The organism is Pseudomonas sp. N40(2020) (assembly GCF_014472415.1).
Taxonomy (GTDB): Bacteria; Pseudomonadota; Gammaproteobacteria; order Pseudomonadales; family Pseudomonadaceae; genus Aquipseudomonas.
On the sequence record NZ_JACSZV010000014.1, the window covers coordinates 1 to 114441 of the forward strand.

104 protein-coding genes and 1 pseudogene (1 of these 105 only partly in view) are annotated in these 114441 nt (G+C 59.2%); 64 read left to right on the forward strand and 41 right to left on the reverse strand.

The annotated features are described in order from the left end of the window. Positions 1-184 precede the first annotated feature (184 nt). The 7 genes from gspF to gspG form a co-directional block, all read right to left on the reverse strand. Positions 185-1396 carry a type II secretion system inner membrane protein GspF gene (gene gspF / locus IAI51_RS11395; protein WP_187678575.1) on the reverse strand — a complete coding sequence of 404 codons (1212 nt, stop codon included), beginning with the start codon at positions 1394-1396 and terminating at the stop codon, positions 185-187. Then, the gene (gene gspE, locus IAI51_RS11400) at positions 1396-2802 is read right to left on the reverse strand and encodes a type II secretion system ATPase GspE (RefSeq protein ID WP_187678576.1); all 1407 of its coding nucleotides are present in this window, start codon (positions 2800-2802) and stop codon (positions 1396-1398) included. The genes gspF and gspE overlap by 1 nt, the downstream gene beginning before the upstream one ends. A gap of 181 nt (positions 2803-2983) precedes the next feature. Next, positions 2984-5347 carry a type II secretion system secretin GspD gene (gene gspD / locus IAI51_RS11405; protein WP_187678577.1) on the reverse strand — a complete coding sequence of 788 codons (2364 nt, stop codon included), beginning with the start codon at positions 5345-5347 and terminating at the stop codon, positions 2984-2986. Further along, positions 5344-5892: a type II secretion system protein GspM gene (gene gspM / locus IAI51_RS11410; RefSeq protein ID WP_187678578.1), complete on the reverse strand. Its 549-nt coding sequence runs from the start codon at positions 5890-5892 to the stop codon at positions 5344-5346. Before gspM ends, gspD begins: the two co-directional genes overlap by 4 nt. Then, entirely contained in the window at positions 5885-7063 is a 1179-nt protein-coding gene (gene gspL / locus IAI51_RS11415; protein WP_187678579.1) for a type II secretion system protein GspL, read from the reverse strand. Before gspL ends, gspM begins: the two co-directional genes overlap by 8 nt. After that, positions 7060-8016 carry a type II secretion system minor pseudopilin GspK gene (gene gspK / locus IAI51_RS11420; RefSeq protein ID WP_187678580.1) on the reverse strand — a complete coding sequence of 319 codons (957 nt, stop codon included), beginning with the start codon at positions 8014-8016 and terminating at the stop codon, positions 7060-7062. Before gspK ends, gspL begins: the two co-directional genes overlap by 4 nt. A gap of 8 nt (positions 8017-8024) precedes the next feature. Next, entirely contained in the window at positions 8025-8483 is a 459-nt protein-coding gene (gene gspG, locus IAI51_RS11425) for a type II secretion system major pseudopilin GspG (RefSeq protein ID WP_187678581.1), read from the reverse strand. A gap of 148 nt (positions 8484-8631) precedes the next feature. Between gspG and gspI the strand changes: the two genes are divergently transcribed. Next, on the forward strand, positions 8632-9006 hold the full coding sequence (gspI, locus tag IAI51_RS11430; protein WP_187678582.1) for a type II secretion system minor pseudopilin GspI: 375 nt from the start codon (positions 8632-8634) through the stop codon (positions 9004-9006). A 282-nt stretch (positions 9007-9288) separates the two neighbouring features. Here gspI and IAI51_RS11435 read toward each other — a convergent pair whose 3' ends face one another. Together IAI51_RS11435 and IAI51_RS11440 are read right to left on the reverse strand one after the other, a co-directional pair. Next, on the reverse strand, positions 9289-9648 hold the full coding sequence (locus IAI51_RS11435) for a DUF6124 family protein (protein WP_187678583.1): 360 nt from the start codon (positions 9646-9648) through the stop codon (positions 9289-9291). A gap of 426 nt (positions 9649-10074) precedes the next feature. Further along, positions 10075-10791, reverse strand: coding sequence for a hypothetical protein (locus IAI51_RS11440; RefSeq protein WP_187678584.1), 717 nt, complete (start codon positions 10789-10791; stop codon positions 10075-10077). A 301-nt stretch (positions 10792-11092) separates the two neighbouring features. Between IAI51_RS11440 and IAI51_RS11445 the strand changes: the two genes are divergently transcribed. Continuing rightward, positions 11093-11482 (forward strand): hypothetical protein, encoded by a 390-nt coding sequence (locus tag IAI51_RS11445; protein WP_187678585.1) that lies wholly within the window; start codon positions 11093-11095, stop codon positions 11480-11482. Positions 11483-11639: 157 nt separating this feature from the next. On the opposite strand, the gene IAI51_RS11450 is transcribed toward IAI51_RS11445, so the two are convergent. Further along, a complete protein-coding gene (locus IAI51_RS11450; RefSeq protein ID WP_187678586.1) occupies positions 11640-11999 on the reverse strand; it encodes a DUF6124 family protein in 360 nt (119 codons plus the stop codon). A 722-nt stretch (positions 12000-12721) separates the two neighbouring features. Between IAI51_RS11450 and IAI51_RS11455 the strand changes: the two genes are divergently transcribed. The 3 genes from IAI51_RS11455 to IAI51_RS28240 all read left to right on the forward strand — a co-directional run bounded on the left by IAI51_RS11455 (position 12722) and on the right by IAI51_RS28240 (position 15478). Further along, positions 12722-13963, forward strand: a complete 1242-nt coding sequence (locus IAI51_RS11455) for an AAA family ATPase (RefSeq protein WP_187678587.1) — start codon at positions 12722-12724, stop codon at positions 13961-13963. After that, complete coding sequence (locus tag IAI51_RS11460; RefSeq protein WP_187678588.1) at positions 13956-14615, forward strand: hypothetical protein; 660 nt, start codon at positions 13956-13958, stop codon at positions 14613-14615. Before IAI51_RS11455 ends, IAI51_RS11460 begins: the two co-directional genes overlap by 8 nt. A 140-nt stretch (positions 14616-14755) precedes the next feature. Continuing rightward, positions 14756-15478 carry an HNH endonuclease gene (locus IAI51_RS28240; protein ID WP_187678589.1) on the forward strand — a complete coding sequence of 241 codons (723 nt, stop codon included), beginning with the start codon at positions 14756-14758 and terminating at the stop codon, positions 15476-15478. A 90-nt stretch (positions 15479-15568) separates the two neighbouring features. Here the strand turns inward: IAI51_RS28240 and IAI51_RS27935 are convergent, their stop codons facing one another. The 3 genes from IAI51_RS27935 to IAI51_RS11475 all read right to left on the reverse strand — a co-directional run bounded on the left by IAI51_RS27935 (position 15569) and on the right by IAI51_RS11475 (position 17134). Continuing rightward, the gene (locus IAI51_RS27935; RefSeq protein ID WP_262137213.1) at positions 15569-15700 is read right to left on the reverse strand and encodes a hypothetical protein; all 132 of its coding nucleotides are present in this window, start codon (positions 15698-15700) and stop codon (positions 15569-15571) included. Positions 15701-15762: 62 nt separating this feature from the next. After that, positions 15763-16464, reverse strand: coding sequence for a toll/interleukin-1 receptor domain-containing protein (locus tag IAI51_RS11470; RefSeq protein WP_187678590.1), 702 nt, complete (start codon positions 16462-16464; stop codon positions 15763-15765). A gap of 232 nt (positions 16465-16696) precedes the next feature. Beyond that, positions 16697-17134, reverse strand: coding sequence for a type II secretion system protein N (locus IAI51_RS11475; protein ID WP_187678591.1), 438 nt, complete (start codon positions 17132-17134; stop codon positions 16697-16699). Positions 17135-17254: 120 nt separating this feature from the next. Here IAI51_RS11475 and gspH point away from each other — a divergent pair, with 120 nt between their 5' ends. Both gspH and IAI51_RS11485 read left to right on the forward strand, forming a co-directional pair. Beyond that, positions 17255-17701 (forward strand): type II secretion system minor pseudopilin GspH, encoded by a 447-nt coding sequence (gene gspH, locus IAI51_RS11480; protein WP_187678592.1) that lies wholly within the window; start codon positions 17255-17257, stop codon positions 17699-17701. After that, entirely contained in the window at positions 17698-18306 is a 609-nt protein-coding gene (locus tag IAI51_RS11485; protein ID WP_187678593.1) for a prepilin-type N-terminal cleavage/methylation domain-containing protein, read from the forward strand. The genes gspH and IAI51_RS11485 overlap by 4 nt, the downstream gene beginning before the upstream one ends. Positions 18307-18807: 501 nt before the next feature. On the opposite strand, the gene IAI51_RS11490 is transcribed toward IAI51_RS11485, so the two are convergent. From IAI51_RS11490 to IAI51_RS11500, 3 genes are read right to left on the reverse strand one after another with little or no spacing between them, the layout of a single operon-like run. Continuing rightward, positions 18808-19746, reverse strand: coding sequence for a FecR family protein (locus IAI51_RS11490; RefSeq protein WP_187678594.1), 939 nt, complete (start codon positions 19744-19746; stop codon positions 18808-18810). Positions 19747-19778: 32 nt separating this feature from the next. Further along, a complete protein-coding gene (locus IAI51_RS11495) occupies positions 19779-20330 on the reverse strand; it encodes an RNA polymerase sigma factor (protein ID WP_187678595.1) in 552 nt (183 codons plus the stop codon). Then, the gene (locus tag IAI51_RS11500) at positions 20327-20992 is read right to left on the reverse strand and encodes a secretin and TonB N-terminal domain-containing protein (protein ID WP_410458000.1); all 666 of its coding nucleotides are present in this window, start codon (positions 20990-20992) and stop codon (positions 20327-20329) included. The genes IAI51_RS11495 and IAI51_RS11500 overlap by 4 nt, the downstream gene beginning before the upstream one ends. A gap of 207 nt (positions 20993-21199) precedes the next feature. Here IAI51_RS11500 and IAI51_RS11505 point away from each other — a divergent pair, with 207 nt between their 5' ends. Next, a complete protein-coding gene (locus IAI51_RS11505) occupies positions 21200-21514 on the forward strand; it encodes a hypothetical protein (RefSeq protein WP_187678597.1) in 315 nt (104 codons plus the stop codon). Positions 21515-21643: 129 nt separating this feature from the next. Here IAI51_RS11505 and IAI51_RS11510 read toward each other — a convergent pair whose 3' ends face one another. Continuing rightward, entirely contained in the window at positions 21644-22084 is a 441-nt protein-coding gene (locus tag IAI51_RS11510) for a carboxymuconolactone decarboxylase family protein (protein WP_187678598.1), read from the reverse strand. A gap of 357 nt (positions 22085-22441) precedes the next feature. Between IAI51_RS11510 and IAI51_RS11515 the strand changes: the two genes are divergently transcribed. The 4 genes from IAI51_RS11515 to IAI51_RS11530 all read left to right on the forward strand — a co-directional run bounded on the left by IAI51_RS11515 (position 22442) and on the right by IAI51_RS11530 (position 25843). Continuing rightward, on the forward strand, positions 22442-23875 hold the full coding sequence (locus tag IAI51_RS11515) for a PLP-dependent aminotransferase family protein (protein WP_187678599.1): 1434 nt from the start codon (positions 22442-22444) through the stop codon (positions 23873-23875). Positions 23876-23998: 123 nt separating this feature from the next. Continuing rightward, complete coding sequence (locus IAI51_RS11520) at positions 23999-24292, forward strand: putative quinol monooxygenase (RefSeq protein WP_187678600.1); 294 nt, start codon at positions 23999-24001, stop codon at positions 24290-24292. Positions 24293-24490: 198 nt separating this feature from the next. Continuing rightward, complete coding sequence (locus IAI51_RS11525; RefSeq protein ID WP_187678601.1) at positions 24491-24892, forward strand: cupin domain-containing protein; 402 nt, start codon at positions 24491-24493, stop codon at positions 24890-24892. A 237-nt stretch (positions 24893-25129) separates the two neighbouring features. Next, positions 25130-25843 (forward strand): ATPase, encoded by a 714-nt coding sequence (locus IAI51_RS11530; protein ID WP_187678602.1) that lies wholly within the window; start codon positions 25130-25132, stop codon positions 25841-25843. Positions 25844-26034: 191 nt separating this feature from the next. On the opposite strand, the gene IAI51_RS11535 is transcribed toward IAI51_RS11530, so the two are convergent. Then, complete coding sequence (locus tag IAI51_RS11535) at positions 26035-30930, reverse strand: NAD-glutamate dehydrogenase (protein ID WP_187678603.1); 4896 nt, start codon at positions 30928-30930, stop codon at positions 26035-26037. A gap of 762 nt (positions 30931-31692) precedes the next feature. On the opposite strand from IAI51_RS11535, the gene IAI51_RS11540 reads away from it, so the two are divergent. The 12 genes from IAI51_RS11540 (at position 31693) to IAI51_RS11595 (ending at position 46703) form a co-directional block, all read left to right on the forward strand. Then, complete coding sequence (locus IAI51_RS11540; protein WP_187678604.1) at positions 31693-32889, forward strand: colicin-like pore-forming protein; 1197 nt, start codon at positions 31693-31695, stop codon at positions 32887-32889. An 88-nt stretch (positions 32890-32977) separates the two neighbouring features. Then, the gene (locus IAI51_RS11545; RefSeq protein ID WP_187678605.1) at positions 32978-33553 is read left to right on the forward strand and encodes a hypothetical protein; all 576 of its coding nucleotides are present in this window, start codon (positions 32978-32980) and stop codon (positions 33551-33553) included. Positions 33554-33656: 103 nt separating this feature from the next. Next, complete coding sequence (locus tag IAI51_RS11550) at positions 33657-34010, forward strand: hypothetical protein (RefSeq protein ID WP_187678606.1); 354 nt, start codon at positions 33657-33659, stop codon at positions 34008-34010. A 268-nt stretch (positions 34011-34278) separates the two neighbouring features. Next, complete coding sequence (locus IAI51_RS11555) at positions 34279-35238, forward strand: AAA family ATPase (RefSeq protein ID WP_003218556.1); 960 nt, start codon at positions 34279-34281, stop codon at positions 35236-35238. Positions 35239-35243: 5 nt separating this feature from the next. Next, positions 35244-36188, forward strand: coding sequence for a DUF58 domain-containing protein (locus tag IAI51_RS11560; RefSeq protein ID WP_187678607.1), 945 nt, complete (start codon positions 35244-35246; stop codon positions 36186-36188). Continuing rightward, on the forward strand, positions 36185-36682 hold the full coding sequence (locus IAI51_RS11565) for a DUF4381 domain-containing protein (RefSeq protein ID WP_187678608.1): 498 nt from the start codon (positions 36185-36187) through the stop codon (positions 36680-36682). Before IAI51_RS11560 ends, IAI51_RS11565 begins: the two co-directional genes overlap by 4 nt. After that, positions 36675-37754 (forward strand): vWA domain-containing protein, encoded by a 1080-nt coding sequence (locus IAI51_RS11570; protein WP_187678609.1) that lies wholly within the window; start codon positions 36675-36677, stop codon positions 37752-37754. The genes IAI51_RS11565 and IAI51_RS11570 overlap by 8 nt, the downstream gene beginning before the upstream one ends. Further along, positions 37751-39487 (forward strand): vWA domain-containing protein, encoded by a 1737-nt coding sequence (locus tag IAI51_RS11575; protein ID WP_187678610.1) that lies wholly within the window; start codon positions 37751-37753, stop codon positions 39485-39487. Before IAI51_RS11570 ends, IAI51_RS11575 begins: the two co-directional genes overlap by 4 nt. Beyond that, positions 39484-41121 carry a BatD family protein gene (locus tag IAI51_RS11580; RefSeq protein WP_187678611.1) on the forward strand — a complete coding sequence of 546 codons (1638 nt, stop codon included), beginning with the start codon at positions 39484-39486 and terminating at the stop codon, positions 41119-41121. The genes IAI51_RS11575 and IAI51_RS11580 overlap by 4 nt, the downstream gene beginning before the upstream one ends. Positions 41122-41239: 118 nt before the next feature. Then, a complete protein-coding gene (locus IAI51_RS11585; RefSeq protein ID WP_187678612.1) occupies positions 41240-42484 on the forward strand; it encodes an exonuclease SbcCD subunit D C-terminal domain-containing protein in 1245 nt (414 codons plus the stop codon). After that, complete coding sequence (locus tag IAI51_RS11590) at positions 42481-46122, forward strand: SbcC/MukB-like Walker B domain-containing protein (protein WP_187678613.1); 3642 nt, start codon at positions 42481-42483, stop codon at positions 46120-46122. The genes IAI51_RS11585 and IAI51_RS11590 overlap by 4 nt, the downstream gene beginning before the upstream one ends. Then, complete coding sequence (locus tag IAI51_RS11595; protein WP_187678614.1) at positions 46119-46703, forward strand: glutathione S-transferase; 585 nt, start codon at positions 46119-46121, stop codon at positions 46701-46703. Before IAI51_RS11590 ends, IAI51_RS11595 begins: the two co-directional genes overlap by 4 nt. Before the next feature lie 13 nt (positions 46704-46716). Here the strand turns inward: IAI51_RS11595 and IAI51_RS11600 are convergent, their stop codons facing one another. The 8 genes from IAI51_RS11600 to IAI51_RS11635 form a co-directional block, all read right to left on the reverse strand. Further along, positions 46717-46974 (reverse strand): hypothetical protein, encoded by a 258-nt coding sequence (locus IAI51_RS11600; RefSeq protein ID WP_187678615.1) that lies wholly within the window; start codon positions 46972-46974, stop codon positions 46717-46719. Beyond that, positions 46971-47183 (reverse strand): hypothetical protein, encoded by a 213-nt coding sequence (locus IAI51_RS11605; protein WP_187678616.1) that lies wholly within the window; start codon positions 47181-47183, stop codon positions 46971-46973. Before IAI51_RS11605 ends, IAI51_RS11600 begins: the two co-directional genes overlap by 4 nt. Before the next feature lie 351 nt (positions 47184-47534). Continuing rightward, complete coding sequence (locus tag IAI51_RS11610; RefSeq protein WP_007917967.1) at positions 47535-47714, reverse strand: hypothetical protein; 180 nt, start codon at positions 47712-47714, stop codon at positions 47535-47537. Positions 47715-47870: 156 nt separating this feature from the next. Further along, positions 47871-49046: a lactonase family protein gene (locus tag IAI51_RS11615; RefSeq protein ID WP_187678617.1), complete on the reverse strand. Its 1176-nt coding sequence runs from the start codon at positions 49044-49046 to the stop codon at positions 47871-47873. Continuing rightward, positions 49033-49323 (reverse strand): DUF5629 family protein, encoded by a 291-nt coding sequence (locus IAI51_RS11620; protein ID WP_187678618.1) that lies wholly within the window; start codon positions 49321-49323, stop codon positions 49033-49035. Before IAI51_RS11620 ends, IAI51_RS11615 begins: the two co-directional genes overlap by 14 nt. A gap of 166 nt (positions 49324-49489) precedes the next feature. Then, positions 49490-51070, reverse strand: a complete 1581-nt coding sequence (locus tag IAI51_RS11625; RefSeq protein WP_187678619.1) for an aldehyde dehydrogenase (NADP(+)) — start codon at positions 51068-51070, stop codon at positions 49490-49492. A gap of 9 nt (positions 51071-51079) precedes the next feature. Next, entirely contained in the window at positions 51080-52072 is a 993-nt protein-coding gene (gene araD1, locus IAI51_RS11630; protein WP_187678620.1) for an AraD1 family protein, read from the reverse strand. Between the two features lie 145 nt (positions 52073-52217). Then, positions 52218-53540 (reverse strand): MFS transporter, encoded by a 1323-nt coding sequence (locus tag IAI51_RS11635; protein ID WP_187678621.1) that lies wholly within the window; start codon positions 53538-53540, stop codon positions 52218-52220. A gap of 194 nt (positions 53541-53734) precedes the next feature. Here IAI51_RS11635 and IAI51_RS11640 point away from each other — a divergent pair, with 194 nt between their 5' ends. Beyond that, on the forward strand, positions 53735-55471 hold the full coding sequence (locus IAI51_RS11640; RefSeq protein WP_187678622.1) for an IlvD/Edd family dehydratase: 1737 nt from the start codon (positions 53735-53737) through the stop codon (positions 55469-55471). A gap of 199 nt (positions 55472-55670) precedes the next feature. Beyond that, positions 55671-56390, forward strand: a complete 720-nt coding sequence (locus IAI51_RS11645; RefSeq protein ID WP_016984384.1) for a FadR/GntR family transcriptional regulator — start codon at positions 55671-55673, stop codon at positions 56388-56390. A gap of 76 nt (positions 56391-56466) precedes the next feature. Here IAI51_RS11645 and IAI51_RS11650 read toward each other — a convergent pair whose 3' ends face one another. Both IAI51_RS11650 and IAI51_RS11655 read right to left on the reverse strand, forming a co-directional pair. Continuing rightward, positions 56467-58851, reverse strand: a complete 2385-nt coding sequence (locus IAI51_RS11650) for an efflux RND transporter permease subunit (protein WP_187678623.1) — start codon at positions 58849-58851, stop codon at positions 56467-56469. After that, a complete protein-coding gene (locus tag IAI51_RS11655) occupies positions 58848-59891 on the reverse strand; it encodes a WD40/YVTN/BNR-like repeat-containing protein (RefSeq protein WP_187678624.1) in 1044 nt (347 codons plus the stop codon). Before IAI51_RS11655 ends, IAI51_RS11650 begins: the two co-directional genes overlap by 4 nt. 436 nt (positions 59892-60327) lie before the next feature. Between IAI51_RS11655 and IAI51_RS11660 the strand changes: the two genes are divergently transcribed. The 7 genes from IAI51_RS11660 (at position 60328) to IAI51_RS11690 (ending at position 65651) form a co-directional block, all read left to right on the forward strand. Next, positions 60328-60918 carry an amino acid synthesis family protein gene (locus IAI51_RS11660; RefSeq protein ID WP_007968626.1) on the forward strand — a complete coding sequence of 197 codons (591 nt, stop codon included), beginning with the start codon at positions 60328-60330 and terminating at the stop codon, positions 60916-60918. A 31-nt stretch (positions 60919-60949) separates the two neighbouring features. Further along, positions 60950-61783, forward strand: a complete 834-nt coding sequence (locus IAI51_RS11665; protein WP_187678625.1) for an alpha/beta fold hydrolase — start codon at positions 60950-60952, stop codon at positions 61781-61783. Next, positions 61780-63261: an aldehyde dehydrogenase gene (locus tag IAI51_RS11670; RefSeq protein WP_187678626.1), complete on the forward strand. Its 1482-nt coding sequence runs from the start codon at positions 61780-61782 to the stop codon at positions 63259-63261. The genes IAI51_RS11665 and IAI51_RS11670 overlap by 4 nt, the downstream gene beginning before the upstream one ends. Positions 63262-63273: 12 nt before the next feature. After that, the gene (locus IAI51_RS11675) at positions 63274-63759 is read left to right on the forward strand and encodes a flavin reductase family protein (protein WP_187678627.1); all 486 of its coding nucleotides are present in this window, start codon (positions 63274-63276) and stop codon (positions 63757-63759) included. 126 nt (positions 63760-63885) lie between these two features. Beyond that, the gene (locus tag IAI51_RS11680; protein ID WP_095125671.1) at positions 63886-64275 is read left to right on the forward strand and encodes a carboxymuconolactone decarboxylase family protein; all 390 of its coding nucleotides are present in this window, start codon (positions 63886-63888) and stop codon (positions 64273-64275) included. Between the two features lie 58 nt (positions 64276-64333). Then, the gene (locus tag IAI51_RS11685; RefSeq protein ID WP_187678628.1) at positions 64334-65086 is read left to right on the forward strand and encodes a GntR family transcriptional regulator; all 753 of its coding nucleotides are present in this window, start codon (positions 64334-64336) and stop codon (positions 65084-65086) included. Position 65087: 1 nt separating this feature from the next. Then, positions 65088-65651, forward strand: a complete 564-nt coding sequence (locus IAI51_RS11690) for an NUDIX hydrolase (protein WP_187678629.1) — start codon at positions 65088-65090, stop codon at positions 65649-65651. Here IAI51_RS11690 and IAI51_RS11695 read toward each other — a convergent pair whose 3' ends face one another. After that, a complete protein-coding gene (locus IAI51_RS11695) occupies positions 65652-65945 on the reverse strand; it encodes a DUF1330 domain-containing protein (RefSeq protein ID WP_187678630.1) in 294 nt (97 codons plus the stop codon). Between the two features lie 68 nt (positions 65946-66013). Between IAI51_RS11695 and ribBA the strand changes: the two genes are divergently transcribed. From ribBA to IAI51_RS11720, 5 genes are all read left to right on the forward strand, one after another. Beyond that, positions 66014-67123: a bifunctional 3,4-dihydroxy-2-butanone-4-phosphate synthase/GTP cyclohydrolase II gene (gene ribBA / locus IAI51_RS11700; RefSeq protein ID WP_187678631.1), complete on the forward strand. Its 1110-nt coding sequence runs from the start codon at positions 66014-66016 to the stop codon at positions 67121-67123. Between the two features lie 304 nt (positions 67124-67427). Further along, the gene (locus IAI51_RS11705; protein ID WP_187678632.1) at positions 67428-68453 is read left to right on the forward strand and encodes an ABC transporter substrate-binding protein; all 1026 of its coding nucleotides are present in this window, start codon (positions 67428-67430) and stop codon (positions 68451-68453) included. Further along, positions 68450-69397, forward strand: a complete 948-nt coding sequence (locus IAI51_RS11710) for an ABC transporter permease (protein WP_187678668.1) — start codon at positions 68450-68452, stop codon at positions 69395-69397. The genes IAI51_RS11705 and IAI51_RS11710 overlap by 4 nt, the downstream gene beginning before the upstream one ends. Before the next feature lie 6 nt (positions 69398-69403). Further along, the gene (locus IAI51_RS11715; protein ID WP_007918021.1) at positions 69404-70213 is read left to right on the forward strand and encodes an ABC transporter permease; all 810 of its coding nucleotides are present in this window, start codon (positions 69404-69406) and stop codon (positions 70211-70213) included. Positions 70214-70230: 17 nt separating this feature from the next. Then, positions 70231-71385 (forward strand): ABC transporter ATP-binding protein, encoded by a 1155-nt coding sequence (locus tag IAI51_RS11720; protein ID WP_187678633.1) that lies wholly within the window; start codon positions 70231-70233, stop codon positions 71383-71385. Positions 71386-71601: 216 nt separating this feature from the next. On the opposite strand, the gene map is transcribed toward IAI51_RS11720, so the two are convergent. The 3 genes and pseudogenes from map to IAI51_RS11735 all read right to left on the reverse strand — a co-directional run bounded on the left by map (position 71602) and on the right by IAI51_RS11735 (position 73542). Continuing rightward, positions 71602-72393: a type I methionyl aminopeptidase gene (map, locus tag IAI51_RS11725; RefSeq protein ID WP_187678634.1), complete on the reverse strand. Its 792-nt coding sequence runs from the start codon at positions 72391-72393 to the stop codon at positions 71602-71604. Continuing rightward, positions 72390-72617 (reverse strand): ParD-like family protein, encoded by a 228-nt coding sequence (locus tag IAI51_RS11730; RefSeq protein WP_007918027.1) that lies wholly within the window; start codon positions 72615-72617, stop codon positions 72390-72392. The genes map and IAI51_RS11730 overlap by 4 nt, the downstream gene beginning before the upstream one ends. 67 nt (positions 72618-72684) lie before the next feature. After that, positions 72685-73542, reverse strand: a pseudogene (locus tag IAI51_RS11735) (LysR substrate-binding domain-containing protein). A 109-nt stretch (positions 73543-73651) separates the two neighbouring features. Between IAI51_RS11735 and phnD the strand changes: the two are divergent. The 13 genes from phnD to yecR all read left to right on the forward strand — a co-directional run bounded on the left by phnD (position 73652) and on the right by yecR (position 86703). Beyond that, positions 73652-74518: a phosphonate ABC transporter substrate-binding protein gene (gene phnD / locus IAI51_RS11740; protein ID WP_187678635.1), complete on the forward strand. Its 867-nt coding sequence runs from the start codon at positions 73652-73654 to the stop codon at positions 74516-74518. After that, a complete protein-coding gene (phnC, locus tag IAI51_RS11745; RefSeq protein ID WP_187678636.1) occupies positions 74515-75306 on the forward strand; it encodes a phosphonate ABC transporter ATP-binding protein in 792 nt (263 codons plus the stop codon). The genes phnD and phnC overlap by 4 nt, the downstream gene beginning before the upstream one ends. Positions 75307-75308: 2 nt before the next feature. Then, positions 75309-76127: a phosphonate ABC transporter, permease protein PhnE gene (phnE, locus tag IAI51_RS11750; protein ID WP_187678637.1), complete on the forward strand. Its 819-nt coding sequence runs from the start codon at positions 75309-75311 to the stop codon at positions 76125-76127. Between the two features lie 109 nt (positions 76128-76236). Further along, positions 76237-77328 (forward strand): iron-containing alcohol dehydrogenase PsrA, encoded by a 1092-nt coding sequence (gene psrA / locus IAI51_RS11755; RefSeq protein WP_187678638.1) that lies wholly within the window; start codon positions 76237-76239, stop codon positions 77326-77328. A 131-nt stretch (positions 77329-77459) separates the two neighbouring features. After that, positions 77460-78755, forward strand: coding sequence for an MFS transporter (locus IAI51_RS11760; RefSeq protein ID WP_187678639.1), 1296 nt, complete (start codon positions 77460-77462; stop codon positions 78753-78755). A 10-nt stretch (positions 78756-78765) separates the two neighbouring features. Next, complete coding sequence (locus IAI51_RS11765) at positions 78766-79638, forward strand: LysR substrate-binding domain-containing protein (RefSeq protein WP_187678640.1); 873 nt, start codon at positions 78766-78768, stop codon at positions 79636-79638. Between the two features lie 82 nt (positions 79639-79720). Further along, positions 79721-80548, forward strand: a complete 828-nt coding sequence (phnX, locus tag IAI51_RS11770) for a phosphonoacetaldehyde hydrolase (protein ID WP_187678641.1) — start codon at positions 79721-79723, stop codon at positions 80546-80548. A gap of 316 nt (positions 80549-80864) precedes the next feature. Beyond that, complete coding sequence (locus IAI51_RS11775) at positions 80865-81800, forward strand: Ppx/GppA family phosphatase (RefSeq protein ID WP_187678642.1); 936 nt, start codon at positions 80865-80867, stop codon at positions 81798-81800. Between the two features lie 215 nt (positions 81801-82015). Then, positions 82016-83392, forward strand: a complete 1377-nt coding sequence (locus tag IAI51_RS11780) for a pyridoxal-phosphate dependent enzyme (RefSeq protein ID WP_187678643.1) — start codon at positions 82016-82018, stop codon at positions 83390-83392. Next, positions 83389-84561 carry a cystathionine gamma-synthase gene (locus IAI51_RS11785; RefSeq protein WP_187678644.1) on the forward strand — a complete coding sequence of 391 codons (1173 nt, stop codon included), beginning with the start codon at positions 83389-83391 and terminating at the stop codon, positions 84559-84561. Before IAI51_RS11780 ends, IAI51_RS11785 begins: the two co-directional genes overlap by 4 nt. 662 nt (positions 84562-85223) lie before the next feature. Beyond that, a complete protein-coding gene (locus IAI51_RS11790) occupies positions 85224-85811 on the forward strand; it encodes a hypothetical protein (protein WP_187678645.1) in 588 nt (195 codons plus the stop codon). A 235-nt stretch (positions 85812-86046) separates the two neighbouring features. Further along, positions 86047-86361, forward strand: a complete 315-nt coding sequence (locus tag IAI51_RS11795) for a hypothetical protein (protein WP_187678646.1) — start codon at positions 86047-86049, stop codon at positions 86359-86361. A gap of 33 nt (positions 86362-86394) precedes the next feature. Next, on the forward strand, positions 86395-86703 hold the full coding sequence (gene yecR, locus IAI51_RS11800; RefSeq protein WP_187678647.1) for a YecR family lipoprotein: 309 nt from the start codon (positions 86395-86397) through the stop codon (positions 86701-86703). 1 nt (position 86704) lies between these two features. Here the strand turns inward: yecR and IAI51_RS11805 are convergent, their stop codons facing one another. Then, positions 86705-88291 carry a hybrid sensor histidine kinase/response regulator gene (locus tag IAI51_RS11805; RefSeq protein ID WP_187678669.1) on the reverse strand — a complete coding sequence of 529 codons (1587 nt, stop codon included), beginning with the start codon at positions 88289-88291 and terminating at the stop codon, positions 86705-86707. Positions 88292-88444: 153 nt separating this feature from the next. Here IAI51_RS11805 and IAI51_RS11810 point away from each other — a divergent pair, with 153 nt between their 5' ends. After that, positions 88445-89053 carry a LuxR C-terminal-related transcriptional regulator gene (locus IAI51_RS11810; RefSeq protein ID WP_187678648.1) on the forward strand — a complete coding sequence of 203 codons (609 nt, stop codon included), beginning with the start codon at positions 88445-88447 and terminating at the stop codon, positions 89051-89053. A gap of 135 nt (positions 89054-89188) precedes the next feature. Here IAI51_RS11810 and ppk2 read toward each other — a convergent pair whose 3' ends face one another. Further along, positions 89189-90022 (reverse strand): polyphosphate kinase 2, encoded by an 834-nt coding sequence (gene ppk2 / locus IAI51_RS11815; RefSeq protein ID WP_187678649.1) that lies wholly within the window; start codon positions 90020-90022, stop codon positions 89189-89191. Positions 90023-90115: 93 nt separating this feature from the next. Continuing rightward, positions 90116-91114 (reverse strand): bile acid:sodium symporter family protein, encoded by a 999-nt coding sequence (locus tag IAI51_RS11820; RefSeq protein ID WP_187678650.1) that lies wholly within the window; start codon positions 91112-91114, stop codon positions 90116-90118. 84 nt (positions 91115-91198) lie between these two features. Here IAI51_RS11820 and IAI51_RS11825 point away from each other — a divergent pair, with 84 nt between their 5' ends. Both IAI51_RS11825 and IAI51_RS11830 read left to right on the forward strand, forming a co-directional pair. Then, positions 91199-91987, forward strand: a complete 789-nt coding sequence (locus tag IAI51_RS11825; protein ID WP_187678651.1) for an AraC family transcriptional regulator — start codon at positions 91199-91201, stop codon at positions 91985-91987. A gap of 172 nt (positions 91988-92159) precedes the next feature. After that, complete coding sequence (locus IAI51_RS11830; protein ID WP_187678652.1) at positions 92160-93140, forward strand: TerC family protein; 981 nt, start codon at positions 92160-92162, stop codon at positions 93138-93140. 36 nt (positions 93141-93176) lie between these two features. Here the strand turns inward: IAI51_RS11830 and rnhA are convergent, their stop codons facing one another. Together rnhA and IAI51_RS11840 are read right to left on the reverse strand one after the other, a co-directional pair. Continuing rightward, positions 93177-93638: a ribonuclease HI gene (gene rnhA, locus IAI51_RS11835; protein WP_187678653.1), complete on the reverse strand. Its 462-nt coding sequence runs from the start codon at positions 93636-93638 to the stop codon at positions 93177-93179. Positions 93639-93730: 92 nt separating this feature from the next. Then, entirely contained in the window at positions 93731-94489 is a 759-nt protein-coding gene (locus IAI51_RS11840; RefSeq protein WP_187678654.1) for a class I SAM-dependent methyltransferase, read from the reverse strand. 66 nt (positions 94490-94555) lie between these two features. Between IAI51_RS11840 and gloB the strand changes: the two genes are divergently transcribed. The 8 genes from gloB (at position 94556) to fabI (ending at position 105285) form a co-directional block, all read left to right on the forward strand. Then, positions 94556-95323, forward strand: coding sequence for a hydroxyacylglutathione hydrolase (gene gloB / locus IAI51_RS11845; protein ID WP_187678655.1), 768 nt, complete (start codon positions 94556-94558; stop codon positions 95321-95323). A 99-nt stretch (positions 95324-95422) separates the two neighbouring features. Then, entirely contained in the window at positions 95423-96886 is a 1464-nt protein-coding gene (locus IAI51_RS11850) for a transglycosylase SLT domain-containing protein (protein ID WP_187678656.1), read from the forward strand. A 203-nt stretch (positions 96887-97089) separates the two neighbouring features. After that, positions 97090-98922 (forward strand): extracellular solute-binding protein, encoded by a 1833-nt coding sequence (locus IAI51_RS11855; RefSeq protein WP_187678657.1) that lies wholly within the window; start codon positions 97090-97092, stop codon positions 98920-98922. Further along, complete coding sequence (locus IAI51_RS11860; protein WP_187678658.1) at positions 98919-100760, forward strand: extracellular solute-binding protein; 1842 nt, start codon at positions 98919-98921, stop codon at positions 100758-100760. Before IAI51_RS11855 ends, IAI51_RS11860 begins: the two co-directional genes overlap by 4 nt. A gap of 4 nt (positions 100761-100764) precedes the next feature. Then, a complete protein-coding gene (locus tag IAI51_RS11865; protein WP_095190979.1) occupies positions 100765-101838 on the forward strand; it encodes a microcin C ABC transporter permease YejB in 1074 nt (357 codons plus the stop codon). A 1-nt stretch (position 101839) separates the two neighbouring features. After that, on the forward strand, positions 101840-102859 hold the full coding sequence (locus IAI51_RS11870; protein ID WP_187678659.1) for an ABC transporter permease: 1020 nt from the start codon (positions 101840-101842) through the stop codon (positions 102857-102859). Between the two features lies 1 nt (position 102860). After that, complete coding sequence (locus IAI51_RS11875; protein ID WP_187678660.1) at positions 102861-104471, forward strand: ABC transporter ATP-binding protein; 1611 nt, start codon at positions 102861-102863, stop codon at positions 104469-104471. 19 nt (positions 104472-104490) lie between these two features. Next, entirely contained in the window at positions 104491-105285 is a 795-nt protein-coding gene (fabI, locus tag IAI51_RS11880) for an enoyl-ACP reductase FabI (RefSeq protein ID WP_095059904.1), read from the forward strand. A gap of 108 nt (positions 105286-105393) precedes the next feature. Here the strand turns inward: fabI and IAI51_RS11885 are convergent, their stop codons facing one another. Beyond that, on the reverse strand, positions 105394-106542 hold the full coding sequence (locus tag IAI51_RS11885) for a hypothetical protein (protein ID WP_187678661.1): 1149 nt from the start codon (positions 106540-106542) through the stop codon (positions 105394-105396). A gap of 453 nt (positions 106543-106995) precedes the next feature. Here IAI51_RS11885 and IAI51_RS11890 point away from each other — a divergent pair, with 453 nt between their 5' ends. Both IAI51_RS11890 and IAI51_RS11895 read left to right on the forward strand, forming a co-directional pair. Further along, positions 106996-107934, forward strand: coding sequence for a hypothetical protein (locus IAI51_RS11890; RefSeq protein WP_187678662.1), 939 nt, complete (start codon positions 106996-106998; stop codon positions 107932-107934). 179 nt (positions 107935-108113) lie between these two features. Beyond that, positions 108114-111500 carry a hypothetical protein gene (locus tag IAI51_RS11895; protein ID WP_187678663.1) on the forward strand — a complete coding sequence of 1129 codons (3387 nt, stop codon included), beginning with the start codon at positions 108114-108116 and terminating at the stop codon, positions 111498-111500. A 21-nt stretch (positions 111501-111521) separates the two neighbouring features. Here IAI51_RS11895 and IAI51_RS11900 read toward each other — a convergent pair whose 3' ends face one another. From IAI51_RS11900 to IAI51_RS11910, 3 genes are all read right to left on the reverse strand, one after another. Further along, positions 111522-112487, reverse strand: coding sequence for a sensor domain-containing diguanylate cyclase (locus IAI51_RS11900; protein WP_187678664.1), 966 nt, complete (start codon positions 112485-112487; stop codon positions 111522-111524). Between the two features lie 61 nt (positions 112488-112548). Further along, positions 112549-113127, reverse strand: a complete 579-nt coding sequence (locus tag IAI51_RS11905) for a hypothetical protein (protein ID WP_187678665.1) — start codon at positions 113125-113127, stop codon at positions 112549-112551. Position 113128: 1 nt separating this feature from the next. Continuing rightward, positions 113129-114441, reverse strand: the 3' portion of a protein-coding gene (locus tag IAI51_RS11910) for a xanthine dehydrogenase family protein molybdopterin-binding subunit (RefSeq protein ID WP_187678666.1). It continues 850 nt past the right edge of the window; the window shows 1313 of its 2163 coding nt (coding positions 851-2163); its start codon lies beyond the right edge, outside the window — the gene reads right to left on this strand; its stop codon occupies positions 113129-113131.

Consider the following 114441-nt stretch of genomic DNA (forward strand, 5'->3'; position numbering starts at 1 on the left):
TAGTCCATTACTGTGTCCCATGACTAACTCGTCGTATCGTTTTGTCAGTCGGGCATCTAGCCCGGTCATTTGATATCCATGCCGTCCTTTTATAGACCAGGATCGGGAGATGTGTAGATACCAATGCCCATCGCTGGCAAGCCAGCGATGAGGCCAGTGCAACCCCCTCAAAACATCAGCCCGACTACTGAACCAACTGATTGATCTCAATGATCGGCAACAACACCGCCATCACAATCACCAACACCACCCCGCCCATCACCACAATCATCAGCGGCTCAAGCAACGCCGTCATGCCCATCGCCCGTCGTTCAATATCGCGAGACAAGGTCTGCGCCGCGCGTTCAAGCATCGGTGGCAGCGAGCCGGTTTTCTCGCCGCTGGCAATCAAGTGAATCAACACCGGCGGGAACACATTCTCCACCCGCAACGCCGCCGCAAGGTTCACGCCTTCACGCACCTTGGCGGTGGCATCGCTGACGCTCAGGCTCAAGCGGTCGTTGGACAAGGTTTGCCGCGCCGCTTCCAGCGCCCGTAACAACGGCACCCCGGCGCCGCCGAGAATCGCGAGCGTCGAGGCGAAGCGCGCGGTGTTCAGCCCCAATATGAAACGCCCGAACAGCGGCAACTTCAGCACCCGATGATGCCAACTCAGGCGCGCCGCCGGATTACGCAAATACAAACGCCAACTCCAGAACGCCCCGGCCATGACCGCAGCACACAACCAGCCCCACGCCCGAATGAAATCACTGGCGGTGAGCATCGCCAGCGTCAGCCCCGGCAAATCCTGCCGCGCCTGGGAAAACGCACTGACCACCTGCGGCACCACGTAGCTGAGCAGGAAGATCACAATGCCGATCGACACCAGCCCGACCACGCCCGGATAGATAAACGCGGTGAGAATCTTGCCGCGCAAATTGTTGCGCTCCTCGATGTAATCGGCCAACCGCTCCATCACCTGCGCCAGATCGCCGGACTCTTCCCCCGCCGCGATCAACGCCCGGTAGATCTCGGGAAAATCCCGTGGTCGCGCGGCCAGCGATTCGGCCAGTCGCATGCCGCTGCGCACGTCAGCACGCACGGCGCTGAGGGTGTGGGCGATGTGCTTTTTCTCGGCCTGCTCGACCGTGGCACTCAACGCCGCTTCCAGTGGCAGACTGGCGCCAAGCAGGCTCGCCAGTTGCCGCGTGGCCCACGCCAGATCGTTGTCCGAGAGTTTCGCGCTGAATAATCCACCGCCGCCATGCTGGGCGACGTTGCTTTCCTTTTGTACCGACAACGCTGTCAAACCGCGCCCGCGCAAGGCACTGAACGCGGCCGTCTGACTCTCGGCCTCCAGATGCCCGGACTCGATCTTGCCGGTCGCGTCGGCGGCTTCAAAACGATAGCGATTCATCAGGCGTCCCGTGTCACACGCAGAATTTCTTCAGGCGCGGTGGCGCCGCTGCGAATCCAGCGCTCACCGTCCTCGCGCAGGCTGAACATCCCGGCCTTGGCGGCGGCCGCGCGCAAGGCCTGCTCCCCTGCCCCTTGGTGAATCAGCGTGCGGATGTCGTCGTCGATGCAGAACAATTCGTGAATGCCGGTGCGACCGCTGTAACCGGTGTGATTGCACGCCGCGCAGCCGACCGGCCGCCATGTACCGGGCGCTGCCGGGTCTTCCTGTTTGCATTGATTGCAGAGTCGGCGCACCAGTCTTTGCGCGAGCACGCCGAGCATCGACGACGCCAACAGAAACGGCTCCACGCCCATGTCGATCAAACGGTTCACCGCCGACACCGCGTCGTTGGTGTGCAGCGTCGCCAGCACCAAGTGGCCAGTCAACGAGGCCTGCACGGCGATTTGGGCGGTTTCCAAATCGCGGATCTCGCCGATCATGATGATGTCCGGGTCTTGCCGCAGAATTGCCCGCAGTGCCAGGGCAAAGGTCATGTCGATCTTGGCGTTGACCTGAATCTGGCTGATGCCCGGCAGGTCATATTCCACCGGGTCTTCCACGGTGAGGATGTTGCTGGTGCTCGCATCCAGCCGCGCCAGCGCCGCGTAGAGGCTGGTGGTCTTGCCGCTGCCCGTGGGGCCGGTGACCAGCACGATGCCGTGGGGCTGGCGGATCAGGTGATCGAGCTTGGCCAGCACCTGCGCGTCCATGCCGAGGGTTTCCAGATGCAAACGCCCGGCCTGTTTGTCGAGCAGACGCATCACCACCCGCTCGCCGTGACCGGTAGGCACAGTGGAGACACGAATATCGATCGGCCGACCCGCCACGCGCAACGCGATCCGCCCATCCTGCGGCAGGCGTTTTTCGGCGATATCGAGCTGCGCCATGATCTTGATCCGCGACACCAGTGCGCCGTGCAACGCCTTGCGCGGCGAGACCACGTCGCGCAGGGTGCCGTCGACGCGGTAGCGCACCACCGAATGGGTTTCGAACGGCTCGATGTGAATGTCACTGGCCTCGTCCCGTGCGGCCTGGGTGAGCAAGGCGTTGATCATGCGGATCACCGGCGCGCCGTCCTGGGTGTCGAGCAGGTCGGTGATCTCCGGCATGTCCTGCATGAGGCGGTCGAGATCGACTTCGTTTTCTGCCGCGCCGACCACCGCCGCGGCGCTTCCGGTGTCGGCGTAAGCGCTGGCGAGCAAGCCATCGAGTTCATCATCGCGCACGCGCTCGACCGTCGCCGCACCGAACTGCCGGCGCACTTCGCTGATCGACCAGCCCGGTGTCGACGGGCACACCGTCAGCACCCCGTCGCGCAGCAGAATGCGTTGGGCCTTGGCCCAGGCGTATGGCAACGAACTCATCTCAAGCCCTCCCCAACGCGAATGATCTCCCCCGTGGCAATACGATCCCCTGTAGGAGCTGCCGCAGGCTGCGATCTTTTGATCTTTGGCCGTTTGGGTCCGTCGAAGAGCAAGATCAAAAGATCGCAGCCTTCGGCAGCTCCTACAGGTCCGTTTTCCAAATCAAAGGGCGATAGCGGAGTCATTGGATCGGCACTGCTTTGATGGTTGCGCGTGGGCCAGAACTCGGCACCATCGCAGGCACACCCTGCGCCGCCGCAGGCAACTGCGGCGCCTGCATATCGGGCATCGCCCAGCTGCGTTCCGGTTGCAAACCACCCTGTGCGCGGCGCATGAAGTCGTAGCGATTCAGCGTAATGCTGCGCCCCGCCTCGCTGTCGCGAATGATGTACGGGCGCAGGAACACCATCAGGTTGGTCTTGCTGATCGCTCGCCGTTCGTTGCGAAACAGCGCGCCGATGCCCGGAATGGTCGACAGCCACGGCACTGCGTCATTGCTCTGGCTGTAGCCATCCTGCAGCAAGCCGCCGAGCACCATGATCTGGCCGTCATCGAGCAGGATGCTGGTGTCGATCGCACGTTTGTTGGTGACGATACCCGCCGAGGTCGAACTGGCGGAGGCGCGTTCGTCAATGCTGCTGACTTCCTGATAGATATCGAGCTTGACCGTGCCGCCCTCGGAAATCTGCGGACGCACGTTGAGCTTCAAACCCACCTCTTCGCGGGTCACGGTCTGGAACGGGTTGTTGCTGGTGCCGCCACCGCCGGTGACGTAGCTGCCGCTGACAAACGGAATGGTCTGGCCGACGAAAATACTCGCCGCTTCGTTGTCCAGCGTCAGCAGATTCGGCGTCGACAGCACGTTGGTGCCGCCCTTGCTCTTCAGCGCTCGCGCCAACACTTTCAGATCAAGAATCTTGCCGATGCCGGGAATATCGACCGTACCGTTGACGTAGCCGAGGTTCAAACCCTGCGGCAGCGCATCAATGCTGGTCTTACCGCTGAGATTGAATCCGGAACCACCAAGATTCGCGCCACCAATCACGCCATTGCCACCCAGATTGCCGGTCTGCCATTGCACACCGAATTCGCTGGCATCGTCCTCGCCGACTTCGACGATCAGACTTTCGATCACCACTTGCGCACGGCGCTGGTCGAGCAAGTCGATGACTTCACGCAGGTTGCGATACAGCGGCTCCGGCGCCGAAATCAGCAAGGTGTTGGTGGTCGCGTCAGCTTGAATCGTCACGCCGCCTGCGCTGAAGGCGACGTTCTGTTCGCTGGCCTGAGTGCCGCTGCTGCCGGTTGGGCTGCTGCCCTGCGCATAACTGCCGCCAGTGCTGCCATTGCTGGAGGTGGTCGAGGTCGTGCCGCTGGTTTGCGTGCCGCTCTGAGCGCTCGAACCGCCATTGCTACCGTTGCTGCCCATCGCACTGAGCACCGAACGTGCACTGTCACTGGTGCCGCTGTCGCTCTCGCCAGTGAGCAAACCGCGCAACGCCTGCGCCAGTTTTGCCGCTTGCGCGTTACGCAGATACACCACATGCAAGTTGCTCGGATTGCTTTGCGCGTTGTCGAGTTTGTAGATCAGATTGCGCGCCAGCTCAGTACGTTCGGGGCTGCCCGCGCGGATGATGATGGTGTTGGAACGCGGATCGCCAATCACGGCGATTTTCTGCGTCGGGTCGTTGCCCGGTGCGTCCAGCAAATCGGCCACCATCGGTGCGATGTCAGCGGCAATGCCGTTCTGGATCTGCACCACATCAGTGTCGATTGCGCTCTGGGTGTCGATGCCCGCGATCAACTGCGCAACCCGATTGAGGTTCTCGGCGTAATCGGTGACGACAATGGTGTTGTTGCCGGGGTAAGCGTTGATCGGGTTGTTCGGCGAGACGATCGGGCGCAGCACCGGAATCAGGTTCACCGCGTTCTCGTATTGCAGGCGAAACGTGCGGGTCAGCATGCCATTGCCGGCCGGTTTGTCCGCGTTATAGATCGGCCCGCCAAGCAGTTTCGCGTCGGCCTCCGGCACCACCTGGGCGACGCCACCGACATCGACCACGGCAAAGCCCTGCATGCGCAACGCCGACAGCAGCATGTCGTAAGCCTGACGCGCCGGCACCTGCCCTTCTGAAACCAGCGTCATGTTGCCTTTGACCCGTGGATCGACCAGAAACTGCTGGCCGGTCGAGCGCGACAACGCGCGCACCACCGCTTGAATATCGGCATCGACGAAATTCAGCGTCACCGGTTGCTCGCCCAGTGGATTGCTCGGCAATGTGGTTCCACGAGCAGCGCCACCGCCACGGCTGCGCTCGGTGATGTTGTGCAATTGCTTTGGCGCCGGCCGCGCTTGAGCCTGCGCCCGCTCGCGGTCGAGTACCGCATCACCGCTGCGCTGAGTGTTGGCCAGCGGCCGGCCGAGTTCGCTGTCGACCAGCAACGGCGGCTGATTCTGCGGTGTGCTGGTGTTGCTGCACGCGCTCAACGCCATCAGCAGCATCGGCAGTGCCATGCGTACCGGTTTGGATCCTGACCCCTTCATGAAGCTTCCTTAGCGCCCAGCGCCTGATCCATGCGAACGGTGCCTGACAAAGTGCCGGCAGTGACTTCGGTCGAAGCGTTTTCCACGCGTTGCAGACGGGCCTCGACCACTTGCAGAGAAAGTTGCGACGGCTGGCTCAGCAGCCAGTCGAGTACTGCGTCGGCTGGCGCGGCGTCGAAGGTCAACTGCCATGAACCGGCATCCGCCGCCTGTAATTGATAGTGCCCAGCCAGACCACTGGCCTGCAGGGTTTGCTCCAGTGACTGGCCAACGCTTTGCCCGTTCGGGCGCACGCTGACGTCACGCAGCAGCACTTCCAGCGCTTCGGTCTGGGCGCGCAACTTCGGGGTTTCGGTTTGCCAATAGCTGATTTTTTTCAACGGTGGCTGGATCAGCGCAACCCAGATCAGCAAACCGAGCAGCGCGACTGCCATGCCGCCGACCATGCGTTTCTCACGCAACGCCAACGGCTGCCAACGCGCCTGCAACTGACTGTTGAAGCGCTGCCAACGGGCGCGGTACATCGCAAGCGCGGCCTTATTCATCGTCTGCCTCGCTGCTGTTGTCTTGGTTTTCACTGGTGCTGGCTTCAGCGGCCGGACGTAAGGTCCAGCCATCGTCATCGGCCGTCACGCTGATCCCGGCCTGGGTCAGGGTGCTTTGCCAATCCTTGTCATTGCCGGAGCGACGGGCATCGCTCAACAGGCTCAGTTGCAACGTCCCGTCGACATAGGCCAGACGCTCGACGCTACCGGCCATGAACGGCATGCCGGTGCCCGCCTGCAACACCAGGCGACTGAAGTTCTGCGCCGGATCATCGACCGCGCCTTGCTGCCGCGCCGCCAATTGCTGGCGGGCCTGCTGCAGCGGATTGAGGATCACCGGCAACTCGGGGAACGCCTGCTTCACCCGTAGACTCATTTGCGTCTTGAGCTGCTGCCCCTGACTGGCTTCGCGAGCCGCATACAGATTCAAACCGATCACCCACACCGCCACGGCCAACGCTGACAACCCGAGCGCCCGCCCCCAACCACGATGTTCCGTGCCTTGCTGTTCAAGCGCACCGTGCAGGCCCCAACCCGGTACCGGCCCGGTCCAGCGCTGGGCTTCGCTCATCGGCAGCTCGGCACCCGGTGGCGGCTCAGCACCGATCCAGTGCAGCGTGACGCCCGGCTCCCACAGCGTGTTGTCGACGCCTTCATCAAACAACGGTTGCACCCGCGCCGATTGCAGACTTTCGCGCAGCAACAGATGGCCGTCCTGCACGCACGCGACAAGGCCCGGCAGCACCGGCAAGCTGTAGGCCGCCGGGTACAAACCGCGCAGGTTCAGGCCGGATTGCTTGAGTAGCTGCGCAAGGTGCAGCAAGTGTTGACGCGGCGCCCACGCAATCTGCACCCGCCCCGCTTCATCACGCGGACTGTGGGCGATGTGCATCTCGCTGCTGTTGCCGAGCATCAGCGCCTGCGCCGCGCATTGCACCGCTGCTGCGGTCTTATTGGCCGGCAGCGGCGGTAAATCGATACTCGCCACGAGGCTGTCCGCCGGGTGCAAAAAACACAGCAACGGCGGCTGTTTCGGCATCTGCCCCAACTGCGCCAATGTCAGCCAGTCTTCACGGCTGACCTGGCCCTGACGATCCAGCCATGCGCATTTCACCGTGCTGTCCAAGTCCAGTTCCGCCAATGGCGGCAGCGCAACCCTTAACTGAGTCATACGCCCACCCGCGACCAGATCACCTGCGGCAAACGATCCTGGCTTCGATGCAACAACGCCTCGAGGCTGACCCGGCGCTGCTCGCGTCGCGCTTCACCGCGCAGGCGAAACCAGTCGCTGGTTATGCCGACCTTGACGCTGCTGACTTCCAGATTCGGCATGCGCAAACGGTTGACGACGTCGCCACGGTTGATGAACCAGCGCCCGGCGTCGCGCTCATTGATCAACGCCTGCGCGCGCTCCAGCGACAGCCCCGGCACATACGCCGCCAGGACGGGCGCGGTGGCCGTGTTGCCGTTGACCCAGGTGGTCGCGGGAATCACCGTCAGGTACGGCGCCAGTTTGCCGATCACCGCGTCATTCACACCGTCGACGCTGCGCAAATCATCGAGACTGCGCAGCATCGGCAGCGTCGGATTTTGGGGTTTGCGTGAGGCATTGGGCGATGTGGCCCGACCGCTGTCGAAGCCGTTGTTGTTCTCGGCCATCTGCGGATTCAACAGTCGCGGGTACGACTCGATCACCCGCTGACTGATTCGCTGACTCAAACCGGCGCTGACCCCGATCAACTCGCACAAACGCTGAAACGCCTGCACCTGCGACTCATCGACACGCTCGTTGGCCACCAGATTGCGCAGGTTAAACTTGCCCTGCTCGTCCTCCAGCCGCCCCTCGAAACCCTGCGCCACCAAGCGCTGCGCCCACGGCTGATCGAGCCGGGTCAGCGGATCGCGCTGGCGTGCGTCCCACAGCAACTGACGGCTGATCTCCAACCCGCCCTGCACCACCCAACGCCCCTGCACACGCTGTTGATCGGCCTCCAGCGCACGGGTGGAAACGCTCTGGCGCGTCAACATACCCGCCGCAATCACCGCCACCACGGCGGCAATCAGCAACGCGCTGATAATCGCCATGCCTTGCTGCTTCGCCCCATCAGGCGAACGTCTGTTCATGGCCGGCCTTACAGCTGCCAGGAACCGATATCGGCATTGACGCCGTCGCCGTCCGGCTGACCGTCGGCGCCGAGCGAGAAAATGTCGATCTCGCCGTTGGCACCCGGATTGAGGTACTGATAAGGACGGCCCCACGGATCATTCGGCAGACGCTCCAGGTACGAACGCCAGTTGCTGTTCTTCGCATCCGCCGGCCGCTCCACCAGCACCTTCAAGCCCTGATTCATGCTCGGGTAAGTGCCGTGGTCGAGGCGATACAGCTTCAAGGCCTGCATCAAACCGCCAATGTCCTGCTTCGCCGCCGTCGCTCGCGCCTGATCCGGCCGGTCGAGCACCTTGGGCACCACCATCGCCGCCAGAATCCCCAAAATCACCACCACCACCATGATCTCGATCAGGGTAAAACCCTGCTGCCCACGGGGCTTGCGGGGCGACTGCTCAGGCGGTTTGCACGGTGCGATATCCATCTCGACATTCCTTTGGCTTGATTCGATTCGACGCGCAGTGTTGCAAGAAGATATGTCAGGGATGTTGAAAATCCTCGGGAGTTTTCGTCGTCAAGCCGTCAAGGACGGGGGTTAGCGTCGAGGGCTGTGCTTTGGTTTTGGGCCATTTATGCGTGCGCGTTCGCGAGAAGCGGGTTTCACCCTGATTGAAGTGCTGGTGGCACTGGCGATTATTGCCGTGGCGATGTCGGCGGCCGTGCGCGTGGCGGGGTTGATGACGCAGAGCAACGGGGTGTTGCGGGATCGCTCGATTGCGCTGATTGCGGGGCAAAGCCGCATGGCGGAGTTGCGGCTGGAGGGGCGATTGCCGATGGGGATGAAAGCGGTGGAGTGTGATCAGGGCCGACTATTGCTGCGCTGCGAGCAAGTGATTGGGGCGGCGGAGAATGGGCGGTTGCTCAAGGTTGGCGTGCAGGTGTTTGACCGGAGTCAGGATGCGCCGCCACTGGCAAAACTCGAAACCCTACTCACCCGCCCCCTGTAGGAGCTGCCGCAGGCTGCGATCTTTTGATCTTGTTTTTCAGGATCAAAATCAAAAGATCGTCCAATCGCGGCCCGAGCCTGCGGCAGCTCCTACAAAGATATCTCAGGCAGCAGAAACAGCGCATGTGCCAGCGCCATCGCCATCGCTGGCAGGCCAGCCCCCACAAGTTTCAGCGTCGTACACGACATCTGCGATCAACACAAAACCCTGTGGGAGCGAGCCTGCTCGCGAAGGCGCCAGAATGAACACCCGATTAGTCACCAAGTGATCCCGACACCCGCATCACCCCGGCAATTGCAAATTATCCAAGGCCCGATTCACCGCCAGTTCGCCCAACATGATCAACTGCGCAATCCCCAACAACGCCCGACGCTGCGACGCCGGTAACAGGCTGGCGACGTTCTGCGCGATGGTTTGGGCCGAAGCGAGTGTTTCACTGGCATCGATCAGCAGTTCTTCATTCTTGTGGTCCGCCGTCACCGCATACATCCCACGGCTTTTACGTGGCGGCGGCGTGGAACCGGGCGGACAAAGGTAATGGTCGAGCGCGCGGTCTGCGGCTTCGTGGAGTTTTTTGGAATCGAGGGATTCGTAGGGGGAAACCGAGTCGGTTTCGGGCGGGTTGGGTGTTGGTTTGATCATGGTGAAACTCCTTGATGACTGGAGCCGCCACCGTTCGCGGTCAAACAAACAGGGTGGCAGCTGTACGCGGGTTGACCGACCGGACATCAAGGAATCCGGCACACCCGAAGGTGTCCCACGCACAGCCACCGCGACATGATTTCAGACAATGCCTGAACACGTGCAGAACGCTGGCGCGCCTTGATATTGGGCGGACGGTCAAATCCGATCGCTGATTCGTCAGCGACCGCACCACAATAGAACCCGCCCCCAAGGCGCACAAGCCGGCGGATTCTGGCGTAGCTGTAGGCAAAGGCGCAAGGATATGTAGCCTGAGAGAGTGTCTGGAGATGTCTTTTTAAACGTTGGTGTTTATCGAGACCTAATGCGCCACCTCCCCCCTCAACTAGATCCGTCCCATTACCCGCAGTACCAACCTTCGAGCACTCATAGCTGAGCATAGGCGGCTTCAAAATCATTGAGTGCTCGGTCCACTTTGTATCGAAGCATCAGCGATGCGGAAAGCTTCACCATTGCTTCAAACAAGACATGCCCTGATTGAATCTGGCATTGACCAACACATTTACCGGCGTACTCGCCAGGTTCATACGCGTAAACAGTGTAAAAAACCCTGCCTGACTCCTCACGACTCAACCCCGCCGTGAGATGTGTGACAGAGCTATCCGTCTCTGGGGGCTCAGGTCGTGAAAACTCCAAGACATCATCGAACGGAATGAACATCGCTGAAGCGGACATCACAAATAGACTCGCGATATCTAACGCCTCCTCAACGCTTTTGAGCTCAGGCGTGGCGTACTCGTGCTCAAGAAAATTTCGCATATCGACAACTTTACGCAACAGACTTGGCGCCAATAACCCAAGCGCCCTCACTCGCTCGATCTTCTTCGGCACGTTCCATCTAAGTGATGGATAGCCAAAAGAGATCAGCAGCTGATCAAGCTCACCGACAATGGCTCGTTTCACATTAGTCGTTGCGTTGACAAGCGCTGCCAATCCCCCCCGCTCAAAATCCTCTTCTGCCAAGGTCAAAAATTCTATTGGTGAAATTTTCAGATCCGTCATACCAAAATCACCACCGCCCAACGCCACTCCACTTTTGCTCATGTCAAATCCATGAGCGACGCAAAACTCTTTGATTTCCATCTCACCTCCTGGCTAATTGACGGCTAACAGGCATACGTTGGAAATTAGTGTATCAGCGACAATTCAACTTATTCGGCCGATTTGAGTAGTTGGTCTGCGTGCCCTAGGTATGCTCTTGGGGACGGATTTATTCTTTCAGAAAATGAGTAGTCCCTAATTTCTCCGGGCGCGATGCCGAAAGCAGCGATAAGGTGGGCGGCGCTTGCCGAAGGCCAGGAAAGAACAATCACAATCCCCCGCAATCTTCCGCCGGGTATCCGGAGTTTTTGTCGAGTTAGAAATCGACTGAAGGAACTGTCAAATGAAGGCTTCAACCCTCGTACTTGTCGCACTTTATTGCATGGGTATCAGCGCAGCGTTTGCCGATGGCTCACAGGCGCCGAACGACAAGCGTGGGCCAGCCGACATAGTCGTCGGTGAGCGTTTGGCTGCGGCCAAGTCGAAGCTCGTCAAGCAAGGATGGAAGCCGACGCGGATGCACACCACCGACGGTTATGAATACAGTGGCGTGGAGAAGGAGCTGGCTGCACGCAAGTTCTTCGAACTGGATACCTGCTCGTTTGATAGCTCGCGCTGCATCTTGTACTACTCGAAGAAAGGCGCTTGCCTGCGGGTCGATACCATCGGTGAGCAGTTCAATGACATGACGGTGACTCGATGGACCCGCGAGTGTCCTGAAGCGCCTCAATAACCACGTAAAACTTAACCGACCCGCTCCCACAGGTTTCAGCGACGAACACAATGTCCGTGACCAACACAAAACCCTGTGGGAGCCAGCCTGCTGGCGATAGCGGATTATCAGGCAGCAGAAACAGCGTATCTGCCATCGCTGCCAGCCCTACTCCGCATCACCCCGGCACTTGCAAATTATCCAACGCCCGATTCACCGCCAACTCACCCAGCATGATCAACTGCGCAATCCCCAACAACGCCTGCCGCTGCGACACCGGCAACAGGCTGGCGACGTTATGGGCAATGGTTTTGGCCGAAGCGAGTGTTTCACTGGCATCGATCAGCAGTTCTTCATTTTTGTTGTCCGCCGTCACGGCATACATCCCACGGGTTTTACGTGGCAGCGGCGTAGAACCAGGCGGACAGAGGTAATGGTCGAGCGCGCGATCGGCGGCTTCGTGGAGTTTTTTTGAGTCGAGGGATTCGTAGGGGGAAACCGAGTCGGTTTCGGGCGGGTTGGGTGTTGGTTTGATCATGAGTGAATCTCCAAATCATAGAAAAGGAGCCATCATCTTTCGCTACCAAACGAAGGGGTGGTGGCCATACGAAGGTTGGTAGACCGGTGACTTGGAGAACCGGCGCGCCCGAAGACGCCCTGCGCATGGCCACCATAAATACACAGCCCCAAAAAGGCCTGTATCGGGTGACGCTCTGCGCCAAGTCTAAGCCGGGCTACCAAACCCGATCGCTGATTCGTCAGCGACCGGACCACAATAGAATCCAACCCAAAAGCGCACAAGCCGGCGGATTCTGGCGTAGCTGTAGGCAAAGGCGCAAGGATGTGTAGCCTGAGAGAGTGTCTGGAGATGTCTTTTTAAACGTTGGCGTTTATCGATGCCTCATTGCGTCACGTCGACCTAGATAGATCCGTCCCTTCGCCCTCCCTTTTCGACTCGTTAATATTTACAGTAATGGGGACGGATTTATTTAGCGCAGAAGTTCGGCCGAATGGGTTCTTCCGTCATTTGCTGCGATCATCGAAGTTGTAGATAGCCGGATCCCGTTTGTTGCTTGCGAATTCGAAACTGAGCCAGATGCCCCCAAACATCTCCGATTCGTAGCGGGATTCAGTGAAAAATAAATCCGTCCTTTTTTCGCACCTTTTTCGCTAAATTTACTATCATGAGCATCTAGCCTGCGTGGCACACTGCGAAAGTAGACGAAGCTGCACATTTGTTCATATGGAGATGGAAAGCGTATGCCTAATAATGTTTGTCTAATAAACACGGTAATACCAAGCTCAAAAAAGCAAGCCACAATAAATCTCCACAATAGAAATTTAATTATTACAGGTGTGAATGGCTGCGGTAAAACACAGTTCATTAATGGGCTTTTTGACTATCTATTCAAGCGTATTGATCAGCGGCAAAACGCCTCACCCCAACAGTTCGAACAAAATTTCGACTCATACACTTATCAACTTAGCTTAATAAATGAAGCCGACCAAAATTATCAGTATTTTACCGCAGAAAAGGAAAACACTCGAAAGAAAATATTAGAAGCGAAGTCGCCCCCGGTAAACGTTGAGGACTTCGAGAAATTCACTATTGATTACCACAAGCAAAGCGCGGTGTTACTGAAATTTGAAGCTACTCGCCAAGCGAGCATCAGACCGCCTAACGCCTCGAAGAGTACGGACGCTCTCAAGCAAGAAATACGCACAATTGGTGATGCATCGACACTTTTCGAGGAATACTTAGTAAGTCAGAAAACCGCCCAGGCGTTTGCCGAATCTCCTAACATAGGTAATAATCCGACGGAGGCAAAATCTATTAAGGAATGGTTTGAGAAACTTGAGAGGGACCTCAGAGAATTATTTGAAGACTCTAGTCTAGAACTGCACTTTGATTATACCCTTCAATCATTCCACATAAGACAGCAAGGAAAGATGCCGTTTCGACTTCAGCAACTCTCCTCTGGATTCTCATCTATCCTCTCTATCTATGCGACCTTGCTTACAAAAATCCAGCTAAGTTCCTGTTCGATCGACGAGATCTACGGCGTGGTGCTTATCGATGAGATTGATGCACATCTTCATGTTTCTCTACAACGTAAAATCTTATCTTTTTTGACTAAATCCTTTCCACACATCCAATTTATCGTTACAACACATTCGCCCTTTGTAGTTTCATCGGTCAGAGATGCTGTGATTTATGACCTATCAACTCTGGAGCAGGTCGAAGATCTCTCGATGTATTCCTATGAGTCAATTTTGTCAGGATTATTCAACACAGCACCAGTATCTGAAGTAATGAAAGAAATGATAATTGAAATGGGCGAAATCATGAAGTCTCCAGATGTGGACATCACCAAACTAGAACACTATGTCCGCGAGATTGGAGAACATGAACAGCATTTAGATAGTGAGTCAGCGTTTTTTGTCAAGAAAGCTCGACTAGCCATTAGTAAAAGCAAAAAGACAGGAGAATCTAATGTTTAACACCCTAAGATCTCCTGAAGTTCCTCCTTCGCTCGCCGCAAGACAAAAGTATGACGGAAACGATGTATACACTGAGCTATGCAAAATTTTTCATGACAAGTGCTATATATGCGAAACAAAGGAGCCTCATGATATAAATGTAGAGAATTTTCACCCTCACAAAGGAGATGAAACCAAAAAATTTGATTGGAATAATCTCTATTTAGCTTGCAGTAGGTGCAACAATATAAAGCTTGCAGAATTTGACGACATCATAGATTGCTGCGATACCGCGATAGACGTATCCCGGGCGATCAAACATATTCCGCCGACAACTCCTTATGCTAAAACCGTTCAGCTCGTGTCGATGTCCGATGAAGCTAAAATTGAATTAAGTACGCGACTCCTTGATCGGGTATACAATAGCGACCACACTGTAAATAAAAAAGTTTCAGGAGCCTTCTTGCGCCGCAAGGTTTTCGACCAGTACAACCTACTTTTAGACCAAATCAACTCTTATTATAACCCGGTAGCAACGGACGATGAAAAAACATTAAGCCTGGAGCGAATGAGAAAACTCATCCACGGATCTGCTCCTTATTCTGCTTTTATTCGGTGGTGTATTTTAGATGACAACGAACTCAGCGATTTACTTGTTGATTTCATGGACTAATTATAACCAATATCAAACCATCCTATCTTGAGCCGACAAGAATTATGGAATTACTGTGACCGACGACAAAAAAGGGGACAGATCTATTATTCAGAATAATAGACCCGTCCCCATTTTTATTTCTAGGATCAAAAATAAATATGCCGCTCCCCCTCTCATGCATTTTTTGTCACAGCAGTGAGAGCTCGTCAGTAGCCCACATTGTTCCTGAGTCGTTAGGTGGGAAAAATGCCCCGATAGGAAGACCGGGAGTTACCTGTGATCGCTGCAATCAATACTTTGGGCAAAAAGTTGAGTCCAAGGCGCTGCATAGCTTCCCATTTAACGGCTATCGCCTTCTGCAAGGAGTGCCCTCGAAGAAGGGACGCTTCGTTCGGATGGATACCATGTTTGGCAAAGTGGAGGCATCCGGAGCGCCCGGAATCATTCAACTCGAACCGCGAAACGACGAACTGAAAAATCTAGTTAAAACTGGGCGGGTTTCCCAGTTTCATCTGATAGCCGAAGTCTCAGAACCACTCGCAGTGGTTCGTATGCTACTGAAAATTGGACTTGAGCAATTAGGTAAGCACTTTTATGACGTCGCAGTCTCGAGTCGGGTGGAAGAGGCTCGTGCTTTCGCTCGAAGACCGGGGAGAGGCGATAACTGGTGGTTTGTTCTTTGCACTAATCCAAGCGAGGTATTTGACACGAAAATTCAAGATGAAGTTTCCATTGAGATAAGGGAGCAAGAGGGGATACTCGTTTCCATCATGCATCTCCCTGGAGTTACAACTATAGTCCCGTTGGAAAAGCGAGCTATACCGCCAACTTCGGCAAGCCTGCTGGAGCCTCGCTATCGGATTATTCGAACTACGTGCTAATGAGCGAAAGGGGGACTGATTTATTTCTGAGCAAAATAAATCAGCCCTCCCTTACTTCCAATTATTCTCCCCACTCTCATTATTTTAAGGTCATTCACCCTTTTTGTGTTTATGAACTTCCAGATCAGGATGTTTGGGTTTGTTTTCTTCAGTAACACGACGGCGCTGGTCCTTTTTGCCGGTGGATTCAGCGATCGGTTTGGGGCCGGGTTTAATACTCATGTGTTCAACTCCTTCGATTGATAACGTGCCTGTAAGTGATGCCGCACGCATGGACAGTGAGGCTACGGGGCGACCAACTCGGCTAGCTTGGCCGCGATATCGGCAAATGTATCTTCAACAGTGCTCAAGCCGCTTCTCGAACCGAGTAGAGGACTGACTTCGCGCAGCGATTCGTAGGTGGTGTCGTGAATGATCGGAACCAGCAGATCCCTTGCGAGGAGAGCGGATAGCTCTTTGTCGGCGATGCCTTCGGCTGCTAGGCGACGAAGCAAGGCAGGAGTCACCAGCACAATTCCCACTCGAGACTTTGCCAAGCCTTTATCAATTTCCCGCAGTAGGGAAGAGCCTAGAAGAACGTCTTTCTCGCTGAACCAAACGGAAACACCGAGCGACTCAAGTACATCATGCAGCTCCTTCGCAGATCCTTTCCGGTCGTCCCAGGCGTGACAAAGAAAGACGTCACGTAGATCAGGTGCTGTCGCGCGCCTCTCGAAATTTTCGCGTACCGGTGTGAGCGTCCTTACCTCGGCGGAGGTGTAGGCGACAGAGGATCCGGGTTTAGACCAGCGCGGCTTTGGGCTGCTAGATGAACCGCCACTACTGCGACCACTCCCGCCATTTGACGGAGATGAATAGGATGGTGAATAGGACGAGGATGAATACGATCGCGATCCGTATCCGCTATATCCGCTGCCACATGCGGGACACGCTGCTCTTGCACTTGCCGAACGATGACCATGTACCGGTGCTGTGCATCTAGACATGTCTTAAACCTTCCAGTTGTAGATGCTTACCCAAGCAATGATTAAGCAGCGGTTGTACCGAGCCATCAGCTTTTGAAAACACCGCAGCCCATCCTTAATAGCTCGAAATCAACCTGCGCTTCAGACCATGATTCCAATATGCTGGCACAAACAATAGCTCATAGCGTGAATTCCGCTAGCTGTCGTAGCGTGATTGTTCGCTGACGGCTTCATTCTCCATTCTTTTCCTTCCCTACAGTTCAGGCCGGATCAGCCTCGGCAACACCACCCCCTCCGCCAACCTCTCCACCCCCAACCGCACCCTCTCCCCACCCTGCTCAATCACCACCCCATCCCCCTCCACCGCCAACAACTTCACCCCAGGCCCAACCTTCTCCCCCTGCAAAAAACTACGCGGCGGCCCATCGTTCAGGCTCAGTATCGCCACCGCCCCCCGACTCCCCGCCATCACCCCGCTCACCTTGATATCCACCGGCGCCGTTTGATTGGAAAACCACTGCAATGCCGGACTATCACTACGCACCGCGAGCAATTGCGGGGCTGCCGGCGGGGTGTGGGATTCGGCGGAGGTCAGCAGCAGCGACGACCACGTCGCCACGCCAACCAGCGCGGCGAGCAGTGCCACGGCCTGAACCATTTGCGGTGGGGAAAAGCGTGCGGTGAACATCATGGGCTGAATCTCCTTTTAGTCCCTGCCCACAGACTACGCGGCAATTCTCACGGTTTTATTTCACACGCCTTACATGTTGGCCGTGCAGGATGATCCTCAACGCAAAGGAGCGCGCAATCGATGAACAGGCAACGGGGCTTTACCCTGATCGAGTTGATGGTGGTGCTGGTGATCATCGGTATCGCCAGTGCGGCGATCAGCCTGAGCATCAAGCCCGATCCGCTGCAATTGCTGCGCAAGGATGCCGAGCGTGTGGCGCAGTTGCTGCAAGTGGCGCAGGCCGAGGCCCGCGCTGATGGCCGGCCGATTGTCTGGGTCAGTGATGCCAAGGGTTTTCGTTTCAGTCGGCGCAGCGACAGCGGCAAGGGTTTCGAGCATTTCAGCCAGGACCCGCAACTACGCCCACGGCCGTGGCAGAGCCCGAAGATGGAGGTTCGCGTGGAGCCGAAACAGAAAGTCGTGCTCAACGCCGAATGGATCAACCCGCCGCTGCAACTGACCTTGTCTGATGGTTTCAATCGCCTGAGCGTGTTGCGCGATGGCGCCGGCCGGATCAGCGTGCAATGAAAGACCAACAAGGTTTCACCCTGATTGAGGTGATGGTCGCGATTCTGCTGATGGCGGTGGTGAGTTTGATTGCCTGGCGTGGGCTCGACAGCGTGACTCGGGCTGACAGTCATTTGCAGGCCAGCAGTGAGCAGAGTGACAGCCTGTTGCGGGCGTTGAATCAGTTGCAGCGGGATGTGGACATGCGCGCGGGGATTGAATTGACCGAGCCGAAGAAAGTCGGTGTGGATGATGAGCCGCCCAGCGCCCCGCCCGCGCTGACTGTGCGCAGCAGTGACAGCAAGGGGTTTCGGCTGGACATCATTCGCACGGCGGCGGATCAGCCGGGGGCGTTGCAGCGGGTGCGGTGGTGGGTCAAGGGCGATACGTTGTATCGGGCGGTGGCGGCGGCGCGGAGTCGGTATCCGTTGCCGGCGCCTACTGCTGGGGTTGCTGTGTTGAAAGATGTTAGCGATGCACAGATTCGGGTTTGGGAAACGGATAAGGGATGGCGGCAGTTGAGTGGTAATCGGCGGGAGGATCCGCAAGGGCTGGAGATTCGGTTGACTCGGCAGACGCCGCAGGGGGTGGAGAAATATCGGCAGGTGATTGGGCCGTTGGAATGAGTCCCGCCTGATATCCCCGACCCCTTCCCCCCTGTAGGAGCTGCCGAAGGCTCGGGCCACGTTCGGACGATCTTTTGATTTTGCTTCTGAAAAACAAAATCAAAAGATCGCAGCCTTCGGCAGCTCCTACATTGGGATTGAGTGCCCCCGCACGCGGCGCATGCCGCCCCACTCAAAACAATGAGCGTTAGCTCGAGTAAAGCTCTTGATCTTGATCTCAGAGCCCGTCGGAAGGCTGAGTGGAGGGATTGATCCGGGGGTGGGAGCGAAGCGACCGTTCGACGAAGTCGAACACATCGAGAGGAGGTGCAGCGCAGCAAACCGGAGGCGATGCGCCCGGATCAATCCCGCAGCGAAGGAACCCGAGCCACAGCGAGGGCCGCACGTCAGGGCAAAGACTTTTTGGTTACTTTTGAGGCGTTTGTCAAAAGTGACCCGCCGTCAGGGCGGAACCCTAAGCAGCCATTACCGCAGCAACGGATATGTACACCATCCACCCCACTAGCTAAGGACGACGACACCACCCGGCAACTCGGTGCATTTGACGCCGTAAGCATCCCGAATCAACAACGCGACACCCGCGAGTTGATCAAGACTGAAGCGTGCCTGCACCCGGCGTTGGCCGAGTTCGCGGTTGAGCAGCAGCAACATGCCGGGGCGGTAGCGATTAATCTCGTCAATCATCTGACTCAACGTCGCCCCATTAAACACCAACACCTGCTGCCGCCAATTCATCACCGCCGCCGTGTCAACGCTCTGCACAATGCCAACCTGCCGCGCGTCATAAGTCACCTGCTGCCCCGGCTCCAGACGCAAACGGCGCCCTTCAACATCCACTTCCACCGCACCATCAAGGCAAGTCACACAGACCTGCTGATCGGTATTACGCAAATTGAACCGCGCCTGACTCGCCCGCAACCACCCGCCCCCGGCCTGCATCGCCAACGGCAACCGCGCGGTCTGCACCTCAACTTCACCACTGACCAATTCAAAACCCTGCACACCGTCATCGACCGAGCGCTGATTGATTCGGGTCTGCGTGTTCAACTCCAGGCTCACACCCTCCGCCGGTTCAAAACGCCGCTGCTGCCCGACCTCGGTGATGAAATCGGCACCCAACCCGCCGAAGCCCCCGGGGATCGTCCCGCGCACCAAAAAGAACGCCGCCGACGCCGCAATGGCACCACCCAGAAACGCCCGCCGCCCAAACCCACGCGGCGCCTGCAAACCCTCTGCCGCCGGTTGCAGCAAATGCCACAGAGCTTTGGTCTCTTCGAATGCGCTCGCGTGTTCAGGACTCTGCGCGCACCACTGGCGTAACGCCCGGGCGTCGGCGACGGTGGCGCGGCCCGAGGTCAGCAGGATCAGCCAGTCGCGGGCTTCGCTTTGCAGGCGCTCGGCGGCCGAAGGCTCGGCAGGTGTCAGTCGAAAGATGTTCAAGACGCGCAGATTCTCAACGGATTAATCGGGCACTACTCTGAAGACGGTTTTCCGGCCCCGCGACCGAACCGCTGAAACACTTTTCTTTCAAGTTTGGCGGCGCAATGGCCCAAGGCAGCCTTGATTTCCTTCTCGACCATGCGCGTGGAAATGCCAAAGCGCTGGGAGATTTCCAGGTGCGGCGCCTCTTCCAGACGCGCCGCGATAAAAATCCGCCGACGCCGCGCCGGCAGTTCGTATAGCGCCTTGAGCAGCGACTGGATTTCCTTTTGCCCACCCACCACCCGCGCCGGGTCGAGCGCCTCGTCACCGATTTGCAGCAGCTCTTCGACCTCGGTGCCGGTAAGCAGGCGTGCATCGGCCTGGCGCCGGTCGGCGGCGATGTTCAGGGCCATGCGATAGAGGTAGGCGTTGGGCCGGGCGATATTGGCCGGCGTCTCCATGCGATCAACGCGCAGGTAGGTTTCGTGCAGCACGTCGTTGGCCAGATCCTCCGAGCCCAGACGCCGACGCAGGCGCACCCGAAAGTCCTCGTAGGACGTCAGGAACAATTGGACCAGCGAACCTTGTCCGGTGTCTTTCATCCCCCGGAAACTCCTTCCCATGTGGTGCATTCCATGCGTTTTCCTGACGACTCCGGTAACAACAGCAACGTGACCGGCTGACGCAAGGCACTGGGCGTAGGCCGGTCGATCCTGAGATTGCGAAAGCTTTCCACCAGCGCGGTATCGCGCCGTACATCGCCGGTCGAAGTGACCAACCGGTTGTGTTGCACCAGGCCATCGCGCCCGACCCAGACCTGCAACACCGCGCGATAACCGCCCGGACGGGTCAGCGGCGACCGGCACAGGTTGCGCTCGATCGCCGCTTGCACTGCCGTGGCATAACTGCGACTGACGGCCACGCTTTCGGGCGACTGTTTTTGCGGCGGCGCTGGCACGTCTTCGACCTGCGCCACTTGCAAAGTGAACGCATCACCACGGGCATAGCGCGCCATCAAACCACTGCCACCGAGCAGGCGGCGCAGCGCGTCGGCGGCGGTGTATTCGCCATCCACCGCCAAGGAGCGTCTACCGCGACTCAACTGACTGTCGACCAACACCGCCACACCGGTGGCGTGGCTGTACTGATCGAGCGCCCGGGCCAGATCCTGTGCAGGAATGTGCAGCGTCATGCGCATGTCTGCCGGCACCGGGTCCGCTGTCGCAGTGCCCGTCAGCCAGGCAAGCAGCACCCCCAGACCCAGCCGGCGCACAAGAGTCGTTGAACGCTGAAGACCGTCCCTGGAACTGCCTCGCTGCACGGCTGACGTATCCCTGAAAATCGTCATCCTGAGGGCTGTTTATGAATCTGGTGTGACGGCCACTGCAAAAAAACCATCACGGGATTTGCGCACGGCGTGCACTAGACTTCTTGCATAGCGCGGCCCCTTCGGGCCGGCCAGGAGGCCTGCATGAAATCACTGTGGAAAATCGCCCTTGGCGGGCTGTTGCTGAGCGCCTTCGTCAGCGCCCACGCCGAGCAACCGCTGGGCTGCGTGGAAGTGACGGTCGGCGGCTACAAGGCGCCGAATTACGATTGCCTGAGCCAGCAGATGGGCAACAACCCTGAAGGCGCGGCAGCGGCGGAAAAGAATCAAGAGGCGCTGAACGTGCCGGTGAACAAGCGACCGCCGAATCAGGTTGGCCTAGCGACACCGGCCGCGACCAGCACGCGGATGGGCAACACCTTTGGCACGTCGGTGAAACCGCAGCGCCCACCGCAATGACACCCCACCGATCGTTCCCACGCTCCGCGTGGGAATGCCTCAACGGACGCTCCGCGTTCGGCTCTGGAGGGGACGCGGAGCGTCCCGGGCTGCATTCCCACGCAGAGCGTGGGAACGATCATGGGGGGCTCAGTCGCTTGGGGTTTGGCGAAAGCTCACGGCCAGGCGATTCCAGCTGTTGATTGTGGTCACGGCCATCGTCAGGTCGACCATTTCCCCTTCGCTGAATTGCTCGCGTGCCTGCTGATAAACATCATCCGGCACATGACTTTCGGCGAGCAGCGTTACCGCCTCGGCCCACCCCAGCGCCGCACGTTCGCGGGGATTGAAGAAGTTGCTGTCGCGCCACACCGCAATCGCATACAAGCGCCGGTCACTCTCCCCGGCCCGCCGCGCGTCCACCGAATGCATGTCGGTGCAGAACGCGCAGCCGTTGAGTTGCGAGGCGCGGATCCTGATCAGTTGCAGCAGCGGCTGCTCGATGCTCAGGTTGCTGGTCAGCGCCTCCATGGCAATCATGGCTTTCATCGCCTTGGGCGAAGCGTTGTAGTAATCCAGGCGCGGGGGCATGGCTGTTCTCGGTAGACGGAATAATGACTTCACCGTAAACGCCGACAGCGACGCATTACAGCCCCAATTGCACGGAAAACCGGCACACCACTGAACCCTGCCTTTACGCACATCTGATCGTTCCCACGCTCTGCGTGGGAATGCAGCCATGGACGCTCCGCGTCCACTGTGACGCAGAGCGTCACGGGAGGCGTTACCACGCGGAGCGTGGGAACGATCAGGTAAAGATCGCAGCCTTCGGCAGCTCCTACAGGGATTGGGGCCAATTTTGGGATTTTCGGCTGCGCAACTACTGATGAACAGGCAAAGCGGAGTAATCTGGCGGGCAATCAATTCGCGCCTCGGAGCCCAGTCGGTATGGAACTTCACGTTGTGATCAACGGCCGCAAGGATCTGGCCGGTCAGTTGTATCAACAACTGCGTGGTGCCATCGAGTCCGGGCGTCTGGCCGCTGGCACACAGTTGCCGCCGAGCCGCTTGCTGGCCGAGCAACTGGGGATTTCGCGCAAAACCATTTCCGACACCTACGCCCAACTGACCTACGAAAACTTCCTGACCGGCGTGATCGGCAAAGGCACCTACGTCAACGCACGCCCGGCGCAAGTCCAGCGCAAGCAAAGCCACACCGAGCTGGCCAGCGCCGAGGTGATCGAGCGCTGGAGAAACCTGCCGGTGTTCCTGCGCCACCCGACGCTGGAAGGCTCGTTGCGCTACGACTTCATTGGCGGTGCCACCAGCAAAGGCCAGTTTCCCCATGACGACTGGCGCCGCTGTGTCTCCCACGCCATGCGCCAGATGGCCGGTTCAAAAGGCTTCTACAGCGTGCCCGAAGGTTTGCCGGCGCTGCGCAATGCGATTGCCCGGCACATCGCGTTTTCCCGCGGGGTCAACTGCAAGGACGAAGACATCGTGGTGTGCAACGGCGCGCAACAGGCGCTGGACCTGATCACGCGTGTACTGATCAGCCCCGGCAGTCGGGTGGCGATGGAAGATCCGGGCTACCCGCCGGCACGTTTGCTGTTCGGCACCCACGGCGCGGATGTGGTCGGCGTGCCAGTGGATGACGAAGGCATTGTGGTTGAGCAAATCCCCGAGGGCACGCGGCTGATCTACGTCACGCCCTCGCACCAGTTTCCCCTGAGCATGCCGATGAGTCCGGCGCGTCGCGAAGCCTTGCTGGCCCGCGCCTATGATCTGGGCGCAATCATCATCGAGGACGACTATGACAGCGAGTTCCGCTACGAAGGCCGGCCCACCGACTCACTGTTCAGTCTCGACCAGCGCGGCATCGTCGCCTACGTCGGAACGTTCTCTAAAACCCTGCTGCCGGAGCTGCGACTGGGCTATGCGATCCTGCCGCCGGCGATCCTCGAAGCGGTGATCCGCGCCAAGCAACTCACTGATCTGCATGCCTCCACCCTGCCGCAATGGGCCTTGGCGAAGTTCATCGCCGAGGGTTGCCTGCTCAAGCATATCCGCCGCTGCCATACGATTTACGCCCAGCGCCGCGAACGGATTCTGGCGCGCATGGCCAGCGATCTGTCGCCGTGGCTTGAGGCCGTGCCACCCAGCGCCGGGTTCCACATGGCCGCGCTGTGCAAGAAGCCGATCGACCTGCCATTGGTGATCGAACTGGCGAAAAAGGTCGAAGTCGGGCTGTACGCCATCGACGGTTTCTATTATCAGCAACCGGTGAAAAGCGGTCTGTACTTCGGCTTTGGCGCCATCGAGACGCTGGACATCGATATCGCACTGGATCGCCTGCGCGACATCCTTCAGCAAGTCGCTTGAGTGATTGGCCTAACGGATTAACCGCCGATTGGTTATTGGTGATACGGGGTGGCAGGCCTATCCTGCACAGGCGTTATCCCTCAATGAGCAGGATTCGTCCGGCCTGATTCAGGAGTGTGAGCAATGTCCAACGAAGTGATCAACACCGTCCAGGTGCAGGCCGCCGCCGGCCGCTCGGATGAACTGGGCAGGCAACTGCAGAAGATCGTCGAAACCCTGCGCGAAACGCCGGGCTGCGACTCCTATATAGTCGACCGCTGCCCCGATGACAGCCACCGCTGGACGGTCAGCGCCCACTGGCAGTCGGAAGCGGCGATGCAGGCGCATTTCAACCGGCCCGAGGCGCAGGGGTTTATCGACTTGATCGATAGCCGTCTGGCCAACAGCGTGGATTTCAACAGTTTTCCTATCGTTTAGACGCAAGATCAAAAGATCGCAGCCTTCGGCAGCTCCTACACCGATTTCTGTAGGAGCTGCCGAAGGCTGCGATCTTTTGCTTTTGATCACCCCGCAAATCAGATTGGTCACCCGATCTTCCAGAATATTGGCCGTTTGAATGCGCCACCCCGCGCTCTACTGTGATCACCGACCTCCCCACTTCACAGGTGATCCGCCATGAAAGCCCTGCACGTCATCGCCGCCGCCCTCGCCTTGACGATTTCCGCCTCGGCGCTCGCCCATGACTCGTCCGAGAAAGTCACGGTGCTGCAAGACCAGATGCTGAAAAACGCCCCCGGCAAAAAGGCCATGATGATCGAAGTCGACTACAAGCCCGGCCAATCGTCCATCGCCCACAAACACGAGGGCACCGCCATGGCTTACGTGCTGGAAGGCGAAGTGATTTCCCAGGTCAAGGGTGAACAGCCGACCACTTACAAGAAGGGTCAATTCTGGTACGAACCGGCCGGCTCCGAACATCTGATGTCGAAAAATGCCAGTAAAAGCAAACCGGCGAAGTTGCTGGTGTTTATGGTGTTGGCCCCGGACGAGCAGGTGTTGATCCCCCTGAAAGACTGATGGCTGTCCGGCCAGCCATAACTAAAAAGGCTCAAATCGCTGATTGGAGCCTTTTTATTGCTCGGCGCAATTAACCGATGCCGTTTAAAGCAAATGAAACTATCCACCCGCTGATAAACCGATAAATTGTCAGCTGCCTTACAGGTTCTCCGGTTTAGTCTGAATTAACGCCGAGCGCCCTTTTAAAACTCGGCAATTGCAACTTTCCGACTGAAGTTGTTTCACGGGAGATCCACCATGAAACTTGCGTTGGCCAGTACGTTGGTAATTTCCGTTTTAGCCCTCTCCGCCTGTTCCGTACCCACCGCTCCCCGAGCGGTCTCATCCCTTGACACGCTACTGCCCCATCCGACCGGCCGCAGCAGCGCCACTCAGGTGAAAAGCGGTCCCGGCGTCGCGCTCGGTGTCGTTTACAGCCCAAGCACCCAAACCAATCGTGAATACCTGCGCGACTATCAGGCCAATGCCGGCACCGGTTTCGGCCAGAGCCTGCTGGTGAAACCGATCCATGACGCCTATGTCGCGACGTCAAAACCGGACATGGCGGTGGAATGGGTCAACGCTTCCCTGCAACGCCAGTTCGGCTCGGTGACGGTCTACCCGGATATGCAAAGCCTTCGTGCGGCCAGGCCGGATGTGGTGGCAATCATTGGCACCCACAGCCAATTGATCACTTCGCGCAGTTCCGATATCCAGGCGCACGTGAGTGCGGACTTTTATGATGCGCAGCTCAATTACATCGGTACGGCCAAAGGCTCGGACGCGAAAGAACTGACACCGATTTGGGCGGACTTCAAACGTTCCGAAGAGATTGTTGCTGACATCAATCAACAACAAGACGTTCAAGTAAGGGCATTGCAGAAGTTTGACCAGTCGCTCAGTAATTTATTGACCAGGCCGACAGATAAAGTGTCGATGCTCGAGAGCAAACAAGTTCAGAAGTTGTATTGATATAAAGAGCCTCATCGCTGGCAAGCCAGCTCCCACAGGGATCTGCGGTGAACACAAATTCTGTGAACACCCGAGAAACCTGTGGGAGCTGGCTTGCCAGCGATGAGGCCTGAATAATCAACACAAAATCCATCAGACGTAAAAAAGCCCCGGCATCTCACGATACCGGGGCTTTTTCATTCAACGCTTACTTAAGCCAGCTCAGGCTCGGCATTGGCAGTGACAGGTGCCACCACCGCTTGCCCACTCAATGCCAGATCCAGCAGCTCACGGTTGGCGACCGCATACATGGCGTAGTCAGTGCCGCTCGCAGCACGGATTTCCACCAGCATGGCGCGCCAGCGCGAGATCATGCCTTCGTGCTGTTCCATCCACAGCGCCAGGCGTGCTTCCACGTCCTGAGTGCCGTCGCCCTGTTGCAGGACGGAGATGGTGATCGCACGTTGCTGCCAGTCAACGTCATCACGGAACGCTTCACGGGCCAGGGCCTGCCAGTTGTTTTCAACCGGCAGAGCACTGATCTGTTGCAGGTACCAGGTGACATCCAGCGCACTGCCCACGGCGAAGTAGGCCTTGGCCACTTCGGCAGGGTTCTGGCCGGTCACGTCGGAGGCTTCGATGATCGGCAGCAGGGTGTACAGGTGCGAGGTACCCGCGACCATACGCGCCAGCAACTCCGGCACACCGGCTTCGACGTACGCCTGATAACGCGCCTGCCAGTTTTCACGGATTTCGCCGCTGAGCAGTTCGTCGAGCTTCAGACCCAGCTCTTTCAGGTGCGGACCGAAGTGCGCTGTGTCACGGGCAGCGTTCTGCTCGTTGCGACGGGCACGCAGGAACCAGCGCGTAGCACGGCGACCCAGACGCATCAGCTCGTCCATCAGCTCCAGTTGCACGTCAGCGCTGACTTGGTAGTCCAGCGCTTCAATCTGACGGAACCAGTGCGGGAGATGGAAAATGTCGCGCACGATCACGTAGGCGCCAGCCACGTTCGCCGGGCTCATGCCGGTCGACTCTTTGAGTCGTTGAACGAAGGTGATGCCCATGTGGTTGACCAGATCGTTGGCGATCTGGGTGCTGACGATCTCGCGCTTCAGGCGGTGACGACGCATGGCTTCGGAGAACTTGCTGACCAGGGTCGGCGGGAACGCCGTTTCCATGTCGCGGGTCAGGTAATCGTCGTCCGGCACCAAGGAACCCAGCAGCTGTTCCTTGAGGTCGATCTTGCTGTACGAGATCAGCACCGACAGCTCAGGACGGGTCAGGCCATGGCCTGCCGCAACGCGCTCGTTGATCTGCTCTTCGGTCGGCAGGAACTCGATGGCTCGGTCCAGCTTGCCGCGGCCTTCCAGATCGCCCATCAGACGTTTGTACTCGGCGATGCGCTCGTAGGCACGACGCGCCGCCAGGGACAGGGCCTGAGTCTGCTTGTAGTTGTTGCCCAGCACCAGACCACCGACTTCGTCGGTCATGCTCGCCAGCAACTGGTTGCGTTGCTTGTCGGTCATGTCGCCGGCCTGAACCACTTCGTTCAGCAGGATCTTGATGTTTACTTCGTGGTCGGAGCAGTCCACGCCACCGGCGTTGTCGATGAAGTCGGTGTTGGAACCGCCGCCATTGAGGCCGAATTCCACACGACCCAGTTGGGTCATGCCGAGGTTACCGCCCTCGCCCACAACCTTGCAGCGCAGTTCGTTGCCGTTCACGCGCAGCGCATCGTTGGCCTTGTCGCCGACATCGGCGTGGCTTTCGGTGCTGGCCTTGACGTAAGTACCGATACCGCCGTTCCACAGCAGATCCACCGGTGCCTTGAGCAAGGCGTTCAGCAGTTCGGTCGGGGTCAGCTTGTCGGCCTTGATGTCGAAGCGTTCTTTCATCTGCGGCGAGATGGCGATGCTTTTCGCGCTACGCGAGAAGATACCGCCACCTTCGGACATGATGCTGGTGTCGTAGTCGGTCCAGGCCGAACGCGGCAGATCGAACATGCGCTGACGCTCGACGAAGCTGGTCGCCGGGTTCGGGTTTGGATCGATGAAGATGTGCAAGTGGTTGAACGCGGCAACCAGTTGCAGCTTGTCAGACATCAGCAAGCCGTTACCGAACACGTCACCGGCCATGTCGCCGACGCCGACCACAGTGATGCTGTCTTCCTGAACATTGATGCCGCGCTCGCGGAAGTGGCGCTGTACGCCCACCCACGCGCCTTTGGCGGTGATGCCCATTTTCTTGTGGTCGTAACCGGCCGAACCACCGGACGCAAATGCGTCACCCAGCCAGAAGCCGTAGTCGATGGCGATGCCGTTGGCGATGTCGGAGAAGGTTGCAGTGCCCTTGTCCGCTGCTACCACCAGGTACGGGTCATCGTCGTCATGACGCACGACGTTGGCCGGCGGTACCAGTGCGCCGTCTTTCAGGTTGTCGGTGATGTCCAACAGGCCCGAAATGAAGATGCGGTAGCAGGCGATGCCCTCGGCCGCGATCTCGTCACGGCTGCCGCCCAGTGGCAAGCGACGCGGCAGGAAGCCGCCCTTCGCACCCACCGGCACGATGACCGAGTTCTTCACTTGTTGAGCTTTAACCAGACCGAGGACTTCGGTACGGAAGTCTTCTTCACGATCGGACCAGCGCAGACCACCACGCGCCACGTTACCGAAGCGCAGGTGCACGCCTTCAACGCGTGGCGAGTAAACGAAGATTTCGAACTTCGGTACTGGCTTCGGCAGCTCAGGAATGGCGTGCGGATTGAACTTGAAGCTGAAGTACGACTTGTTCTGGCCGTTGGCATCAGTCTGATAGAAGTTGGTGCGCAGGGTGGCTTTGATCAGGTCGAGGTAACGACGCAGGATGCGGTCTTCGTTGAGCACCTGAACGTCGTCCAGTGCGGTCAGAATCGCTTGTTCCAGACGCTGTTGCTTGTCTTCCAGATCATCGCTGCCGAGCTTGCGCGCCAGGTAGAAACGGGTCTTGAACAACCGGGTCAACTCGCGAGCGATGTCGGTGTGGTTGTTCAGGGTGCTGGCGATGTAACCCAGATCGAAGCCCAGACGGATCTGCTTCAGGTAACGGGCGTAAGCGCGCAGCAGCGCCACGTCGCGCCATGGCAGGCCGGCAGTCAGTACCAGACGGTTGAACGCATCGTTCTCGGCATCGCCGCTGACGATGTGGATGAACGCGTCCTGCAGGGTGTCGTTGAGTTGCTGGATGTCGAGGTCCAGGCCTTCAGCGGCAGTGAACGCGAAGTCATGAATCCAGAACTCGCGGCCATTGGTGTGACGCAGGCGGTACGGGAACTCGCCCAGTACGCGCAGGCCAAGGTTTTCCAGAATCGGCAAAACGTCGGACAGCGCCAGCGGGGTGTCGGCGTGATACAGCTTGCAATGCAACTCGCGCTGGCCGGAGACCTGGCCCAACGGCTGATAGAAGCTCATCACCAGCGGATTTTTTTCGTTCAGGCTCAGCAGGTGCTGCATGTCGACCACGGCCGAATGCGCGGCGAAACGCTCGCGGTAGCCGGCCGGGAAGCCTTTCGGGAAGTCCGCCAGCACGTTGGTGCCGTGGGCTTCGCCGAAGCTTTCGACGGTCAGTGCGGCGTAGTCGTCCTGCCAGCTGCGGCAAGCCTGTACGACTTCTTTTTCCAGCAGCAGCGGGTCCATGTCGATGCGGTTTTTCGGGTCGACACGCAGGATCAACTGCACGCGGGCCAGCACGGACTCGGAGAAGAACGTCCAGAACTCGCAGTCGGTGGCCTTCAGGCGCTCCATCAGAACCTGCTGGATCTTCTGGCGCACTTCGGTGGAATAGATGTCGCGCGGCACGTAGGCCAGGCAGTAGCAGAAGCGACCATACGGGTCTTTGCGCAGGAACACGCGGATCTTGTTGCGTTCCTGGATCTGCACGATCGACATCACGGTGGTGAACAGTTCGTCGACCGGAGTCTGGAACAGGTCATCACGCGGCAGTACTTCGAGAACCTGCGCCAGTTCCTTGCCCAGGTGAGCCTTGGACTGGAAGCCGGAGCGGCGCTCGATCTCTTCGACCTTGCGGCGGATGAACGGGATAACCCGCACACTCTCGCCATACACCGAGGAGGTGTACAGGCCCATGAAGCGGTGTTCCTTGATGACTTTGCCGTCAGCGTCGATTTCACGGATCGACACGTAGTCCGGGTAGGCCGGACGGTGAACGCGGCTTGGGTGCGCAGCTTTGGCGAACGACAGCAGGGTCGGCTCGCGCAGGTAGTTCACCGCGTAGTCTTCGATGTGACGGTCTTCGTTGGTCAGACCGGTGCGCAGCAGTTTGGTCAGGCCGAGGAAGGAGTTCTGGTCGTACTCGATGTGGCCACCATCGGCCTGATCGGTGACCACGAACTCTTCGTAGCCGAGGAAGGTGAAGTGGTTGCCCACCAGCCATTCCAGGAAGCTTTTGATTTCGGTCTTTTCGTCGGCATCGACGGCGAAAGCGCTGTTGTCGAGCTTGGTGAGGATTTCCTGCACCTTGGCTTTCATCGGCTCGAAATCGGCGACCGCGACGCGGACCTCACCGAGAACCTGTTCCAGCTCTTTGCTCAGCACATTCAATTCGGCCGCGTTGGCGCAACGGTCGATTTCCAGGTACATCAGCGACTCATGCAGGACGCCTTCGCCGGTGCTGCCTTTTGGCAGGACTTCCAGCAACTCGCCCTTGCTGCCACGACGCACGCTGAGCACGGTGGTTTGCAGGGTGTGGATGCTGTAGCCGCGGCGGTTCAGTTCGGTGCGGACCGAGTCGACCAGAAAAGGCAGGTCGTGGTGCAGCACTTCGACCGCGGTGTGGGTCGACTGCCAGCCATGGCGCTCGTAATCGGGGTTGTAGACGCGCACTTGCGGTTGCGCGTGATCGAAGCGCTCAAGCAGGCGCCACGCAGAAAGAGTACAGCCAGCGAGGTCGGAGAGGCGACGTTGAGTCAGCTCGTCCAGGGAAATGATGCCGAAGAATTGTTCAGCGAACAGCGCCACTTGTGGCAGTGCCTGTTCACTGATGTGCTGCGCCAGTGCCGCTTGCAGTTGGTGCTGGAAGTCGGCTTTGCTGGCTGCGGTGAAGAACGCCATCTGTGGTACTCCGCTTAAGCTTGTTATTGATGGAAAGCGTCGCGTGCAACACCCCTTCCGGGGCTTGAGTCACCCTGCTCCTGATTCTCGGGCAGAGGAAACAGGGGGACAGGTGGGTGAAGCTGGACGAGACACTCAGGTCACATTCACCTTCCATTGAATGGGCATCTGCAAAAACGACTGTCAGGACCGTCGACAATGCCTTTACGGGTGCTCATCCGATGCGCAGCTTAATGGGTGCGACAATGTGTCTGCTTGCGGTGCTGCGACATATTCGGTCATTGGCACGTAAACCGAGGCTTTGGCACCGGTAAACACTAGCAGTCAGGGCGAAAAACGCTGGTCTGAATGCCCGTATTTACGGGACATTCGTGCCAGGTGCAGACCTTTTGCCGCTACATATCCAGAAACGAAAACGCCCAAGGCCGTTTTATCGACCTTGAGCGTGGCATCGGGTTCAGCGCAGGTGCCTGAAGCAGATCAATTTGAACCTGAAGTTACTACCTGAGCGAAGAACGTTCCCGTTCAGTCTCCTCAAAGCACTTAGTATTTCCAGATCCCACTTGCGCATCCACTACAACTCTAACTAAAACAACAAGATAACTACCCTTCGTTTTTTCTTACAAACTGTAAAGAAATAACCCACAAACATCTCGGAACAAATTCATAGATTCCGACTTGGTTGAAGCGCAACTCAATGCTAACAATATAAGTCTCCTACCGCCCGACGGATCGGGCTTTAAATGCACAAGGAACTTGCACATGTCTCAACTGGAACTCCCAGGAATAATTACCTACGGCGACGGCTCATGGGAAATTATCAATTTGAATCCCAACAAGATTCGCGGTGATATCCGCAAGAATTACCCCTTGGGGAATCCAATGCATGGATTCACTCTTGCGATTCAGAATGACTACCATGCACGCCAGCAAAATCTTGAAGCCAACCTGCAATCTGAATTAAGCCAGGTCGATAGCAGACATCCACCCATTGCGAACATGACACCCGATGCATGGCTGTCTCGCACCCTAAACATAGTTAATGAATTGTTATTCCAGAAAAACACTGAGCTCCAACAACAATTGCAAACCGTAAAAAGCGCAAAACAATATGCAAAGTTGGAGGCCACTTACAATGCAATGATCCTCAACAATCAAATTGCAAGCCTCCAGGGCAAACAAACCAACTTGTACGCTGAAGTGAATCGTCGCCAAGCGGAAGCTCTGGCCATGCAACAGGCTGCCGAAGCCGCACGACAAGCGGAGGAGGCTCGTAAACAGGCGCACGAGCAAACACGTCTGGCCGCCATTGCCGAGGCCAACCGCATCGCTGAAGAGAGGGCGAGAATCGCCGCAGAAGAGCAAGCCAGGCAGATTGATGAGTACAAACGTGCCATAGCTTATGTTGCAGACGCGAACAAATACATCCTTGATAACTATGGCGCGAACCTGCATCAGGTCGTGATGGGCCTACAAAAGGCTATTTCGGGGAAGAAGATCAGAAGCTATAACGAGGCGATGCAGACATTCGAGAAAGTGCGGACCAATCCCAATGCGCGGCTCAGTCCGCAGGATACACGCGCGGTTGTGGACGCGCTAAATGCGCTGGATAAAGCGACCTATATGGACAGTGTCAACAAGCTCGCCAAGGGGTTTGGCGTGACCGGAAAAATCGTCCAGGCACACTCCGTTATCACCAAGGCAGTTATTGGTTTTCAGGATGGCAATTGGAGGCCCTTGATGTTGGAGTTTGAAAGTATCGCTGCCGGAATCGGAGCAGGTGCGATTCTGGCTATCGGTGCTGCGTTTTTCTTTCCGGCGCTTGCAGTTAGCACACCCGGTATCGTGGCGGTCGGCTTGCTGATAGCCGCAGTAGCAGCCTACTTGGATGCTGGCAACGTAGAAAAAATAAATATATTCATCCTCGAAAAACTAGATAGGGCATTGCCAGAAACATAAGAAACCCGATCTAGCAGGATTGAGGCCATCTGTTCGGCCCAATCCTGCTGCAGACCCCATATAAGCACGACATATCGGAGAATGCCTTGTGAATAAAAAGACACCGGAAATAACGGTACCACTATTGGTAGTCGGGATTTTCTGCATTCCGATTTTTTTTATAAATATTCTACTCCCCGCAGCGCCACAAACCAGTTTGGATTTCGCACTCAATGAATTCGTCGACGATCAACTATTTGGCCTGATTGGATTCTGGTCCTCTCTATTCCCTTTCAGCTCAAAAGTAACTGCAAACTATATCGCAATCACAGGACCAATATTTGCCAGCACGATCTTCTACAAGGTACATAAAACAATGAATATTGACCCGACACAGTACCAAACACACCTTATTGCAAGAATTATCGCAGGTATATTTTTTACCACTTTTATTACTCTATTTTGCACGCTCGCATTTTATTTAACCAACACTGACTTGGGGCAGAGCACTGGAAGGCTTGGCAATTTATTCGGCCGCAACGTACTCTTCTATTCCATATACTCTTCAGGAATGCTGATACTTTTTTTCCTGATCCCCTTTTCCTTCCATCGCCTTTTTTTTTACTTCCCAAGTCTCCTGATTAAAAAATCGCAGGAAAAGAAAAGACGGAGCCACTCAAAATGAACGCCCCATACTTTCCTTGAAACGTAAGCCTGCAAAAAAAAATCCAGGCTGGCAAAATCGCGGTTTCGAGCCTCTTGCTCCCGCTCAACCAGGAATACCCCCAATGCAAATGACCACCGCCCTACTCATCGTCAACCCGTGCGATGAAGAAGAAGACAACATGGCCATGCTCTGCTGCCACAGCGACAAGGGCGACATGTTCCTGATGAGCCGCTACCCGGACGAGGATGAGCTGGAGATCACGCTGGATGGCGAGCCTTCGACCCTGGACGGCGTCAAGGTGACCCTGACTCCGACTCTGCTGAAGATCGAGATTGCGGCGGCGGATGCCGATGCTCTGAATGGCGATGATGTGCTGGAGATCACCTTCAACCCGGATATGGTGGATATGGAAGAGGTTGTCGAGACATTGACGAAGATCCTCGACGGGACTGGCACCTTCATTAACGAGGTTTGATGGCGTCCGGGCTGGCCCCATCGCTAGCCGGCTCACTCCTACAGGTCGGTTTACGGCGATCCATTGTAGGAGTGAGCCTGCTCGCGATAGAGCCGGCACAGGCAACTAATCACTCCCCCACTACAAAATTCCAACAATTGCCCCAGTCATTTCCCGCACTTTGCGCAAAATGCCGTTAGTCGCCACCCCCCGCGATGGATTAAAGTAACGCCCCCAGCCCCGGCGTTATCCGAACGCCCGTGGCCACCCTTTCCAGGAACAGTCACCGATGGAACATCGTGAAGCGCTGCTGGCGCTGCGAACCTTTCTTTCAACGCAGATTCTCGGCCAGGAAAAACTCATCGAGCGTTTGCTCATCGCCCTGCTCGCCGACGGCCATATGCTGGTCGAGGGCGCTCCGGGTCTGGCCAAGACCAAAGCGATCAAAGAGCTCGCCGAGGGCATCGAAGCCCAGTTCCATCGCATTCAGTTCACCCCTGATCTGTTGCCCGCCGATATCACCGGCACCGAGATCTATCGCCCGGAAACCGGCAGTTTCGTGTTCCAGCAAGGCCCGATCTTCCACAATCTGGTGCTGGCGGACGAAATCAACCGCGCCCCGGCCAAGGTGCAGTCGGCCTTGCTCGAGGCCATGGCCGAGCGTCAGGTCAGCGTCGGCCGCAGCACTTACGAACTATCGCCGCTGTTCCTGGTAATGGCCACGCAGAACCCGATCGAGCAGGAAGGCACCTATCCGCTGCCGGAAGCGCAGCTCGACCGCTTCCTGATGCACGTCAAGATTGGTTTCCCCGATGCCGCCGTTGAACGCCGGATCCTCCAGCAGGCCCGTGGCGAAGCGCTGAACGGCGAGACCAAGCCCGAGCGCCGGGTCAGCCAGCAGGCGATCTTCGCCGCACGCAAGGAAATCCTCGGTCTGTACATGGCCGACGCCGTGGAGGAATACCTGGTGCAACTGGTCATGGCCACGCGCACGCCGGCCAAGTTCGATCCGGAAATGGCCGAGTGGATCGCCTATGGCGCCAGCCCACGCGGCTCCATCGCCCTCGACCGTTGCGCCCGGGCCCACGCCTGGTTGGCCGGGCGTGATTTCGTCAGTCCGGAAGACATTCAAGCCGTGCTGTTCGACGTGTTGCGTCATCGCATCATTCTGTCGTTTGAAGCCGAAGCCGCCGGCATCGATCAGGATCGGGTGGTGCAGCGGATTCTCGACGTCGTAGCCGTCGCTTGACCCCCATGAACGCCCCCCTGCCGTCGGAACCGGGCATCCGCATCAGCCTCGCCGAGCTGATCGAGATGCGCCACCGTGTGCGCGAAGTGCAGCTGTTTTCCACGCCGAGCCAGCGCAGCCCGCTGATCGGCCTGCATCACTCGAAATTCCGCGGGCGTGGCGTCGACTTCGATCAGGTGCGGGTCTATCAGGCCGGCGACGACGTGCGCACTATCGACTGGCGCGTGACGGCGCGCACGCAGGAGCCACACACCAAGCTGTTCCATGAAGAACGCGAACGGCCGATCTTCATCATGGTCGAGCAAAGCACGCGGCTGTTTTTCGGCTCCGGGCTGATGTTCAAATCGGTACTGGCGGCACAAGTGGCGGCGCTGATTGGCTGGGCCGCGCTCGGCCATAACGACCGGGTCGGCGGGCTGGTGTTCGGCGATAACGAGCATTACGAAATCAAGCCACGGCGCAGCAAGCAAAGCCTGCTGCAATTGCTTAACCGTTTGGTGAAGGTCAATCAGTCGCTGCACAGCGAGCGTGTGCCGGATCGCGATTCCTTTGGCGTCGCCCTGCGCCGTGCCCGCGAAGTGCTGCGCCCGGGCAGTCTGGTGATTGTGATTTGCGATGAGCGTGCGCTATCCGACAGCGCCGAACAGCAACTGAGCCTGTTGTCGCGCCACTGCGATCTGTTAATGCTGCCGCTGTCTGATCCGCTCGATCACGCCCTGCCTGCCGCCGGGCTTTTAAGATTCGCCGAACGCGGCGCACAACTCGAAATCGACACCCTCAACTTCGACCTGCGTCAGACCTATCGCGCTCAGGCTGAAGCACGCATCGCCCGCTGGGAATTGCTCGCGCAAAAGCTGCGGGTGCTGCTGATGCCATTGAGCACGCAGAGTGAAATGGTCGAGCAGATGCGCGAGTTCCTCAATCCGCAGCGTCCGGGGAAAGGTCGATGAACGGCCTCGAACAACTGCAACCACTGATGTCCCCGCCGCCGATAGCCTTCTGGCCACCGGCACCGGGCTGGTGGCTGCTGCTTCTATTGCTACCGCTGCTCGGTTTCGCCGTGTGGCGTCTGCGCCGTTTCATCCCGATCAAGAAACGCCCGATTGTGCGAGCCGAACAGCCGCTCGATCCAGTGCGCATCGCCGCCCTAGCCGAACTGGCACAAATGCCCAAACCTTACGACGGCGCGCCGGCCGGGGCCTGGCTGCAACAACTCAACGGTCTGCTCAAACGCCTGTGCCGCAACCACTACCCCTATAGCCAGAGCCACACGCTCAATGGCCGCAAGTGGCTGGCGTTTCTCGACAACCGCTGCCCGGCGGCGGGCCTGACGCGCTGGATGGTGTTGGTCGAAGGCGCCTACAAACCGGAATGCAAACTCGACGACAAGGCCATCGCCGGCCTGACCCAAGCAGTCGACACGTGGATTCGCAAGCATGTTTGAATTCGCCTGGCCGTGGATCTTTGTCCTGTTCCCGCTCCCTTGGGTGATGCGCCTCGTGCTGCCCGTGGCCGACAGCGGCGAGCCGGCGCTTAAAGTCAGCTTCCTGTCTGATCTGGAAGGTCTCGCCCGCCGCCGTGCTCGGGCCAACCTGCCGGCGTGGCGTCAGCAGGCACCGTTCATGCTGCTATGGCTGTTGCTGTTGACCGCCGCCGCGCGTCCGCAATGGCTCGGCGAACCGTTGCCGATTGCCGCCAGCGGTCGTGATCTGTTGGTGGCGGTGGACGTGTCCGGCTCGATGGATTTCCCCGACATGCAATGGCAGAACGAAGACGTCAGCCGACTGACTCTGGTGCAACACCTGCTCGGCGACTTCCTCGAAAGCCGCGACGGTGACCGCGTAGGCTTGATCCTGTTTGGCAGTCAGGCCTACCTGCAAGCACCGCTGACCTTTGACCGCCACACCGTGCGCGTCTGGCTCGACGAAGCGCGGATTGGCATCGCCGGCAAGAACACCGCCATCGGCGATGCCATCGGTCTGGCACTGAAACGCCTGCGAATGCGCCCGGCGCAGAGCCGCGTGCTGATTCTGGTCACCGACGGCGCCAACAATGGTGGTGAAATCGATCCGCTGACCGCCGCAAGACTGGCCGCCAGCGAAGGCGTGAAGATCTACCCGATCGGCATCGGTGCAAACCCTGAAGAAAGCGGTTCCACCGCTTTGCTCGGGGTCAATCCGAGCCTGGATCTTGACGAGCCTTCACTCAAAGCCATCGCCGAAGTCACCGGCGGCCAGTATTTCCGCGCACACGATGGTAAAGAGCTGCAAGCAATCAAGGAAACCCTCGACCAGCTCGAACCGGTGACCCAGCAACCGACTCAGGCACGCCCGGCGCAAGCCTTGTATCAATGGCCGCTGGCGCTGGCCCTGTGGCTCAGTTTGTTACTGGTCGCCCGCGAATTGTGGCCGGACAACCCGTTGCAACGCCTGTTCACCAAGCAGCTATATCTGCAAAGTCCGCTGCCTGACTGGCGTGAACGCCTCAAGCGTCTGCGTCTGCGGAGGCGCCGATGATCGCCCTCTGGCCGCACTGGTTCCGTCCGTGGTGGTTGTTGCTACTGCCACTGCTCGGCTGGTTGATCTGGCAGCTCTGGCACCGCCAAAAGCGCGCCGGACGCTGGCAGATGATTCTGCCGCCAGCGTTTCACGCCACTCTGCTCAGTGGCGGTAACGGTCGTGAAAGTAAATTGCCGTGGGTCGCCCTCGGCGTGGCGTGGTTGCTGACGATTCTGGCGCTGCTCGGGCCGAGTTGGGAGCGCGTCGAACAGACCAGCCAGAAACCCGCCGATCCGTTGGTGGTGGTGCTGGAGCTGACTCCGGAAATGCTCGCCACCGATTCACCGCCGACGCGACTGGAACAGGCGCGGCGCAAGCTGTTCGACCTGTTGCAGGCACGCAGCGACGCGCAGACCGCCATTGTCGTCTACGCCGGCAGCGCCCACACGTTAGTGCCGCTGTCGGATGACTTGGCGACCAGTCGCAACTTGCTCGACGCGCTCAAGCCTTCGTTGATGCCGCAAAGCGGGCATCGTGCGGATCTTGCGGTGGACAAAGCGCTGGCCTTATTGAAACAAGGTGCGCTGGGTCAGGGCCGGATCCTGTTGATCGGCTCGTCACTGAGCGAGGAAGAACGCCAAGGCATTCACCGCGCACTGAGCGGGCAATCGGCGCAATTTTTGATGCTCGGCATCGGCACCGCCGAAGGGGCACCGATCGCTCAGGAGGACGGCAGTTTCCTCAAGGACGAACAAGGCGCGATTCGCGTGCCGCAACTCGACAGCCCGGGCCTTTCGGCGTTCCTCAACAGCGTCGGTGGTGAATACCAGCCAGCCCGCCTGGACGAAGGTGATCTGGGTGCGCTCGGCCTGCTCAACGGCCCGCGCAGCTTGCGCGATGACGGCCAGACCGTGCGTCTGAATACCTGGGCCGATCAAGGTTACTGGCTGCTGTTGCCACTCTTGTTGCTGGCTGCGTGTGCGGGGCGACGCGGCTGGTTGTTCTGCCTGCCGTTGCTGTTCTGCCTGCCGCAACCCAGCTACGCTTTTGACTTCGAAGACCTGTGGTTGCGCCCCGATCAACAAGGCCTGCACTTGCTCAAACAAAAGCGCCCGGCCGAAGCGGCGCAACATTTTGCCGATCACCAGTGGCAAGGGGTGGCGTTGTACGAGGCCGGCGACTACAGTGGCGCCGCCCAGCGTTTCGCCGAAGGCAGCGATGCTCGCGCCCACTACAATCGTGGCAATGCCCTGGCAAAAAGCGGTGAGCTGGAAGCGGCAATTGATGCTTATGAGCAGGCACTGGAACTGCAACCGGACTTGCGCCCGGCGCAGACCAACAAGGCGCTGGTGGAAAAACTGCTGAAGCAGCAGACCACGCCGCCGCCCAGCGAGCCGGAGACCCAACCGTCGGAGCAAAATCTGCCTGGTGATGAACCGCCGCCAGCGACTACGCCACCACCGGCAGTAAAAAGTGAAACCCAGAGCGAGGCCCAGCCCGCCGAATCGGCCAGCGAACCACCGCCGACTACCCCGCCGCAACCGGGCCCCAATGAAGTGCCGGGCAGCGAACCGGACGAAGAACAGAACGAGGTGCCGCTGCTGCATCCCGGCGAGGGCAACCTCGAAGGCGAACAACGTCAGGCACTGGAGCAATGGCTGGGCAAGATCCCGGACGACCCGGGCGAATTGCTGCGACGCAAATTCTGGTACGAACAGCAACAACATCAGGATCAGGAAAACACTCGATGACCCGCTTCACCGCTCTCTTGCTGCCACTGCTGATCTGCACAGCCACCGCACAGGCGGCCGAGCTGACGGCCAGTGTGGATCGCAGTCGCCTGAACTCCGGCGAGACGGTCGAGCTCACCCTCGAAACCAGCGATGTCACCCAGTTCGGTAAACCCGACCTGACGCCGCTGGAGACACAGTTCGAAGTGCGCGGCACGCGGCAAGTCAACCAGCTCAACACGCTCAATGGCGCTGACCGCGCGACCACGCGCTGGATTATCACCCTGCTGCCGAAAGAGAACGGCAGCGTGGTGATCCCGCCATTACAAATGGGTGACACACAGAGCCAGCCCATCACAGTGCAAGTGGTCGAGAGCGATACCCGCGAAGACAAGAACAGCCTTGATCCGGTGTTCATCGAGGCCAGCCTCGACCAGTCCAGTGTCTACGTGCAGGCCCAGGCGATCCTGACCCTGCGCATCTACCATTCGGTGTCGCTGTACGACGACAGCAGCCTGACGCCGCTGCAACTCGCCGATGCGCGGGTCGAGCAACTCGGCGACACCCGCACCTACGAGAAAGACATCAACGGCGTGCGGCACGGCGTGATCGAGATGCGCTACGCGATCTATCCGCAGCACAGCGGATTGCTGACCATCGCCCCACAGACCTTCAGCGCGACGCTGGTCGACACTCAGCCCTCCCAGGACGCGACCGCGCAAGGGCCGAAACCGGGCAAGCTGCTGCGGGTCAGCTCCACGCAAATTCCGCTGACGGTCAAACCCAAGCCGCTGACCTACCCCGCCGATGCGCCATGGCTGCCAGCGCGCAGCCTGAGCCTGAGCGAAAGCTGGAATCCCGAGCCTGAGCACACACAGGTCGGCGACTCCCTTACACGCAGCCTGACGCTGAAAGTCGAAGGCCTGGCCAGTTCACAACTGCCGGCGCTGCCCGCCACCGAAGTCAACGGCCTGCGCCGCTACCCGGATCAACCGGTGCTGAACAACCACAGCAGCGACCGTGGCCTGATCGGTAGCCGCGAAGAACGCGAAGCACTGGTGGCCAGCCGCAGCGGCTCGATTGAATTACCGACAGTCGATGTGGTGTGGTGGAACACCTTCGAAGATCATCTGGAACACACCAGCCTGCCGGCGCGCACCCTGCAAGTGGCGAACAACCCGAGCCTGCAAGTCGACACCCCGACCGGCAGCCTGCAACCGAGCACGGTCGATAACGATGTGTTGTGGTGGTGGAAACTCAGCACCCTGATCCTCGCCTGCACCACCCTCCTCGGCTTCGGCCTGTGGTGGCGCGCGCGCTGGCAACCGGCAGTCCATCGCGCCGCACAAACCGGCCCGAGCCCGCGCACATTGATGGACGATATCAAGCGTGCCAGCCAGGCCAACGATCCACAGGCGACTCGTCAGGCGCTGGATGCGTGGGCGCGTCAGCAGCCGGAGACGCTGGCCGATATGGCGGCGCGGTTTGTGCCATTGTCGGATGCGCTGGATGGGCTTAATGGTGCGCTGTACAGCGAGACTGGCCAGCATTGGCAGGGTGAGGATTTGTGGCGGGCAATCCGCACGATTCCGGCGGCGGAACGGGTGCAGGATCCGGTGGGTGACAGCGGGTTGCCGCCGCTTTATCCGAAGTAAAAAGCAAAAGATCGCAGCCTTTGGGCAAGCCTGCGCAATTGCCAGTAAACTCTCCCCTCTTTCGCCGCCCCATCATTTTCCTGCGGCCATCACCTCTTTATCTGTAGCGGAGTCCGCCTTGCGTCTGTTTCACACCTCCGACTGGCACCTTGGGCAAAACCTGCACGGCCAGGAGCGCGATTTCGAGCATGCGTGCTTTCTCGAATGGCTGCTGCGCCAACTGCAATTGGCACAACCGGATGTGCTGTTGATTGCCGGGGACATCTTCGACACGGTCAATCCACCGGTCAAAGCCCAGGAACGCCTCTACGATTTCATCGTCAGCGCCCACGAGCAGCAGCCGTTGCTGACCATCGTGATGATTGCTGGCAACCACGATTCCGGTTCGCGGATCGAACTGCCCGCGCCGTTGATGCGCCGTTTGCGCACCCATGCGCTGGGTCGGGTGTTGTGGCTGGATGACGGCCAACTCGACGCTGATCGTCTGCTTTTGCCACTTCCGAATGCACAAGGCGAAATCGCCGCATGGTGTCTGGCGCTGCCATTCCTGCGCCCGGCGGAGGTCACCGGGGCGCATTTGGGCGACAACTATTTGCGTGGCATCGGTCAGGTTCATGAATGGCTGATTGAAGCTGCAAATGCCAAACGCAAGCCGGGTCAGGCGCTGGTCGCCATCAGCCACGCGCACATGGCTGGCGGTTCGGTCTCGGAAGACTCCGAGCGCAGCCTGATCATCGGCAACGCCGAAGCGCTGCCGGCCAGCGTGTTCGGGCCGAGCATCAGCTACGTCGCCCTCGGCCATTTGCACAAGCCGCAGAAGGTCAATGGCGAAGAACGTATCCGCTACAGCGGCTCGCCGATTCCGCTGTCGTTTTCGGAAATCAGCTATCAGCACCAGATTCTCGACGTCACCCTTGATGGCGAAACCCTGGTCAGCGTCGAGCCGAAACTGATCCCGCGATCGGTCAACCTGCAACGCATCGGCCCGGCGCCGCTGGCGGAGATCCTGCTGCAACTGGCGGACTTGCCGAACATCGATCTGCTCGCTGAAACCCTGCGCCAGCCGTGGCTGGAGGTGCGTGTGCGTCTCGATGAGCCGCAACCGGATCTGCCTCATAAAGTGGAAACCGCGCTGCAAGGCAAAGCCGTGCGGCTGGTGCGTATCGCTGCTGAATACGCCGGCAACCGTGGCGCTGATGGCGCGGAAGAAGGCACTGCGCTGATCGAGCTGGATCAACTCACGCCGCAGGAGTTGTTCAGCCGCGCGTGGCTCGATAACTATGGCAACGAGGTCGATGAACAGACGCTCAAGGACTTCGCCGAGCTGCTGCAAGACGTACAAATGGAGGGCGAGCAGCCATGAAGATTCTCGCCATTCGTTTGAAGAACCTCGCCTCGCTAGCCGGCCCGTTTGAGATCGATTTCACCGCTGAACCGCTGGCCAGCGCCGGTCTGTTCGCCATTACCGGCCCCACCGGCGCCGGCAAAAGTACCCTGCTCGACGCCTTGTGCCTGGCGCTGTTCGGCGCCGTGCCGCGTTTGAACAACACCGGCCGTGACGCCAAAGTCCCGGACGCCGACGGCGAGATCGCCACCGGCGACCCGCGCACCTTGCTGCGCCGTGGTACCGGAGAAGGTTTTGCCGAGGTGGATTTTGTCGGTGTCGATGGCCGTCGCTATCGCGCGCGCTGGGAAGCCAACCGCGCCCGGGAAAAGGCTGGCGGCAAGTTGCAGGCCAGTCGGCAGAGCCTGCGCGACATCGATCAGGATCAACTGCTCGCCAGCCAGAAAGGCGAATACAAAACGCAACTGGAAGCCGCGCTGGGTTTGAACTTCGAACAGTTCACCCGCGCCGTGCTGCTGGCTCAAAGCGAGTTCAGTGCGTTCCTCAAGGCTGACGACAACGACCGCAGCGAACTGCTGGAAAAACTTACCGACACCGCGCTGTACACCCGCCTCGGCCGTCGCGCCTTCGACAAGACCAAAGAAGCCCGCGAAGCGCACAAGCTGTTGCAGGATCAGGCCACCGGCGTCACGCCGCTGGCTCCCGAAGCACGCGCCGAGCTGGATGAGCGCTACAACGCCGCGCAGCAACAGATGAAGTTGCAACAGGCGCAGCTCAAACAGCTGGAGCAGCAGCACAGCTGGCTCAAGGATTTACGTCTGTTGCAGGACGCGCAACAAGCCGCCGCCGAGCAACTGCACAGTGCCCAACAGCAAAGGGAAGGTCTGGCAGGTGAACGGTTAAAACTGACGCGACTGGAACAGCTCGGCCCACAACGGCACAAGTTCGCACGCAAGACTGAACTCGACGCGCTCTTGTCCCCGCTGGCCGCGCAGATTGCCGCGCACACCCGGCAACACGCTGAACTGACTGAGCGCCAGACGCACCTGGAGCAAAACCTCGAGGCTGCGAAAGTCGCCCTGAGCGAAGCACAGCAACGGCAAACTGAAGGTGCCCCGCTGCTGCGTCAGGCCTTTGAAGAGCAAAGCACCCTCGCCCGTCTGGCCAAGGACGTTGCCCTCAGTGCCGAAGCAAAACAAAACGCGCAGCAGGCCTGCACCCAAGGCCAGAGCGCCATTGCGGCGCTGCTGGAAAAGCAGACTCAAGTCGCCGAACGCCTGCAAAAGATTGCCGCCGAACTGGAACAGAGCGCCCATCTCGCGCCGTTGAGCGATGCGTGGAATGCCTACCGCGATCGCCTGCAACAGCTGATGTTGATCGGCAATCGCTTGAACAAGGGCCAGACCGAACTGGCCTCACTGGAGGAGAACGCCAGCCGCAGCGCCGAAACCTTCGCCACGCAGAAACAGCAACTGGAAGTGCTGTTCAAAGAGGCTGGCGCCGAGCCGGATGCCGTCGCCGAGCAGATCGGCATCCTCGGCAATCTGTTACAGGACAACCGCAAACAGCTGCGCGCCATCGAAGACCTGTCACGCCTGTGGGCCACCCGACAGGATCTGGATAAACGCAGCACCGACCTGCAGCAGCGTCAGCTCAGCGCCCAGCAAGAACGCGAGCGCCTGACTCAGGACGGGGTGAAAACCAAGGCCGAACTGACCGTCGCCGAGCAAACCCTTAACGTCACCCGCGAGCTGCTTGAGCGTCAGCGTCTGGCGCGCAGTGCCAGTGTCGAAGAGCTGCGCGCGCAGTTGCAGGATGATCAGCCGTGCCCCGTGTGCGGCAGCAACGAACATCCGTATCACCAACCCGAAGCGCTGCTGCAAAGCCTCGGCCGCCACGATGAGAGCGAACAGGCCAACGCCCAGCAAGTGGTCGATCAGCTCAAGGAAAAGCTCATCGAACTGCGCGCCGAAGTCGGTGGCGTCATCGCACAGCAAAAAGAACTGCTGCAACAACAGGAGCAACTGGCCGCCCAGCAACAAGCGTTGGCGCCGAGTCTCGATGCTCACCCGCAAGCGGCGCAGTTGATGAACCAGGACGCCGACAAACGCGACACCTGGCTGACCCGGCAAAACGAGCAGTTGAACCAGAGCATCACGCAGGATGAACAACGGCAAAAAGCCCTACTCACCCTGCAACAAGACGCCGCGCGTCTGACCCAGCAGTTGCGTCAGGCCGAAACCGCTCATCAGCAAGCGGCGCAGCATCTGAGCAATCAGCAGCGCGAATTGAGCAGCGACCGCCAGCGCCTAGATGAAGAACTCAGCGCGTTCGTTAACCTGCTGCCGGCCGACACGGTTGAGGCTCTACGCCATGAGCCGGCGGCGACGTTCATGCAGCTTGACCGGCAGATCGCCGAGCGCCTGACGCAAGTCGATCAGCAGAAAGAAGAACTGGCCGAACAGCTGCAACGCCAGCAGACGCTGGAGAAAGAACAGGATCGCCAGCAAACCCGCGTCCAGCAATTGCAAAACGCCGAACAGCAGTTCAATGCCCTGGCCGAACAGCAGCAAACCTGCCAGCTACAACTCATGCAGTTGCTTGGCGAGCACAGCAGCGCCGAACACTGGCAGCAGCAACTGGAACAGGCCGTGGAGCAGGCGCGCAACGCTGAAACCACAACCGCTCAGGAACTGCAAAACGTGCGCACGCAACGCGTGCAAACCGCCGCCGAACTCAAGGCGCAGCAGGAGCGTTTGCAGGCGCTGGAAATTGAAGACAAGGATCTGGCCAGCAAGATTGCCGACTGGCGCGCCCGTCATCCGGAGCTGGATGACGGTGGCCTCGAAGATCTGCTGCGCGTCGACGACGGGCAAGTCGCTGAGCTGCGCCAACGCTTGCAGCTCAATGAAAAAGCCATCGAACAGGCCATGGTGCTGGTGCAGGAGCGCGACCAGCGCTTGCTCGATCATCAGGCCCAGCACAACGACAATCTCGATGCCGAGCAACTGGCCGGCGCCCTCGCCGATGTGCAAAACCAATTCAACGTCAGCGAGCAGCAATGCGCCGAACTGCGTGCTGAACAGGCCGAAGACCAGCGCCGACAGAACGCCAATCAGGCACTGGCGCAGCAGATCGCCGACGCCTATGCCGAGTACCAGCGCTGGGCACGCCTGAGTGCCTTGATCGGTTCGGCCACCGGCGACACTTTCCGCAAGATTGCCCAGGCCTACAACCTCGACTTGCTGGTGCATCACGCCAACGTGCAACTGCGCCAACTGGTCAAACGCTATCGTTTGAAGCGCGGCGGCAGCATGCTCGGCCTGTTGGTGATGGACACGGAAATGGGCGATGAGCTGCGCTCGGTGCATTCGCTGTCCGGCGGCGAGACCTTCCTCGTATCGCTGGCGCTCGCGTTGGGGCTGGCGTCGATGGCGTCTAGCACGCTGAAAATCGAATCGCTGTTTATCGACGAAGGCTTTGGCAGCCTCGATCCGGAATCCCTGCAACTGGCGATGGATGCCCTCGACGGCTTGCAGGCCCAGGGCCGCAAGGTCGCGGTGATTTCCCACGTGCAGGAAATGCACGAGCGGATTCCGGTGCAGATTCAGGTGCAGCGTCAGGGCAACGGTTTGAGCACGTTGGAGGTGAAATGAACACGCTGTATTCCTTCCGCCGCTGCCCCTACGCGATGAGGGCGCGGATGGCCCTGCGCTATTCGGGCGTGCCGGTAGATATCGTCGAAGTAAGCCTCAAGGCCAAACCGGCCGAGATGCTGGCGATCTCGCCCAAGGGTACGGTGCCGGTGCTGGATGCGGATGGACGGGTGATCGATGAGAGTCTGGAGATCATGCGCTGGGCGTTGGCACAGAATGATCCGCAGGATTGGCTGCTGGAGGGAGATGAGAGGATTGCCGACTTGATCGAAGCCAATGATCAAGTGTTCAAGGTTCATCTCAATCGCTACAAGTACGCTGAGCGTTATCCCGAGCAGCCGATGGAGGTTTATCGCACGCAGGGTTCGTTGTTTCTGCAGAAGCTGGATGAGTTGCTGACGGATCGCGATTACTTGCTGGCTGATCGCCCATGTCTGGCGGATATCGCACTGCTGCCGTTCGTTCGCCAGTTCGCCCACGTTGATCGCGATTGGTTTGCGCAGACGCCTTACGTACGCTTGCAAGCGTGGCTACAACACTTCCTCGAATCCGACCTCTTCACCTCGATCATGAAGAAGTAACCCCGGTAAAGGTTCAGGCCAAGACCTGGCACATGCCAAGTGCCATGCAATCCACTTCGAACGGCCCGAGAAAATCACCCGCAACTTTCACCGGTGGGTTGCCGGCCATCAGCCCCAGGGTATTGGCGCGTTCGATGTTATGCGCGATGTTGTGGTTGGCCTCTATGGCCCTTGCCAGCGCACCCACCGAGCCCTGACCGACGCCCAGCAACGAAGCGCCGTTGGTCATGAACGCCAGACCTGCGATGACCCAAAGTCTGTAGCCTTTCATGCTCCGCCGACTCCTGCGAGTTCAGCCCGATCGACCATCACGCTTTGCGAACGGTGTTCAAACTGGATGCCGGGGTTGGCGACTTGAATCGGTGCGTCGAAGTTGTGTTCCATCTGCGATGAGACGCTGACGATCAGCACCAGAGCTAGGTAAAGACCGATGGCCAGGTAGGCGCCGCGTTTGGCAGAAGAGATGATTGCGCTGGCCATGGTGTTCTCCCGTGGGCATGTTTCAGAGCCCACAGAATCGATCAAAAAAGCCGCGGTAACCACTCAGGGTTTCCCATAGTAACCATCAGCTTCGTTGATTATTTAGCCAGTCTATCCGGGTGCTTGAAGAAACCTATCGTGGTGCTTTGTGCACACGTGTAGGAGCTGCCGAAGGCTGCGATCTGATCGTTCCCATGCTCAGCGTGGGAATGCCTCTTGGGACGCTCTGCGTCCAGTGACGCGGAGCGTCACGGGCTGCGTTCCCACGCGGAGCGTGGGAACGATCCCAAGGGCAAGATCAAGACTGCAGCCTTCGGCAGCTCCTACAGGGAGTCGCGCGAGTCGGGCATTTTAGTGTTGGGCTTTGTGATCCAGCGCGGCGTAGAAATTGGCGCTCTGTTGCAGGTATTTCTGGGTGTAGCTCTGGGTGTGGGATTTTTTGCTGTTGATTTCAACGTTGGCGCTGGCTGGCAGAACCACGGTAGCGGAGATGGCGGAAGCGGCAATCACGGAGAAGAGATTGAAGTTCATGGCGGTAACCCTCGTGTTCGGTTGGCTTGCTTGCCCGGTTGGGCTGTGGAGCAAACTTAACGCTCGAGGGTTGACCGCTTGAAATACTTTGTAGCACTAGCAGTTATCAGCGCGATTAATACAAAGAGGCAGGCCCCGTGAACCGGGGCCTGTGGCTTATTGTCGCACTAGAAACTTCAGGTCGCTCGGGGCGTCCATCGGCAGTTTTTGCACGGTTTTGCCGAGCAGACCAGTCTTGCCATCGCGTTCGACGACGACAATCTCGTTACTTTTCTGGTTGGCGATCAGCAGGAATTTACCGCTTGGATCGAGGCTGAATTCCCGTGGGTGATCACCTTCCACTGAACGTCGCTGCAGCTCTTTGAGCTGGCCGGTCGCCGGATCGATAGCCAACACTAGCAACTGATTGGCAGTGCCACGGTTGCTGACATAGAGGAATTTGCCGTCGGCGGACGCGTGCAGAGCAGCCGCAGCTTTGTCTGAAGTCGGCTGGCCGGCCGCAAGATCGATCATTTGCGTCTGGGTCAGCACGCCGTCGTTGTAATCGAACACCGCAACCTGGGCGCTCATTTCCATGGTCAGCCAGGCGTGTTTACCGTCAGCGCTGAACAGCAGGTGACGCGGGCCGCTGCCTGCCGGCAAGGCCACTGCGGCCGTCATCGCTGGAGTCAGTGGCAGGTCCGGGTTGGCCTTCGGATCGAAGAGATAGACGAAGACTTTGTCCGCGCCCAAATCATTGGAGAACACGTAACGGCCGTCCGGCGAAGAAACCGTCGAGTGCACATGGTTCGACGCCTGACGCTCGGGATTGATCCGGCTCGCCGGGTGGGCGCTCATCTGCACCACCGGTTTGAGTTTGCCGTCGGCGCCGACCGGCAACACCGCGAGGGTGCCGCCCGGATCTTCCATCACCGAATAGTTGCTGACGAACAGATGGCTGGCGTCACCGCTCAGGCTCGAATGAGTCGGCTCATTGCCCAGGCTTTGCACCTGATTGATCAGGCTCAGGGCATGGGTTTTCGGATCGATCGCGTAACTGCTGACGCGACCGACCGGGTCGGTCTGGCCCGGGCCGTTTTCGTTGACCACGAACAGACGTTTCTGGTCTTTGGACAGGGTCAGCCACGACGGGTTTTCGCTTTTGACCACTTGCAGCGGCTTGGCGGCAATCTGGCCGGTGGCACTGTCGAAGTTCATTCGATAGATGCCTTGGCTGGTGTCGGCAGTGTAGGAGCCGACCAGCAATTGATAGCTTTCGGCAGATGCCGTGGAAAGGCCCATCGCGCCGACACTGCCGGCCATCAACAGTGGCCAGAATTTACGCATTGTCATCAGTTTCTTCCTCGTCGTTGCTGCCGCCAAAGGCTTCGCTGCAGACCAGGCGGTGTTCGCCGGAATCGCCAACGATCAACCAGCTCTGCAGCGTCACATCAAACATCGCTGCGTCAACCTGAGCAGGCGTGAATACCCAATGCTTGGCCGCTCGGCCATCAATGCATTCGATGTGCAGATTGTCGTCTTCGTCGAGGGAGAATTCGAAGGCGTGCAGGCCATCGATTTCGACCATATCGCAGTGTTCGAGGACGTCGAGAAGGGTTTGGGCAGTCATGGCAAACAGTCTTTCTAGGGGGAAAGCGCCAATGATAGCTCATTGTCGTACCCGGCCCCTGTAGGAGTGAGCCTGCTCGCGATGGCGGTGTGTCAGTTAACAGAGAGGTCGACTGAATGACCGCGATCGCGAGCAGGCTCACTCCTACAGGTAATGACGGCGTGAGTTACAGAGCATCGCGCGACGGTTTGCCGTCGACCAGTCGCTGAATACGCAACGGGTTGGCGTTTTTCAGCGGCTCAGGCAGCAAGCTGTCGGGGTAATTCTGGAAGCACACCGGGCGCAGGAAGCGATCGATTGCCAAGGTTCCAACCGACGTGCCGCGCGCATCGGACGTCGCTGGATATGGCCCGCCATGCACCATCGAATCACACACTTCTACACCGGTCGGATAACCGTTGAGCAGAATCCGCCCGACCTTTTGTTCCAGCAGTGGCGTCAGTTCCGCGAACTGCTCAAAGTCCGCCGGCTCGCCAATGATGGTCGCAGTGAGCTGGCCATGCAGCCCATTGAGCGCGGCGCTGAGCTGCGCCTGATCAGCGACCTCGACAATCACCGTGGTCGGACCGAACACTTCTTCCTGCAGCACTTCATCGCCATCGATCAACAGGCTGACATCAGCCTTGAACAACTGCGGCTGGGCCTGATTGCCCTGCTGTGGATGACCGGCCAGATGCTCGATACCGGAATGCGCCAGGAGTTTCTGCAAGCCTTTGCCGTAACTGCCGAGGGTGCCGGCGTTGAGCATGGTTTGCGCCGGTTGATCGCCGATCAGCCCGGCGACCTGTTGCACGAACGCAGTGAATTGCGGCGAGCGGATACCGATGACCAGGCCCGGATTGGTACAGAACTGACCGCAGCCCTGCACCACCGATGCGGTGAGGTCACGAGCCACGGTTTCCGAACGCGCAGCCAACGCCTGGGGCAGGACGATCACCGGGTTGATGCTCGACATCTCGGCAAACACCGGAATCGGTTGCGGGCGAGCAGCGGCCATGTCGCACAACGCCCGACCGCCCTTGAGCGAGCCGGTGAAGCCCACCGCCTGAATCGCCGGATGCTTGACCAGCCACTCGCCGACGCCACCGCCGTAGACCATGTTGAACACGCCGGCTGGCATCGCGGTTTTTTCCGCCGCGCGAATCAGCGCATCGGAGACCAGTTCAGCCGTGGCCATGTGGCCACTGTGGGCCTTGAACACCACCGGGCAACCGGCCGCCAGTGCCGAAGCGGTGTCGCCGCCTGCGGTGGAGAACGCCAACGGAAAGTTGCTCGCACCAAACACGGCAACCGGGCCGAGGCCGATGCGGTACTGACGCAGATCCGGACGCGGCAATGGCTGACGATCCGGCAGCGGCAGGTCGATGCGCGCGCCATAGAAATCGCCACGGCGCAGCACTTTGGCAAACAGGCGCATCTGGCCGCTGGTGCGACCGCGCTCGCCCTGGATACGCCCGGCCGGCAACGCGGTTTCGCGGCAGACAACGGCGACGAAATCATCACCAAGCGCGTCCAGTTCATCGGCAATCGCATCAAGGAACTGCGCGCGACGTTCAGCGCTGAGGCTGCGATAAGCCGGGTACGCGGCAGCGGCGGCCTTGGCGGCGGCGTCGACTTCCTGCTCGGTGGCCTGAATGAAATCGTGGGGCAGTTGCTCCCCCGTCGAGGCGTCAACGCTGTGCAGTTTGACGTTGCCGGCAGCGCTGCGCTGACCGCCGATGTAGTTGTGACCGAGAATCTGAGTCATGGGATCTCCTTAAAGGGTGCCGATGCTGCCCGGTTCGAAAGCCGCTTCGACCGGAGCAATGCCGTTGACCAGTGGCGCGCCGAATTCGGCCTGGCTGATTTCAAACACATCACCCGGCTGAGTGCGGATGCCATCGGCGAACGACAGCGTCGCGGTGCCGAAGAAATGAATGTGCACGTCGCCGGGACGCAAAAACTGGCTGTACTTGAAGTGGTGGTATTCGAGGTTGGCCAGGCTGTGGCACATGTTGGCCTCGCCGCTGAGGAACTGGTTCTGCCACAACACTTCACCGTTACGCAGGATGCGACTGGTGCCTGCAAGGTGTTGGGGTAGCTCACCGACGCGAAGTTCCGGGCCATAACTGCAACTGCGCAATTTCGAGTGGGCCAGGTACAGGTAATTCTTGCGTTCCATGACGTGGTCGGAGAACTCGTTGCCGACCGCGAAGCCCAGGCGATAAGGCTTGCCGTCGTGACCGATGATGTACAGGCCGGCCATCTCCGGCTCTTCGCCAGCGTCTTCGGCAAATGACGGCAGCGGAAACGGTTGGCCCGGACGCACGACGATGCTGCCGTCGCCCTTGTAGAACCACTCGGGCTGTACACCGGCCTGCCCTGTCGCTGGTTTACCGCCCTCCACGCCCCATTTGAAGATGCGCATGGTGTCGGTCATCGCTGCTTCGTCGCCGGCCTGCTGGTGCATTTTGTCCCGCGCCGAGGCGCTGCCCAGATGGGTCAGCCCAGTGCCGCTGACCAGCAGGTGCGCGGGGTCCGGGTGATCGAGCGGCGGCAGGATGCGCAGGTCTTTGAGCAATTGCGCATAGTCGTGACTGTTGCCCAGGCCGAGGGTTTGTACTTGCTGCTCCAGAGTGCCGCCAGCTTCGATGGCGGCCAGTGCCAGATCGCGTGTGGTGCGAGCGTCTTGTACTTCGCGCACCAGACCGTCCTCGACCACGCCGACGCGGCGCTCGCCGTTGCTTAATTCGAATTGAACCAGATGCATATTTTTCTCCTATTCATCAAAAACACCGCAGATCCCTTGTAGGAGTGAGCCTGCTCGCGAAAGCGGTGTGTCAGTCACCCACAATGTTGAATGTAATGGCCTCTTCGCGAGCAGGCTCACTCCTACAGGGGCCGGTGTCAGCCATTCAGGTACGGCTCGCGCCGCGTGCACTGGAGGCAAATTGGTCGACCGGCAGAACGTGTTTGCGCTCAAGCACGCGGTAGACGATCCCTGTGAGAATCAAGCCGAACACCATCACGCCTGACAGGAAGTACAACCCCGAAGCCAGATTCCCGGTGTACTCCTTCAACGCCCCGATCACGAACGGTCCGATGTAGCCACCGAGATTGCCCACAGAATTGATCAACGCGATCCCCGCCGCCGCACTCGCGCCGGCAAAGAACCGCCCCGGCAAGGTCCAGAACACCGCCGTGCAGGAAAACAGCGCGAACGCCACCAGACACAGCGCTGCCAGTTGCGCCACCGGCAGCGACAGCCAGGCACTCAGGAACAGACCAATAGCGCCCAGCACATACAGCACCGCCAGATGGCCATAGCGATCGTTCAAGCGGTCGGAACTGCGCGGCACGATCAGCAAACCGATGATCCCGAAGATGTACGGCACCGACGACACGAAACCGGTCACCAGATCAGTGCCGCCAAACTGTTTGATCAAGGTCGGCAGCCACAGGCCCAGGCCATAAATGCTCAGGGTCACCGGCAGATAAAACAGCGCCAGCAGCAACACACGCTTGTCTTTGAGCGCATGCAACGGATTGCCATGGCGGGTCTGGCCGTATTCCTGAAGATCCTTTTTCAGTTCGCCGGTCAGCCAGTCCTTCTCGGCCTGATCCATCCATTTCACTTGTTGCGGGCCATCCGGCAGCCAGCGCAGCACCGGCCAGGTCAGCAGGATCGCCGGGGTGCCGATGACGATGAACAGCCACTGCCAGCCGTGCAGACCGAGGATGCCGTCCATGCCCAGCAAACCGCCAGACACCGGGCCGGTAATCATCATCGCGATGGGTTGGGAGAGGATGAACAGCCCAAGGATCTTGCCGCGATGGCGTACCGGGAACCATTGGGTGATGTAGTAGAGAACGCCGGGGAAGAAGCCCGCCTCCGCCGCGCCGAGCAGAAAGCGCATCACGTAGAAACTGTGCGGGCCCTGGACGAACGCCATGCCGATGGTGATGGCGCCCCAAGTGATCATGATCCGCGCGAACCAGCGCCGCGCGCCGAAGCGTTCGAGCATCAGGTTGCTGGGAATCTCGAGAAGAAAATAGCCGATGAAAAACAGCCCGGCGCCCAAGCCATAAGCCGCATCACCAATGCCGATGTCGGCGCCCATGTGCAGCTTGGCGAAGCCGACGGCGGAGCGATCCACATAGGCGATCAGGTACAGCAGGATCAGGAAGGGAATCAGTTTCAGTGTGATGCGACGAATAAGCCGCAGTTCCTGGCTCATGGGATCGGTCTCCGATTGTTGTTTTTATAGAACCTCGGGGGACGCCTCTCGCGGAAAATCGCCAGGGCCATCCCTCCGTCGAAAACGACTATATAGTAATACTATTTACCCAACAACCACTTCCAAAGCGGCAAATTTGCGCTTATGTTAGGCCTTAGCTCGAACACTATAGTCATACAATAAGAGAATCGATCATGTCTGAGAAGAAACCCACCCTGCGCTCGGCCCAATGGTTTGGCACTGCCGACAAGAACGGCTTCATGTACCGCAGCTGGATGAAGAATCAGGGCATCGCCGACCACCAGTTTCATGGCAAGCCGATCATCGGCATCTGCAATACCTGGTCGGAACTGACCCCGTGCAACGCGCACTTCCGCCAGATCGCGGAGCACGTCAAACGCGGGGTGATCGAGGCCGGTGGCTTCCCGGTGGAATTCCCGGTGTTCTCCAACGGCGAATCGAACCTGCGCCCGACCGCCATGCTCACCCGCAACCTGGCGAGCATGGACGTTGAGGAGGCGATTCGCGGCAACCCGATTGACGGCGTGGTGCTGCTGACCGGTTGCGATAAAACCACCCCGGCGCTGCTGATGGGCGCAGCCAGCTGCGACGTGCCGGCCATCGTCGTCACTGGTGGGCCGATGCTCAACGGCAAGCACAAGGGCAAGGACATCGGTTCCGGCACCGTGGTCTGGCAGCTCAGCGAGCAGGTCAAGGCCGGCACGATCACCATCGATGATTTCCTCGCGGCCGAGGGCGGCATGTCGCGCTCAGCAGGCACCTGCAACACCATGGGCACCGCGTCGACCATGGCCTGCATGGCGGAAGCACTGGGCACTTCCCTGCCCCATAACGCAGCCATTCCGGCGGTGGATGCGCGGCGATACGTGCTGGCGCACATGTCCGGCATGCGTGCAGTGGAGATGGTCCGTGAGGATTTGAAACTGTCGAAGATCCTGACCAAGGAAGCCTTCGAAAACGCCATTCGCGTCAACGCGGCCATCGGCGGTTCGACCAACGCGGTGATTCACTTGAAAGCCATCGCCGGACGCATCGGCGTCGAGCTCGATCTGGATGACTGGACGCGCATCGGTCGCGGCATGCCGACCATCGTCGACCTGCAACCGTCCGGACGTTTCCTGATGGAAGAGTTCTACTACGCCGGTGGATTACCTGCCGTGCTGCGCCGCCTCGGTGAGGCCAATCTGATTCCGAACCCGAATGCGCTGACCGTCAACGGCAAGTCTATCGGCGAGAACACCAAGGACGCGCCGATCTACGGCGAAGACGAAGTGATCCGCACCCTCGACAATCCGATTCGCGCTGACGGTGGTATCTGTGTGTTACGCGGCAATCTGGCGCCGCTCGGCGCTGTGCTCAAACCGTCTGCTGCCACGCCCGAGCTGATGCAGCATCGCGGGCGTGCAGTGGTGTTCGAGAACTTCGACATGTACAAGGCGCGGATCAATGACCCGGAACTGGATGTCGATGCCAACTCGATTCTGGTGATGAAAAACTGTGGGCCGAAGGGTTATCCGGGCATGGCCGAAGTCGGCAACATGGGTTTGCCGGCCAAGCTGTTGGCCCAAGGCGTGACGGATATGGTGCGCATTTCCGATGCACGGATGAGCGGCACCGCTTACGGCACCGTGGTGTTGCACGTCGCGCCGGAAGCCGCTGCGGGTGGGCCTTTGGCGACGGTGAAGGAAGGCGACTGGATCGAACTCGATTGCGCCACTGGCCGGTTGCACCTGGATATTCCGGATGCCGAGCTGGCGGCGCGCATGGCTGACCTGCAACCGCCGCAGCAACTGTTGGTGGGTGGTTATCGTCAGTTGTACATCGATCATGTGTTGCAGGCGGATCAGGGCTGTGATTTCGACTTCCTGGTCGGCTGCCGTGGGGCTGAAGTACCGCGTCACTCTCACTGACCTTATCCACTGATCGTTCCCACGCGCAGCAAAGGAATGCCTCTAGAGACGCTCCGCGTTCCAGCTCTGAAATGGGACGCAGAGCGTCCCGGGCGGCATTCCCACGCAGAGCGTGGGAACGATCATTACACGCCTCAAGATTGTCTGGTGCCTGCTATGATGCGCGGCATCTCCATCGCTCAGGATCGCGCCGCTCCCCATGGATTACCGCAAACCTTCCGACCGCAAAAGCATGCACTCGCGCATCGTCCAGGAACTGGGCATGCAGATCGTCTCCGGACGCTTCAAGCCCGACGACAAACTGCCCGCCGAAGCCTTGTTGTGCGAGGAATACGCGGTCAGCCGGCCGGTATTGCGCGAAGCCACACGGGTGTTGGTGGCCAAGGGGCTGGTGTACTCCAAGCCGCGGGTGGGCACGGTGGTCAAGGCGCGCCGCGAATGGCATATGCTCGACCCGGACGTGCTGCACTGGCTGATGCAAAGCAGCCCGCAGAATGAATTCTTCAATGTGCTGACCAGCGTGCGCAGCATCATTGAACCGGCCGCTGCCGCCCTCGCCGCTCAGCATGCGACTGATGCCGACATTGCCGCCATCGGTGAGGCTTACCAACGCATGGAAGCCGCGCCGACGCCGGAAGCCCTGCTGCAACCGGATCTGGATTTTCACAGCCGGATTGCCGATGCGACCCACAACGACTTGCTGGCGAATCTGTGCAACATGCTCTCGGTGGCGATTGCCGAGGCGTTGAAGCATTCGAATCAGCGACCGAATCTGCATGAGCTGGCGTTGCCGAGGCACAAGGCGATTCTCACGGCTATCGAGAATCGTGATGCGCTGGGGGCGCGGCATGCGACGTTGGTGCAACTGGATGATGCGCGTAGTGCGCTCAGTGTTGTGCTTGGCACTGAACTTTCTTAGGGCAAAGTCAAAAGATCTTGACCCACAAAAAAGCCGCAACCCTAAGGTTGCGGCTTTGTTGTTTCAGCCCTGCAGATCAATGCGCAAACAACGAATTCCCCTTCTGCCCCGCCAGTTTCTCCGGCTTGATCAGGAACTTCGCCAGTGCCGGCAGTAGCCACAGCGCACCGAACATGTTCCATAGCAGCATGAAGGTCAGCATCAGGCCCATGTCAGCCTGGAACTTGATCGCCGAGAAGATCCAGGTGCACACGCCGATGGCCAGGCACAGACCGGTGAACAGCACCGCTTTACCGGTGGATTTCAGGGTCTGGTAATAGGCTTCCTGCAACGGCAGGCCGGCCCGCAGGAAACTTTCCAGACGGCTGTAGATGTAGATGCCGTAGTCCACGCCGATGCCTACGCCCAGCGCCACCACTGGCAAGGTCGCGACTTTGACGCCGATGCCCATGAACGCCATCAGCGCGTTGCCCAGTACCGAGGTCAGTACCAGCGGCAGGACGATGCACAAAGTCGCCGCCCACGAACGGAAGGTGATCATGCACATCACCGCCACGCAGATGTACACCAGAATCAGGATGGTCAGCTCAGCCTGTTTGATGACTTCGTTGGTGGCCGCTTCGATCCCGGCATTACCGGCAGCAAGGATGAACTCCAGACCGTCCTTGTTGTTGTCCTTGGCGAATTCCTGCACCGCCTGCACCGCACGATCAAGGGTTTCCGCCTTGTGATCGTTGAGGAACACCAGCACCGGGGCCAGCGAGCAGCTGTTGTTGTACAGACCGTCAGCGCGGGCAATCGAGTTGTTCAGCACGTCGGGGTTGCGTGACAGGGTTTCCCATTTCAGGTTGCCCTCGTTCATGCCCTTGATCATTTGCTTGGACACGGTCACCAGCGAGATCGCCGACTGCACGCCCTCGGTGTTCTGCATCTTCCACATCAGCTCGTCGATCGGCGCCATGGCCTCAAAGCGTGAGCAACCTTCAGCCTTGGTCTTGACCATCACCACCAGTACGTCGGAACTGGTCGAGTAGTTGCTGATGATGAAGTTGTTGTCCTTGTTGTAGCGCGAGTCCGGACGCAACTCCGGCGCGCCTTGGTCGAGGTCGCCGATTTTCAGGTTCTGGCTGTACCAGAGGCCGCCGCCGAAGGCGATCAGCGCCAGAGCCACAGAGATGGGGGCAACTTTCGGGCTGGCAAAGTTCGACAGCAGGCGCCAGAACGGATGTTCGCGGTTGGCGTCCTTCTTGCTCTTGTCAATCGCCCGCTTGCTGATGCCGACATAGGAAATCGCTACCGGCAGCAGGATCAGGTTGGTGAACACAATCACCGCCACGCCAATGGACGCGCCGATGGCCAGTTCGCGGATCACGCCGATGTCGATGATCAGCAGCGTGATGAAACCCACCGCATCCGCCAGAATCGCGATCATCCCCGGCAGGAACAGTTGCCGGAACGTGCGCCGCGCGGCAGTCAGGGCGTTGTCCGCCTCACTGGATTGCAGGGCGATACCGTTGATCTTCTGCACGCCGTGGGAAATGCCGATGGCGAAGATCAGGAACGGCACCAGCATCGAATACGGATCGAGGCCAAAGCCGAAAAAGTGCATCAACCCCAGTTGCCAGACCACCGCCACCAGCGTCGTGCTCAACACCGCGATGGTGCTGCGCACGCAGTTGGTGAACCACAGCAGCAAAATCAGGGTGATGACGAAGGCGATGCCGAAGAACAACACCACCATCACCAAGCCATCGATCAGGTCGCCGACTTTCTTGGCGAAACCGACGATGTGAATTTTGACGTTGGGATTCTGTGCTTCGAACTTGTTGCGGATCTTGTCTTCGAGTTCATGGGAGAACTTGCGATAGTCCAGCGCCAGCAACTTGCCCTGATCCTGCGGGTCCGGGTAGGACTCCAGCAGCGGGATGTCGACGATGCTCGATTTGAAGTCGTTGGCCACCAGACGCCCGACCTGACCGGACTTGAGCACGTTGTTGCGCAGCAGATCGAGGCTGTCCTGCGAGCCGTTGTAGCTCTGCGGGATCACTTCGCCGCCGGCGAAACCCTCTTCGGTCACTTCGGTCCAGCGCACGCTCGGACTCCACAGTGACTTCAGACCGGAGCGGTCAACACCGGAGATGTAGAACACCTCGTCGTTGATCTGACGAAGGGTCTCCATGTACTCCTTGGAGAAGATGTCGCCGTCGGTGGCTTCCACCGAAATACGCACGGTGTTGCCCAGGTTCGCCAGATCGTTGCGGTGCTCCATCATCTTCTCGATGAACGGATGCTGCAGCGGGATCATTTTTTCGAAACTGGTGGACGGCCGGATCAGCGTGGCCTGCCAGAACAGGAAAATGCTGACCACCAGACAGATGAGGATCACGGCCGGGCGGTTGTTGAAAATCAGACGTTCGAGGAGCGTCGCTTTTTCCTGCTGAGGAGTGATTAAGGAAGTCATAGCCCCGCCTTCTTATTGTTGATCTCGGCGCCGTTTGGCTGGGTGGTATGAACGCCACCCTGCCCGGTCAGAATCAGGTTGCCGTCGCCGGCGGCGGTGACCGACGACAGGGAAATGCGATCCGGTCGGTTGAACACGCTGAAGGTTTCGCCATTGTCGCTGCTGCTGATCACCGAGCCGCCGTTGCCGACGATGACGATGGAGCCGTCCTCAAGCAGCGTGGCACCGGACAAACCGAACTCCAGCGAACCGCGTGCAGCCTTCAATTCAACCTGGTCCCAAGTGCTGCCGAAATCAGTGGAGCGGTAGAGGTTGCCGCGCAAGCCATAGGCCAGCAGCGTCTGCGGTTGCGCAGTGCCGATCACGCCGAACAGCGAGCCCTCGTACGGGCCTTCAAGTTTTTCCCAGGTCTGGCCCCAGTCGGCGGAGCGGAACATGCTGCCCGACTCGCCGACGATAAACAGCCCAGCGTCTTTTACCGCCGCGATGGCGTTGAGGTGGAACTGATCTTCGTTGTCGAGGCGATCGCTGACGTCTTCCCAGTTCTTGCCGCCATCGGTCGTTTCCAGCAGTGCGCCGTAAGCACCCACGGCGAGGCCGCTGTTGACGTCCTTGAACCAGACGTCGAGCAGCGGCGATTCGCGTTTGAGGTCTTCGAATTGCTTGGTCCAGGTCAGACCGCCGTCCTCGCTGGCGAGAATCTGCGCGTCATGGCCGACCGCCCAGCCGTGTTTGTCATCGACGAAATAAACCGCCGTCAGCAACTGCCGGCTCGGCACCTTGGCCTGGGTCCAGGTCTTGCCCTGGTCATCGGAATAGAGAATGTGCCCGCGATCCCCGACCGCCACCAGCCGTGCTCCGGCGTGGACGACATCGAGAATCAGGCTTTTCGCCGCTTTGGCGGATGCGCTGGCATAGACCACGTCGGCTGGCGCCTCGGCGGCAATCACAGGTGCCGACAACGTGGCAAAGCCCAGCAGCGCGAGTGCTGTGGTCAGCAACGCGGTGTTGCGTAACGCCGGCGGGCGGCAACGACTCATAGACCTTCCCCTATTTATTATTGTTAGGCCATTGGCCTTCAAGGGCGCCGCAAGGGTGCTCCGCCAATCGCTGGTAAGAAGCATAGTCCTCAAACCCGCAATCCAGAGCCCCTTCGGAAGCTGGCTCATCCTATCGGGCTTTAGAAACGTCTGACAATCGGCGCCACGTTATCTTTTGTTAACCGCATGAGCGCGTGAATTCCCCTGTAGGAGTGAGCCTGCTCGCGATAGCGGTGTGTCAATCGGCGAATTCTTACCTGATACATGGCTATCGCGAGCAGGCTCACTCCTACAGGTTTGGCGGTGGATGTGGAATTTGAATACATGACCATTCGCCGGGGTGATGCGGCAAAAGTTACTAAGGGGACTTGCGCAATCGGTATTATGGTATACCATCAGACGCACAGACACTCTTAATCCCCCAACGGAGCAGCTCATGAGTTTCGAAATTCGCAAGATCGTCAGCTATGTCGAAGAGACCTTTATCGAAGGCGGCAAAGCCACTGACAAGCCAGTGACCATGGTCGGCCTCGCTGTCGTGATGAAAAACCCTTGGGTGGGTAACGGCTTTGTCGAAGACCTGAAACCGCAGATCCGCGCCAACTGCTCCGACCTGGGCGCCATGATGGTCGAGCGTCTGGTCGGCATCATTGGCGGTGCCGAGAAGATCGAGGCTTACGGTAAAGCGGCAGTGGTCGGTGCTGACGGCGAAATCGAACACGCCTCCGCCGTGATCCACACCCTGCGCTTTGGCAACCACTACCGCGAAGCGGTCAAGGCCAAGAGCTACCTGAGCTTCACCAACAAGCGCGGCGGCCCGGGCACTTCGATTCAGATCCCGATGATGCACAAGGACGACGAAGGTCTGCGTTCGCACTACATCACTCTGGAAATGCAGATTGAAGACGCGCCGCGTGCCGACGAAATCGTCGTGGTGCTGGGTTGCGCCGACGGTGGCCGCCTGCACCCGCGCATCGGTAACCGCTACATCGATCTGGAAGAACTGGCCGCCGAAAAAGCCCAGTAATCACAATAAAAAGGCATTGCAGGAGCGCTCCATGATTCGGCTCACCGCTGAACTCACCCCGGCGGGCACCAGTTACCTGGCGACCGGCCAAGGCCAGCCCGTGGTTTTGATCCACGGCGTGGGCCTGAATAAAGAAATGTGGGGCGGCCAGATCGTTGGCCTGTCGACCCAGTACCGGGTGATCGCCTACGACATGCTCGGCCACGGCGCCAGCCCGCGACCGGCCAGTGGCACCAACCTGCTCGGTTACGCCGATCAGTTGCTGGAGTTGCTCGATCACCTGAACCTGCCCGAGGCAGCGGTGATCGGTTTCTCCATGGGCGGGCTGGTGGCGCGGGCGTTTGCCCTGCATTACCCGCAGCGCCTGCAAAGCCTGGTGGTACTCAACAGCGTGTTCAACCGCAGTGAAGAACAGCGTGCCGGGGTCATCGCGCGCACCGCGCAGGCTGCCGAACACGGCCCGGATGCCAATGCCGAAGCAGCGCTTTCACGCTGGTTCAGCCGCGAGTATCAGGCGGCCAACCCGGCGCAGATCGCCGCGATCCGCCAGACACTCGCCGGCAATGATCCGCAGGGCTACTTGACCACTTACGAATTGTTCGCCACTCAAGACATGTACCGCGTCGATGATCTGGGCAGTATTCACGCGCCGACGCTGATCGCCACGGGTGAACTCGACCCCGGTTCTACCCCGGAAATGGCCGAGCAACTGGCCCGACGCATCCCCGGCGCGAAGGTTGCCGTGCTGCCCGAGCAACGGCATATGATGCCCGTAGAGTCCCCGCGACTGGTCAACCAGACGTTGCTGGAATTTCTCGAATTCGCACACTCCCGACAAAACCATATAAAGGGGATCGTTGCATGACACTCGCACGCTTCCAGATGTGCATCGGCGGAGAATGGGTCGATGCCCTCTCCGGCAAGACTTTCGAAAGCCTCAACCCGGCCACCGCCCAAGCCTGGGCCGAACTGCCCGATGCCGATGAGGCCGATGTCGAACGCGCCGTTCAAGTCGCCCAACAGGCCTTCGACAGTCCCGCGTGGCGTGGCCTGACCGCCACCGCGCGCGGCAAACTGCTACGTCGCCTCGGGGACTTGATCGCTGAAAACAAAGAGCATCTGGCGCAGCTGGAAAGCCGCGACAACGGCAAGCTGATCCGCGAAACCCGCGGTCAGGTCAGCTATCTGCCGGAGTTCTTCCACTACACCGCCGGTTTGGCCGACAAGCTTGAAGGCGGCACCCTGCCGCTGGATAAGCCCGACCTGTTCGCCTACACCGTGCACGAAGCCATGGGTGTGGTTGCCGCGATCATTCCGTGGAACAGCCCACTTTATCTGACCGCCATTAAACTGGCCCCGGCCCTCGCCGCCGGCAACACGATTGTGATCAAGCCGTCCGAGCACGCTTCAGCGACGATTCTGGAGCTGGCGCGTCTGGCCCTCGAAGCCGGGATTCCGCCGGGCGTGGTCAACGTTGTCACCGGGTACGGCCCGAGCACCGGCGCCGCTCTCACCCGCCATCCGCTGATCCGCAAGATCGCCTTCACCGGCGGTGCGGCCACCGCGCGGCATGTGGTGCGCAGCAGCGCCGAGAACTTCGCCAAGCTGTCGCTGGAACTGGGCGGCAAGTCGCCGAACATCATCTTCGCCGACGCCGATCTGGACAGCGCGATCAACGGTGCAATAGCCGGGATCTACGCCGCCTCCGGACAGAGCTGCGTGTCGGGTTCGCGGCTGTTGGTGCAGGACGAAATCTATGACGAATTCGTCAGCCGACTGGTGGAACGCGCCCAGCGCATCCGCATCGGCAACCCGCAGGAAGACAACAGCGAAATGGGCCCGATGGCCACCGCGCAGCAATTGGCCGTGGTTGAAGGTCTGGTTGCCGATGCCATCGCCGAAGGTGCGCGTTTGCGCACGGGCGGCAAGCGTCCTGCAAATCTCGGCGAGGGCTGGTTTTACGAGCCGACGCTGTTCGAGTGCGACCGCAACTCGATGAAGATCATGCAGGAAGAAGTCTTTGGCCCGGTGGCTTCGGTCATCCGTTTCAAGGACGAAGCCGAGGCGCTGGCCATCGCCAACGACTCGCAGTTCGGCCTCGCCGCTGGCATTTGGACCCGTGATCTGGGCCGCGCCCATCGCCTGGCGCGCGATGTGCGTTCGGGGATTATCTGGGTCAACACTTACCGCGCGGTGTCGGCGATGGCACCGATCGGCGGCTTCAAGAACAGTGGCTATGGACGCGAAAGCGGCATCGATTCGGTGCTGGCCTACACCGAACTGAAAACGGTGTGGATCAATCTTTCTCAGGCGCCAATGCCTGATCCGTTTGTGATGCGCTAGGAGTCCTGCGAAATGATCGAACCCGGCATTTACAAAGACGTCATGAGCTCGTTCCCGTCCGGCGTCACGGTGGTCACCACCCTTGACCCTGCGGGCGGCATCGTCGGCATCACCGCCAGCGCCTTCAGCGCGCTGTCGATTGATCCGGCGCTGGTGCTGTTCTGCCCCAACTACGCCTCCGACACCTACCCGGTGCTGCGCGACAGCAAGCGTTTCGCGATCCATTTGCTGTCCGCCGGGCAGACCGCTGAGGCCTACGCCTTCGCCGGTAAAGGCAAGGACAAGGCCAAAGGCATCGAATGGCACTTGAGCGAACTCGGCAACCCGATCCTGGCCAAGGCCACGGCGATCATCGAGTGCGAATTGTGGCGCGAATACGATGGTGGTGATCACGCGATCATCGTCGGCGCGGTGAAGAATCTGATCCTGCCGGCGCAACCGGTGACGCCGATGATTTATCACAAGGGCAAGTTGGGCGCCCTGCCCACCCTGACCTGATTAACGCGCTCCCTGTGTAGGAGCTGCCGCAGGCTGCGATCCTTTGACTTTGATTTTTAAAGACAAGATCAAAAGATCGCAGCCTTCGGCAGCTCCTACAGGGGAATGTGTGTGTGAGGAGGAATGATGAATAACGAAAAGTACGAAAAAGGCCTGAAGATCCGCACTCAGGTATTGGGCGAAGCCTACGTGCAACGTTCAATCGACAACGCCGATGACTTCACCCGCCCCCTGCAGGAAATGGTCACCGAATACTGTTGGGGCCACGTCTGGGGTCGCGAGGGCTTGTCGCTCAAGGAGCGGAGCATGATCAACCTGGCGATGATCTCGGCGCTCAACCGCCCGCACGAACTCAAACTGCATGTGCGTGGCGCCTTGCGTAACGGCCTGAGTCGTGAGCAAATACGCGAAATTCTGCTTCAGGTCGGCATTTATTGCGGCGTCCCGGCAGCCGTGGACAGTTTCCGGCTCGCCCGTGAAGCCTTCGCCGAAGCCGACGCCGAGGCCTCCAGTTAACCCCTCGGCTGTTTTGATGCCCGTCTGGCATGGACAGCCACAGTAAAGAGCGGACCCCATGAAACGCCAGCCACTCGACGACAGCTTCAAGGTCAATCGCAACCCCGTTACCCTGCGCGAAATCGTGCTGGATAAACTGCGTAGCGCGATCATGAATTTCCAGCTCATGCCAGGGGATCGTCTGGTCGAACGCGATCTCTGTGATCGCCTGGGCGTCAGCCGCACCTCGGTGCGTGAAGCCTTGCGTCACCTGGAATCCGAAGGTCTGGTCGAGTTCGCTGATGCCAAGGGTCCACGGGTGGCGATCATCACTCTCGCCGATGCCGTCGATATCTACGAATTGCGTTGCGTGCTCGAAGGCCTGATCGTCCAGCTGTTCACCCTGCGCGCTAAAGCCAAGGACATCAAAGCCCTGGAAAAAGCCCTCGATGAGAACCGCAAGGCCCTCAAGGACGGCGAGTTGCAACAGGTGATCGACTCGGTACAAGGCTTCTACGACGTGCTGCTCGAAGGTTCGGGCAACCATGTCGCGGCCACTCAGTTGCGTCAGTTGCAAGCACGCATCAGTTATCTGCGCGCGACCTCGGTGTCCCAGCAAAACCGTCGCGGCGCAAGCAATCAGGAAATGGAAAAAATGGTCGCGGCGATCAAGAGCGGCGATGCGCTGGCGGCGCATCAGGCGTGCGTCGATCACGTGCGTGCCGCCGCTGCTGTCGCCCTCGACTACCTCAAGCGCAAACAGGAAGAAACAGGCGACGTGCCTGCGATCACCCTGCCCATCGCGCTGAAAGAACCCCGTATAGGTCACTGACATGTCCAGCCCGAGCTATTGCCCGAAATGCGGTGGCCCTGACCTCGGTCAGCAGGTGCCGCCGGGCGATACGCACGAGCGCCTGATGTGCCGCGGCTGCGGCTACATTCACTACGTCAATCCGAAGATCATCGCCGGCTGCATCATCGAGCAGGACGGCAAATACCTCTTGTGCCAACGGGCGATCCCTCCGCGTCCGGGCACCTGGACGCTGCCAGCCGGCTTCATGGAAAGTGGCGAGACCACCGAAGAGGCGGCCTTGCGTGAAGTCTGGGAAGAAAGCGGCGTGCGTGCGGAAATCGTCTCGCCGTATTCGATCTTCAGCGTGCCGAAGATCAGCGAGGTGTACATCATCTTCCGCGCCATCGCCCTGGAGATTACCGGCCAATACGGCCCGGAAACCCTCGACTACAAATTCTTCGCCCCCGAAGACATCCCGTGGGAGCAGATCTACTACCCGGCGATCCGGCAGATCCTCGAACGCTATATCGAGGAACGCCAGGCCGGGGTGTATGGGATCTACATGGGCAATGATGACAGCGGCAAGATCCACTTCATCCGCTGATTACGGCGCCATGCCTTCGACAATGATGATTTCCGCCCTCGCCCATTCCTCGCGATAACGCTTCGCCTCTTGATACGCCGCCGAGCGGTAGCAGGCGACCGCTTGCTCGTAGCTATCGAACTCGATCACCACGCTGCGCTGTGGCGTCTTGCGCCCTTCCATCGCTTCGCTGCGCCCGCCTCTGGCCAGAAACCGCCCGCCAAACTCAGCGAACGCCTTGGGCGCGCGCTGGGTGTATTGGCTGTATTGGTCGGGATCGGTGATGTCTACGTGAGCAATCCAGTACGCCTTCATAGTGACCTCTTTGCTTATTTTGTATTATGGTATACCAATATATTTCCAACGAACCCTGAGAGTCCAGCATGGCCTTCAACAGCATCGAAGAAATCATCGAAGATTATCGCCTCGGCAAAATGGTTCTGCTGGTCGATGACGAAGACCGGGAAAACGAAGGCGACCTGTTACTCGCCGCCGATTGTTGCACGCCCGAGGCGATCAGCTTCATGGCGCGTGAGGCACGCGGGCTGATTTGCCTTACGTTGACAGACGAACACTGCCAGCGTTTGGGTCTTGAGCAAATGGTGCCGAGCAATGGCAGCGTTTTCAGCACCGCGTTCACTGTGTCGATTGAAGCGGCAGTTGGCGTCACCACCGGGATTTCCGCCGCCGATCGTGCCTGCACGGTCGCCGCCGCCGTGGCCAAAGACGCCCGCGCCGAAGATCTGGTGCAACCCGGGCATATCTTTCCGCTGCGCGCCAAGGAAGGTGGCGTGTTGACCCGCGCCGGTCACACCGAGGCCGGTTGCGATCTGGCCAGGCTGGCGGGTTTCACCCCGGCGTCGGTCATCGTCGAAGTGATGAACGACGACGGCACCATGGCCCGTCGCCCGGATCTGGAAGTCTTCGCGCGCAACCACGGGATCAAGATCGGCACCATCGCCGACCTGATCCACTATCGTCTGAGCACCGAACACACCATCGAACGTATTGGCGAACGGGAGCTGCCGACGGTGCATGGCACTTTCCGTTTGATCACTTTCGAAGACCGTATCGAAGGTGGGGTTCACATGGCGATGGTCATGGGCGATCTGCGCCGTGAGCATCCGACGCTGGTGCGGGTGCATGTGATCGATCCGCTGCGAGATCTGGTCGGCGCCGAGTACAGCGGGCCGACAAACTGGACGCTGTGGGCGGCGTTGCAACGAGTCGCGGCCGAGGGCCATGGAGTTGTCGTGGTGCTGGCCAATCATGAATCGTCGCAGGCGTTGCTGGAGCGGGTGCCGCAACTGACGCAGCCGCCACGGCAGTTCAGTCGGTCGCAGTCACGGATTTATTCGGAGGTGGGGACCGGAGCGCAGATTCTGCAGAACCTTGGGGTTGGCAAACTGCGGCACCTTGGGCCGCCCCTCAAGTACGCCGGCCTGACCGGGTATGACCTGGAAGTGGTCGAGAGTATTCCGTTTACCGAATAACCCACGACCGCCGCAAATCCAATGTGGGAGCGAGCAGGCTCGCGAAAGCAGGGTTTCAGTCGCTGGAGAGTTGGCTGATCCACCGCTTTCGCGAGCAAGCTCGCTCCCACAGTGTTTCGCATTTCAAGCCCCAAAAAAACAGATCCGCCAGATAACCGGTAAGGCAAAGTGCTTGCACAAAGTTTGGAATACCATAATATGATATTCCATAGACCGGACTCTCCAACGAACGTCCATCTACTGCTCCCGACAGGCGGGCAACAACGCAAGGCCCGCTCAAAAACACAACAATGAGGGCGTGAAAATGGTGTTGAACAAAGCTGCAACCGCAATCTTTTTTGCGGGACTGCTCAGCGTGACCGGCCAGGCTGCAATGGCCGCCGAAAGCGTGAATTTCGTCAGCTGGGGCGGAAGCACCCAGGATGCGCAGAAACAGGCTTGGGCTGATCCGTTCAGCAAGGCCAGCGGCATTACCGTCGTGCAGGATGGCCCGACCGACTACGGCAAACTCAAGGCCATGGTCGAAAGCGGTAACGTGCAATGGGACGTGGTCGACGTCGAAGCCGATTTCGCCCTGCGCGCTGCTGCTGAAGGCCTGCTCGAACCCCTCGATTTCAAAGTCATCCAGCGCGACAGGATCGACCCGCGCTTTGTCAGCGATCACGGCGTCGGCTCGTTCTTCTTCTCCTTCGTCCTCGGCTACAACGAGGGCAAACTCGGCGCCAACAAGCCGCAGGACTGGAGCGCCCTGTTCGACACCAAGACCTACCCCGGCAAACGCGCCCTCTATAAATGGCCAAGCCCCGGCGTGCTCGAACTGGCTCTGCTGGCCGATGGCGTAGCGGCCGACAAGCTCTACCCGCTGGATCTGGATCGGGCCTTCAAAAAACTCGACACCATCAAGAAAGACATCGTCTGGTGGGGCGGCGGCGCGCAGTCGCAGCAACTGCTGGCATCCGGTGAAGCGAGCATGGGCCAGTTCTGGAACGGCCGCATTCACGCCCTGCAAGAAGATGGCGCGCCGGTGGGCGTGAGCTGGAAACAGAACCTGGTCATGGCCGACATTCTGGTGATTCCAAAGGGCTCGAAAAACAAGGACGCGGCGATGAAGTTCCTGGCCAACGCCAGCAGTGCCAAAGGCCAGGCCGACTTCTCCAACCTGACCGCTTACGCCCCGGTCAACCTCGACAGCGTGGAGCGTCTGGATTCGACGCTGGCTCCCAACCTGCCGACTGCTTACGCCAAGGATCAGATCACTCTTGATTTCGCGTACTGGGCCAAAAACGGTCCGGCCATCGCGACACGGTGGAACGAATGGCTGGTCAAATGAAAATGGCGGCCACTGCGTCCCGTCCCTCCACTGCCACCGGGAGCGCCGCACGCGCTGCCGGCTCGGCCGAAGGCAAAAAGGCGATAGCGATGCCGCAAGCCGAGTCCCTCAAACAACGCTGGCGCGGTGCCGGCAACATCCTCCCGGCGCTGCTGTTCCTCGGCCTGTTCTTTCTCGCGCCGTTGATTGGCCTGCTGTTGCGCGGCGTGCTGGAGCCGACGCCAGGCCTTGGCAACTATGAACAACTGTTCGCCAACTCGGCCTATGCCCGCGTGCTGCTCAACACCTTTTCGGTGGCCGGGCTGGTGACGATTTTCAGCCTGTTGCTGGGCTTTCCGCTGGCCTGGGCGATCACGCTGGTGCCGCGCGGCTGGGGTCGCTGGATTCTCAACATCGTGCTGTTGTCGATGTGGACCAGCCTGCTCGCCCGCACCTATTCGTGGCTGGTGTTGCTGCAAGCCTCGGGCGTGATCAACAAGGCTTTGATGGCGATGGGCATCATCGATCAGCCGCTGGAAATGGTGCATAACCTGACCGGCGTGGTGATCGGCATGAGCTACATCATGATCCCGTTCATCGTCCTGCCGTTGCAGGCAACCATGCAGGCCATCGACCCGATGATCCTGCAGGCCGGCTCGATCTGCGGCGCCAGCCCATGGACCAACTTCTTCCGGGTGTTCCTGCCGCTGTGCCGGCCGGGTCTGGCGTCCGGCGGGTTGATGGTGTTCGTGATGTCGCTCGGTTACTACGTCACCCCGGCGCTGCTCGGCGGGGCGCAGAACATGATGCTGCCGGAGTTCATCATTCAGCAGGTGCAATCGTTCCTCAATTGGGGTCTGGCCAGTGCCGGCGCCGCGTTGCTGATCGCGATCACTTTGGTGCTGTTCTACTTCTACCTGAAGCTTCAGCCGGAATCCCCGGTTGGCGCCAGTAACGCGAGGTAAGCCGACATGCTCCTGACTCCCAATGCCATGAGCCGGCGGATGCGCTTCGGCTTGTATGCAACCACCGGGTTGATCGGTTTGTTCCTGCTGTTGCCGATCGTGTTTATCGTCTTGCTGTCGTTCGGTTCATCCCAGTGGCTGGTGTTCCCGCCGCCGGGCTGGACACTGAAATGGTACGGCCAGTTCTTCTCCAACCCCGACTGGATGAACGCCGCAGCGGCCAGCCTTAAAGTCGCCGTGTTGACCACGATTTGCGCTGTGGCCCTCGGTTTGCCGACCGCATTTGCGCTGGTTCGCGGGCGTTTTCCCGGCCGGGAAATGCTCTACGGCCTCTTCACCCTGCCGATGATCGTGCCGCTGGTGATCATCGCTGTGGCGGTGTATGCGCTGTTCCTCAAGCTCGGCTACACCGGGACGATGTTCGCCTTCGTCGTCAGCCATGTGATCGTCGCGCTGCCGTTCACCATCATCTCGATCATCAACTCGCTGAAGCTGTTCGATCAGTCGATTGAAGACGCGGCGGTGATCTGCGGTGCGTCACGCCTGCAAGCAGTGTTCAAGGTGACGTTCCCGGCGATTCGGCCGGGCATGGTTGCCGGCGCCCTCTTCGCCTTTCTTGTTTCGTGGGACGAAGTGGTGCTCAGCGTGATGATGGCCAGCCCGACCCTGCAAACCCTTCCCGTGAAAATGTGGACCACCTTGCGCCAGGACCTGACTCCGGTGATCGCCGTCGCTTCGACGCTGCTGATCGGCCTGTCGGTCTTGGTCATGGTGATCGCCGCCGCCCTGCGTCGGCGCAACGAAATCAGCGCCTGAGCGCCCAGGAGTACGACATGAGTGCCGTGATCAAAGACGCATCCCAGCAGAACGACAAACCCCTGGTCAGCCTGCGCAACCTGAACAAGCACTACGGCGACTTCGCCGCCGTGGACAACATCTCGCTGGACATCAAGGACGGCGAGTTCCTGACCTTCCTCGGCTCCAGCGGCTCCGGTAAAAGCACCACGCTGTCGATGCTCGCCGGTTTCGAAACGCCGAGCAGCGGCGAGATCCTCGTCAACGGCCAGTCGCTGGTCAACGTACCACCGCACAAGCGCGACATCGGCATGGTGTTCCAGCGCTATTCGCTGTTCCCGCATCTGTCTGTACGCGACAACATCGCCTTCCCGTTGGCGATCCGTAAACTGGCGGCGGCCGAGCGTAACAAGCGCGTCGATGCGATGTTGAAACTGGTGCAACTCGAACAATTCGCCCATCGCCGCCCTTCGCAACTGTCCGGTGGCCAACAGCAACGGGTCGCCATTGCCCGAGCGCTGGTCTACGAGCCACGCATTTTGCTGATGGACGAACCGCTGGGTGCGCTGGATAAAAAACTGCGTGAGGATTTGCAAGATGAATTGCGCCAACTGCATCGGCGCCTGGGCATCACCATCGTCTATGTGACCCACGATCAGGAAGAAGCCATGCGTTTGTCGCAACGCATTGCGATTTTCAGTCACGGCAAGATTGTCGGTCTGGGCAGCGGTTATGACCTTTATCAGAATCCGCCGAATGCCTTTGTCGCCTCGTTTCTCGGCAATTCGAACTTCCTCAAGCTCAAGGCGCAGGGTAACGCGGCGGCGAGTTTTGAAGGGCAGTCGCTGTCGATTCGACTGACCTCGGGTTTGCACACCGATCAGGATGTGTTGCTGATGGTGCGTCCGGAAAAAGCACTGGCATTGAGTGTGCAGCAGGCGACTGATGAGCCATTGGCGGCGGGTTGGAATCAGGTGTCGGCGAAGGTGGTGGAGGTGCTGTTTCTGGGTGAGAGCCAGACGTGCAGCGTGGTCACTTCGGGCGGGACGTCGATGACGGTGAAGGCGCTGTCGGCGGCGGGCATGCCGCTCAAGGCTGGCGATGAGGTCCGGGTGCGTTGGGCTACGGCGGACGCCTGTGTTTATACCGAATGGACTGAAAGCGACCTCAACAAAGCCGCCGGGGCCCACTGATAGTGGGGTGTCAGTTGGATTTACCCCCTCACCCCAGCCCTCCCGAAACGTCGGACCGCCCCCAAGGGGGCGAGGGGGAAAGGGAGCCGATATTCATGTTCTTCAAGACCTGAGTTCGGCTCGGAATTTCAGGTCGGTGTATCTCGAACGTTCACCTCAGTCAGTCCCCTCTCCCCCTGGGAGAGGGTTAGGGTGAGGGCAACAGACGACGCGGTATCATTTAATAGCCGCAAAACCCTCTATCTGATCCGGCCACGCCGTCAACACTTCAAACCCGGTCTCCGTCACCGCCACCATATGCTCCCACTGCGCCGACAGCGACCCGTCCCTGGTCAGCACGGTCCAGCCGTCCGGCATGTTCTTCACATGACGCTTGCCGGCATTGAGCATTGGCTCGATGGTGAAGATCATCCCGGCCTTGAGCTTCATCCCCTGATTCGGGAAACCGTAATGCAGGATCTGCGGTTCATCGTGGTAGATCTTGCCGATGCCGTGCCCGCAATACTCGCGCACCACGCTGAAGCCTTCTTTCTCCGCCAGGCTCTGAATCGCATGGCCGATATCCCCCAGCGTCGCACCCGGGCGCACGGCGCGGATACCGGCGCACATGGCGTCGTAGGTGGTCTTGATCAGATGCTGCGCCTCAGGCGTAGCCTCCCCGACCACATACATGCGGCTGGTGTCGCCAAACCAGCCATCCTTGATCACGGCGATGTCGAGGTTGACGATGTCACCATCCTTCAACGGTGTGCCTGACGGAATGCCGTGGCACACCACGTCGTTGACCGAGGCACAGACGGTTTTCGGGAAGCCGTGGTAGCCGACGTTGGCCGGAACGGCTTTTTGCACATTGACGATGTAGTCGTTGCATAGCCGATCCAGTTCATCGGTGGTCACGCCAGCCTTGACGTGGGGCACCAGCATCGCCAGTACCTCGGCGGCGAGTTGGCCAGCGGCGCGCGATTGCGCGATCTCGGCCGTGGTGTTGATCTTGATCTGGTTTCTCATGCGCTGACGGCTTCCTGAGTCAGTTGTTGCAAATCCAGCCCACCGTTCTGCTCGGCGCGAATCAGCAAGCGGCAAATGGCACTGTGGTCGAGGTTGGGGTGCAGCTCGGCGAGCATGCCGATGCGCATCCAGTGCTCGGCCTGCGCGTTGATCGAGCGGCTGAGTGCATTGCTGGAGATGCGCAGATTTTCGTGCATGTCCTCTGAAATTTTGACGATGCCCATAGTCGAATCCGATACGAAGTGTATATGGATCGTATATTAGCCAAGCCTTTCGGAAGATTGCAAACCCTCAGCTGAGGGCCGCATCAAAAAACGATGAGATGAGCCGACTCGAGCGCCGCTCCGCCAGGCAGTACAGATAGGTCTCGGTATAGAGCTGATCGTCTTCGATACGGATGGTGCGGATGTTCGGATCCGCAATGAATTCCGCCTCGGACACCACGCCCAAGCCCAACCCACGCACTACCGCCTCCCGTAGCGCCTCGCGGCTGCCGATTTCCATGGCGATACGCGGTTTGACCTGTGCCGCGTTGAGTGCCTGCTCAAGCACCAGTCGCGTAGTCGAACCGGGCTCGCGTTGCAACAAACGCTGCCCCTGCAGTTCTTCCAGCCGCACGCTTCCACGATTGGCCAGCGGATGCTCATGATGGGCAAAAAGGATGATCGCGTGCCGCGCATAACGCACCGCACACAACGCCGGATCATCGTGACGACCGGCCAGCACCGCAATGTCGGTCACGTAGTTTTCCAGATCCGACAACACCTGCGCCGAGTTGCCCACGCGGATCGACACGTCGATACCCGGATGCTGTTGCAGATAGCTGTCGACCATCTCGATCACATGAAACGGCCCTACCGCGCCAACCTTTAGCTGACCACTGTCGAGCCGCCCGGAGTCGCGCAGCAGGTTATGCGCTTCCAGTTCCAGCAAGGCGATGCGCTGCGCAATCGGCAGCAATTGCCGACCAACGTCCGACAGCTAAATGCGCCGCCCACGGCGATGAAACAACTCGACGTTGTGCTGGCGCTCCAGGCTTTGTACCTGCGTGGTCAAGGTCGGCTGGCTGAGCCCCGTGGCCCTCGCACCGGCACTGAAACTGCAGTGGCGAGCAACGGCGAGGAAGGCCCGCAGTTTGGCGCTGGACATCCATAGACTCCATCAATAGTTAAGTACGGATTCGCATATTGAATTGATTGAATGACTGTCACGTGACAGACCTAGCCTGTGGCAAATCCCAACCACACCGTGGAATGCCATGAAAACAATCAAGCAGTTTCTGCGTGCCGCCAGTCTCACCGTGCTTGCCCTGAGCGCCAGCCATGTCTGGGCCAAAGACAAACTGACCATTGGCCTGATCCCGTCCGAAGATTCCCAGGCGATGATCGAAGCGAGCAAGCAAGTGCTCGACGATCTGCAAAGCAAAATCGGCATGCCGGTCGTGCCGTTCGTGGCCACCGACTACAACGGCATCATCGAAGCGCTGCGCTCGGGCAAACTCGACGTCGCCTACCTGGGGCCGTTCTCGTATGTGCTGGCGACCTCGGTGGCCGATGTCGAAGCGTTCTCTGTGGCCGTCACCAAGAAGACCGGTCAGAGCGCTTACAAAAGTGTGATTCTGGCGCGCAAGGACAGCGGCATTCAATCCCTGGCAGATCTCAAGGGCCATACCTTCGCGTTCGTCGACCCGAGTTCGGCATCAGGGCACCTGTTTCCCAAGGCAGGTCTTGAGCAGGCCGGTTTTGCCCCGGACGGCTTGTTCAAAAGGGTGATTTTTTCCGGCTCCCATGACGCCAGCATCCTTGCTGTCGAGAATAAAAAAGTCGACGCCGCCGCTGTCGCCGACCGCATATTTGCCAGTGCCGTAGCCAAAGGCGTGGTGAAGCAGGATGACTTCGAAGTGGTCTGGAGTTCGAAGCCGATTCCTGAGTCGCCGATGGTCTGGCGCAAGGCGCTGGATCCTGAGCTGAAGCAGAAAATCGCCGCCGCACTCGCCTCGATCAAGGATGTGCCGTGGGGCGATCAGGGTGTACTCAATGGCTTCCAGCCCACTACGGACGCGGCTTACGACGTAGTGCGCGAAACCGCCAAGGTGCTCGATCTCGATTTGCGGAGCATGAAATGATCAGCATCCGCCAACTCACCAAGCATTACGGCAGCAACACGGTATTGCGCGGCATTGACCTGGAGGTCGGTGCCGGGGAATTCGTCGTGGTGCTGGGTCAGTCCGGCGCCGGAAAGTCGACCTTGCTGCGCTGCATTAATCGCTTGGCGCAAGCCGACAGCGGCACGCTGAGCGTGGCCGGCATCGATGCCCTCACCTGCCCCGACACCACTGTGCTGCGCCGTGAAGTGGCGATGATTTTTCAGCACCACAACGTCGTGCCGCGCCTGAGCGTATTGAAGAATGTGCTGACCGGCCGCCTCGGTTCGGTGGGCACGTTCGCCTCGATCCTGCAGCTGTTTCGCCGTGACGACGTAGCGCTGGCCATGCAGTGCCTGGAGCGCGTCGAACTCGCGCACAAGTCCCGCGAGCGAACCGACTCGTTGTCCGGCGGACAGAAGCAGCGCGTCGGGATTGCCCGCGCGCTGGCCCAACGACCGAAGGTGATTCTGGCTGATGAACCGATCGCCAGCCTCGACCCGAAAACCGCGCGACTGGTCTTGCAGTACCTGCGCGATGCCACTCGCGAGCTGGGCATCACCGTGTTGTGCAATCTGCATCAGGTCGAATACGCCCGCGAGTTCGGCGACCGCGTGGTCGGCCTGGCTCACGGCAACCTGGTGTTCGACGGCAAAGCCTCGAGTATGACCGACGCGGATCTGGCACGAATCTATCCGGGCCAGCCTTCGGAGCTACCTGCAGACACCCTGACGCCCACCCTGACCTACTGCGCCGCATCGAGGGCCTGAACATGCAATCGCAAAACTATCAGTGGGTTGGCAATCGCCCCCGTGGCACACGCAGTTGGCTGACCACCGGTGCCATCGTCCTGATCGTGTTGTGGACGCTGAACTGGAGCGCTCAAGGTGCCCAACTCAGCATGGGAGAACTGGCCGCCGGATTGCCGCAGATTGGCGACTTTCTCTCGCGCACTTTTCCACCCGATCTGAGCATCCTGCCGCGTCTGGTCGCACCCGCCGTGGAAACCTTGCAGATCGCCATATGGGGCACGTTGCTCGGAGTGCTACTGGCGATTCCTCTGTCGTTTCTCGCGGCGCGCAATCTCAGTCGCAATCGACTGGTGTTCCACCTCACCCGGCAGGTGCTGAATTTCACTCGCAGCATCAATGAACTGATCCTCGCGCTGATCTTCGTATCGGCGGTCGGTCTCGGCCCGTTTCCCGGTGTGCTGGCGCTGGCGCTGCATGGCCTTGGCATGCTCGGCAAGTTCTTCGCCGAGAGCATTGAAGAGATTGATCAAGGCCCGATTGAAGCGCTGCAAGCGACCGGTGCGCGGCCGTTGCAGGTAATCGTGTTTGGCGTATTGCCGCAGGTGATCACTGCGTGGATTGCCGTGATTCTCTACCGCTTCGAGGTCAATCTGCGTTCGGCCACCGTGCTTGGAATGGTCGGCGCTGGCGGCCTGGGTTTCGAACTGGTGAGCAGTCTCAAACTGTTCAAGTACCAGGAAACAGCCACCTGCATCATCGTCATCACTTTCATGGTGATCGTCGCCGATGCAGTGTCGAGCCGGCTACGCGCAGCGATCCAGAGCGGTTCAGCCCATTAGCAGCGGTTTTTATCGGTCCAGCCGATTCAAACCTGCGATTTATCGATTTGTGCCGTTGTCAGCCACCATCGAGTATGTGGCCACATGACAACAACAAGAAGGATCCACCATGACTGCCCGCTTCCAGAACCCCGTCGATACCCGTTTCGGCTGGGGCAGCCTGCAAGACCTTGCCACCATTACCGAACAGCAAACCGTCGCCCTCGTAACCTTTCCCGAGGCACGTGGACTGGGGCTGGTGGATCGCCTGCAAGCTCTGCTTGGTGATCGTCTGGTCTACATTTTCGAAGACGTCCAACCGAATCCCGACGTCGCGCATTTGCGCAGCACGTATGAGGATTTCTGGCAGCGCGCCGGTGGATGCGACGTGGTGCTCGCCGTCGGTGGCGGCAGTGCCATCGACACCGCCAAGGCGTTGATCGTGGGCACCGAGTCCGGGCGTTTCGATGAATTTCTGGCCTTGCTCGCGACCGGCCAGCCCTTCATTCCAGCTCGCTGCAAACAGCTGATTGCCGCGCCGACCACCGCTGGCACCGGCAGTGAAGTAACGCCTTGGGCGACGATCTGGGACAGCGCCAGCCACAAAAAATACTCGCTGCACCTGGAATGCACTTGGCCGCGTGTGGCAATCATCGACCCTCAACTGATGCTCACCGTGCCCGCCAGCGTCACCGTTTCAACCGGGCTCGACGCACTGTCCCATGCGCTGGAGTCAATCTGGAACGTCAACGCCAACCCGGTCTCCGACACTTTCGCGATTTCTGCCATCGAAGACATCCTCGAATGCCTGCCACAGCTACAGCAGGACTTGTCCAGCCAGGAGCTGCGCACGCGTATGGCGCTGGCCGCGCTCAAGGCCGGGCTGGCGTTTTCCAACACCAAAACCGCGTTGGCGCATTCGATTTCCTACGAAATGACCCTGCGTCACGGTCTGCCTCACGGCATCGCCTGCTCCTTCACCTTGCCGCTGGTGCTGGGTCTGGCCTGGGGGCATGACGTCACCCGCGACCGCACCCTGCAGCGGGTATTCGGTGAGGATTTGCCCAAGGCTCAACAGCAATTGCGCGAGTTCCTCCATGCCTTGGGCGTGAAGACCGAATTCGCCGACTACGGGGTCTCGGCCAAGGACGCCGAAGCCATCATTCACCTGGCGATGCAGGGCGCGCGCGGCAAGAACTTCATCGGTTCCCAAGCCGCCTGACGTCAGCCGATCCCTCAACCGCTGAAGCACAGCCGGCGGCGTAAGACGCTGCGGTGATTTCCTGTCGCACCAAAAAAGAGTGCACCCGTCGTCGACAACCGACGGGAATCCACAACAATAAGGAAAAGATCATGAATCGTGCAGAAACAATGCCTGGTCTCGCCGTAAGTTCTGCCTCGTTCCGGGTTGCGCAGTGGCGCATGCTGCTGGCGGCGATGTTCTGTTACCTGTTTTTCTATACCGGGAGGCAGACCTTCGGTTTTGCCATTCCGGGAATTCAGGCCGAGTTCGGCCTGAGCAAGGAAACCCTCGGCTGGGTGTCTGCTGCGATGTTGTGGGCCTACGCCATCGGCCAGGCTATCAACGGTAACCTCGCCGACAAATTCGGCGGCCGGAAGATCATGACCCTTGGTGCGGTGCTGTCCTGCGGCGCCAACTGGGTGACCAGTTTTGCTGGCGGCTTCGCCAGCCTGATTCTGCCGTGGGGCGTGAATGGCTACTTCCAGGCATTGGGCTGGGCGCCGGGCGGTCGACTGATTGCCAATTGGTGGGCGGCCGGTGAGCGCGGCAAGGTCTACGGTTTCTACACGTTTGCCGCCGGATGCGCTTCGATCCTCTCCTACGTCACTTCCATCGTCGTGCTGGAAGTGCTGCAACTTGAATGGCGCTGGATCTTCCGCCTGCCGGTGCTGCTGATGCTCGCCGGCGGGATCATCTTTTACCTCGTCGCCCGTGAACGTCCGCAGGATCTCGGCTTCCAGCCCGTAGCCGATACCGGCGTTGCCAACGCCGACGATAAACATCAGGAAGCGGCACAGGGCGAAGCCGAGTCATCGGGACAACGTTACAAAGCCGTGCTGAAGAATCCCCGCCTGCTGATCGCCGCGCTGTCGCTGGGCTTTCAAAACGCCGCACGCTACGGCTTGATCGTCTGGGTGCCGGTGCATTTTCTCGGCGCTGACTGGAAAAGTGGTGACGGCATGATCGACCCGAAATGGATCACCGTCGCCCTCCCGGTCGGTATGGCGGTCGGTGCTTTGAGCAACGGCTGGGTGTCGGACAAACTCTTCGGCTCCAAGCGTTACCTGGCGATCATGCTCTACATGTTCCTCGGTGCCGCGACCAGCCTGTGGATGTGGAGCCTGCCGCCGCACAGCCTGATCGGGCTGGTCGCCCTGTTCCTCTGCGGTTTCTTCGTCTACGGGCCGGCCTCGAGTTTCTGGGCACTGTGCCCGGATCTGGTCGGCGCCAAACGCGCCGGTACCGCGACCGGGATCATGAACTTCTCGTCCTACCTGTTCGCCGGGCTGGCCGAACCATTGATTGGTCGTCTGCTTGACTCCACGGCAAATACGTCTCTCATCTTCATAGTGGTCACCAGCGCCTGCCTGTGCAGCGCGGCGGTGGCAATGTTCATCCGACGCTGACGGGGCTTGCATGTACCAGTATCACAAGTGGTTGCGTTCGTTTCACGCAGTGGCCAAAACCGGCAGCTTCACCCTTGCCGCCGAGTATCTCAGTGTCGGTCAGCCGACCGTCAGCGAGCAGGTCAATGCGCTGGAGAAAACCTTCTCGGTGGAACTGTTCCATCGCCGTGGACGCTACATCGAGATGAGCGCCGCCGGGCACAAGCTGTACGCAATCACTCAAGGCCTGTTCGGTCAGGAAGACGAAGCGGTGCAACTGTTGCAAAGCTTTAAACAACGCAAGAACGGCATGCTGCGTCTCGGCGCAGTGTCGCCGCCAATAGCCATGAACCTGACGTACGAACTGATGCAACAGCACCCGGATATCGAACTGGAAACGTCGTTTTCCTCGGAAAAGGAAACCCTGGCCCGGTTGTTCAACTTCGATATCGACGTGGCGATTCTGGCGCTGTCGGAATTCGACCAGCGCTTCCATACGCGCCTGTATCACCGTTATCCGATCATTGCCGTGGTACGTGATGACCACCCGTGGGCCAGCCAGGCACAGGTACACGTCAACGAAATCAGCCGCGAAAAATGGGTGCTGCGCGAGAAGAGCTCGCGCACCCGGCAACTGGTGGAAGAAAGCTGCAAGCGCCTGGGCGTAGAGCTCAACTGCGTCATGCAGTTGAACAGCCGCGAAGCGATTGTGCACGCGATTGCCAAAGGCATCGGGATTGGCCTGGTGTCCGCTGTCGAGTACACCGAAACCCCGGGAACAAGACCCATCACTTTTGTCGATCACCCTTTTTCCATCGAATACCACTTGTGCTGTCTTGGCATCCGCAGGAACCGACCGGTGATCGCTGAGCTGTTCGATTCGGATTCGCCGTTGGTCACCTGACTCGACCGCCACGCTTATCCCTGACCCGCCCTCCCTCAACACCGAGGGACGGCCAACGCTTACCCGAAAACGGAGATTGACCATGCAGTACAACCAACCGACTCACCTGCAAGCCGCCGTCCTCGACTGGGCCGGCACCGTTGTCGATTTCGGCTCGTTTGCGCCGACACAGATTTTCGTCGAGGCTTTTGCCGAGTTCGGCGTGGCGGTGTCGCTGGAAGAGGCGCGCGGCCCGATGGGCATGGGCAAATGGGATCACATCCGCACCCTGTGCAACCTGCCGCAGATTGCCGAACGTTATCGCGCCGCCTTCGACCGCCTGCCGACTGACGAAGACGTTACTGCCATCTACGAACGCTTCATGCCACTGCAGATCGAGAAAATCGCCCTGCATTCGGCGTTGATCCCCGGCGCACTCCAGGCCATTGCCACTCTGCGTGACAAGGGCTTGAAAATCGGCTCGTGCTCCGGTTATCCGTCGGTGGTGATGGCCAAGGTCGTCGAGCTGGCGCGTGAGAACGGCTACGTTGCCGATCACGTCGTCGCCACCGACGAAGTGCCCAATGGTCGGCCGTTTCCGGCGCAGGCGCTGGCCAATGTAATTGCTCTGGGCGTGGATGACGTGGCGGCATGCGTTAAAGTCGATGACACCTGGCCGGGTATTCTCGAAGGTCGCAGCGCCGGTATGTGGACGGTGGCGTTGACATGTTCCGGCAACGCACTGGGCCTGACCTACGAGCAATACAAGGCGCTGCCGTCGGATCGACTCGCCGAAGAGCGCGCACGAATCAGCGAGATGTTTGCCCCTTCACGTCCGCACTATCTGATCGACACCATCGCCGAATTGCCCGACGTGATTGAAGATATCAATGCTCGTCTTGCCCGAGGCGAAACTCCGCAGGGTTGCTGAGCCAATCCTCTGCTGGAGCTGTGGAAGGCTGCGATCTCTTGATCCTGATCTAAAAACATCAAAAGATCGTTGCCTTTGGCAGTTCAACACGCAGGGGTGCATCAAATCCGGGGCAAAAAAAAGCTGCCAGGAAGGCAGCAGAAACTTTAAGAACACGCGATGTGTTGACCCAAGCTTAGTCGGCGGATAATGACAGTGTCATGACAGGTCTGAATTCATCCAGTCGCCCCCGCGCCGTCATCAGGATGTCATCAACCCCACGGCAGAATCCTCGCAAACCGTCTCCAGCCTAGACGGATGCTTTGCAAGGATTGCCATGAAAGAAGATGCCTCGCTGTTTGCCGCCATCGACCTGGGTTCGAATGCCTTTCGCCTGATGATCGGCCAGTCGGTGCGCAGCCGAAAGGGCTTGATGATTCAGGAAGTCAAAACCTTGCGGGAACCGGTGCGGCTCGCCGAGGGTTTTGAGGGCGGTGCGCTGGACACTTCGGCTCTGGATCGCGGCTGGCAGGCACTGGCCCGCTTCGGCAAAAAATTACGCGGTTTCGAGCCGGGACGAGTGCGAGCGGTGGCCACCAGCGCGGTGCGTGAGGCGGACAATGCGCAGTTGTTTCTGGCCAGCGCAGAGCGGCATCTGGGTTTTCGCATCGATGTCATTTCCGGGGATGAAGAAGCGCGACTGGTGTATGCCGGTGTGGCTCACACCTTGCCCGGGGTCGAGGACATGCGCCTGGTGGTCGATATCGGCGGCGGTTCCACCGAACTGATTCTCGGCCAAGGTTCGCAACCGTTGCTGACCGAAAGCATTGCCATTGGCAGCGGCACCTTGAGTACACGGTTTTTTAGAAACGGTGCTGTTTCCCCCGGCGCCCTGCAAGAAGCCGAACGCTTCGCCATCCTGCAATTTGAAAAAGTCGCTCGGCGCTATCGTGCTCAGGGCTGGCAACAGACCATTGGCTCTTCCGGCACCGCGCGCATGCTGGCGAAGGTGCTCAAGGCCAATCGCCTGAACGACTTCGGCCAGGACGGCATTACCTACGCCGGACTCTTGCGTCTGTCGCTGCTTCTGCTGAAAGTGACCAATGTCCAGCAACTCAAACTCGCCGGTCTGCAACCCCACCGCCAAAGCATCCTGCCCGGCGGGCTGGTGCTGATGCTGGCAGCGTTCAAGGTGTTCGGCATTGCGCAGATGGTGCCGTCCGAGCCAGGTCTGCGCCTCGGTGTTTTGCACGGTTTGATGAGCAAACACTGATCCTGTCCCACATGCACCGCCCGCCCCACGGCTTTTGTTCGGCAACACCGCCGATCCCCGTCCTGATCCCCTCGCCAATTCAGTTCTATAGTTAGATCAAAATCGCTGGCCTTTTCCGCCCGTCGGGTGGTTGCGGCAGCCCCCTTCACAGCCTATGTTGCATGCGAGCTTTTCCCGCGAACGGAACGCGATCCATCACCAACAAGAGGTGAAGAATGTCAAAGGAATCCCGCCCTGCTGTCTTGGGGCTGATAGGAAATACCCCGCTGGTACGAGTCACTCGCTTCGATACCGGCCCCTGCACACTGTTCCTCAAACTCGAATCACAAAACCCTGGCGGTTCGATCAAGGATCGTATCGGTCTGGCGATGATCGACGCCGCCGAACGTGATGGTCGCCTTAAACCGGGCGGCACCATCGTCGAGGCCACTGCCGGCAATACCGGCCTGGGTCTGGCGCTCGTTGGCCGTGCCAAAGGCTATCGCGTGGTGCTGGTTGTCCCGGACAAAATGTCCACCGAGAAAGTCCTGCACTTGAAAGCCATGGGCGCTGAAGTGCACATCACCCGCTCGGATGTCGGCAAGGGCCATCCCGAGTACTACCAGGACGTCGCCGCACGACTGGCGAAAGACATTCCCGGCGCGTTCTTTGCCGATCAGTTCAACAACCCGGCCAACCCACTGGCCCATGAATGCAGCACCGCGCCGGAGATCTGGGCGCAGACCGAACATGACCTGGATGCGATCGTGGTCGGCGTTGGCTCGGCAGGCACCCTGACCGGACTGACGCGGTTCTTCAAGCGCGTGCAGCCGGATCTGGAAATGGTCCTGGCCGATCCGGTTGGCTCGGTGATGGCGCAATACAGCCGTGACGGCTCGCTGCCGACCCCCGGTTCGTGGGCGGTCGAAGGCATTGGCGAAGACTTCATTCCGTCGATCACCGATCTCTCCAGCGTTCGCCACGCTTACTCGATCAGTGACGAAGAAAGCTTCGATCACGCTCGCCAATTGCTCAAAGCCGAGGGCATTCTGGGCGGCTCATCCACCGGCACCCTGCTCGCCGCAGCATTGCGTTATTGCCGCGAACAGACCGAGCCGAAACGCGTGGTGAGTTTTGTCTGCGACACCGGCACCCGCTACTTGTCGAAGGTTTACAACGACCAGTGGATGACCGACCAAGGCCTGTTACAGCGCAAGGGCTATGGCGACCTGCGCGATCTGATCGCCCGGCGTTTCGAGGACGGCCGCGTCATCAGCGTCGGTCCAGACGACACGTTGCTGACCGCGTTCCAGCGCATGCGCCTGGCGGACGTTTCGCAACTGCCAGTGCTGGTTGAAGGCAAGGAACTGGTCGGTGTGATCGACGAATCAGACATTCTGCTGGCCGTTCACGAAGATGCCGCCCGCTTCAGTCAATCGGTCTCCAGCGTGATGACCGACAAACTGCAAACCCTCGCCCCCGGCGCGCCTCTCGCTGAACTGGAATCGGTGCTCAGCCGCGGCCTCGTCGCCATCATCGCCGACGCTTCAGGCTTCCATGGCCTGATCACCCGCACCGACATGCTCAACCAATTACGGAGATCCCTCGCATGAGTCAGCACGACAAAAACACCCAAGGCTTCGCGACCCGGGTGATCCATGCCGGGCAAGAGCCTGACCCGACCACTGGCGCGCTGATGCCGCCGATCTACGCCAACTCCACCTACCTGCAAGACAGCCCCGGTGTGCACAAGGGGTTCGATTACGGACGCTCGCATAACCCGACGCGTTTTGCCCTTGAGCGCTGCGTGGCGGATCTGGAAGGTGGCACCCGGGCGTTTGCCTTCGCTTCCGGGCTGGCGACGATTTCCACGGTGCTGGAACTGCTCGATGCCGGTTCACACATCATTTCCGGCAATGACCTGTACGGCGGCACCTTCCGGTTGTTCGACAAAGTGCGCCAACGCAGCGCCGGGCATCGTTTCAGCTACGTCGATCTGACTGACCTGTCAGCGTTCGAAGCATCGCTGCAGGACGACACGCGCATGGTCATGGTCGAGACGCCGACCAACCCCTTGTTGAGCCTGTCGGATCTTGCCGCCATTGCGCGCATCTGCCGGGCGCGCGGCATCATCACTGTCGCCGACAACACCTTTGCCAGCCCGTATATCCAGCGGCCGCTGGAGTTGGGTTTCGACATCGTGCTGCACTCGACCACCAAGTATCTGAACGGCCACTCCGATGTCATCGGCGGTATTGCCGTGGTCGGGCAGAATGCCGAGCTGGCGGAGCGTCTGGGCTTTTTGCAAAACGCGGTCGGCGCGATTTCCGGGCCGTTCGATGCATTTCTGACGTTGCGCGGTGTGAAAACCCTGGCGCTGCGCATGGAGCGCCATTGCAGCAACGCACTGGATCTGGCGCAGTGGCTCGAGCAGCAGCCGCAGGTCAAACATGTCTACTACCCGGGTCTGGCATCACACCCTCAGCATGAATTGGCCAAGCGGCAGATGCGCGGTTTCGGCGGGATGATTTCCGTGGACTTGAACACTGATCTGGCCGGCGCGCGACGCTTTCTTGAGAACGTGAAGATCTTCGCTCTGGCCGAAAGCCTGGGCGGCGTCGAGAGTCTGATCGAGCACCCGGCGATCATGACCCACGCCACGATCCCCCCTGAAACCCGCGCAAAACTGGGGATCGGCGATGGGCTGGTGCGTTTGTCCGCGGGTGTCGAAGACATCGAAGACCTGCGCGCCGATCTGGCCCACGCACTCAAGCAGATCTAGTCCTGCAAGAACGACAAAGCCCGCACGATGCGGGCTTTGGTGTTCGAGTAGGCGGCCAGCGCTGGTCTCTGGCTTACAAGGTTTATCAGGCTTCTCACAGTACCGGGCTAATTTGAAAAAGTAGTGCCTCGGCTGCTTCACACGGCGTAAGGGCTGGATCTCAGCGCGGAGATCTTTCTAACCGTGTACCCTTCGGAACGCGCCCCGCGCCCCCTTGCTATCCGATTGCGCATCAGTCTGCGTCTTCACCTACATCTTTGAGCCTAGCAAACGCACGGAAAACCGGGTTGGCGTTTTTAGACTGATTTCCTTCTTGCCCCTGCCTGCAAGGAAGTGAAACGACTATCGCCCATATCCTTGTCATCCCGCAGGATGGGCAGCGAATGCCGATCTATACTTCTCCAGTTGCGTTTCCAAGCGATCGAAATTATCGACACCCGTGCGCCAGTCGGTGCACCCGTGCCAATTGCCAAACAGCTTGACCCGAGTCAGTGAGTCGAACGCCAAAAATCTAACGGCGGGCATTGCCCAATTGCGGTGTGGCTGATGGGTCGTGGAGAAGATCATGAAACACAAGCTTTTGTCAGGCGTTGTATTAGCGGTAGCAGCAACGATGACTGCGCACGGAGTTTGGGCAGCACAGCCACAGGCACTGGCCTCGGATGGGGCGGATCGTGTGGGTGCCGGTGCGGTTGCGTCTGATGGCGCTGACCGGGTCGGTGCGGGTGCCGTCGCGTCTGATGGCGCTGACCGGGTCGGTGCGGGTGCCGTCGCGTCTGATGGCGCTGACCGGGTCGGTGCGGGTGCCGTCGCGTCTGATGGCGCTGACCGGGTCGGTGCGGGTGCCGTCGCGTCTGATGGCGCTGACCGAGTCGGTGCCGGTGCCGTCGCGTCTGATGGCGCTGACCGGGTCGGTGCGGGTGCGGTTGCGTCTGATGGCGCTGATCGAGTCGGTGCGGGTGCGGTTGCGTCTGATGGCGCTGACCGGGTCGGTGCGGGTGCCGTCGCGTCTGATGGCGCTGATCGAGTCGGTGCCGGTGCCGTCGCGTCTGATGGCGCTGACCGGGTCGGTGCGGGTGCCGTCGCGTCTGATGGTGCTGACCGGGTCGGTGCGGGTGCCGTCGCGTCTGATGGCGCTGATCGAGTCGGTGCGGGTGCGGTTGCGTCTGATGGCGCTGACCGGGTCGGTGCCAATCGCCTCGCCTATTCCCGCGTGGGTGTCGGCTCGGATCGAGTCGCCTCAGCATTGATGACGGGCAGTTATTCCGACCAGTTCAACAGCCCTCAATAAACTCTCCCTCGACCCAACGGTCGGCTCCGAAGAGCCGTCCGTTCGGCGCCGCACTAGCACATTTGTGCTAATCGACCGCCCTGCCGCCCGGCGCTATATTCCCCCGCAACCCCCAATGTTCCTCAACACTGCCGCTTGGCGGTGCGCAGGATCGTTGTGCCTGGAAATCAGAACAACACCAAGGAAGAAACACCATGAAACTGCATGCACACCTCTACAAAGTCACCGTCGTCAGTGCACTGCTGCTCGGTCTTGTCGGTTGCCAGACCATCAAACCCACTGAAGCCAGCATGAAAGAGCGCGCCCAGACCGTCATTGGCAAACCGGTCTCGAAAATCGACAACATCCGTAACGACAGCACCCTCACCTACTACACCGCCCACACCCCGGCCGGTGAATACAACTGCCAGTTGCCCAGCGGCGCAATCATCGCTGTGGCGAGCATGGGCATCATGACGCCACCGCTGTCATGCCTGCCGAAAGGTGCCTCGCCGCTTCCATTTCAATAATGCCTCTTCCTCGGTAAAGGACTACGTTCCGTCATGAAAACCCTGATCGCAACTCTCACCCTCGCCTCCCTGTTTTTGACCGGCTGCGCCACACCAAAACAATGGGAAGCCACTGGCGGCAGCAAGAACGATGGTGTCGTCCAGGTCTCCTACGAGCTGGGCCAGTTCGAAAGCGGCCAGACCAGCGCCGAACAAGGCCTGACCGTCGCTGCACAGCGCTGCAAGACCTGGGGCTACAAAAACGCCGAGGTCACCGGTTCTGAGAAAAACATCTGCCGCACCATGGGTCAGTACAACTGCCTGCAAACCACCATCACTCAGGATTACCTCTGCAAGCGTTGACTCAAACCTGCTCGACCGGCTCGGTTTGCCGGTCGCGCAGGGCACGCAAGGTCGCGCGCAACTCGACCGGGCGTACCGGTTTGGACAGGATGGCAATTTGGCGGTCGTGCAAGGCCGCCTGTATTTTTTCGATCTCATGCCCGGTGATGATCATTGCCGGCACCGCCCAGCCGCGTTGGCGGCGCACTTCGTCAATACACTCGATACCAGTGGCATGGGCGCCAAGATCATAATCGGCAACAATGATGTCGCAATCGGTGGTCAAGTCCTGCCCCGTCAGCTCGGCCTGCACCACGCAGCCCCAGCGCTCCAGCAACGCCGATGTCGCCATCAATACGTTGCGATCATCCTCCACCAGACACACCTTCAGCCCGGTCAACAGGCCGAACTGGCGCGCTTCATCGCGATTGACCGATAGCTGCGGCGGCGCAGTCGTGGACAGCCCCGACATGATGACAGCCGTACCCCGACCGATTCGCGAGCGCAACGCGACATCAAGATCAATCAACTGCCCCAGGCGCTTGACGATCGACAGGCCCAGCCCCACACCTTCGACATCTTTGTCACGCACTTGGCGAACCCGGTAGAACTCCTCGAATACCTTTGGCAAATGCTCTTCGGCAATGCCGCTGCCCTGATCGTAAATCACGATAGCCAGCCCTGCTCCGCGCGTGCGCACACCGATCAGCACCGGCCGCTGCGCACCATATTTGAAACAGTTGGAAAGCACGTTCTGCACCATGGTCGCGAGCAGCGACGGATCGGTTCGAACCCAGTAATGACAGGGTCGCAAGCGCAGTTCCACGCCAGCCCAACGCGCGGCTTCGGCATTCTCGCGGATCAGATCGGCAAGCCATTCGCCCAGATTCAGGGTTTGCAGTTTTGGCAGAATCCGCCCGTTATCGAGGGTGTACAGGTCGAGAATCGAGCGGAACAACTGCGACACATTCAGCAGCGAACGGTCGATGTTGTCGACCAGCCGCCGCTCCTCATCCCCCAGCCTCGACTCACGCAGGCACGCGGTAAACAGGCCGATGGAGTGAATCGGCTGACGCAAATCATGGCTGGCCTGGGCGAGAAACCGCGACTTCTCCAGATTGGCCGCGACCGCTTCCTCGGAGGCCTTGCGCGTGCGTTCCAGCAGCAGGTGCGCGTAGAACGGGATCACCGTGCTGGTGAGCATCAGCATCAACACCATGAACGGTTGCGCCTGCCACACCGGCGTCAGGCGATAAACGCAGAGCAGCGCCAGCAACGCCAACACCGTGGCAATCGCCAGATAGCGCGAGCCGTATCGCATGCCGTTGCCGAGGTTGACCCAGATGATCACCGCATAAAGCGGCAACGCAGCTTCGCCGCCAACCACCAGCCCGAAACAGGTGCCGGTGTAATCGTGAACCATGGCGAAAATCCGTCGTGCCGGGTAATGCCCCGGCCAGCGCACAATCGTCTGACGCAGCACAATCGAGGCCAGCAAAAACAGACAGATATACGTGACCACAGGCAGGTAGGTATCGAAGCGTTGGCCCGGCAGAAAACCCAGTACACCGATATAAACCACGGCAATGCCAGCGATGATAATGCGCAGGTTGGCCTGGTCGAGTTCGGTGTTTTTCTCGAACTTCGTCGTTAACGTCCTTGTGCCGCAATCGTCATATTCGGAATGAGCCTACAGGCAACAATTGCGCCCGGTGCTAAGGTGCATGACTTATGCAACGCCTGACCCAGGGAGGGTCACGCCATGACATGCCGAATTATCATAGCCGACGATCACCCGATGTTTCGCGAGGCCATGCTGCGCACTGTCCAGCGTCTGCTGCCCGACGCGAGTATCGAAGAGGCTGGCGACCTGGCCAGCGTAATGGCGCTGCTGCCCTGCGGCGACGAGCCGGACACGCTGATTCTGGATCTGCGCTTTCCCGGACTCACCTGCGTCAGCCAGCTCGCTGAACTGCGCCGACGCCTGCCGCGTACCACCTTGATCGTGGTGTCGATGGTCGATGATGAAACGTTGATCGGTGAAGTCATGATCGCCGGCATCGACGGCTTCATCGGCAAAAACATTGCCCCGGGCGAGATCGGCCAGGCGATCCTGGCGATCCGTGAAGGTGAAGTGCTGGTGAAATTCGCCCCGTCAGGCTTGTTGCCGCTGGAGACCGGCTCCGCCCTCACGCCCCGTCAGCAGGACGTGTTGCGATTGATCGCCCAAGGCAAGACCAACAAGGAAATCGCCCGTGAGCTGGATATTTCACCGTTCACGGTGCGGATTCATGTCTCTTCGTTGCTGCGCACGCTGAACGCGCCATCGCGGGCGGCTGCGGCGGTGCGTTATTCCGGGGTGGGTGAATGACATTTTATCGATTACTGGCGTTTGGCATGGAGTTCGCCATCACGACCTGACAGGAAGTCTCGGCCATAACCGTAGCTTCAAGCGCGCGCAACGGCTGCACCGGACTACCGCTGGAGCAGATGCGCCAGCGCTCCTTCAGAATTTTTCCGGCACACGTTTGAAGGGGTGATCCAGCTCCTGATAGTCACCGGGTTTCTGGCGTTTGGGCAGAATCACCGGCTCACGCTCGACTTCCTTGTACGGGATGCGGCTGAGCAGATCGGTGATGATGTTCAAGCGTGCCCGGCGCTTGTCGTTCGAATCAGCCACTCTCCACGGGGCGTGTTCGGAATCCGTTGCCGCAAACATGGCATCACGAGCCCGTGAATAGTCGTACCAGCGGCTGTAGGACTGGAGGTCCATGGGCGTCAGTTTCCAGATCTTGCGCCCGTCCTGGATACGCGCTTGAAGGCGTCGGGTCTGCTCCTGCTCACTTACCTCCAGCCAGTACTTGAGCAGGATCACGCCGGAATCGACGATGGCACGCTCCACCGCCGGGACAGCGTTGAGGAAACCGTCCACCTGCTCTTCACTGCAAAATCCCATTACACGTTCGACGCCGGCACGGTTGTACCAACTGCGATCAAAAATCACCACCTCGCCGGCGGCCGGCAAGTGTGGAAGGTACCGTTGAATATACATCTGACTTTTTTCGCGATCAGTCGGTGCCGGCAGCGCTACGACACGGAAGACCCGCGGACTGACACGTTCGGTCAGCGCCTTGATCGTACCGCCCTTGCCTGCACCATCGCGACCCTCGAAAACGATGCAGATCTTGATGCCCTTGGCCTTGACCCATTCCTGAAGCTTCACCACCTCGATATGCAGGCGGCGCAACTGCTCGAGATAATCCTTGTTTTTCAGCTTTGCCGGTGCAATGGCGCGGTGTTTGGCGGTTTTTTTCTTGTCCTTGTCTTTTACCTTTGCCATAACCCAACACCTCATCTAATCGTCGGTAGCTGAACAGCGTAGGTGCAGAGGCTGTTTTAGGCCAATGACGCCGCTCTTCTCGCCCTCTACGACCTATGGGTCTACCTGCGCCATCAGTTCCGGCACCGACTCCGGCCGTTTGGCATAACGCTGCGCCAGCACCGCACAGACCATCAGTTGAATCTGGTGGAACAGCATCAGCGGCAAAATCAGCACGCCGATGGTGCTGCCGGCAAACAACACCTGAGCCATCGGCACGCCAGTGGCCAAGCTCTTTTTCGAGCCGCAGAACAGGATGGTGATGCGGTCTTCCTGGCTGAAGCCAAACGCCTTGCCCAACAGCGTCGATGCCACCAGCACCAGTGCCAGCAAGATGCAGCAGACCAGCACCAGGCCCAACAGATCAACGACTGGAATCTGACGCCAGATACCCTCGTTGACCGCCTCGCTGAACGCACCGTAGACCACCAGCAGAATCGAGCCCTGATCGACAAACTTCAGCCAATTCTTGTTACGCCCCACCCACGCGCCAATCCAGCGACGGGCGATTTGACCGGCAATGAATGGCAGCAGCAGTTGCATGCTGATTTTCAGGATCGCATCGAGGGTCGAACCGCCGTCGCCATGCACATTGAGCAGCAGTGTCACCAGTAACGGCGTCAGGAAAATCCCGAACAGGCTGGACGCGGCCGCGCTGCAAATTGCAGCCGGAATATTGCCCCGGGCCAGCGAAGTGAAGGCAATCGCTGACTGCACAGTGGCCGGCAACGCGCAGAGGTAAAGCATGCCCATGTACAACTGGTCGCCGATCAATGGCGACAGCAGCGGTTTCAGCGCCAGCCCCAATAGCGGGAAAAGGACAAAAGTCAGGCCGAACACCAACAGGTGCAGGCGCCAATGGCCCGCACCGGCGATGATCGATTCCCGCGACAGTTTGGCGCCGTGCAGGAAAAACAGCAGCGCGATGGCAATGTTGGTCAGCCAGCCGAAGCCGACCGCGACCTGACCGCTGGCGGGCAGAAAGCTGGCTAGCAGCACGACGCCTATCAGCGTCAGGGTGAAATTGTCGGGGAGGAATCTTGGGCGCGTCATGATGTGTTTATCCGGGGGTTGCCAGTGCGTGACGACGACTCTAACGTGACAGCCAATTACCGACTAACGCCGAAGAGCCTTCAGATGCCGCCTAAAGGACATGACAAAAGTATCCGGCGCAGTATTCCCGGGCTGCCAAGCCTGCCACGCCCGCTGTACGGACGCACCGAATCGCTGCCCAATCGCGCACTGACCCGGCGCCACAGTCATCCTTGGGTGCAACTCTCCTACGCAATTCAGGGTGTGCTTGAGGTGCAGACCAGCGCTGGGCGGTTCGTTGCGCCGCCGGAGCGCGCGGTGTGGATTCCGGCCGGCGTACCGCATCGGGTATTCAGCTCGCCACATACCGAGATGCGCAGCCTGTACATCGATTGCAGCGTCGTCGGTTGGGCGGTTGAGCATTGCCATGTGCTCGGCGTCAGCGATTTGCTCAGGGAACTGATCCGTGCGTTCAGTCAGGTGCCGGTGGAATACGACCAGAACGGCGCGCATGGGCGCCTTGCGCAGGTGATCCTCGATCAACTGGTCGATGCCCCGCACATTGACCTGATGCTGCCGTTGCCGCAGGACCCGCGCTTGCGGCAGATCTACCAAAGCCTGGAGCAACGCCCGGAACAGCAAACCACGCTGAGCCACTGGAGCGAGAAACTCGGCGTCACCGAAAAAACCCTCACGCGTCTGTTTTTGCGCGACACCGGCCTGACCTTCCGCGCCTGGCGCCAGCGCCTGCGCCTGCTCGGCGCCCTGACACCGCTGGAGAAAGGCGAGCGCGTCACGGACGTCGCGCTGGCCTGTGGTTATGACTCGACGTCGGCGTTTATCGCGGCGTTTCGTCAACAGTTTGGGGAAACGCCGGGGGAGTTTTTTCGTTGAGGCGCCAAACATGTTTTCCGGAAAACGAGCAAGCATCGGGTTGCCGCTTTACCCCCCGACACTTCGGTTTTATCGAACTCTGACCAAGAAATAAACGATTTTTCTTTGCCACAAACTCGTCGTTAGCATGGCCTCGTCTGACCCTCTTACAACCAAAGACAGGGAGCGTGACATGCCAGCCACGAACATCAATATCGGCGAACCCTGGATGTGGGGTGCCTTCATCGTCTTCGTTCTTGCCATGCTGGCATTGGATTTGTTTGTGTTCGGGGGGCGCAAGGCGCATCGGGTATCCGTTCGCGAGGCCTTGGCCTGGGTCATTGCCTGGTGCTTGTTGGCCCTGTCGTTCGCAGCCCTGCTTTGGTGGTATCTGCACGGCACGTTCGGCGGCGAAATCGCCCGACAGAAAACCCTGGAATTCCTCACCGGTTATCTGATCGAGCAATCGCTGTCGATCGACAACATGTTCATCTTCGTAATGATCTTCAGCTACTTCGCAGTGCCGCCGGAATTGCAGCGCCGGGTGTTGCTGTACGGTGTGCTTGGGGCAATCGTGATGCGCGCGGTGATGATTTTCGCCGGTGTGTGGCTGGTCTCGCAGTTTGAATGGCTTCTGTATGCCTTCGGCGTGTTCCTGATCATCACCGGGATCAAGATGCTGGTGTTCGCCGATCAGCAGCCGGATCTGGAAAAAAATCCTTTATTACGCTGGGTGCGCGGGCATCTGCGCGTCACCAGCGGTTTTCATGGCGAACGGTTTTTCGTGTTGCAGAACGGCGTACGCTGGGCAACGCCAATGTTCCTGGTGCTGGTGCTGATTGAGGCCAGCGATCTGATGTTTGCGGTCGACAGCATCCCGGCGATCTTCGCCGTCACCACTGACCCGTTTATCGTCTTCACCTCGAACATCTTCGCGATCATGGGCCTGCGCGCGCTGTACTTCCTGCTGGCGGACATGGCCGACCGCTTTCATCTGCTCAAGTACGGCTTGGCGATTGTGCTGGTATTCATTGGCGGCAAGATGACCCTGATGCCGTGGTTTCACATGCCGGTGGAGTGGTCGCTGGCGGTGGTGGGTGGGGTGATCCTGGGGTCGGTGTTGTTGAGTCTGCTGCTGACCAGAGACAAAACGCCGGAGAACCAGTCGCCATAAGCCCCTGTGCGAGTAAGCCTGCTCATTTCCCGGCAATCAGCTCTGCTTGTACCCGCGCACTTCATCAACGCCACGGTTAGCCAACTGGTCAGCCCGCTCGTTGCCGTGATGGCCAATGTGTCCGCGCACCCACTTCCACGTGACCTTGTGGCGGTTGACCTGCTCATCCAGCTCTTTCCACAGATCAGCGTTCTTCACCGGTTCCTTGGCAGCGGTTTTCCAGCCGCGCTTCTTCCAGTTGGCCATCCACTCGTTGATGCCCTTCATGACGTACTGCGAGTCGGTCACCAGCAGCACTTCACATGGTCGCTTCAAAGCTTCAAGGCCGCGAATGGCGCCGAGCAGTTCCATGCGGTTGTTGGTTGTGTTGGCTTCGCCGCCCCACAACTCCTTCTCAACGCCCTTGCACACCAGCAAAGCACCCCAGCCACCCGGGCCAGGGTTGCCCTTGCAGGCGCCATCGGTGAACAGTTCTACGTTATCGACGCTTTCGCTCATGCCAATCTATCCAGAAAAAATACATGCCTCGCCAATCGCGGATTGACGATGACCGCGGCCGGAGCAGGTCCGGCCACTGTAAAAAAGAAGGTTTACGGTTCGATGCGGCGGCGGTTGACCTTGGCCATCGGCAGCGGAATCAGCTTGCCCATCGGCTCGCGACGCTCCTGACGCAGGGGCCGCAGCCCGACCACAATCTTGCGCGCCACCAATAAATAGAAGCCACCGCCCGACAGTTGCCAGTCACCGGCCTTGCGTTCCCAGCCTGCCAGTCGGGCCTGCCACTTGGGCGACGCAAGCGGCGGACGATAGCACCCGAAGCGGCGTTTCTCCAGCGCAAAACCCAGCAGATTGAGCCAGTCGGCGACCCGCGACGGCGAGATGCAACGGGCCTGGCGCAACGCATCATGGGCGAATACATGACGCAGGCCCCAGGTGCTCCATGGGTTGATTCCGATGATCAGCAGGTGCCCGCCGGGGCGCACGCTGCTCGCGGCTTCGCGCAACAGGCCATGGGGCGACAGGCAGAAATCCAGACCATGCTGCATGACCACCACATCGGCGGCGTGTTCGCTCAATGGCCACGCCTGCTCTTCGCAGACGATCTCGACACCCGGCAGCGGTGCACCGAGCCGCACGTTGCGCTGCACTTGCGGTGCCGACGGCGGGGTGTCGGCCGATGGGCCGTAATGCACGAGATAGCCGCCAAAGAAGCGGCCCAACTCGTCTTCGAGCATGCGCCGCTCTTCATCCAACAGAAATTGCCCGAGCGGGCCCGACAGCCATTCACGGGCGGCGCTGATCAACGCCAGCCAGTCCGGATCAGCCTGAGCGAACGCTTTATCGGTCATGTCATTCTCCAACGCGCCAGGAACTACTAAGATGCGCCAATGTTTTCCGCTTGGCGAATTCCGACGATGATACAGATCAGTGCCCTGCCCGCGTTCACCGACAACTACATCTGGTTGTTACAGGATCACCGTACCCAGCGCTGCGCCGTGGTCGACCCGGGCGATGCCGCGCCCGTACAGGCTTGGCTAGCGGCGCATCCAGGCTGGGTGCTGAGTGACATCCTGATCACCCACCATCATCATGACCACGTTGGCGGCGTCGAGCGCCTGAAGCAGGCCAGCGGCGCGACCGTTTATGGTCCGGCCAGCGAAAACATCCCGGCGCGCGATATTGCCCTCAAGGACAACGACAAGGTCAGCGTGCTCGGCTGGGACTTCGATGTCTATGCCGTGCCCGGTCACACCTTGGGACACATTGCCTATTACCACCACGGCCTGCTGTTCTGCGGCGACACGCTGTTTGCCGCCGGGTGCGGCCGGTTGTTCGAAGGCACCCCGGAGCAGATGCATCATTCGCTCGGCCGCCTCGCCGCCTTGCCAGAAGATACGCTGGTCTACTGCACCCATGAATACACCCTGAGCAATCTGAAGTTTGCCGCAGCGGTCGAGCCGGGCAACCCGGACATTGCCGCCCGTCTGGAAAAAGTCACCCAGCAACGGCAAAACGGTGTCATGACCCTGCCCTCGACCCTGGCCCTGGAAAAGCTTACAAATCCGTTTTTGCGCACCACTGAAACATTAGTTACACAAAAAGTGGACGAACGGGCAGGCGCTCAAAACCGGGCGCCGAGTGAGGTTTTTGCGGCTCTGCGGGCATGGAAAGATACGTTCTAAGTGCCTCGACGCCGGGTCCAAAAATTCTGAATGGTTGACCGCAGGGGGTGCGCTTTCTAGAATCGCCCGACATTTTTGCCCGGAACTTACTTCCAGCCAATGTCGTCATCCATACGTAAGTCCGTCAATTCAGACGCATTGACCCGCTTGGCGCAAGCCATCGCGGTGGCTGTGTCCGCCACGCTGGCGGGCTGTTCCAGCCATGCTCCGCAGACTGAAGCGACGCATACGCCGAACATCGCTGCGCGAGCCAAGCAGAAGCCGATATGGCTGACCGAGAAGCCCAGCCCACAGGTTCCCCAGGACATCTGGGAACGCATGCGCCAGGGTTTCCAGCTGCAGGAAGGTCTGGGCGTGAACCCGCGAATCGAGCAGCAGCGCCTGTGGTTCGCCAGTAATCCCTCTTTTCTCGAGAATGCCGGCGAGCGCGGCAGCCTCTACATTCATTACATCGTCGAACGCCTCGAAGAACGCAACATGCCGCTGGAACTCGCCCTGCTGCCGGTGATTGAAAGCGCCTACAACCCGATGGCCTATTCCCGGGCCAACGCGGTGGGTCTCTGGCAATTCATCCCTTCCACGGGACGTTACTTCAACTTGCGTCAGACCCGCTTCTACGACGGCCGTCGCGACATCACCGCCTCGACCACCGCGGCGATGGATTACCTGACCCGTCTGCACGACATGTTCAACGGCGACTGGTTGCTGGCGCTGGCGGCTTACAACGCCGGTGAAGGCACGGTCAGCCGCGCCATCGAGCGCAACGAGAAGCTCGGTTTGCCGACCGACTACTGGAACCTGCCGCTGCCGGCGGAAACCCAGGCGTACGTGCCGAAACTGCTGGCCCTGTCGCAAGTGGTGCTGGCGCCGGAAGCCTACGGCGTGAACCTCAACCCGATCGCCAACGAGCCGTACTTCCAGGTCGTCGAAATCAACCAGCGCATGGACCTGTCCAAAGTCGCTGCCGTTGCCAACATCGATGAAGACGAACTGTTCCAGCTCAACCCGGCCTTCAAGCAGCGCACCACCATCGACGGCCCTCAGCATTTGCTGGTGCCGACGTCCAAGGCGCAACTGCTGACCGCCAGCCTGCAGACCATGCGGCCTGACGAACTGATCAGCCCGCGCTCACTGAAACCGGTGTTTGAAGGCGCCGATCCTTCGGAAGTGGCGCAGCTAAAGCGCGCTTACCGCGTCAAGCGTGGCGACAACCTCGGCTCTATCGCCAAGGCCAACAAGGTCGAAGTGAAGGACCTGCAACGCTGGAACAAACTGACCGGCAAAAACCTCAAGGTCGGCCAGACCCTGGTGATGCAGGACACCACCAAGCGCACCCCATCGCGCAACAGTGGCCGGGTCAACACCGTGATCGCGGCCAACAGCAAGACCAAAGACAAAGGCGACAGCGCGCAGCAGACCCAGTACAAGGTCAAGCGCGGCGACACGTTGTATGTGGTCGCCAAGCGCTTCAACGTTGAGGTGCAACATCTCAAACGCTGGAATCCGGGTGCCGGAAAAGCGTTGAAGCCTGGGCAGATGCTCACGGTTTATCAGCCGCACTGAGTAGAAATCAAAAGATCGTCCGATCGCGGCCCGAGCCTTCGGCAGCACCTGCATTGATCCCTGTAGGAGCTGCCGAAGGCGCGGGCCGCGATCGGACGATTTTTTTTTGCATTAACACTGCATTAACCGCCTATCTTTTTCCTGTCCATACAAGCTGTTACTGTACGGCCCACAAAGCCCAAGCCGCCTGGATCGGATCTGACTTGAAGCGTCCCCTCCTCCTGCTCCTGATCAGCCTGGCCTTGAGCTCACCCGCAAACGCGACGATTACCGAAAGTCACGGTTATGCGCAGTTCGGCACGCTCAAGTACCCGGCCAGATTTACCCATTTCGACTGGGTCAACCCGCAAGCGCCCAAGGGCGGTACGTTGCGGGTGATGGCGTTTGGCACCTTCGATACGGTCAATCCGTACACGTTCAAGGGCAGCAGCCCTGTATCCACCGGGAATTTTCTTCAGTACGGCATTAACGAGCTGAACGAGCCGCTAATGGTCGGCACCGGCCAGTACTCGCCGTCCGGCGATGAACCGGCCTCCAGTTACGGCTTGATCGCGCAATCGGTTGAGTACAGCGAGGATCGCAGCTGGGTGGTGTTCAATCTGCGCCCTGAAGCACACTTTCACGATGGCACGCCGATCACCGCCTACGACGTGGCGTTCTCCTATCGCCTGCTGCTCAAGGAAGGCCACCCGCTATACCGCACGGCGCTACAGGAAGTGCTGCGGGTCGACATTCTCAACAAACAGCGCATCCGCTTCGTGCTCAAGCGCTCTGGCAATCCCCTGTTGATCCTGCGCCTCGGTGAACTGCCGGTGCTGGCGCAGCACTATTGGAAGGATCGCGACTTCAAGGCCACGACCTTCGAGCCGCCGCTGGGCAGTGGGCCGTATCGCATCACCTCGGTGACGCCGGGTCGCCAATTGATCTTCGAACGGGTCAAGGACTACTGGGGCAAGGACTTGCCGGTCAATCGCGGCAAGTACAACTTCGATCGCATGGAGGTCGAGTTCTACCGCGACAGCGACGTGGCGTTCGAAGCGTTCAAGGCCGGTGAGTTCGACATCTACATCGAGCATCAAGCCAAGAATTGGGCCAACGGCTACAACTTCCCCGCCGTGCGCCGCGGCGAAGTGATCAAGGCGCAGATCCCGCATCAGATTCCGACCCAGAGTCAGGGCCTGTTCATGAACACCCGGCGCGCAACCTTCGCCGACGTCAAAACCCGCGAAGCCCTGGGCCTGATGTTCGATTTCGAGTGGACCAATCGCGCGCTGTTCAGCGACGCCTACAAACGCACCACCAGTTACTACCCCAACAGCGAATTCAGTGCCAGCGGCGTACCGGTCGGACATGAATGGCTGATGCTCAAGCCGTACAAGGATCAATTGCCGGCCAAACTGTTCACCGAACCGTTCACGTTGGCGCAGACCGACGGGCGCGGCATCCCGCGGGAAACCATGCGCAATGCCCTGGCGCTGCTGGCAGAGGCTGGCTGGAAGCTCAACGGTCAGCGCCTGCGCAACGCCGCTGGCCAGCCACTGAGTTTCGAACTGCTGCTGGTCAACCCGAATCTGGAACGCATCCTTCAGCCGTATATCGAGAACCTCAAGAGTATCGGCATCGACGCCCGCCTGCGCACGGTAGACCGCGCACAGTACAAACAACGTCTGGACCAGTTCGATTTCGACATGATCCTGATGACGCTCAACCAGACACTCAGCCCGGGCCTTGAGCAGTGGCAGTACTTCCATTCCAGTCAGGTCGGGGTCAAGGGCAGCAAGAATTACGCTGGCATCGCCAACCCGGTGGTCGATCACCTGCTTGAACAATTGCTCGCCGCGCAAACCCGCGATGAGCAGGTCGCCGCCGGCAAGGCCCTCGACCGCGTGCTGCTCTGGCAGCACTACATCATTCCCAACTGGTACATCAATTATCACCGTCTGGCCTACCGCAACCGGTTGGCCTTCGTCACCACGCCGCCCTACACCCTGGGCCTGAGTGCATGGTGGCTGAAGTCTTCGGAGAAAGATCAATGAAGCCTATCCGCGCCCTGCTCCTGCAGGCCAGCGGCATGCTGTTCGCCGGGCTGGCCTTGGCCGCCCCGCAACACGCCGTGACCCTGTACAACGAGCCGCCGAAATACCCGGCCGATTTCAAGCATTTCGATTACGTGAACCCCGACGCGCCCAAGGGCGGGATCTTTCGCCAGGCCGGGTTCGGCGGGTTCGACAGCCTCAACCCGTTCATCAGCAAAGGCGTACCGGCCGATGACATCGGACAGATCTACGACACCCTGACCAAGCACAGTCTCGACGAGCCCTTTACCGAATACGGCTTGATCGCCGGCAAGATCGAAAAGGCCCCGGACAACAGCTGGGTACGGTTTTACCTGCGACCCGAAGCACGCTTCAACGATGGTCACCCGGTGCGCGCCGACGATGTGGTGTTCAGCTTCCAGACCCTGACCAAGGAAGGCTCACCGCTGTTTCGCGGCTACTACAACGACGTCGCCGAAGTTGTCGCTGAAGACCCGCTCAAGGTACTGTTCAAGTTCAAGCACACCAACAACCGCGAACTGCCGCTGATCCTGGGTCAACTGCCAGTATTGCCAAAACACTGGGGGGCCGATCGTGACTTCAGCAAGGGCAATCTGGAAATTCCGCTGGGCAGCGGCCCGTACAAAGTCACCGAAGTGAAGGCTGGCCGCTCGGTGCGCTACGAGCGGGTCAAGGACTACTGGGGCAAGGATCTGCCGGTCAATCGCGGGTTCTACAACTTCGACACGATGACCACCGATTACTACCGTGACAACACTGTCGCGCTGGAAGCGCTGAAAGCCGGACAGTTCGACTACTGGCTGGAAATGACCGCCAAGAACTGGGCCAACGCCTACAACGTCCCGGCGGTGACTGAAGGTCGTCTGATCAAGGAATTGATCCCCAACAGCAACCCGACTGGCATGCAGGGTTTTGTCTTCAACCTGCGCCGCCCGGTGTTCCAGGATGTCCGAGTACGTCAGGCGCTGGGCCTGCTGTTCGATTTCGAATGGACCAACAAGCAGTTGTTCAACGGCGCGTATACACGCACGCGCAGCTATTTCGAGAACTCGGAAATGGCCGCCACCGGATTGCCCGACGCTGACCAGGTGGCGATCCTCGACCCGTTCCGCAGCAAACTGCCAGCGCAGGTATTCAGCGAAGCCTTCGAGAACCCGAAGACCGACGCCAGCGGCATGATCCGTACCCAACAACGTGAGGCCTACCAACTGCTGCAAGAGGCTGGCTGGAAGATCGTCGACGACAAAATGGTCGACGCCACCGGCAAACCGGTGGTCATTGAGTTCCTGCTGGCGCAGACCGACTTTGAACGCGTGCTGTTGCCGCTCAAGCGCAACCTCAGCGACCTTGGTATCGAACTGGTGATCCGCCGCGTCGACGTCTCGCAGTACATCAACCGCGTGCGTTCGCGGGATTTCGACATGATGGTCGGCAGCTTTGCGCAGTCCAATTCGCCGGGTAACGAACAGCGCGAATACTGGATGAGCGCCGCCGCCGACAAACCGAGCAGTCGCAACACCATGGGTCTGAAGGATCCGATCGTCGATCAACTGGTCGAGAACCTGATCAACGCCGATTCGCGCAAAAGCCTGGTGGCCCACGCCCGAGCGCTGGATCGCGTGTTGCAGTGGGGCTATTACGTGATCCCCAACTGGCACATCAAGACCTGGCGCGTGGCGTACTGGAACCACATCGGCCATCCGAAAGTTTCGCCCAAGTACGACATCGGTACGAGCACCTGGTGGGTCAAGCCCGATGCCAAACCGGCAATAGAAGTCGAAACCAAACTGCAAGCCGACCCTGCGGGCACGGAGTAATCAGATGCTGGCGTATATATTTCGGCGACTGCTGCTGATCATCCCGACCCTGTTCGGCATTCTGCTGATCAACTTCGTGATCATCCAGGCTGCGCCCGGTGGCCCGGTAGAGCAGATGATTGCCAAGCTGGAAGGCTTTGAAGGCGCCACCAGTCGCATCGCGGGCGGCGGTGCCGAAGTCTCGGTGGCCGGTTCCTCTTATCGCGGCGCGCAGGGGCTGGACCCGGCGCTGATCAAGGAAATCGAGCACATGTACGGGTTCGATAAATCGGCCCCGGAACGTCTGTGGATCATGGTCAAGAACTACGCCTCGCTGGACTTCGGCGACAGTTTTTTCCGCGACGCCAAGGTCATCGACCTGATCAAGGAAAAGATGCCGGTGTCGATCTCGCTGGGCTTGTGGAGCACGCTGATCATGTACCTGGTGTCGATCCCGCTGGGGATCGCCAAGGCCACACGACACGGCAGCCATTTCGACGTCTGGACCAGTTCGGCAATCATTGTCGGCTATGCGATCCCGGCGTTTCTCTTTGCGATTCTGCTGATCGTGGTGTTTGCCGGCGGCAGTTATCTGGACTGGTTCCCGCTAAGGGGCCTGACCTCGAACAACTTTGATGAGTTAAGCCTCGGCGGCAAGATCCTCGATTACTTCTGGCACTTGGCACTGCCAGTGACCGCACTGGTGATCGGCAACTTCGCGACCATGACCCTGCTGACCAAAAACAGCTTCCTCGACGAGATCAACAAACAGTACGTGGTCACCGCCAAGGCCAAGGGCCTGACCCGCCATCGCGTGCTCTATGGTCACGTGTTCCGCAACGCCATGTTGCTGGTGATTGCCGGATTCCCCTCGGCGTTCATTGGCATCTTCTTCACCGGCTCGTTGCTGGTGGAGGTGATCTTCTCCCTCGACGGCCTGGGCCTGATGAGTTTCGAAGCGGCGATCAACCGCGATTATCCGGTGGTGTTCGGCACCCTGTTCATCTTCACCCTGCTCGGGCTGGTGGTGAAACTGATCGGCGACCTCACCTACACCCTGGTCGATCCACGCATCGACTTCGAAAGCCGGGAGCATTGAGATGAACCTGTCCCCTCTCAACCGCCGCCGCTTCGAACTGTTCAAGGCCAACAAGCGTGGCTGGTGGTCGCTGTGGCTGTTTCTGATCCTGTTCGGCCTGAGCCTGGGCGCCGAGCTGATCGCCAACGACAAGCCGCTGGTGGTGCACTACGACAACAGCTGGTACTTCCCGGCGGTCAAGCGCTACCCGGAAACCACCTTCGGCGGCGAATTCCCGCTGGAAGCCAACTACAAGAGCCCGTACATCCGCGAACTGCTCAAGGCCAAGGATGCGTGGGTGTTGTGGGCGCCGATCCCCTACAGCTATCAAAGCATCAATTACGACCTGAAAGTCCCGGCCCCTGCCCCGCCCTCGGCGGACAACTTGCTGGGCACTGACGATCAGGGCCGCGATGTGCTGGCACGGGTGATTTACGGTTTCCGCATTTCGGTGCTGTTTGCCCTGACGCTGACCGTGTTAAGTTCGATCATCGGCGTGATTGCCGGGGCCTTGCAGGGTTTCTACGGCGGCTGGGTCGATCTGGCCGGTCAGCGGTTTCTGGAGATCTGGTCGGGTTTGCCGGTGCTGTACCTGCTGATCATCCTCGCCAGTTTCGTCCAGCCGAATTTCTGGTGGCTGCTGGGGATCATGCTGCTGTTCTCGTGGATGAGCCTGGTCGACGTGGTGCGCGCCGAGTTCCTGCGTGGCCGCAACCTTGAATATGTGCGAGCTGCACGGGCGCTGGGCATGCAGAATGGCGCAATCATGTTCCGCCACATCCTGCCCAACGCCATGGTCTCGACCATGACCTTCATGCCGTTCATCCTCACCGGCGCCATCGGCACCCTCACCGCTTTGGACTTCCTCGGTTTCGGCTTGCCGGCCGGCAGTCCGTCGCTGGGTGAACTGGTCGCGCAGGGCAAATCCAACCTGCAAGCGCCGTGGCTGGGCATGAGCGCGTTCGCTGTGCTCGCGCTGATGTTGAGCTTGCTGGTGTTTATCGGCGAGTCCGCTCGCGATGCCTTCGACCCGAGGAAGTGAAATGAATCAGGACAATCTGATCGAAGTGCGCGACCTTGCCGTCGAATTCGGCTTTGGCGAGCGCATACACCGGGTGGTCGAGGGCGTCAGCTTCGATATCAAGCGCGGCGAGACCCTGGCCTTGGTCGGTGAATCCGGCTCGGGCAAATCGGTGACGGCGCACTCGATCCTGCGCCTGCTGCCCTACCCTTTGGCGCGGCATCCGGCCGGCAGCATCAACTACTCCGGGCAAAACCTGCTGGGCCTGAGCGAAAAGACCATCCGCCACATCCGTGGCAACCGTATCGCGATGATCTTTCAGGAGCCGATGACCTCGCTCAACCCGCTGCACTCGATCGAGAAGCAGATCAACGAGGTGTTGGGCATCCACAAGGGCCTGACCGGCAAAGTCGCGACCAAACGCACGCTGGAACTGCTGGAAATGGTCGGCATCCCTGAACCGCACAAGCGCCTCAAGGCCCTGCCCCATGAACTGTCCGGCGGCCAGCGCCAGCGCGTGATGATCGCCATGGCCCTGGCCAATGAGCCGGAACTGCTGATCGCCGACGAACCGACCACTGCGCTGGACGTGACCGTTCAGCTGAAAATCCTCGATTTACTCAAGGAACTTCAGGCTCGATTGGGCATGTCACTGCTACTGATCAGTCACGATTTGAACCTGGTACGAAGAATTGCGCATCGCGTATGTGTCATGCAGCGCGGTTGCATCGTCGAACAGGCATCGTGCGAAGAGCTGTTCCGTTCGCCGCAGCATCCGTACACTCGGGAATTGCTCGGCGCGGAGCCCAGCGGAGGCCCGGCGACCAATAAAATCGGGGCGCCGCTGCTTGAGGTCGAGGATCTGAAAGTCTGGTTCCCGATCAAGAAAGGCCTGCTCAAGCGCACGGTGGATCACGTCAAGGCAGTGGACGGCATCAATTTCAGCCTGCCTCAGGGTCAAACCCTGGGGATTGTGGGGGAAAGCGGTTCCGGCAAATCCACGCTGGGTCTGGCGATTTTGCGGCTGATCGGCAGCAAAGGCGCCATCCGCTTTGAAGGCAAGCAGCTAGACTGCCTGACGCAGAACGAGGTGCGCCCGTTGCGTCGGGAGATGCAGGTGGTGTTTCAGGACCCGTTTGGCAGCCTGAGCCCGCGGATGTGCGTGAGCGACATCGTTGGCGAAGGCCTGCGGATTCACAAGATGGGCACCGCCGCCGAGCAGGAAGCGGCGATTATTGCGGCATTGAAGGAGGTAGGTCTGGATCCGGAAACCCGGCACCGCTACCCCCACGAATTTTCCGGTGGGCAACGGCAACGAATTGCCATTGCCCGGGCTTTGGTGCTCAAACCGGCGCTGATCCTGCTGGACGAGCCGACTTCGGCGCTCGACCGGACGGTGCAGCGGCAAGTGGTGGAGCTGTTGCGTTCACTGCAAGCCAAGTACAACCTGACGTATTTGTTTATCAGCCATGACCTGGCTGTTGTTAAAGCGCTGAGCCACCAGTTGATGGTGGTCAAGCATGGCCAAGTGGTCGAACAGGGAGACGCGCAAAGTATCTTTGCCGCCCCCCAACATCCGTATACACAGCAGTTGCTGGAAGCCGCTTTTTTGGCACCAGCCACTGCGCAATAACCTGAAAGAGGAGCAACACATGGGTTTTCTCGCCGGTAAGCGCGTACTGATCGTCGGTGTCGCCAGCAAGCTGTCCATCGCATCCGGCATCGCTGCCGCCATGCATCGCGAGGGCGCTGAGCTTGCCTTCACTTATCAGAACGACAAACTCAAAGGTCGTGTCGAAGAGTTTGCACAAGGCTGGGGTTCGAGCCCTGAGCTGTGCTTCCCGTGCGACGTGGCCAGCGATGAAGAAATCGCCAAGGTCTTTGAAGAGTTGAGCAAGAAGTGGGACGGCCTGGACTGCATCGTCCACTCCGTCGGCTTCGCCCCGGGCGACCAGCTGGACGGCGACTTCACCGAAGCCACCACCCGTGACGGTTTCCGCATCGCTCACGACATCAGCGCCTACAGCTTCGTGGCCCTGGCCAAAGCTGGCCGCGAAATGATGAAAGGCCGCAACGGCAGCCTGCTGACCCTGTCGTACCTGGGCGCCGAGCGCACCATGCCGAACTACAACGTCATGGGCATGGCCAAGGCTTCGCTGGAAGCCGGCGTGCGTTACCTGGCCGGCTCCCTGGGCCCGGACGGCACCCGCGTCAACTGCGTATCGGCTGGCCCGATCCGTACTCTGGCAGCCTCGGGCATCAAGAACTTCCGCAAGATGCTGGCCGCCAACGAAGCGCAAACCCCACTGCGCCGCAACGTCACCATCGACGAAGTCGGCAACGCCGGCGCCTTCCTGTGCTCCGACCTGGCGTCGGGCATCAGCGGTGAAATCATGTACGTGGACGGCGGCTTCAACACCACCGCCATGGGCAACATCGAAGAATGATCTTCGGTTAGCCGATAAAAAACCCGCCGATTCAGGCGGGTTTTTTATTGATTCAAGAACAAAAGATCACAGCGCAAGAATAGCCAAAGCCACTTTAGTCGATCAGTTTCAAGCCTTGGAAAGATCCATTCTGTACCCTGCCCCCGGTGCTCCCTCATGCATCGCCGCTTGAATGTCTGCGTACAAGGCATTTGCTTCGGTGGTGGTGATTGATCGCGAACAATCACGCAATACCACATGTAAAAGCACATTTTCCTGACCCGGTAGCAGGCCAAGCCGTTCAATGGCTTGCGCGGGCAAACTCGAGTAGTGCCAACGACCCTTGACCTGCATCTCCTCAATCCAGTCAGAACAATCCCCTGCCGCCTGCAACATCCGCTCGGTCAGTACCTCTTCACTCAAACCCGGCGTTACCGCCAATGAAATATCCCGAGCAATCGAAGGCAGACGAGAGACCGCCGTCCATGGATTCAGATCATGCATTTGCGCTTGCACGCGCTCATTCTGGTCACGCAACAGACGAATGTCAGGGATGCCTTTGCGTAACATTGTGAGGCGATCCAATCCCATCCCAAGTGCCAGGCCTCCGTGCTGCTGCGGGTTAATCTTCAAGCGCTCCAGTAGAGATTTCGCTATGAGACCGCACTCCAGCACCTCGACCGGCGCTCCTTCGTTCAACACATTCACTTCGATTCCACCCTCGGTGTAGTGATGAGGGCTATCGCTGTAGACCCAGGATTTTTCAGGAACAGCGGCTTTGAGAATATCGCCAACCAAATGCAACAAATTTTCGTGCGATGCCAGTTCCGGGTCACCCAGCACCCAGATATCCATTTGATGGGGTTCCGCACAATGCCAGCAATCCCGGCTATCACGCCTGAAAGTGATTCCCGGCGCAGCCAACAAGATCGTCTGCCCAGGTTGTCGATCCTGAGCGGCCTGTTGAAGCGCCGCAGGAATCTGACTGGTGGTCTGAGTCCGCAACAATGAATGCTCATCGACCCATCGTGTGTGTTCACTACCCAGCGTGATCTCTTGGGAGTCGTAACCGAGCAATCCGTAATTTTCTTCAGCCGAGACAATCCTCGCCCCGCCTTGCAACTGCGCTTGAGGCCAGCCCTCTTCGGCCAGTCCTTGAAGGACCTCATTGAGTAAAAGCCGTACCGCGTGGTCGGGATTATTTTTTTCGGTCAAATCAGCCAACAGCAATGCCTGATGGACAGCTGTATCTGTCAGGTATTTCCTGGATGCGCGCACTGTGCAATCTCCTTTACGTTTTATATAAAGCCAAACACAAAAGACCATAAATAGACCTAACTACAGAAGACTCACTACCTACAACAACAAAAACAAGCCAAATACAATTTTCAGAACAGTACTACAGCCCCACCTCACACAAATAACCGAATCGCGCACTGCGCAAAACTACACAGACAAAACCATTCTTAAAATGATCAAAATAGCTATTTAACAAAACGGGCAACCTATGTGTTAATCCCCTCACTCCCAGACAACCTTGGGAGCACAAAACAAAAACCAAACAAGGACAACCAAATGAAAGTCGAAACAATCACTAAAGAAAACCTTAATCGAAATACTTCTGGACCTGAAAACTTCGGATGGGCACCGTTAGCCTGGGCTTACTCTGAAGATTAAAAAATTAACGCGCGGCAAAACTTTTGCCGCGCACTTCAGATTCAGGAGAAGCTAATGTCAACTTCAACCATGATATCGACACTTTTCAGGGATGAGGAGTTTTCAATTATCGCCGATTCAAATGCCTTCCTCAGCGAATGTGCGCTACAGGGATTTAGAACGGCCAACATTTCTGAGCTGACGCAACTACCCAACAACAGTATCGTTTTTTCTTTTAGCAACGACGCTGCAAAAGCGATGTTTGAGATTGCCAAAAACACCCAATCCAAAAAGAGCATTTTTTGCGCTACGCAAGTGTTCGAGCCAACCGTGGCTGCGGCACTTTACAGCCTGAGACTTTTGCTAAGCAGCGATTTCGAGCACTCCCTCAGCACGCAACGATCTGTACTGAATATGCTGAACTCTAATCAAGTATTTTCAATATCTGGTTACGAAACCGACGCATCGGTTTCAATTCACCCCCACGCAAAACCTTACGCACTACTTTCTGAAGACGTTTCTGGAAACTTTGTCCAGTCAGTTGCTGAGTTTTTCGAAGTGCATTATGCACACATGAATCCACAGACGCCTTGCCCGTTCACCGTTACAGGCACATTCAGAATTGCAGGGATTTTGACGCTACTCAGAAAACCAAATCCGACATTACCCGCCGAGCTTAAATCCTCCCTTAAATGGCTTAGCGATCGAATACCAGAAGCAGGCGCATATCTATCAATAAAAAATAACACTGCAATCTCATTTAAAATAAACAATGAGGAACATATAAAGCTTCTTGATCTTGCGGCAGGCACCCGAGGACTTAAACTGACTGAGTTTGCTATCGGCGTGAACGAGGCTATCGCGTCGAGCATTGACTACAAAATCAACTCTCAAATGAATGAAGGCATCAGCGGTGTGCATTTAGCTATTGGTGACGGCTCCTCTGGCTTTCACATAGACTTTCTTACTCCCTCCGTCAGCGTGAGCCCAAACACTGGCTCAAAAGCGGAATAGAGCTAAGCGTTTCCGTGTCGTGACAATTTCCGAGTAATTACTCAACGCATACATATGTACCGCCAGCCGCTTTCCTTGCCGCTCGACAATCCACTCCAGCAAGTCTTTTTGCTGCTTACTGGAGAACACCCATGCCCCCTCAGCCAGCCCTTGCACCTGACGAAAAGCACGAACCTGCCATGGTTCAGATCGTGATCGAAGAGCTCTCGGCCCTCCCGACCGCAACCCCGGAGGTCGCACTCGCGCGAACCCTCGATATCCCTCGCAACAGCCTGCTGCGTGAATGGATGGAGCTCTACTGGGTCAGCCTTGATCGCTCGAGCTTTCTCGATTGGGCCAGCACGTTCGACATCGACCTGGACACCCTCAGCCTCAAAGGCGACACGCTGCACGCCTCGACCCTCAAGGACGGCGTCCTCACCACGCGCACGTTCACCCAGCAAGATGACTCCCTGTGGTGGAAAGTCGCGTTTCCGCCCTTGTCCATCGCCCGCAAAATCGACCCCGCAGGACTGGGTCTACCCTCCGTCGGCGGCAAATCCGCCAACCCGCTTTGCCTGATTCCCCGGGCGCTCGTGCTGGCGTTTTACGGTTATCCCGAGCCGGAAAACCGTATGCAGGCTCAGGTGATCATCGATGAGTTAAAAGCCAGCGGATTCGCGCCGATCGCAAGCGACGCGCACACGACGTCGGCAGTGGTTGCCGAGCGCAACGCGCAGACGGCCGACTACCAGGTTCTGGCTACCGCGCTCGAACAGTCGATCGATACCCTCAGACAGACCCAGCCCTTGCAGTTGGACCTTGCACGCGTACGTCTGCGTCACGGATCCTGGCTGACCACCCTCATGCACCGTGGGACGACGGCCATGACGGCAGTGGTTCACAATGAGGCGTTCCTGACCTTGGCCGAAGATGCCACGCCCTTCGTGACCTGCCGTTACTCATTGAAGGACCGGATGTTTTCGTTCACTCGCAACGATGGTTCGATCATTGAACATCCACAAAGTCTGTTCGATGACGGTCTGCCAGACGACTCGTTGGCTGAGCTGATGAACGCAGCAGAAAAACTCGGCTGCGTCATCGCCAGCGATGAGTTTTTCAACCTCGATCAGCTTCTTGAGTGTTACGGGTTTGAGATACCCGCCACCCTCGACGCCGCCCGCGACTTGATCACTCGGCTGCGACAGCACAAATGGCCACCCCTGCCCTACGTCAGTGAACACATCCAGACGCGCACGCCCATCAAACGTTACAAGCGTGCTTTTGCGAATGTTGAGGACTTTCGTAATATCCATTTGCTCCTTGAAGTACTGGCCTGGAACAAGGAGGCAGGTGCCGAAATCGACCTCGACCATCTCAGTGCGCCAGACCCGGAATCCGCATTGGGCGAAAAGATAGTGACGGGCAAAGAACGATTGCTGAGTTTCAGAGATAGCAGCGAATTTCAGCGGCTCTTGAAGGCTAACCAACTGCCCGCCGACAGCCCGCTGCTTCTGACCCGTTCGGGTCATGTCGGCACACCAGGAAAGAAAAAGAACTGGGAGGACCTGACGACGCAGGTAGAACAAAACAGCACGCTCAAAACCAAACGCGATGAACTTCGGCTGCTGGCCGACAAGGCCGGCGGCGCCTTGCGTACCAGCGGACTGGTGACACTCAAGCAAATGATGGGTTTCTACGAAATCCCGCTGCCTGCAAACGCTCGCGTCGCCGGGATCATCGCGCAGTGGATGAAACCCTACCAGTTGCTCCCCCCAGGCTTTACGAATCACTGGTACATGCTCGGCTCCCCCGGTAGCGGCTCGCCGGGCCTCACCGCCGAGCGACGCAAGTTGATCATCGACGCCAGCGCAGCATTCCTGGCGCACACTTGCGTTGCATTGATCGATTATCTGAGCGAAGGCGTGGTACCTGATCTGAGCGCCACAGTGCTGCAAGCCAAAGCCGATTCGCTGCTCAGCCAGATACTGATTTCGCCACGTGCGCATCAATTGGGCAATCGTTTGCTGGAAAAGCTTCATCCTGAAAAATGGAAGAGAAAGGAAGACATAGCCACCAATCGTGAGTATCTGTTACTGACTGCCTTGATCCTCAGTCTCGATCCTCTGGCAGGCCAGCAGCCAGGCAAGGTGATCGATCAGCCGCTCAATGACAGCTTTTTTTGGGGTGAGTCGTACAAAGATGTCCGACGCTTTATCGATGGGCAATTCGCGCTGCATCGCATCAAGCAGAAAACCCTGGCGACACATTTACTGCTCTCAGGTATCGCTCCGGAATTTCTGGTCCGCGGCATCCCCGCCTCACTCGCCTACATGACCGCGCACTCATGGGTGAAGCTCAAACAAGTGGTGCTCTTCATCGAAAACCACGCCCCCGGCATGACCCGTTTGATGACTTACAACGAAATCATGACACTGTCCGCCCTGCCCATGATTCCCCATCTGCAGGAGTTCCGCTCGAAGAAAGCACCCGGCTCCCTGGTAGCCGATTGGGCCATTGCCAGAGGCGTAATTCAACGCGACTCGGCCCAGACGGATGCGCTCTATGATGCCGCCACACTCAAGGCAGCCGACAATGCGTTTGTCCTGCATGGACAGAGGATGTTCACCCATACCGAGCTGGCCTTTCGCGCGCCCTTCGCAACACCGTACACCGTTGCCCTGCAAGATCTGCGCAAGGTGTTTCCTGACGCGTTGCACCTGGAAGAACGGTGCCTGATATTGCTGCCCAAATGCAGGAAAGAGTCAGCCACACCGACAGCGCCTGACGCGGCGCCGACCGAAAAGTATTCGCTGGTCGAGTTGCACATGGCGCAGAAGCTGACCACCGAATGGAGCAATTGGAGCTCGACACTCCCGCAAGTACAGCTATCGCTGCTGGCACCGTCGTTTGACCAGCTCACGTCGGTTGCCAGCGGGTTTCTGGTGCAGCTCAAAAGCCGACTGGAACGAATGAAGGACGCCTACGTGGCCCTGATCAAGGAATCGTTCTGTGAATTACCGCTTCAGCAACGACTCGATCTGGAGACCGGCCCGCTGGAATTCTTCGCCCTGCATCCGGTAACAGCACACCCCCCGGGCCAGTCTGCCGCAGATAAGCAGAATCCGGCGGCTGGATTGTTTGCCATGATCGTCTCCTGCCAAAGTGAGCTGCCACGAATTTACGAGATATTCATTCGAGAGCGAGCCGTTCATCTACGTCAGGACATCAACTATTCCACGCTGGTTTCGGCATCCGCGAAAACGACCAGCACAAGCCTGCCATTCGACGCAGAGACGTACCTGCAAGGCGCAACGGCAAGAAGCCCAGGCACCTGTCGTGGCCAGATCAAGAGAATCGAAATCGAGCAAGAACAGTTGGCAGTTGGCGCCTATCAACAGATTCCCGCAACATTCACGTCATCAAGAATCCAGACGATTGCCAGCACAGCAGTAGAACGCCTGTTCGCCGTTCAACAGGCGTCGGCGATGGAACGGGCCAACCGTGCGATCGAGCTCCAAGAAGCTGAAGGTATTCATCAGGCCTGGATGGCGTTTTTTCAATCCATCCAGGCATCGACCATTTGACTTTGAACCGCAAAGCCCCGATCAGATGCGCTTCAAGGCCTGTTTATGGGCATACATCGCCCCATCTGCATCTGCCAGCAGTCGATCCACCGTGTCATGCCGCTGCGGGTCATATTCGATCTGGCCGACGCTGAAACGAATGGCATAACCACGGTGCAACGTAGCGTTGCGTTCTTCGAGGATTTCCTTGAGCCGGGCCATGATCGCCGTGGTTTCGATATGGCTGGAACCGGTCAGCAGCGCCACAAACTCATCACCGCCCAAACGCCCGACTACATCACTTTCGCGAAAGGCAATGCGCAGCACATCAGCGAAGGTCTTCAATGCACCATCGCCCTCGGCATGGCCATAGAGATCGTTGATCTGCTTGAAGTCATTGAGGTCGAAAAACAGCAAAGTGGCCGGCCGGTTCAGCCGCGCGCAGGCGTCCAGTGCATGCTGGGCCAATTGCTTGAAACCGCGACGATTGGAGAGCAGCGTCAGCTCGTCCATGCTCGCCATTTGCACGGCCGTCAGCTCTTGCTCGGCCATCTCTGCCAGATCACGCAACAGCGCGCGTTCTTCATCGTCGAGTTCGCGGGGTTTGGTGTCGATCAGGCACAACGTGCCCATTTTATTGCCCGTAGGCACGGTCAGTGGATAGCCGGCATAGAAGCGAATGTGCGGCTCACCGGTGACCAGCGGATTGTCGTGGAAGCGCTCGTCCTGGCAGGCATCAGGCACCAGTAACAAGTCATTCTTGAGAATGGCGTGGCCGCAGAAAGACACGTCCCGCGAGGTTTCAGTGACATTCAGCCCGACACAGGACTTGAACCACTGACGATCCTTGTCCACCAGCGTCACCAAGGCGATGGGCACATTGAACAGACGCTTGGCCAGTCGCGTGAGTCGGTCGAAACGCTCTTCGGGAGCCGAATCGAGAAGGTCGAGGCCGTGCAGCACTTGAATTCGCGCGGCTTCATTGGCGGGTTTTCCGGGAACCAGCATCACACACTCCATCGAGGTCAGTGGCCCTTAGAGTAGCCTGATTCGCCGCCCGATCACACCGTCAACTCCCGGCCACCGGACATGGCCCGCCAGCATCGGCCCAGAGCTTGAACTGGTTCACGAATATATCGTGCGGTACCGGAACCGGCGCTCGCCCTGTTCCGGGATTCCAGCCCCAGAGCACCAGTTTGTCCTCGCTGACGTGTTTGATCAGCGCGGCAAAATCGCGGTCACCGTTGCTGGAACGGTCCTTGATCATTGCGCACAACTTGTCCAGCGGCAGGCCGATCCAGGCCATTTTGTGCGCGGCCGGTGGCAGGCTCCAGTGCGGCGCGCCCGGGGGTGCGTGGAGGCCGTAACTGGCCGGCGGATTGCTTTCGGCATGACAGGTGGCGCAGGGCAAGCCGGCGGCGCCTTTGCCGTCCATGCCGCGCACCACGTTCATCGCGTGTGGCGTGCCGGCATCGAACTGCAGCGGTGAGTCCCCGGGAATGTGGCAGTTCTGGCAACGCGGGCTCTGGAACACTTTCTGAATCGTGCCGAACGCCTTCAAGGCTTCCTGATCGTCGGCGAACAAGTCTGAGGCGTAGCCGCCCAACCCAAGCAAAACCACCGTTCCCAACAGCAGATGTCGTTTCATCTCACACCCCCGACAGTTGCAGCGGCAGCTCGCGCAGGCGTTGCCCGGTCAAGGCAAACAGCGCGTTGGCCACCGCCGGAGCGGTCGGCGGCACACCGGCTTCGCCGATACCGCCGGGTTTCTCGCTGCTGGGCACGATATGCACCTCGACCACCGGCATCTCGTTGAGCCGCAGCACCTGATAATCGTGATAGTTGGACTGCACCACCCCGCCGTTCTTCAGCGTGAGCTTGTTGTGCAGCGCCATGCCCAGACCAAAGGTGATGCACGACTCCATCTGCGCGGCGATGCTCTGCGGGTTGACCGCGATCCCACAATCCACCGCACACACCACCCGATGCACACGAATGGCCAGATTGTCCTGCGAGACCTCGGCCACCTGCGCCACATAACTGCCGAACGACTCGTGCACCGCCACGCCCAAGGCATGGCCGTCGGGCAACGGCGCTTTCCAGTTGGCCTTCTCCACCGCCAGATTAAGCACGCCGAGATGCCGCGGATGCGCCTTGAGCAGCGTGCGTCGATATTCCAGCGGGTCCTTGCCCGCCGCGGTGGCCAGTTCATCGATCAGCGATTCCATGACAAACGCGGTATGGGTATGCCCCACCGAACGCATCCACAACACATTGATGCCGGTCTGCGGCGAGTGCAGTTCGACCTGATGATGGGCCAGGTCTTTGACGTAAGGGCTGTCGGCGACGCCCTCGACCGAGGTCGGATCGATGCCATTTTTGACCATGGTCGCTTCCATCAACGTGCCGGTCATGATCGACTGGCCGACCAGCACATGCTGCCAAGCCAGCGGCAGCCCATCGGCGCCAAGGCCGACACGCGCCTGATGCAAAAACATCGAACGGTAGTAACCGCCGCGAATGTCGTCCTCCCGCGACCACACGGTTTTCACCGGCATGCCTGCCGCTTTCGCCACCTCCACCGCTTCGGCAACAAAGTCCGAGGTCGGATTGGCCCGCCGGCCAAAACCGCCGCCGAGGAATTCTGTGTGGATTTCCACTTGCTCGGGTTTCAGCCCGGTGATTTTCCCGGCGACCATCTGATCCAGCGTCTGAAACTGCGTACCCGTCCAGATCTCACACTTCTCGGCGCTGATTTTTACCGTGCAATTCAAGGGCTCCATCGGCGCATGGGCGAGATAAGGCACGCTGTATTCGACGTCGACTTTCTTCGCCGCTTTGCTGAAATTACCCTTGGCATCCCCGGCCTGACTGGCCGAAGTGCCCGGTGTCGCGGCCAGTTTGCGAAAGCTCTCGAGCAGTTTTTCACTGCTCAGATCCGCGTGCGGCCCCAGATCCCAAT

What these genes read in the sequence shown, in the direction of transcription:
- IAI51_RS11560 (WP_187678607.1), top strand. Translation starts at nt 35,244, where the DNA reads ATGAACGCCCCCCTGCCGTCGGAACCGGGCATCCGCATCAGCCTCGCC.
- IAI51_RS28240 (WP_187678589.1), top strand. Translation starts at nt 14,756, where the DNA reads ATGCCGCTCCCCCTCTCATGCATTTTTTGTCACAGCAGTGAGAGCTCG.
- IAI51_RS11445 (WP_187678585.1), top strand. Translation starts at nt 11,093, where the DNA reads ATGAAGGCTTCAACCCTCGTACTTGTCGCACTTTATTGCATGGGTATC.
- IAI51_RS11605 (WP_187678616.1), bottom strand. Translation starts at nt 47,183, where the DNA reads ATGGCCAGCGCAATCATCTCTTCTGCCAAACGCGGCGCCTACCTGGCC.
- IAI51_RS11675 (WP_187678627.1), top strand. Translation starts at nt 63,274, where the DNA reads ATGATCGAACCCGGCATTTACAAAGACGTCATGAGCTCGTTCCCGTCC.
- IAI51_RS11600 (WP_187678615.1), bottom strand. Translation starts at nt 46,974, where the DNA reads ATGAAAGGCTACAGACTTTGGGTCATCGCAGGTCTGGCGTTCATGACC.
- IAI51_RS11640 (WP_187678622.1), top strand. Translation starts at nt 53,735, where the DNA reads ATGTCTGAGAAGAAACCCACCCTGCGCTCGGCCCAATGGTTTGGCACT.
- IAI51_RS11895 (WP_187678663.1), top strand. Translation starts at nt 108,114, where the DNA reads ATGGTTCAGATCGTGATCGAAGAGCTCTCGGCCCTCCCGACCGCAACC.
- IAI51_RS11875 (WP_187678660.1), top strand. Translation starts at nt 102,861, where the DNA reads ATGAATCAGGACAATCTGATCGAAGTGCGCGACCTTGCCGTCGAATTC.
- IAI51_RS11830 (WP_187678652.1), top strand. Translation starts at nt 92,160, where the DNA reads ATGCCAGCCACGAACATCAATATCGGCGAACCCTGGATGTGGGGTGCC.
- IAI51_RS11900 (WP_187678664.1), bottom strand. Translation starts at nt 112,487, where the DNA reads ATGCTGGTTCCCGGAAAACCCGCCAATGAAGCCGCGCGAATTCAAGTG.
- IAI51_RS11695 (WP_187678630.1), bottom strand. Translation starts at nt 65,945, where the DNA reads ATGAAGGCGTACTGGATTGCTCACGTAGACATCACCGATCCCGACCAA.
- gspL (WP_187678579.1), bottom strand. Translation starts at nt 7,063, where the DNA reads ATGACTCAGTTAAGGGTTGCGCTGCCGCCATTGGCGGAACTGGACTTG.
- IAI51_RS11850 (WP_187678656.1), top strand. Translation starts at nt 95,423, where the DNA reads ATGTCGTCATCCATACGTAAGTCCGTCAATTCAGACGCATTGACCCGC.
- IAI51_RS11720 (WP_187678633.1), top strand. Translation starts at nt 70,231, where the DNA reads ATGAGTGCCGTGATCAAAGACGCATCCCAGCAGAACGACAAACCCCTG.
- IAI51_RS11760 (WP_187678639.1), top strand. Translation starts at nt 77,460, where the DNA reads ATGAATCGTGCAGAAACAATGCCTGGTCTCGCCGTAAGTTCTGCCTCG.
- IAI51_RS11685 (WP_187678628.1), top strand. Translation starts at nt 64,334, where the DNA reads ATGAAACGCCAGCCACTCGACGACAGCTTCAAGGTCAATCGCAACCCC.
- IAI51_RS11525 (WP_187678601.1), top strand. Translation starts at nt 24,491, where the DNA reads ATGAAAGCCCTGCACGTCATCGCCGCCGCCCTCGCCTTGACGATTTCC.
- IAI51_RS11825 (WP_187678651.1), top strand. Translation starts at nt 91,199, where the DNA reads ATGCCGCCTAAAGGACATGACAAAAGTATCCGGCGCAGTATTCCCGGG.
- IAI51_RS11495 (WP_187678595.1), bottom strand. Translation starts at nt 20,330, where the DNA reads ATGAAAGACACCGGACAAGGTTCGCTGGTCCAATTGTTCCTGACGTCC.
- araD1 (WP_187678620.1), bottom strand. Translation starts at nt 52,072, where the DNA reads ATGCATCTGGTTCAATTCGAATTAAGCAACGGCGAGCGCCGCGTCGGC.
- phnX (WP_187678641.1), top strand. Translation starts at nt 79,721, where the DNA reads ATGCAGTACAACCAACCGACTCACCTGCAAGCCGCCGTCCTCGACTGG.
- yecR (WP_187678647.1), top strand. Translation starts at nt 86,395, where the DNA reads ATGAAAACCCTGATCGCAACTCTCACCCTCGCCTCCCTGTTTTTGACC.
- IAI51_RS11595 (WP_187678614.1), top strand. Translation starts at nt 46,119, where the DNA reads ATGAACACGCTGTATTCCTTCCGCCGCTGCCCCTACGCGATGAGGGCG.
- IAI51_RS11860 (WP_187678658.1), top strand. Translation starts at nt 98,919, where the DNA reads ATGAAGCCTATCCGCGCCCTGCTCCTGCAGGCCAGCGGCATGCTGTTC.
- IAI51_RS27935 (WP_262137213.1), bottom strand. Translation starts at nt 15,700, where the DNA reads ATGAGTATTAAACCCGGCCCCAAACCGATCGCTGAATCCACCGGCAAA.
- IAI51_RS11535 (WP_187678603.1), bottom strand. Translation starts at nt 30,930, where the DNA reads ATGGCGTTCTTCACCGCAGCCAGCAAAGCCGACTTCCAGCACCAACTG.
- IAI51_RS11865 (WP_095190979.1), top strand. Translation starts at nt 100,765, where the DNA reads ATGCTGGCGTATATATTTCGGCGACTGCTGCTGATCATCCCGACCCTG.
- IAI51_RS11775 (WP_187678642.1), top strand. Translation starts at nt 80,865, where the DNA reads ATGAAAGAAGATGCCTCGCTGTTTGCCGCCATCGACCTGGGTTCGAAT.
- IAI51_RS11625 (WP_187678619.1), bottom strand. Translation starts at nt 51,070, where the DNA reads ATGACTCAGATTCTCGGTCACAACTACATCGGCGGTCAGCGCAGCGCT.
- IAI51_RS11515 (WP_187678599.1), top strand. Translation starts at nt 22,442, where the DNA reads ATGGAACTTCACGTTGTGATCAACGGCCGCAAGGATCTGGCCGGTCAG.
- IAI51_RS11785 (WP_187678644.1), top strand. Translation starts at nt 83,389, where the DNA reads ATGAGTCAGCACGACAAAAACACCCAAGGCTTCGCGACCCGGGTGATC.
- IAI51_RS11460 (WP_187678588.1), top strand. Translation starts at nt 13,956, where the DNA reads ATGTTTAACACCCTAAGATCTCCTGAAGTTCCTCCTTCGCTCGCCGCA.
- IAI51_RS11665 (WP_187678625.1), top strand. Translation starts at nt 60,950, where the DNA reads ATGATTCGGCTCACCGCTGAACTCACCCCGGCGGGCACCAGTTACCTG.
- IAI51_RS11540 (WP_187678604.1), top strand. Translation starts at nt 31,693, where the DNA reads ATGTCTCAACTGGAACTCCCAGGAATAATTACCTACGGCGACGGCTCA.
- IAI51_RS11730 (WP_007918027.1), bottom strand. Translation starts at nt 72,617, where the DNA reads ATGGGCATCGTCAAAATTTCAGAGGACATGCACGAAAATCTGCGCATC.
- gspF (WP_187678575.1), bottom strand. Translation starts at nt 1,396, where the DNA reads ATGAATCGCTATCGTTTTGAAGCCGCCGACGCGACCGGCAAGATCGAG.
- IAI51_RS11475 (WP_187678591.1), bottom strand. Translation starts at nt 17,134, where the DNA reads ATGATGTTCACCGCACGCTTTTCCCCACCGCAAATGGTTCAGGCCGTG.
- phnC (WP_187678636.1), top strand. Translation starts at nt 74,515, where the DNA reads ATGATCAGCATCCGCCAACTCACCAAGCATTACGGCAGCAACACGGTA.
- IAI51_RS11440 (WP_187678584.1), bottom strand. Translation starts at nt 10,791, where the DNA reads ATGGAAATCAAAGAGTTTTGCGTCGCTCATGGATTTGACATGAGCAAA.
- IAI51_RS11575 (WP_187678610.1), top strand. Translation starts at nt 37,751, where the DNA reads ATGATCGCCCTCTGGCCGCACTGGTTCCGTCCGTGGTGGTTGTTGCTA.
- IAI51_RS11590 (WP_187678613.1), top strand. Translation starts at nt 42,481, where the DNA reads ATGAAGATTCTCGCCATTCGTTTGAAGAACCTCGCCTCGCTAGCCGGC.
- ppk2 (WP_187678649.1), bottom strand. Translation starts at nt 90,022, where the DNA reads ATGGCAAAGGTAAAAGACAAGGACAAGAAAAAAACCGCCAAACACCGC.
- IAI51_RS11435 (WP_187678583.1), bottom strand. Translation starts at nt 9,648, where the DNA reads ATGATCAAACCAACACCCAACCCGCCCGAAACCGACTCGGTTTCCCCC.
- IAI51_RS11780 (WP_187678643.1), top strand. Translation starts at nt 82,016, where the DNA reads ATGTCAAAGGAATCCCGCCCTGCTGTCTTGGGGCTGATAGGAAATACC.
- phnD (WP_187678635.1), top strand. Translation starts at nt 73,652, where the DNA reads ATGAAAACAATCAAGCAGTTTCTGCGTGCCGCCAGTCTCACCGTGCTT.
- psrA (WP_187678638.1), top strand. Translation starts at nt 76,237, where the DNA reads ATGACTGCCCGCTTCCAGAACCCCGTCGATACCCGTTTCGGCTGGGGC.
- fabI (WP_095059904.1), top strand. Translation starts at nt 104,491, where the DNA reads ATGGGTTTTCTCGCCGGTAAGCGCGTACTGATCGTCGGTGTCGCCAGC.
- IAI51_RS11580 (WP_187678611.1), top strand. Translation starts at nt 39,484, where the DNA reads ATGACCCGCTTCACCGCTCTCTTGCTGCCACTGCTGATCTGCACAGCC.
- gspK (WP_187678580.1), bottom strand. Translation starts at nt 8,016, where the DNA reads ATGAACAGACGTTCGCCTGATGGGGCGAAGCAGCAAGGCATGGCGATT.
- gspE (WP_187678576.1), bottom strand. Translation starts at nt 2,802, where the DNA reads ATGAGTTCGTTGCCATACGCCTGGGCCAAGGCCCAACGCATTCTGCTG.
- IAI51_RS11650 (WP_187678623.1), bottom strand. Translation starts at nt 58,851, where the DNA reads ATGACTTCCTTAATCACTCCTCAGCAGGAAAAAGCGACGCTCCTCGAA.
- IAI51_RS11455 (WP_187678587.1), top strand. Translation starts at nt 12,722, where the DNA reads ATGCCTAATAATGTTTGTCTAATAAACACGGTAATACCAAGCTCAAAA.
- IAI51_RS11520 (WP_187678600.1), top strand. Translation starts at nt 23,999, where the DNA reads ATGTCCAACGAAGTGATCAACACCGTCCAGGTGCAGGCCGCCGCCGGC.
- IAI51_RS11790 (WP_187678645.1), top strand. Translation starts at nt 85,224, where the DNA reads ATGGGGCGGATCGTGTGGGTGCCGGTGCGGTTGCGTCTGATGGCGCTG.
- IAI51_RS11660 (WP_007968626.1), top strand. Translation starts at nt 60,328, where the DNA reads ATGAGTTTCGAAATTCGCAAGATCGTCAGCTATGTCGAAGAGACCTTT.
- gspH (WP_187678592.1), top strand. Translation starts at nt 17,255, where the DNA reads ATGAACAGGCAACGGGGCTTTACCCTGATCGAGTTGATGGTGGTGCTG.
- IAI51_RS11555 (WP_003218556.1), top strand. Translation starts at nt 34,279, where the DNA reads ATGGAACATCGTGAAGCGCTGCTGGCGCTGCGAACCTTTCTTTCAACG.
- IAI51_RS11645 (WP_016984384.1), top strand. Translation starts at nt 55,671, where the DNA reads ATGGATTACCGCAAACCTTCCGACCGCAAAAGCATGCACTCGCGCATC.
- gspD (WP_187678577.1), bottom strand. Translation starts at nt 5,347, where the DNA reads ATGAAGGGGTCAGGATCCAAACCGGTACGCATGGCACTGCCGATGCTG.
- IAI51_RS11840 (WP_187678654.1), bottom strand. Translation starts at nt 94,489, where the DNA reads ATGACCGATAAAGCGTTCGCTCAGGCTGATCCGGACTGGCTGGCGTTG.
- IAI51_RS11565 (WP_187678608.1), top strand. Translation starts at nt 36,185, where the DNA reads ATGAACGGCCTCGAACAACTGCAACCACTGATGTCCCCGCCGCCGATA.
- map (WP_187678634.1), bottom strand. Translation starts at nt 72,393, where the DNA reads ATGAGAAACCAGATCAAGATCAACACCACGGCCGAGATCGCGCAATCG.
- IAI51_RS11510 (WP_187678598.1), bottom strand. Translation starts at nt 22,084, where the DNA reads ATGCCCCCGCGCCTGGATTACTACAACGCTTCGCCCAAGGCGATGAAA.
- IAI51_RS11795 (WP_187678646.1), top strand. Translation starts at nt 86,047, where the DNA reads ATGAAACTGCATGCACACCTCTACAAAGTCACCGTCGTCAGTGCACTG.
- IAI51_RS11635 (WP_187678621.1), bottom strand. Translation starts at nt 53,540, where the DNA reads ATGAGCCAGGAACTGCGGCTTATTCGTCGCATCACACTGAAACTGATT.
- IAI51_RS11485 (WP_187678593.1), top strand. Translation starts at nt 17,698, where the DNA reads ATGAAAGACCAACAAGGTTTCACCCTGATTGAGGTGATGGTCGCGATT.
- IAI51_RS11715 (WP_007918021.1), top strand. Translation starts at nt 69,404, where the DNA reads ATGCTCCTGACTCCCAATGCCATGAGCCGGCGGATGCGCTTCGGCTTG.
- IAI51_RS11765 (WP_187678640.1), top strand. Translation starts at nt 78,766, where the DNA reads ATGTACCAGTATCACAAGTGGTTGCGTTCGTTTCACGCAGTGGCCAAA.
- phnE (WP_187678637.1), top strand. Translation starts at nt 75,309, where the DNA reads ATGCAATCGCAAAACTATCAGTGGGTTGGCAATCGCCCCCGTGGCACA.
- gspG (WP_187678581.1), bottom strand. Translation starts at nt 8,483, where the DNA reads ATGGATATCGCACCGTGCAAACCGCCTGAGCAGTCGCCCCGCAAGCCC.
- IAI51_RS11705 (WP_187678632.1), top strand. Translation starts at nt 67,428, where the DNA reads ATGGTGTTGAACAAAGCTGCAACCGCAATCTTTTTTGCGGGACTGCTC.
- gspM (WP_187678578.1), bottom strand. Translation starts at nt 5,892, where the DNA reads ATGAATAAGGCCGCGCTTGCGATGTACCGCGCCCGTTGGCAGCGCTTC.
- IAI51_RS11615 (WP_187678617.1), bottom strand. Translation starts at nt 49,046, where the DNA reads ATGACAATGCGTAAATTCTGGCCACTGTTGATGGCCGGCAGTGTCGGC.
- IAI51_RS11690 (WP_187678629.1), top strand. Translation starts at nt 65,088, where the DNA reads ATGTCCAGCCCGAGCTATTGCCCGAAATGCGGTGGCCCTGACCTCGGT.
- IAI51_RS11890 (WP_187678662.1), top strand. Translation starts at nt 106,996, where the DNA reads ATGTCAACTTCAACCATGATATCGACACTTTTCAGGGATGAGGAGTTT.
- IAI51_RS11470 (WP_187678590.1), bottom strand. Translation starts at nt 16,464, where the DNA reads ATGTCTAGATGCACAGCACCGGTACATGGTCATCGTTCGGCAAGTGCA.
- IAI51_RS11670 (WP_187678626.1), top strand. Translation starts at nt 61,780, where the DNA reads ATGACACTCGCACGCTTCCAGATGTGCATCGGCGGAGAATGGGTCGAT.
- rnhA (WP_187678653.1), bottom strand. Translation starts at nt 93,638, where the DNA reads ATGAGCGAAAGCGTCGATAACGTAGAACTGTTCACCGATGGCGCCTGC.
- IAI51_RS11680 (WP_095125671.1), top strand. Translation starts at nt 63,886, where the DNA reads ATGAATAACGAAAAGTACGAAAAAGGCCTGAAGATCCGCACTCAGGTA.
- IAI51_RS11530 (WP_187678602.1), top strand. Translation starts at nt 25,130, where the DNA reads ATGAAACTTGCGTTGGCCAGTACGTTGGTAATTTCCGTTTTAGCCCTC.
- IAI51_RS11905 (WP_187678665.1), bottom strand. Translation starts at nt 113,127, where the DNA reads ATGAAACGACATCTGCTGTTGGGAACGGTGGTTTTGCTTGGGTTGGGC.
- IAI51_RS11820 (WP_187678650.1), bottom strand. Translation starts at nt 91,114, where the DNA reads ATGACGCGCCCAAGATTCCTCCCCGACAATTTCACCCTGACGCTGATA.
- IAI51_RS11620 (WP_187678618.1), bottom strand. Translation starts at nt 49,323, where the DNA reads ATGACTGCCCAAACCCTTCTCGACGTCCTCGAACACTGCGATATGGTC.
- IAI51_RS11810 (WP_187678648.1), top strand. Translation starts at nt 88,445, where the DNA reads ATGACATGCCGAATTATCATAGCCGACGATCACCCGATGTTTCGCGAG.
- IAI51_RS11710 (WP_187678668.1), top strand. Translation starts at nt 68,450, where the DNA reads ATGAAAATGGCGGCCACTGCGTCCCGTCCCTCCACTGCCACCGGGAGC.
- IAI51_RS11610 (WP_007917967.1), bottom strand. Translation starts at nt 47,714, where the DNA reads ATGAACTTCAATCTCTTCTCCGTGATTGCCGCTTCCGCCATCTCCGCT.
- gspI (WP_187678582.1), top strand. Translation starts at nt 8,632, where the DNA reads ATGCGTGCGCGTTCGCGAGAAGCGGGTTTCACCCTGATTGAAGTGCTG.
- IAI51_RS11550 (WP_187678606.1), top strand. Translation starts at nt 33,657, where the DNA reads ATGCAAATGACCACCGCCCTACTCATCGTCAACCCGTGCGATGAAGAA.
- IAI51_RS11570 (WP_187678609.1), top strand. Translation starts at nt 36,675, where the DNA reads ATGTTTGAATTCGCCTGGCCGTGGATCTTTGTCCTGTTCCCGCTCCCT.
- IAI51_RS11450 (WP_187678586.1), bottom strand. Translation starts at nt 11,999, where the DNA reads ATGATCAAACCAACACCCAACCCGCCCGAAACCGACTCGGTTTCCCCC.
- IAI51_RS11505 (WP_187678597.1), top strand. Translation starts at nt 21,200, where the DNA reads ATGAAATCACTGTGGAAAATCGCCCTTGGCGGGCTGTTGCTGAGCGCC.
- IAI51_RS11655 (WP_187678624.1), bottom strand. Translation starts at nt 59,891, where the DNA reads ATGAGTCGTTGCCGCCCGCCGGCGTTACGCAACACCGCGTTGCTGACC.
- ribBA (WP_187678631.1), top strand. Translation starts at nt 66,014, where the DNA reads ATGGCCTTCAACAGCATCGAAGAAATCATCGAAGATTATCGCCTCGGC.
- gloB (WP_187678655.1), top strand. Translation starts at nt 94,556, where the DNA reads ATGATACAGATCAGTGCCCTGCCCGCGTTCACCGACAACTACATCTGG.
- IAI51_RS11870 (WP_187678659.1), top strand. Translation starts at nt 101,840, where the DNA reads ATGAACCTGTCCCCTCTCAACCGCCGCCGCTTCGAACTGTTCAAGGCC.